109 protein-coding genes, 2 tRNA genes, 1 other RNA gene and 1 pseudogene (1 of these 113 running past the window's edge) are annotated in these 112,141 nt (G+C 65.6%); 57 read left to right on the top strand and 56 right to left on the bottom strand.

Annotation, left to right across the window (positions count from 1 at the left end; genetic code table 11):
• Together O6X71_RS16010 and O6X71_RS16005 are read left to right on the top strand one after the other, a co-directional pair.
• Positions 1–515 carry the final stretch of an inorganic phosphate transporter gene (locus tag O6X71_RS16010; RefSeq protein ID WP_353466712.1) on the top strand. It extends 1,153 nt beyond the left edge of the window, so only the last 515 of its 1,668 coding nucleotides appear in the window; the start codon falls outside the window, past its left edge; the stop codon is at positions 513–515.
• Positions 516–734: 219 nt separating this feature from the next.
• The gene (locus O6X71_RS16005) at positions 735–1,640 is read left to right on the top strand and encodes a hypothetical protein (RefSeq protein WP_353466711.1); all 906 of its coding nucleotides are present in this window, start codon (positions 735–737) and stop codon (positions 1,638–1,640) included.
• On the opposite strand, the gene O6X71_RS16000 is transcribed toward O6X71_RS16005, so the two are convergent.
• Positions 1,556–2,800, bottom strand: a complete 1,245-nt coding sequence (locus O6X71_RS16000) for a glycosyltransferase family 4 protein (RefSeq protein WP_353466709.1) — start codon at positions 2,798–2,800, stop codon at positions 1,556–1,558. The genes O6X71_RS16005 and O6X71_RS16000 overlap by 85 nt on opposite strands.
• A 126-nt stretch (positions 2,801–2,926) precedes the next feature.
• Here O6X71_RS16000 and O6X71_RS15995 point away from each other — a divergent pair, with 126 nt between their 5' ends.
• Together O6X71_RS15995 and O6X71_RS15990 are read left to right on the top strand one after the other, a co-directional pair.
• Entirely contained in the window at positions 2,927–5,035 is a 2,109-nt protein-coding gene (locus O6X71_RS15995; protein ID WP_353466708.1) for an HAD-IIB family hydrolase, read from the top strand.
• Positions 5,032–5,898: a glycosyltransferase family 2 protein gene (locus O6X71_RS15990; protein ID WP_353466707.1), complete on the top strand. Its 867-nt coding sequence runs from the start codon at positions 5,032–5,034 to the stop codon at positions 5,896–5,898. The genes O6X71_RS15995 and O6X71_RS15990 overlap by 4 nt, the downstream gene beginning before the upstream one ends.
• Positions 5,899–6,045: 147 nt before the next feature.
• On the opposite strand, the gene O6X71_RS15985 is transcribed toward O6X71_RS15990, so the two are convergent.
• Both O6X71_RS15985 and O6X71_RS15980 read right to left on the bottom strand, forming a co-directional pair.
• A complete protein-coding gene (locus tag O6X71_RS15985) occupies positions 6,046–7,152 on the bottom strand; it encodes a glycosyltransferase (protein ID WP_353466706.1) in 1,107 nt (368 codons plus the stop codon).
• Positions 7,149–8,009 (bottom strand): hypothetical protein, encoded by an 861-nt coding sequence (locus tag O6X71_RS15980; RefSeq protein ID WP_353466705.1) that lies wholly within the window; start codon positions 8,007–8,009, stop codon positions 7,149–7,151. Before O6X71_RS15980 ends, O6X71_RS15985 begins: the two co-directional genes overlap by 4 nt.
• Positions 8,010–8,106: 97 nt before the next feature.
• Between O6X71_RS15980 and O6X71_RS15975 the strand changes: the two genes are divergently transcribed.
• Positions 8,107–8,934, top strand: a complete 828-nt coding sequence (locus O6X71_RS15975) for a response regulator (protein WP_353466704.1) — start codon at positions 8,107–8,109, stop codon at positions 8,932–8,934.
• Positions 8,935–9,036: 102 nt separating this feature from the next.
• Entirely contained in the window at positions 9,037–9,879 is an 843-nt protein-coding gene (locus O6X71_RS15970; RefSeq protein ID WP_353466703.1) for an amidohydrolase family protein, read from the top strand.
• Here O6X71_RS15970 and O6X71_RS15965 read toward each other — a convergent pair.
• The 6 genes and pseudogenes from O6X71_RS15965 to moaA form a co-directional block, all read right to left on the bottom strand.
• Positions 9,876–11,312 (bottom strand): mannitol dehydrogenase family protein, encoded by a 1,437-nt coding sequence (locus O6X71_RS15965; protein ID WP_353466702.1) that lies wholly within the window; start codon positions 11,310–11,312, stop codon positions 9,876–9,878. The two genes, O6X71_RS15970 and O6X71_RS15965, sit on opposite strands and share 4 nt — an antisense overlap.
• Positions 11,309–11,539, bottom strand: a pseudogene (locus O6X71_RS15960) (altronate dehydratase); the annotation flags it as partial. The gene O6X71_RS15965 and the pseudogene O6X71_RS15960, both read right to left, overlap by 4 nt.
• Before the next feature lie 373 nt (positions 11,540–11,912).
• On the bottom strand, positions 11,913–12,164 hold the full coding sequence (locus tag O6X71_RS15955) for a hypothetical protein (RefSeq protein ID WP_353466700.1): 252 nt from the start codon (positions 12,162–12,164) through the stop codon (positions 11,913–11,915).
• 320 nt (positions 12,165–12,484) lie between these two features.
• Positions 12,485–12,559: transfer RNA gene (locus tag O6X71_RS15950), tRNA-Asn, on the bottom strand.
• A gap of 88 nt (positions 12,560–12,647) precedes the next feature.
• The gene (locus O6X71_RS15945; RefSeq protein ID WP_353466699.1) at positions 12,648–13,427 is read right to left on the bottom strand and encodes an NAD kinase; all 780 of its coding nucleotides are present in this window, start codon (positions 13,425–13,427) and stop codon (positions 12,648–12,650) included.
• Positions 13,424–14,437, bottom strand: a complete 1,014-nt coding sequence (gene moaA / locus O6X71_RS15940) for a GTP 3',8-cyclase MoaA (RefSeq protein ID WP_353466698.1) — start codon at positions 14,435–14,437, stop codon at positions 13,424–13,426. The genes O6X71_RS15945 and moaA overlap by 4 nt, the downstream gene beginning before the upstream one ends.
• Positions 14,438–14,561: 124 nt before the next feature.
• Here moaA and O6X71_RS15935 point away from each other — a divergent pair, with 124 nt between their 5' ends.
• From O6X71_RS15935 to O6X71_RS15910, 6 genes are all read left to right on the top strand, one after another.
• Positions 14,562–16,235 carry an EAL domain-containing protein gene (locus O6X71_RS15935; RefSeq protein ID WP_353466697.1) on the top strand — a complete coding sequence of 558 codons (1,674 nt, stop codon included), beginning with the start codon at positions 14,562–14,564 and terminating at the stop codon, positions 16,233–16,235.
• A gap of 16 nt (positions 16,236–16,251) precedes the next feature.
• Entirely contained in the window at positions 16,252–16,665 is a 414-nt protein-coding gene (locus tag O6X71_RS15930; protein ID WP_353466696.1) for a YybH family protein, read from the top strand.
• Positions 16,666–16,694: 29 nt separating this feature from the next.
• Entirely contained in the window at positions 16,695–17,681 is a 987-nt protein-coding gene (locus tag O6X71_RS15925; protein ID WP_353466695.1) for a DUF2891 domain-containing protein, read from the top strand.
• A gap of 69 nt (positions 17,682–17,750) precedes the next feature.
• A complete protein-coding gene (locus tag O6X71_RS15920) occupies positions 17,751–19,865 on the top strand; it encodes a prolyl oligopeptidase family serine peptidase (protein WP_353466694.1) in 2,115 nt (704 codons plus the stop codon).
• A gap of 16 nt (positions 19,866–19,881) precedes the next feature.
• Positions 19,882–21,663 carry a DUF885 domain-containing protein gene (locus O6X71_RS15915; RefSeq protein ID WP_353466693.1) on the top strand — a complete coding sequence of 594 codons (1,782 nt, stop codon included), beginning with the start codon at positions 19,882–19,884 and terminating at the stop codon, positions 21,661–21,663.
• A gap of 268 nt (positions 21,664–21,931) precedes the next feature.
• Positions 21,932–22,975: a rod shape-determining protein gene (locus O6X71_RS15910; RefSeq protein WP_353466692.1), complete on the top strand. Its 1,044-nt coding sequence runs from the start codon at positions 21,932–21,934 to the stop codon at positions 22,973–22,975.
• Between the two features lie 117 nt (positions 22,976–23,092).
• On the opposite strand, the gene O6X71_RS15905 is transcribed toward O6X71_RS15910, so the two are convergent.
• The 3 genes from O6X71_RS15905 to O6X71_RS15895 form a co-directional block, all read right to left on the bottom strand.
• Positions 23,093–23,168 (bottom strand) — tRNA-Ile (locus tag O6X71_RS15905).
• Between the two features lie 136 nt (positions 23,169–23,304).
• The gene (locus O6X71_RS15900) at positions 23,305–23,571 is read right to left on the bottom strand and encodes a hypothetical protein (RefSeq protein WP_031393308.1); all 267 of its coding nucleotides are present in this window, start codon (positions 23,569–23,571) and stop codon (positions 23,305–23,307) included.
• 154 nt (positions 23,572–23,725) lie between these two features.
• Positions 23,726–25,129 carry a M20/M25/M40 family metallo-hydrolase gene (locus O6X71_RS15895; RefSeq protein WP_353466691.1) on the bottom strand — a complete coding sequence of 468 codons (1,404 nt, stop codon included), beginning with the start codon at positions 25,127–25,129 and terminating at the stop codon, positions 23,726–23,728.
• Positions 25,130–25,252: 123 nt separating this feature from the next.
• Here O6X71_RS15895 and ettA point away from each other — a divergent pair, with 123 nt between their 5' ends.
• From ettA to O6X71_RS15880, 3 genes are read left to right on the top strand one after another with little or no spacing between them, the layout of a single operon-like run.
• On the top strand, positions 25,253–26,932 hold the full coding sequence (ettA, locus tag O6X71_RS15890; protein WP_056062887.1) for an energy-dependent translational throttle protein EttA: 1,680 nt from the start codon (positions 25,253–25,255) through the stop codon (positions 26,930–26,932).
• 4 nt (positions 26,933–26,936) lie between these two features.
• Complete coding sequence (locus O6X71_RS15885; protein WP_353466690.1) at positions 26,937–27,479, top strand: hypothetical protein; 543 nt, start codon at positions 26,937–26,939, stop codon at positions 27,477–27,479.
• Between the two features lie 2 nt (positions 27,480–27,481).
• Complete coding sequence (locus O6X71_RS15880) at positions 27,482–28,675, top strand: sensor histidine kinase (RefSeq protein WP_353466689.1); 1,194 nt, start codon at positions 27,482–27,484, stop codon at positions 28,673–28,675.
• 103 nt (positions 28,676–28,778) lie between these two features.
• Here O6X71_RS15880 and O6X71_RS15875 read toward each other — a convergent pair whose 3' ends face one another.
• Genes O6X71_RS15875 through O6X71_RS15855 form a run of 5 tightly spaced genes read right to left on the bottom strand, consistent with a single transcriptional unit; the run spans position 28,779 to position 34,096 of the window.
• Positions 28,779–29,510, bottom strand: coding sequence for an NTP transferase domain-containing protein (locus O6X71_RS15875; RefSeq protein WP_353466688.1), 732 nt, complete (start codon positions 29,508–29,510; stop codon positions 28,779–28,781).
• 1 nt (position 29,511) lies between these two features.
• Entirely contained in the window at positions 29,512–30,603 is a 1,092-nt protein-coding gene (locus O6X71_RS15870) for an inositol-3-phosphate synthase (protein WP_056050788.1), read from the bottom strand.
• Between the two features lie 15 nt (positions 30,604–30,618).
• Complete coding sequence (locus O6X71_RS15865; RefSeq protein ID WP_353466687.1) at positions 30,619–31,479, bottom strand: CDP-alcohol phosphatidyltransferase family protein; 861 nt, start codon at positions 31,477–31,479, stop codon at positions 30,619–30,621.
• Between the two features lie 54 nt (positions 31,480–31,533).
• Positions 31,534–33,579 carry an NAD(+) synthase gene (locus O6X71_RS15860; RefSeq protein ID WP_353466686.1) on the bottom strand — a complete coding sequence of 682 codons (2,046 nt, stop codon included), beginning with the start codon at positions 33,577–33,579 and terminating at the stop codon, positions 31,534–31,536.
• Positions 33,580–33,628: 49 nt separating this feature from the next.
• A complete protein-coding gene (locus tag O6X71_RS15855; protein ID WP_353466685.1) occupies positions 33,629–34,096 on the bottom strand; it encodes a DUF1203 domain-containing protein in 468 nt (155 codons plus the stop codon).
• 118 nt (positions 34,097–34,214) lie between these two features.
• On the opposite strand from O6X71_RS15855, the gene O6X71_RS15850 reads away from it, so the two are divergent.
• Entirely contained in the window at positions 34,215–34,571 is a 357-nt protein-coding gene (locus tag O6X71_RS15850; protein WP_353466684.1) for an ArsC family reductase, read from the top strand.
• Positions 34,572–34,582: 11 nt separating this feature from the next.
• Positions 34,583–34,864: a DUF427 domain-containing protein gene (locus O6X71_RS15845; RefSeq protein ID WP_353466683.1), complete on the top strand. Its 282-nt coding sequence runs from the start codon at positions 34,583–34,585 to the stop codon at positions 34,862–34,864.
• A gap of 159 nt (positions 34,865–35,023) precedes the next feature.
• Here O6X71_RS15845 and ypfJ read toward each other — a convergent pair whose 3' ends face one another.
• Positions 35,024–35,947 (bottom strand): KPN_02809 family neutral zinc metallopeptidase, encoded by a 924-nt coding sequence (gene ypfJ, locus O6X71_RS15840; RefSeq protein ID WP_353466682.1) that lies wholly within the window; start codon positions 35,945–35,947, stop codon positions 35,024–35,026.
• 100 nt (positions 35,948–36,047) lie between these two features.
• On the opposite strand from ypfJ, the gene O6X71_RS15835 reads away from it, so the two are divergent.
• Both O6X71_RS15835 and O6X71_RS15830 read left to right on the top strand, forming a co-directional pair.
• Positions 36,048–36,833 carry a 3-hydroxybutyrate dehydrogenase gene (locus tag O6X71_RS15835; RefSeq protein ID WP_353466681.1) on the top strand — a complete coding sequence of 262 codons (786 nt, stop codon included), beginning with the start codon at positions 36,048–36,050 and terminating at the stop codon, positions 36,831–36,833.
• 94 nt (positions 36,834–36,927) lie between these two features.
• Positions 36,928–37,560 (top strand): DUF4893 domain-containing protein, encoded by a 633-nt coding sequence (locus tag O6X71_RS15830; protein ID WP_353466680.1) that lies wholly within the window; start codon positions 36,928–36,930, stop codon positions 37,558–37,560.
• On the opposite strand, the gene O6X71_RS15825 is transcribed toward O6X71_RS15830, so the two are convergent.
• The 3 genes from O6X71_RS15825 to O6X71_RS15815 form a co-directional block, all read right to left on the bottom strand.
• The gene (locus O6X71_RS15825) at positions 37,557–38,189 is read right to left on the bottom strand and encodes a hypothetical protein (protein WP_353466679.1); all 633 of its coding nucleotides are present in this window, start codon (positions 38,187–38,189) and stop codon (positions 37,557–37,559) included. The genes O6X71_RS15830 and O6X71_RS15825 overlap by 4 nt on opposite strands.
• Positions 38,190–38,245: 56 nt before the next feature.
• Positions 38,246–39,232: a cation diffusion facilitator family transporter gene (locus O6X71_RS15820; protein ID WP_353466678.1), complete on the bottom strand. Its 987-nt coding sequence runs from the start codon at positions 39,230–39,232 to the stop codon at positions 38,246–38,248.
• Between the two features lie 295 nt (positions 39,233–39,527).
• On the bottom strand, positions 39,528–39,692 hold the full coding sequence (locus O6X71_RS15815) for a hypothetical protein (RefSeq protein ID WP_164913371.1): 165 nt from the start codon (positions 39,690–39,692) through the stop codon (positions 39,528–39,530).
• Positions 39,693–39,883: 191 nt separating this feature from the next.
• Here O6X71_RS15815 and O6X71_RS15810 point away from each other — a divergent pair, with 191 nt between their 5' ends.
• Positions 39,884–41,266 (top strand): helix-turn-helix domain-containing protein, encoded by a 1,383-nt coding sequence (locus O6X71_RS15810; RefSeq protein ID WP_353466677.1) that lies wholly within the window; start codon positions 39,884–39,886, stop codon positions 41,264–41,266.
• A 142-nt stretch (positions 41,267–41,408) separates the two neighbouring features.
• Here the strand turns inward: O6X71_RS15810 and O6X71_RS15805 are convergent, their stop codons facing one another.
• The 3 genes from O6X71_RS15805 to O6X71_RS15795 form a co-directional block, all read right to left on the bottom strand.
• Positions 41,409–42,356 carry an aldo/keto reductase gene (locus O6X71_RS15805; protein ID WP_353466675.1) on the bottom strand — a complete coding sequence of 316 codons (948 nt, stop codon included), beginning with the start codon at positions 42,354–42,356 and terminating at the stop codon, positions 41,409–41,411.
• Positions 42,353–42,553: a hypothetical protein gene (locus O6X71_RS15800; RefSeq protein WP_353466674.1), complete on the bottom strand. Its 201-nt coding sequence runs from the start codon at positions 42,551–42,553 to the stop codon at positions 42,353–42,355. The genes O6X71_RS15805 and O6X71_RS15800 overlap by 4 nt, the downstream gene beginning before the upstream one ends.
• Positions 42,554–42,667: 114 nt before the next feature.
• On the bottom strand, positions 42,668–43,039 hold the full coding sequence (locus tag O6X71_RS15795; protein ID WP_107963640.1) for a hypothetical protein: 372 nt from the start codon (positions 43,037–43,039) through the stop codon (positions 42,668–42,670).
• 193 nt (positions 43,040–43,232) lie between these two features.
• Here O6X71_RS15795 and O6X71_RS15790 point away from each other — a divergent pair, with 193 nt between their 5' ends.
• From O6X71_RS15790 to metH, 4 genes are all read left to right on the top strand, one after another.
• A complete protein-coding gene (locus O6X71_RS15790; protein ID WP_353466673.1) occupies positions 43,233–44,186 on the top strand; it encodes an ArsR/SmtB family transcription factor in 954 nt (317 codons plus the stop codon).
• Positions 44,183–45,127 (top strand): methylenetetrahydrofolate reductase [NAD(P)H], encoded by a 945-nt coding sequence (metF, locus tag O6X71_RS15785; protein ID WP_353466672.1) that lies wholly within the window; start codon positions 44,183–44,185, stop codon positions 45,125–45,127. Before O6X71_RS15790 ends, metF begins: the two co-directional genes overlap by 4 nt.
• 115 nt (positions 45,128–45,242) lie before the next feature.
• The gene (locus tag O6X71_RS15780; RefSeq protein ID WP_353466671.1) at positions 45,243–46,301 is read left to right on the top strand and encodes a homocysteine S-methyltransferase family protein; all 1,059 of its coding nucleotides are present in this window, start codon (positions 45,243–45,245) and stop codon (positions 46,299–46,301) included.
• A 127-nt stretch (positions 46,302–46,428) separates the two neighbouring features.
• Entirely contained in the window at positions 46,429–49,146 is a 2,718-nt protein-coding gene (metH, locus tag O6X71_RS15775; protein WP_353466670.1) for a methionine synthase, read from the top strand.
• 33 nt (positions 49,147–49,179) lie between these two features.
• Here the strand turns inward: metH and O6X71_RS15770 are convergent, their stop codons facing one another.
• Positions 49,180–50,640, bottom strand: coding sequence for an aldehyde dehydrogenase family protein (locus O6X71_RS15770; RefSeq protein WP_353466669.1), 1,461 nt, complete (start codon positions 50,638–50,640; stop codon positions 49,180–49,182).
• 106 nt (positions 50,641–50,746) lie between these two features.
• Here O6X71_RS15770 and O6X71_RS15765 point away from each other — a divergent pair, with 106 nt between their 5' ends.
• From O6X71_RS15765 to O6X71_RS15755, 3 genes are all read left to right on the top strand, one after another.
• On the top strand, positions 50,747–51,721 hold the full coding sequence (locus O6X71_RS15765; protein WP_353466668.1) for a quinone oxidoreductase family protein: 975 nt from the start codon (positions 50,747–50,749) through the stop codon (positions 51,719–51,721).
• A gap of 344 nt (positions 51,722–52,065) precedes the next feature.
• Positions 52,066–52,746, top strand: a complete 681-nt coding sequence (locus O6X71_RS15760) for a response regulator transcription factor (RefSeq protein ID WP_353466667.1) — start codon at positions 52,066–52,068, stop codon at positions 52,744–52,746.
• Positions 52,743–54,083: a sensor histidine kinase gene (locus O6X71_RS15755; RefSeq protein WP_353466666.1), complete on the top strand. Its 1,341-nt coding sequence runs from the start codon at positions 52,743–52,745 to the stop codon at positions 54,081–54,083. Before O6X71_RS15760 ends, O6X71_RS15755 begins: the two co-directional genes overlap by 4 nt.
• 63 nt (positions 54,084–54,146) lie before the next feature.
• Here the strand turns inward: O6X71_RS15755 and O6X71_RS15750 are convergent, their stop codons facing one another.
• Complete coding sequence (locus O6X71_RS15750) at positions 54,147–56,666, bottom strand: TonB-dependent receptor (RefSeq protein WP_353466665.1); 2,520 nt, start codon at positions 56,664–56,666, stop codon at positions 54,147–54,149.
• A 264-nt stretch (positions 56,667–56,930) separates the two neighbouring features.
• Between O6X71_RS15750 and O6X71_RS15745 the strand changes: the two genes are divergently transcribed.
• Together O6X71_RS15745 and O6X71_RS15740 are read left to right on the top strand one after the other, a co-directional pair.
• Positions 56,931–59,993, top strand: coding sequence for a TonB-dependent receptor (locus tag O6X71_RS15745; RefSeq protein ID WP_353466663.1), 3,063 nt, complete (start codon positions 56,931–56,933; stop codon positions 59,991–59,993).
• The gene (locus tag O6X71_RS15740; RefSeq protein ID WP_353466662.1) at positions 59,993–61,027 is read left to right on the top strand and encodes a phytase; all 1,035 of its coding nucleotides are present in this window, start codon (positions 59,993–59,995) and stop codon (positions 61,025–61,027) included. Before O6X71_RS15745 ends, O6X71_RS15740 begins: the two co-directional genes overlap by 1 nt.
• A gap of 3 nt (positions 61,028–61,030) precedes the next feature.
• Here the strand turns inward: O6X71_RS15740 and O6X71_RS15735 are convergent, their stop codons facing one another.
• The 8 genes from O6X71_RS15735 to aroQ all read right to left on the bottom strand — a co-directional run bounded on the left by O6X71_RS15735 (position 61,031) and on the right by aroQ (position 68,127).
• Positions 61,031–62,368, bottom strand: a complete 1,338-nt coding sequence (locus tag O6X71_RS15735) for an ABC1 kinase family protein (RefSeq protein ID WP_353466661.1) — start codon at positions 62,366–62,368, stop codon at positions 61,031–61,033.
• Positions 62,369–62,907: 539 nt separating this feature from the next.
• The gene (gene glnA, locus O6X71_RS15730) at positions 62,908–64,320 is read right to left on the bottom strand and encodes a type I glutamate--ammonia ligase (protein WP_353466660.1); all 1,413 of its coding nucleotides are present in this window, start codon (positions 64,318–64,320) and stop codon (positions 62,908–62,910) included.
• A gap of 144 nt (positions 64,321–64,464) precedes the next feature.
• Positions 64,465–64,803 (bottom strand): P-II family nitrogen regulator, encoded by a 339-nt coding sequence (locus tag O6X71_RS15725; protein WP_055875939.1) that lies wholly within the window; start codon positions 64,801–64,803, stop codon positions 64,465–64,467.
• A gap of 181 nt (positions 64,804–64,984) precedes the next feature.
• A complete protein-coding gene (locus O6X71_RS15720) occupies positions 64,985–65,320 on the bottom strand; it encodes an arsenate reductase family protein (RefSeq protein WP_353466786.1) in 336 nt (111 codons plus the stop codon).
• Positions 65,317–65,820, bottom strand: a complete 504-nt coding sequence (locus O6X71_RS15715; protein WP_353466659.1) for a hypothetical protein — start codon at positions 65,818–65,820, stop codon at positions 65,317–65,319. The genes O6X71_RS15720 and O6X71_RS15715 overlap by 4 nt, the downstream gene beginning before the upstream one ends.
• Before the next feature lie 17 nt (positions 65,821–65,837).
• Complete coding sequence (gene accC / locus O6X71_RS15710) at positions 65,838–67,190, bottom strand: acetyl-CoA carboxylase biotin carboxylase subunit (protein WP_353466658.1); 1,353 nt, start codon at positions 67,188–67,190, stop codon at positions 65,838–65,840.
• Positions 67,190–67,678 carry an acetyl-CoA carboxylase biotin carboxyl carrier protein gene (gene accB, locus O6X71_RS15705; protein ID WP_107955192.1) on the bottom strand — a complete coding sequence of 163 codons (489 nt, stop codon included), beginning with the start codon at positions 67,676–67,678 and terminating at the stop codon, positions 67,190–67,192. Before accB ends, accC begins: the two co-directional genes overlap by 1 nt.
• Before the next feature lie 14 nt (positions 67,679–67,692).
• Positions 67,693–68,127, bottom strand: a complete 435-nt coding sequence (aroQ, locus tag O6X71_RS15700) for a type II 3-dehydroquinate dehydratase (RefSeq protein WP_056062978.1) — start codon at positions 68,125–68,127, stop codon at positions 67,693–67,695.
• A gap of 132 nt (positions 68,128–68,259) precedes the next feature.
• On the opposite strand from aroQ, the gene thiS reads away from it, so the two are divergent.
• The 3 genes from thiS to O6X71_RS15685 all read left to right on the top strand — a co-directional run bounded on the left by thiS (position 68,260) and on the right by O6X71_RS15685 (position 70,496).
• A complete protein-coding gene (gene thiS / locus O6X71_RS15695) occupies positions 68,260–69,267 on the top strand; it encodes a sulfur carrier protein ThiS (protein WP_353466656.1) in 1,008 nt (335 codons plus the stop codon).
• Between the two features lie 110 nt (positions 69,268–69,377).
• Positions 69,378–69,560: a CsbD family protein gene (locus O6X71_RS15690; protein WP_056050734.1), complete on the top strand. Its 183-nt coding sequence runs from the start codon at positions 69,378–69,380 to the stop codon at positions 69,558–69,560.
• Between the two features lie 273 nt (positions 69,561–69,833).
• The gene (locus O6X71_RS15685; protein ID WP_353466655.1) at positions 69,834–70,496 is read left to right on the top strand and encodes an HAD-IA family hydrolase; all 663 of its coding nucleotides are present in this window, start codon (positions 69,834–69,836) and stop codon (positions 70,494–70,496) included.
• An 18-nt stretch (positions 70,497–70,514) separates the two neighbouring features.
• Here the strand turns inward: O6X71_RS15685 and O6X71_RS15680 are convergent, their stop codons facing one another.
• From O6X71_RS15680 to O6X71_RS15660, 5 genes are all read right to left on the bottom strand, one after another.
• Positions 70,515–70,700: a hypothetical protein gene (locus O6X71_RS15680; protein WP_353466654.1), complete on the bottom strand. Its 186-nt coding sequence runs from the start codon at positions 70,698–70,700 to the stop codon at positions 70,515–70,517.
• A gap of 64 nt (positions 70,701–70,764) precedes the next feature.
• Positions 70,765–71,775: an alpha/beta hydrolase gene (locus tag O6X71_RS15675; RefSeq protein WP_353466653.1), complete on the bottom strand. Its 1,011-nt coding sequence runs from the start codon at positions 71,773–71,775 to the stop codon at positions 70,765–70,767.
• Between the two features lie 74 nt (positions 71,776–71,849).
• Positions 71,850–72,275 carry an MAPEG family protein gene (locus tag O6X71_RS15670; RefSeq protein WP_353466652.1) on the bottom strand — a complete coding sequence of 142 codons (426 nt, stop codon included), beginning with the start codon at positions 72,273–72,275 and terminating at the stop codon, positions 71,850–71,852.
• A 314-nt stretch (positions 72,276–72,589) separates the two neighbouring features.
• Positions 72,590–73,645, bottom strand: coding sequence for a 1,9-bis(guanidino)-5-aza-nonane synthase (locus tag O6X71_RS15665; RefSeq protein WP_353466651.1), 1,056 nt, complete (start codon positions 73,643–73,645; stop codon positions 72,590–72,592).
• A gap of 162 nt (positions 73,646–73,807) precedes the next feature.
• A complete protein-coding gene (locus tag O6X71_RS15660) occupies positions 73,808–75,043 on the bottom strand; it encodes a type III PLP-dependent enzyme (protein WP_353466650.1) in 1,236 nt (411 codons plus the stop codon).
• Between the two features lie 137 nt (positions 75,044–75,180).
• Here O6X71_RS15660 and O6X71_RS15655 point away from each other — a divergent pair, with 137 nt between their 5' ends.
• Complete coding sequence (locus tag O6X71_RS15655) at positions 75,181–76,143, top strand: threonine ammonia-lyase (RefSeq protein ID WP_353466649.1); 963 nt, start codon at positions 75,181–75,183, stop codon at positions 76,141–76,143.
• 105 nt (positions 76,144–76,248) lie between these two features.
• Here O6X71_RS15655 and O6X71_RS15650 read toward each other — a convergent pair whose 3' ends face one another.
• A complete protein-coding gene (locus tag O6X71_RS15650) occupies positions 76,249–76,728 on the bottom strand; it encodes a hypothetical protein (RefSeq protein WP_353466648.1) in 480 nt (159 codons plus the stop codon).
• Between the two features lie 100 nt (positions 76,729–76,828).
• On the opposite strand from O6X71_RS15650, the gene O6X71_RS15645 reads away from it, so the two are divergent.
• Positions 76,829–77,008, top strand: coding sequence for a hypothetical protein (locus tag O6X71_RS15645; RefSeq protein ID WP_353466647.1), 180 nt, complete (start codon positions 76,829–76,831; stop codon positions 77,006–77,008).
• A gap of 144 nt (positions 77,009–77,152) precedes the next feature.
• On the opposite strand, the gene O6X71_RS15640 is transcribed toward O6X71_RS15645, so the two are convergent.
• On the bottom strand, positions 77,153–77,809 hold the full coding sequence (locus O6X71_RS15640) for an alpha/beta hydrolase (RefSeq protein ID WP_056048342.1): 657 nt from the start codon (positions 77,807–77,809) through the stop codon (positions 77,153–77,155).
• Positions 77,810–77,953: 144 nt separating this feature from the next.
• Between O6X71_RS15640 and O6X71_RS15635 the strand changes: the two genes are divergently transcribed.
• From O6X71_RS15635 to O6X71_RS15595, 9 genes are all read left to right on the top strand, one after another.
• Complete coding sequence (locus tag O6X71_RS15635) at positions 77,954–78,979, top strand: cysteine desulfurase family protein (RefSeq protein ID WP_435368503.1); 1,026 nt, start codon at positions 77,954–77,956, stop codon at positions 78,977–78,979.
• Complete coding sequence (locus O6X71_RS15630) at positions 78,976–80,061, top strand: cysteine desulfurase family protein (protein WP_353466645.1); 1,086 nt, start codon at positions 78,976–78,978, stop codon at positions 80,059–80,061. The genes O6X71_RS15635 and O6X71_RS15630 overlap by 4 nt, the downstream gene beginning before the upstream one ends.
• Positions 80,058–80,363: a 2Fe-2S iron-sulfur cluster-binding protein gene (locus O6X71_RS15625; protein ID WP_353466785.1), complete on the top strand. Its 306-nt coding sequence runs from the start codon at positions 80,058–80,060 to the stop codon at positions 80,361–80,363. The genes O6X71_RS15630 and O6X71_RS15625 overlap by 4 nt, the downstream gene beginning before the upstream one ends.
• A gap of 112 nt (positions 80,364–80,475) precedes the next feature.
• A complete protein-coding gene (locus O6X71_RS15620; RefSeq protein WP_353466644.1) occupies positions 80,476–80,817 on the top strand; it encodes a hypothetical protein in 342 nt (113 codons plus the stop codon).
• Positions 80,818–80,898: 81 nt separating this feature from the next.
• Positions 80,899–81,138: a hypothetical protein gene (locus tag O6X71_RS15615; RefSeq protein ID WP_107963614.1), complete on the top strand. Its 240-nt coding sequence runs from the start codon at positions 80,899–80,901 to the stop codon at positions 81,136–81,138.
• Between the two features lie 61 nt (positions 81,139–81,199).
• Positions 81,200–81,293: signal recognition particle sRNA small type (gene ffs, locus O6X71_RS15610), an RNA gene on the top strand.
• 342 nt (positions 81,294–81,635) lie between these two features.
• Positions 81,636–83,330 (top strand): DNA polymerase III subunit gamma/tau, encoded by a 1,695-nt coding sequence (locus O6X71_RS15605; RefSeq protein ID WP_353466643.1) that lies wholly within the window; start codon positions 81,636–81,638, stop codon positions 83,328–83,330.
• On the top strand, positions 83,327–83,650 hold the full coding sequence (locus tag O6X71_RS15600; RefSeq protein WP_353466642.1) for a YbaB/EbfC family nucleoid-associated protein: 324 nt from the start codon (positions 83,327–83,329) through the stop codon (positions 83,648–83,650). Before O6X71_RS15605 ends, O6X71_RS15600 begins: the two co-directional genes overlap by 4 nt.
• A 79-nt stretch (positions 83,651–83,729) precedes the next feature.
• Positions 83,730–83,972 carry a hypothetical protein gene (locus tag O6X71_RS15595; RefSeq protein WP_353466641.1) on the top strand — a complete coding sequence of 81 codons (243 nt, stop codon included), beginning with the start codon at positions 83,730–83,732 and terminating at the stop codon, positions 83,970–83,972.
• A gap of 133 nt (positions 83,973–84,105) precedes the next feature.
• Here the strand turns inward: O6X71_RS15595 and mtgA are convergent, their stop codons facing one another.
• The 4 genes from mtgA to O6X71_RS15575 are packed head-to-tail and all read right to left on the bottom strand — an operon-like array spanning position 84,106 to position 87,970.
• The gene (gene mtgA, locus O6X71_RS15590; protein ID WP_056063018.1) at positions 84,106–84,780 is read right to left on the bottom strand and encodes a monofunctional biosynthetic peptidoglycan transglycosylase; all 675 of its coding nucleotides are present in this window, start codon (positions 84,778–84,780) and stop codon (positions 84,106–84,108) included.
• 9 nt (positions 84,781–84,789) lie between these two features.
• Positions 84,790–86,061, bottom strand: a complete 1,272-nt coding sequence (locus O6X71_RS15585) for a flavin monoamine oxidase family protein (protein WP_353466640.1) — start codon at positions 86,059–86,061, stop codon at positions 84,790–84,792.
• Position 86,062: 1 nt separating this feature from the next.
• Positions 86,063–86,965 carry an RNA polymerase sigma factor RpoH gene (gene rpoH, locus O6X71_RS15580; protein WP_056048373.1) on the bottom strand — a complete coding sequence of 301 codons (903 nt, stop codon included), beginning with the start codon at positions 86,963–86,965 and terminating at the stop codon, positions 86,063–86,065.
• A gap of 57 nt (positions 86,966–87,022) precedes the next feature.
• Positions 87,023–87,970: an RluA family pseudouridine synthase gene (locus tag O6X71_RS15575; RefSeq protein ID WP_353466639.1), complete on the bottom strand. Its 948-nt coding sequence runs from the start codon at positions 87,968–87,970 to the stop codon at positions 87,023–87,025.
• Between the two features lie 17 nt (positions 87,971–87,987).
• On the opposite strand from O6X71_RS15575, the gene O6X71_RS15570 reads away from it, so the two are divergent.
• The 8 genes from O6X71_RS15570 (at position 87,988) to O6X71_RS15535 (ending at position 95,386) form a co-directional block, all read left to right on the top strand.
• Positions 87,988–88,380 carry a M67 family metallopeptidase gene (locus O6X71_RS15570; protein ID WP_353466638.1) on the top strand — a complete coding sequence of 131 codons (393 nt, stop codon included), beginning with the start codon at positions 87,988–87,990 and terminating at the stop codon, positions 88,378–88,380.
• A 224-nt stretch (positions 88,381–88,604) separates the two neighbouring features.
• Positions 88,605–89,249, top strand: coding sequence for a histidine phosphotransferase family protein (locus O6X71_RS15565; RefSeq protein WP_353466637.1), 645 nt, complete (start codon positions 88,605–88,607; stop codon positions 89,247–89,249).
• 204 nt (positions 89,250–89,453) lie between these two features.
• A complete protein-coding gene (locus tag O6X71_RS15560; RefSeq protein ID WP_353466636.1) occupies positions 89,454–91,754 on the top strand; it encodes a chemotaxis protein CheA in 2,301 nt (766 codons plus the stop codon).
• Positions 91,751–92,179 carry a chemotaxis protein CheW gene (locus O6X71_RS15555; RefSeq protein WP_353466635.1) on the top strand — a complete coding sequence of 143 codons (429 nt, stop codon included), beginning with the start codon at positions 91,751–91,753 and terminating at the stop codon, positions 92,177–92,179. Before O6X71_RS15560 ends, O6X71_RS15555 begins: the two co-directional genes overlap by 4 nt.
• A gap of 86 nt (positions 92,180–92,265) precedes the next feature.
• Positions 92,266–92,631 (top strand): response regulator, encoded by a 366-nt coding sequence (locus O6X71_RS15550; RefSeq protein ID WP_055878033.1) that lies wholly within the window; start codon positions 92,266–92,268, stop codon positions 92,629–92,631.
• A 13-nt stretch (positions 92,632–92,644) separates the two neighbouring features.
• Positions 92,645–93,763, top strand: a complete 1,119-nt coding sequence (locus O6X71_RS15545; RefSeq protein ID WP_353466634.1) for a chemotaxis protein CheB — start codon at positions 92,645–92,647, stop codon at positions 93,761–93,763.
• A complete protein-coding gene (locus tag O6X71_RS15540; RefSeq protein WP_353466633.1) occupies positions 93,760–94,596 on the top strand; it encodes a CheR family methyltransferase in 837 nt (278 codons plus the stop codon). The genes O6X71_RS15545 and O6X71_RS15540 overlap by 4 nt, the downstream gene beginning before the upstream one ends.
• Positions 94,597–94,681: 85 nt before the next feature.
• Positions 94,682–95,386, top strand: coding sequence for an HPP family protein (locus tag O6X71_RS15535; RefSeq protein ID WP_353466632.1), 705 nt, complete (start codon positions 94,682–94,684; stop codon positions 95,384–95,386).
• Here the strand turns inward: O6X71_RS15535 and O6X71_RS15530 are convergent.
• Genes O6X71_RS15530 through O6X71_RS15520 form a run of 3 tightly spaced genes read right to left on the bottom strand, consistent with a single transcriptional unit; the run spans position 95,383 to position 96,996 of the window.
• Positions 95,383–95,832, bottom strand: coding sequence for a cytidine deaminase (locus O6X71_RS15530; RefSeq protein WP_353466631.1), 450 nt, complete (start codon positions 95,830–95,832; stop codon positions 95,383–95,385). The two genes, O6X71_RS15535 and O6X71_RS15530, sit on opposite strands and share 4 nt — an antisense overlap.
• The gene (locus O6X71_RS15525) at positions 95,829–96,506 is read right to left on the bottom strand and encodes a glycoside hydrolase family 25 protein (RefSeq protein WP_353466630.1); all 678 of its coding nucleotides are present in this window, start codon (positions 96,504–96,506) and stop codon (positions 95,829–95,831) included. Before O6X71_RS15525 ends, O6X71_RS15530 begins: the two co-directional genes overlap by 4 nt.
• A 7-nt stretch (positions 96,507–96,513) precedes the next feature.
• Positions 96,514–96,996: a UPF0262 family protein gene (locus O6X71_RS15520; protein WP_056050677.1), complete on the bottom strand. Its 483-nt coding sequence runs from the start codon at positions 96,994–96,996 to the stop codon at positions 96,514–96,516.
• A 98-nt stretch (positions 96,997–97,094) separates the two neighbouring features.
• Between O6X71_RS15520 and O6X71_RS15515 the strand changes: the two genes are divergently transcribed.
• The gene (locus O6X71_RS15515; protein WP_056050676.1) at positions 97,095–98,585 is read left to right on the top strand and encodes a replicative DNA helicase; all 1,491 of its coding nucleotides are present in this window, start codon (positions 97,095–97,097) and stop codon (positions 98,583–98,585) included.
• 169 nt (positions 98,586–98,754) lie between these two features.
• Here the strand turns inward: O6X71_RS15515 and O6X71_RS15510 are convergent, their stop codons facing one another.
• The 7 genes from O6X71_RS15510 to O6X71_RS15480 form a co-directional block, all read right to left on the bottom strand.
• The gene (locus O6X71_RS15510) at positions 98,755–99,507 is read right to left on the bottom strand and encodes a phosphoadenylyl-sulfate reductase (protein ID WP_133019108.1); all 753 of its coding nucleotides are present in this window, start codon (positions 99,505–99,507) and stop codon (positions 98,755–98,757) included.
• Entirely contained in the window at positions 99,500–99,940 is a 441-nt protein-coding gene (locus tag O6X71_RS15505) for a DUF934 domain-containing protein (RefSeq protein WP_056050673.1), read from the bottom strand. The genes O6X71_RS15510 and O6X71_RS15505 overlap by 8 nt, the downstream gene beginning before the upstream one ends.
• Positions 99,933–101,564, bottom strand: coding sequence for a nitrite/sulfite reductase (locus O6X71_RS15500; protein WP_353466629.1), 1,632 nt, complete (start codon positions 101,562–101,564; stop codon positions 99,933–99,935). The genes O6X71_RS15505 and O6X71_RS15500 overlap by 8 nt, the downstream gene beginning before the upstream one ends.
• 1 nt (position 101,565) lies before the next feature.
• The gene (locus tag O6X71_RS15495; RefSeq protein ID WP_107955139.1) at positions 101,566–101,862 is read right to left on the bottom strand and encodes a DUF2849 domain-containing protein; all 297 of its coding nucleotides are present in this window, start codon (positions 101,860–101,862) and stop codon (positions 101,566–101,568) included.
• Positions 101,859–102,650, bottom strand: a complete 792-nt coding sequence (gene cobA, locus O6X71_RS15490; RefSeq protein ID WP_133019111.1) for a uroporphyrinogen-III C-methyltransferase — start codon at positions 102,648–102,650, stop codon at positions 101,859–101,861. The genes O6X71_RS15495 and cobA overlap by 4 nt, the downstream gene beginning before the upstream one ends.
• Before the next feature lie 242 nt (positions 102,651–102,892).
• Positions 102,893–104,305, bottom strand: a complete 1,413-nt coding sequence (gene astD / locus O6X71_RS15485; RefSeq protein WP_353466628.1) for a succinylglutamate-semialdehyde dehydrogenase — start codon at positions 104,303–104,305, stop codon at positions 102,893–102,895.
• Positions 104,306–104,495: 190 nt separating this feature from the next.
• Positions 104,496–105,854, bottom strand: a complete 1,359-nt coding sequence (locus O6X71_RS15480; RefSeq protein WP_353466626.1) for a protein adenylyltransferase SelO — start codon at positions 105,852–105,854, stop codon at positions 104,496–104,498.
• Positions 105,855–105,891: 37 nt separating this feature from the next.
• Here O6X71_RS15480 and O6X71_RS15475 point away from each other — a divergent pair, with 37 nt between their 5' ends.
• The 3 genes from O6X71_RS15475 (at position 105,892) to O6X71_RS15465 (ending at position 108,881) form a co-directional block, all read left to right on the top strand.
• Positions 105,892–106,773: an alpha/beta fold hydrolase gene (locus tag O6X71_RS15475; RefSeq protein WP_353466625.1), complete on the top strand. Its 882-nt coding sequence runs from the start codon at positions 105,892–105,894 to the stop codon at positions 106,771–106,773.
• Between the two features lie 67 nt (positions 106,774–106,840).
• Positions 106,841–107,599, top strand: coding sequence for an SDR family oxidoreductase (locus O6X71_RS15470; protein ID WP_353466624.1), 759 nt, complete (start codon positions 106,841–106,843; stop codon positions 107,597–107,599).
• Between the two features lie 172 nt (positions 107,600–107,771).
• Positions 107,772–108,881: a glycosidase gene (locus tag O6X71_RS15465; protein ID WP_353466622.1), complete on the top strand. Its 1,110-nt coding sequence runs from the start codon at positions 107,772–107,774 to the stop codon at positions 108,879–108,881.
• Between the two features lie 53 nt (positions 108,882–108,934).
• Here the strand turns inward: O6X71_RS15465 and O6X71_RS15460 are convergent, their stop codons facing one another.
• On the bottom strand, positions 108,935–109,291 hold the full coding sequence (locus O6X71_RS15460) for a hypothetical protein (protein WP_056063078.1): 357 nt from the start codon (positions 109,289–109,291) through the stop codon (positions 108,935–108,937).
• A gap of 232 nt (positions 109,292–109,523) precedes the next feature.
• Here O6X71_RS15460 and O6X71_RS15455 point away from each other — a divergent pair, with 232 nt between their 5' ends.
• Positions 109,524–110,660, top strand: coding sequence for a glycosyltransferase (locus O6X71_RS15455; protein ID WP_353466621.1), 1,137 nt, complete (start codon positions 109,524–109,526; stop codon positions 110,658–110,660).
• A gap of 69 nt (positions 110,661–110,729) precedes the next feature.
• Complete coding sequence (locus O6X71_RS15450; protein ID WP_353466620.1) at positions 110,730–112,133, top strand: NAD(P)H-dependent flavin oxidoreductase; 1,404 nt, start codon at positions 110,730–110,732, stop codon at positions 112,131–112,133.
• Positions 112,134–112,141 lie beyond the last annotated feature (8 nt).

Genomic DNA, 112,141 nt, shown 5'->3' with positions numbered 1-112,141 from the left:
CGAACCTGCGCAACGACATGTACCTCGTGCTCGATACGACCAAGCTGATCGCCGAGGACAAGTCCGCGCAGAGCCGCTTCACCGCGCAGGAGATCACGACGCTCAAGAGCTACAATAGCGGGCTCGAACAGGGCACGCGCTATATCCCGACCTGGGTGAAGGTCACCGTTGCGCTGGCGCTGGGGCTGGGGACGATGGTCGGGTGGAAGCGGATCGTCGTCACCGTCGGCGAGCGGATCGGCAAGACGCACCTGACCTACGGCATGGGCGCGTCGGCTGAACTGGTCGCGGCGGCGACGATCCTGCTGGCGGTGAAATACGGCATGCCGGTGTCGACCACGCATATCCTGTCCTCGGGTGTGGCGGGCGCGAGCGTTGCCAATGGCGCCGGGTTGCAGCGACGGACCGTGATGAACATGGCGCTGGCGTGGGTGATGACGCTGCCGGTGGCGATGCTGCTGTCGGGCGGGCTGTACTGGCTGCTACTGACGCTGGCGCATTTGTTCGGGTATTGAGACGTGTTCGATCCTCCCTGTGAGGGGAGGTGGCTGGCGCTTGCCAGACGGAGGGGTGTTGCCGTTAGTTGGCCGCGGATACCCCTCCGCCAGTCCCTGCGGGCCTGCCACCTCCCCCGATGGGGGAGGATTTAGATCAGGCGGAACCGGTCACTCGCGCCGCGGGTTGCCGGAAACATGCGATTACGATGCTCGATCTGTGGGAACTGGGACTGGCTCGTGCGTGAGGATTGGTTCGAGTGTAGCCACTGCCGCCTGCTTGTTCGCGACGTGAGCGAGGTCGGTGCGGTTGCAGGCGAGATCGTCGCGCGGTTCGAAAGCGGGCTTGTCGACCTACAGCGCGAACCGGCTAAGAGCTGGACGCTGGACCCGGCGGGTTTGCGGAACGCGGCGTGGCGGTTCGGGTTCGAGGTGGAGCCGGTCGCCGTTGCGCGGAACGATGTCTGCTTTCCCCCTAATTATTGCCCAGCCCAAGCGCAATCGGCTCCCGCGACGACTGTGCCGCACGCGATAGGGCTCGGCATTATGGCGCGACCCGCCGACGCGAACGACATCGTCGAGATCGCGACCGATTATCGCACCGCGTTTGCCCGGATCGTCGTCCTGCTCGACGGCACGGCAGACGAGGCAGGTGAAATCGCAGTGCGGGTCCCGTGGATCGAGGTCGCTCACCACCCCCTCGCAAGCGACTTCGCCGTACAACGCAACCGCCTCCAGGACGCGATGCAGACCCGCTGGGTGCTGCAGATCGATACCGACGAGCGCCCCGACGGCGCGTTGCTCGACGCACTCGGCTGGTTGGTCGCGGCGGCGGATCGCGACGGGTTGCGCTCGCTCGGCCTGCCGCGCCGCAACCTTGTCGACGGGGTGCAGTCCGCGTCCTATCCGGACATCCAGTACCGCCTCAACCGCAGCGACATCCGCTTTGCGGGCCGCGTCCACGAGCGTCCGGTCGTGCCGTTCGTCGAGAGTTCGCTGGCGCTCGCCGGTGCACTCGAACATCGGCTCGACGGCGAGCGCGTGCGCGAGCGGACGCGGATCTACGAGGCGATGTCGACCGGCGCGGGCAGGCCGGAGGACGAGGCGTTGCTACTCGCCCCCTTCGATCCCATCGCGGTGCGATAGACCGCGGTCGTCTGCGCGGACAGGGTATCGCGCGTGAACATCCCCGCCGCCCGCCGGCTCGCCGCGGCGTAATGCGCGCGTAAGGCCGGGTCCTCGATCAGCCGCTGGATCTGCGTGGCTATGTCGTCGCCGGTGCAGGCCTTGGCCAGCAACCCGGCGCCGCTATCTCCGATGAACAGCCGTGCGCTCGGATCCTCCGCGCAGGCGACGACCGGTCGGCCGAACATCATCGCTTCCTGGTACACGAGCCCGAAGCTCTCGTAGCGCGAGGGTGCGACGATGACGTGCGCCGTGCTCATCAGGTCGTGCAACGTCGGTTCGTCGACACGGTGATGGCATAGCAGACGCGCACGCGCAGTGGACGGGAGCGCCTTCAAATCGTCCGCATGAACGCCGACGATCGTCAGGCGGAAATCGCGCATCCCGGCATCTGCGCGCCGGGCGAGGATCCTCAGCGCCATGATCAACGCATCGAACCCCTTGCGATGCTCGTCACGTCCGACGAACAGCAGTTCGATCGGCTGGTCCTCGGGGACATCGTCGGGATAGGCTGCGGCCGTTCCTCGTGCGACGATTTCCGGTGGCAGGCTGAGGCCGATGACTGCGTGGCGCCCGACCGGCCCGGGGGCTTCGACGCCGTACAGATGGGCGATCTTCTCGCCGTGGAGCTGCGTGTTCGAGATCAGCGCCTTGCTGAAGCGTGCGGACACTTTCTCGGCCAGCATTGCCGCGCGCCGATCGAACCGGTCGCGTAGACTCGTGACCGTCTCTGCCGAAGTCGCTGCCGGGGTCGAGTTGCGCGTCACCAACGGCGCGGGGCCGGTAAGCGCGATCGCCAGCCCTGGCGCGTACCAGTTGGTCGCCTCCACCACGTCGAACGGCTCGCGACGGTGCTCGCGCACGACCGCGCGGCGGAACTTGAACGGCGCAACCAGATGTCCGATCCCAGCGATCTTGCGCAGGCGCGCAGCAAGCGATCCCTCGCGCAACCCGCAGCCGATGACCGAAACCCGGCCATCGCGACTGTCTTCGCGCCGATCCATCGCGAAAACGGACACGTCGTTGCCTGCGTCCGCCAGCGACTGTGCAATCTCGCGGGCGGCTCGGGTAAGTCCACTCTTTTCAGGGGGATAGGCCCAGGTGAGTAAAGCTATCCTCACGACCTGTGGTCGCTGGACGAACGGCACGTCAGCGAGAACGTGATAACCTGCGTCAATACCTGGGTTTTAAGTGTCATCGCCCCGGAACTCGGCAACCCCGCGAGCGGTTCCTTCGATGAATCACAGATGAACGGGGCAAAGGTGTTCGTTTTACATATCGCGTTGCAGGGATGTTTGCGCGCAACCGACGTGGAATACGGAATTACCGCCGATACCGGGGGCCACATTCGGTACCTGCTGGACCTGGTCGCTGCCAGCGGCCGTAATCCGGCGATCGACCGGATGGAAATCGTGACGCGCGCGTTCCACCACGTGGCCTATGCCGAATGCTATGCCGAGCCGATCGAGACGATCGACGGCACCACGCGCATCGTCCGCCTGCTGACCGCGTCCGATGCGTATCTCGTCAAGGAAGACCTGTGGACCGAGCATGACAGCCTGGTCGAAGCGCTGGTGGCGCACATCGCTACGCTCGATCGCGCGCCCGACGTCATGCATGCGCACTATGCCGATGCCGGACTGATCGCGGCGCGCGTTTCTGCACGGACCGGCATCCCCTATGTCTTCACCGCGCATTCGCTCGGTCGAGTGAAGCTGGCTGCGTTTGATCGTGATTGCGCGGAAACCGCGGGTCTCGATCGCCGGATTGCGATCGAAGAGGAAGCCATTGCCGGGGCGGCCGGGATCATCGCCTCGTCGCGCGACGAGGCTGAAGTCCAGTATGCCGATTATGATGCATATGATCCCGGTCGCATCCGCGTGTTCGCGCCAGGTAGCGATCTGAAGCAGTTCGCGAACTGTGGCACCGATGCTCGCGTAGATGTGCTGATCAACCGGTTCCTGGACGATCCCGCCAAGCCTGTGATCCTCGCGATTGCTCGTCCCGTGACTAAGAAGAACCTTGCGGCGCTCGTCCATGCTTATGGCCGGTCACCCGCGCTTCAGGTCGCGGCTAACCTCGTGATCCTGGCGGGCACGCGTGACGACAGTGCGACGCTGGAGCCTGAGATTCGCGACAACATTGCCGAACTGCTCCAGTTGATCGACCGCTACGACCTGTACGGCAAGGTCGCCTATCCCAAGCAGCACCGACCGGACGATATCGCCGCCGTATATGCTCATGCTCGAATCCGGCGCGGCGTCTTCGTCAATCCGGCGCTCAATGAACCGTTCGGGCTGACTTTGCTCGAAGCGGCGGCCAGCGGGTTGCCCGTGGTCGCGACCGACAGCGGTGGGCCGAACGATATCGTAGAGACCTGCGGCAACGGCATCCTCGTCGATCCGCGTTCGCCTAGCGCCATCACCGATGCGATCCTGAAGATACTGGACGATCCGGCGCTGTGGTCGCGCTACTCAGCAGCAGGATCGGTAGCGATCCGTGCCTATGACTGGGACCGGCACGTACAACTTTATACCGGTTTGCTCGCAGAGGTCGTGAACGCCGCGCCTGCGGTCATGGATCGGAAGCCGGAATTGTTGCTGGTGTCGGATATCGATGGAACGCTGCTCGGCTGTGCAAAAGGCGTCGACGATTTTACCGCGTGGCACGAGGCGCAGACCGATGTCGCGTTCGCGATCGCGACCGGGCGCAGCTTCCACAGCGCGATGGCGGTACTCGGGCAGCATGATGCGCCACGGCCTGAAATCCTGATCACCTCGGTCGGCTCGGAGATCTATTACCGGACGGTGCGCGGTGCCGTGTACGACCGCGATACCGAATGGGACGGGATCATCGCCGCCGGCTGGGACCGCGAGGCGGTTGCCGCGCTGATCGGGCAACATGCCGGACTGACGCCGCAGAGCCCGCTCGAACAGCGCCGGTTCAAGCTCAGCTATTTCGCGGATGGCGACATGGCGGCGGCCGAGCGGGTGCGGGCTTTGCTGGCGGAACACGGCCATAGCTGTTCGATCATCCAGAGCCACGGCCGTTATCTCGACATCCTGCCGCATGCCGCGTCGAAGGGTACCGCGGTCGAGCATGTCCGCCGTCGCCTCGGTCTCGAACCGCGACAGGTGATCGTCGCAGGCGACAGCGGCAATGATATCGAGATGCTGCGATCGTCGCGTCATGCGATCATCGTCGGCAATTATTCGGACGGCCTGGGATCGCGCGCGGACCTGGCGCACGGCTATGTCGCGATCGGCCATCATGCGCGCGGCGTGATCGAAGGCGTGGCGTTCTTCCGCGATGCCGCCGCCGGGATCGACGTAGAGGGTATCAGGAGAGCATCGTGACGTCCTCGACGGTCAGCGTGCTGACGCTAGTGCGCGGACGCCGCGCGCATCTGGTGAACCTGATCGCCGGCCTCAACGCATCGACGCGCAAGCCCGACGAACTCGTGATCGCGTACATGCAGGACGCGCCGCACGCCGATCTCCCGCCGACGGACTTTCCGGTGCGCGCGGTGCTCGTCGATGGCGAGGCGATGCCGCTGGCGGCGGCGCGCAACCGTGCGGCGGCGGCTGCGCATGGGGATCAACTCATCTTCCTGGATGTCGATTGCGTCCCTGCGCCGACGTTGGTCGAGCGCTATGCGGCTACGGCGATTGAGCCGGGCGGTATTCGGTTGGGCGAGGTGCTGTATCTCCCCGCCGGCGCGCTGGATGCCGGGGTGGACTGGGACAGGCTCGACCGGGTCGGCGTGCGTCACCCGGCCAAGCCACCGATCGCGCCCGATGACATACGGCCGACGCCCAGCCACGGCGAGCTTTGGGGCCTGTCGTTCGCGATCTCCGCGGCGGACTGGACGCGGGCAGGGGGGATGGACGAGCGCTATGTCGGCTATGGGGGCGAGGAAACCGACTTTGCCGCGCGGCTCGAACGTGCCGGGGTGCCGATGTGGTGGGTCGGTGGTGCGCGGGCGTATCACCAGCATCATGTCGTCCACACGCCGGCCTACCAGCATTTCGACGCGATCATTCGCAACGCGCGGTTGTTTCGCGGGACTTGGGGGCGGTGGTGCATGGACTATTGGCTGGGTCATTTCGCCGAGCGCGGGCTGATCGCTTGGGGTGCGGATACGATCACGGTGTTGCGGGGGCCGACTGCGGAAGAGGTGGCCGCGTCGAGAATGCCGCCGGAGGTTTTGTTTAGCTGAGATGCGGGGAAGTTCGCGGCGTTCTCCCTGCGACCCAAGTCCGTCACCCCAGCGAAAGCTGGGGTCTCCGTCGGGGCAGGTGACCGGGGTCTCATGACAAGATCCCAGCTTTCGCTGGGATGACGGATAAGGTGAGGCGTCCCCCGGTTAAGTAGAAGCAGGCGCCCAAAGCGAGACCGCCAGTTCCTCCAGATAGTCCGCGGCGACCTTAGCTGCATCCGCGTCGTACAGGTCGGCGAGCGCGACGGGATCGAGCGCCTTCGCGGCGTCGAGGATGCCGCGCCACGGTGCCAGCGCCCCTGGCCATGACGGCAGCGCGACCGCCGCGCCAAGCTCCGCGAGACGTTCCGCCTTGCGTGTCTGTTCGCCGAAATACCGCCATTCGGGCGCGCAGACATATGGCCGACCGACGCGCGCGATCTCGTGCACGGTGTTGTCGCCGGCCGATGCGATGACGACGTCGGCGGCGGCGATGTGGTCGGTGACGCCGGGCACCCAGCCGAGTTCGACAAGGTTGCCGAAGTCGGTCTCATGCCCCTCGCGGTGGACCGGCCCGAGCACCAGCCACAGCGCATCGGGCACCGCGCGCGCCGCCATCGTCAGCGGCGCGTAGGGCGTGCCGGCGCCGCCGCCACCGGTGAGGACGACGATGATTTCCTTGGTCGGATCGAGGCCGAGCTTCGCACGCGCCTCAGCCTTGGTCGGGACGGGGTCGACCGTCGTGCACAGGCCGCCGGCGTAGCACGTGTTGGCGCGGACCCAGTCCGGCGTGTCCGCCTGTTCGAGCGCCTCGCCGAAGGGTGCGAGCAGGCCGACGCTCGCCTGGTAGGCGCCCAGATGACCGGGATCGAGGCGGTCGCCGTGCATGCGGATGCTGATCGCGGGCACGCTCGCGATCCGGGCGAGCAGCGCGATCTCGGCGGAAACGTCGACCACGAACAGCGCCGGATCGACGTCGTCGAGATGGTCGATGATCGTCCGCATCGTCGCGCGGGTATTCGCGACGCCGAGCGGAACGCAGTGCATCACCTCGGGCGTCGCTTGCGCGAACAGGCCGGGCGTCGGCACCGGTGCGCCGATCATGTCGGGCAGCGCGGCGATCGTGATCGGTCGCTCGAACCCGTCGAACAGCGACGGCTTGGCGGTCAGGATCGTCACCGCGCGCTCGGCAGGCAACTCGCGGATGATCGCCATCGCACGGTTGGCGTGGCCGCGACCCTGGTGATGGATGAAGAACGTGATCGGCTTGGTCATGCCGAACGTTGTACCGATCCAGCCTCCGATGGCGATTGATATCGATCAGCATAGTTCGCGCTCAACCCGAACACAGCCTCGACCTCGGGATCGAGCCACGCGGTGATGTGTTCGGCATCAGCAGGCGCGAGTTCGGGATAAGCCGTCGGAACATAGGGCGCATAGCCTTGCCCCTTGTAGCTGGTGATCGGCACATATTCTTCGCGCCGCGGGATGCCGGTCGCCTCGGACAACGCCTCGACGAACGCCGACGGCGCGCGCGCGAACGCATCATAGCCCAGCAACGCGACGTTGTGCGTCCGGTTGGTCAAAGACGCCCAGTGGCGGAGTTTCGCGGTGCGCTTGGCGATGCAGTTGGCGAAGCGTTCGCCGGTTTCCGGATCACGCTCGTGCAGCATCTCGTCGCCCTGCATCGGATGCCCGGGCTCGATGGGGCCGAAATGATCGTCCCAATAGCTGTGCCACTGGCTGCGGATGAACACGTCGAACGGCTCCGCCTTGAGGTCCGGATGCGCGTGCCAGGGCTGGCGGTGAAGGCTACGGGTCCAGTCGAACGCATCGCGCGCGACGACCAGCACCAGCGTATCCTTCACGAACAACGTCTGCGGCGGCACGAACCAGTGCTTGAAGCCGAATTCCTCGGTGATCGTCACGCTCGGCATGTTCGCCTCGATCGCGCGCGTGACGAGGTTGGTACCGCTGCATCGCTGGCCGTAAACCTGGACTCGCGTGATCGGTACGTCGCCCCGCTTGAGGATCCGCAGGCCCTCCAAAGGCTGGAGCCAGTTCAAGGGTTTAACGTGCGGTTTGGCGGGCGTCGACATGGGGAATGCCGCTAGCGCCGACTGGCGCTTCATACAACCATCCCACCTCGCAGCGTGCCGGGGAACCGCTTCGACGATCACGGTGGCTTCCGGAAACATAGCGGACAAACGCCGGGTCCATGCGGCCGCCATGATCGCGAACCATCACGGCTTGCCCGGCCCTGCTTCGTACGTTCCTAACGGGAACACTTTTAACACCAGCGAGACCCTGCAACCGGCGACCGCGCGGATCGTCATCGTCGACGACGATCCGGGCTTGCGCGATCTGCTCACCGAGTTCCTGATCGATCATGGACTTCAAGCGGAGGCCGTCGAGAGCGGAGCGGCACTGCGCCAACGTTTGGGGCAATCGCCGTGCGACCTGATCGTGCTGGACATGATGATGCCGGGCGAGGACGGGCTGTCGGTCCTGCGGACGCTCCCGCAGGGCGCCGGCGCACCAGGGGTAATCATGTTCTCCGCGCTCGGCGGCGAGATCGACCGAGTGGTGGCGCTCGAACTGGGCGCCGACGATTACGTGACGAAGCCGTCCAGCCTACGTGAGATCCTGGCGCGGATCCGCTCAGTGTTGCGGCGTCGGGCGACGGGCGGGCCGGCTCCGGAGGCTTCCCCAGTCGTCGAGGGCGTGCATTCGGGAGCGATCGACATTTTCGCGTTTGCCGGTTGGATGCTCGACTGTCGGATGCGCGTGCTTCACGCACCGAACGGGATGATCATCCGGTTGACCGACGGCGAGTATCAGCTGCTCGTCGCATTCGTATCGGAGCCGCAGGTGGTACATTCGCGCGACGCGATGATCGCCCGGTCGGGACGGACCGAAAGCATGGCGCGTGGGCGCACGATCGACGTCAACATCAGCCGGTTGCGGCGGAAACTGCTGGCGTTCGATCCGACGGAGATCATCCGGACGGTCCGCGGAAACGGCTACATTTTCATGCCGACGGTCGTCGCGAAATAGCGTTCGGTCACGGCGGCACGTCGATCCGATTGCTGCGCTGGCGTGCACGCGGTACGTTCTTTGGATGCAGACGCAGCCGACCAGCCAGCCGAGACTCGCGGCGTGACTCGTATCGATGCGCACCAGCATTTCTGGACCTATTCGCCGTCTGCATTCGACTGGATCGATACCGACAGCGTGCTCGCTCGCGACTTTTCGGCTTCCGATCTGATGCCATTGTTGGACGGCGCCGCGATCGACGGCTGTATCGCGGTACAGGCGCGGCAGAGCGAGGCCGAGACCGACTGGCTGTTGGAGCTCGCGGCTGCGCATCCGCGGATCATGGGCGTGGTCGGCTGGATCGATCTGCGGGCCGGCGACATTGCCGAGCGGCTGGAGACTTGGTCGGGATCGTCCAAACTGGCTGGGTTTCGGCATATCGTCCAGGACGAGCCGGTCGACGATTTCCTGCTGATGCCCGACTTCGTGCGCGGGGTCCGGGCGACGGTCGAGCGCGGTTTCAGCTATGACATTCTCGTCAAACCTCGTCAGGCGATTCATGTCCGTCGCTTCTGCGATCTGGTCGCGGCGGGGTGTTCAACGGCGCCGCGGCTGATCCTCGATCATGGTGCGAAGCCCGCCATCGCGCACGACGGCTGGGAGCCTTGGGCGGACGCGATCGCCGACATGGCGCAGGTGCCGTCGCTTTATTGCAAGATATCCGGGCTCGTCACGGAGGCGGATCACGCGACGTGGACGGCGGACCAGATCGCCCGGTATCTCGATCACCTGCTTGCGTGCTTCGGGCCCGATCGGCTGATCTTCGGCTCCGACTGGCCGGTCTGCCGCCTTGCTGCCGAGTATCGCCAGGTCGTCGACCTGATCGACGGGTTCGTCACGCGCGCTTGCCCGGAGGCGCGGGACGGGGTCTTCGGCGGCAATGCTCGGGCGGCCTATGGGGTCTAGAGGTTCACCCCCGACCAATCGCCGCGGCTGATTCGTTCCGCCGCATCGGCGACCGCGGACCGGGCGGCTGCGTCCTCGCGGAGTTCGGGGGGGAAGCCCAGTCCGGCATCGATCAGACGCGCGACGACCTCGGCGGCCGTTCCATCGCGTGCCGCAGAGGCGAGGCGATCGCCGGCGGGATCGACGATCGGGGTATTGTCGCGGGCACGTTGCATCAGGAAGGCGACCCATGCGCCGAGCGCGGTGACGACCCCCGCGGGCATGCGACCCGCGCGGCGGTTTGCGACGAGTGTATCGCGCAAACGGTAAGGAAGCTTCTGTGAACCGTCCTGCGCGATCTGGTCGAGCCGGTGGACGATGACCGGGTTGCGGAACCGCTGGAGCACGGCGGCGCGGTAGGCATCCAGGTCGAGGCCGGGGGTGTGGGCTAGCATCGGGATGATGTCATCGCGGATCATCGCATCAACGAACCGGGCGAGCGCCACGTCGTTCATCGCGTCAGCCACGCTCGCCGCGCCGCGTAGCAGGCCGATATAAGCGAGCGTCGAATGCGCGCCGTTGAGAATCCGCAGCTTCGCCTTCTCGTAGCTGGCGACATCGGTCGTAATGGTCGCGCCGACCGACGCGAGATCGGGACCGAGCGGCGTGCCGATGTCCTCGATCACCCACTGTGCAAAGGATTCGCGTTGGACCGCGGCGAGGTCTTCGAGACCGATCGCTTGGGCGACGTCGTCGTAGAGTGCAGGATCGGACGCGGGCGTGATCGAATCGACCATCGTGGACGGCACCCGCACTTCGCCGGCGATCCAGTCCGCCAAGTGGGTATCGCCCACGCGCGCGAAGGCTACCAGAGCGGCGTGGAGCTTGGCGCCGTTGCTGGCGAGATTGTCGCATGGCATCGGCACGAACGGCGCGATCCCCGCATTCCGGCGCGAGGCGAGACCCGCGACCAGCCATCCGACCAGGCTGCGCGGCGTTGCCGTCCCGGCGAGGTCATGGACGATATCGGCGTGCGACAGGTCGAGTGTGCCGTCGGCGGCGAGACAATAGCCCTTCTCGGTCACGGTCGAGGTCACCAGCCGTACCGCGGGATCGGCGAGCAGTGCGTGCGTTTCGGTCGCGTCGTCGGGCCCTAGGAACCGGCAATGCGCTCCGATCACGCGGTTCGTTGACTGAGCGTCGCGGATCGCGAGCGTGTAGAGCCCGTCCTGCTCGGCGAGTGCTGCGACCGTCCGCTTGCTGCGCATCGAGACCGCCGCGATGCCCCAGCGCGGGTCATCACTCAACAGCGCGTCGATATACGCCGCCTGATGCGCGCGGTGGAATGCGCCCGGCCCGAAATGGACGATGCCGATCGAGGGAAGGGGGCGGCTGCGCGGGCTCTCGATCGTCGCCGGCAGTTTGTCGAGCGTCGCATGGGTCAGTCGTGTCAAAGCGTTACTCCACGTTTCCAGATCGCGATTTCGCGTTCGCCATTGCGCTCGGGGGCGGTCTCGCGGCCCGATGCGATCGCGGCGATGCAGTCGAGCAACGCCGTTTCGGCCGAGGCAAACCCCTGGTCGAGGACCTGCCCGGCGTCGAAATCGATCCAGCCGGGCTTGCGCTGGGCAAGGTCGGTGTTCGACGCGATCTGGATCGTCGGCACGGGAAAGCCGGGCGGGTGCTGCGGCAGGTTGCGCGGAATAGCCTGAGACAGGGTGAGCACGGCGTCGCCGGTATCGATCCGGTCGCCGATATCACCGTCGCGTAGCAGGGTCGCGACGCTATCGCCTGCTTGGACTATCACTGCATCGACCATTCCGGACCATCCGCTCCATTTTCGCGTGCAGGATCGCATAGTATCAAATTGGCGCGCGACGCACGAATAAAGCTATCGGGGAGCGTCATCGGATCGAGCAGGGCGCGCGTGGCTCCGCGACGATTATTGGTAGCTCAGCGCTTTTTGAGAGCCAACGGCAATGAAGTCCGTGTTTCGACGTGGCTTCAGCCGAGCCCAGGTCGATTGGACCGGTGCATGACACCGGTCCAACAGATTAGTTGCTGTCGGAATCGTCGCCATCGTCGATCGCGAGATACAGACCACCACCGACCGCAACGGCGGCAAGAGCGATGATGATGAAACCACCGTCGGCGACCTTGGACTTCTTGACGGTCGGCGTGCCGACGCGTGCCGACTGGATCGTCGAGAGGCTGGATGCCGGGTTGGCCGAAGCCGCATTCGCTGCAACCGGAGCGGCTACCAGCATGAGGCCAGCCGATGCCGTGGCAAGTGACTTAAGAAACATGAAATCTCCACTGTTTGAGTAAGACTTCATCCTAAACCACAAAGTATCTTAACATGAAATAAGTTTCATAAAACAAAGAATGTCGGTCAGGCCTAAGTGTCGGTAGAATATAAGAATTTGCGCGCATACCCGCCAAATCCCACCCACCGCGAACGTGTCTCGCCTGGGATTTGTTTTGAGCTCAGACTTTTAGATACCTGGGGGAAGCGCAGGTTAGACGTTGTCGCAAGAATGACTGCAACTGGCTGAGCAGATTTGAAAAACGGGGTTCCCGCCTACCGGCATCTCGCGAAGAAGCGAGGACTTGTCCGGCTGGAAAATGGCTCCCTGAGTAGGATTCGAACCTACGGCCACTCGATTAACAGTCGAGAGCTCTACCGCTGAGCTATCAGGGAACGTTGCCGGAGGCGGCTCTATAAACGGCCGGTCGGACGATGCAAGCGGGTTTCGCCGCAAAAATGCAAAGTCCGCGATAAACCGCGTTCAGGCGACGAACTGTTCCATCGTGATCCGGTCGTCCAGTGCGTGCTCGGGATCGAACAGCAGCGTGAGCTCGCGGGCGCGGTCCATGCAGATGTCGACCTGCGCGACGTCGCGGATCTCGCGCTGGTCGGCGACCGCGGAGACGGGGCGCTTGCCGGGGTCGAGTACGCGGATGCGGATGCGTGCTTTGTCGGGCAGGATCGCGCCACGCCAGCGCCGGGGGCGGAACGGGCTGATCGGGGTCAGTGCCACCATGCCGGAGCCGAGCGGCAGGATCGGACCGTGCGCGGAAAGGTTGTACGCGGTCGAACCGGCCGGCGTCGCGACGAGGATGCCGTCGCAGGCGAGTTCGGCGAGGACGACGCGGTCGTTCACCGTGACTTCGAGATTAGCGGTCTGGCGGGTCTCGCGCAGGAACGAGACTTCGTTGATCGCGGGCAGCGTGTGGGTGCGGCCGTCGACGCCGATCGCGGTCATGCTGAGCGGGATGACCTTGAACGGTTTCGCGCGCTCCAGCCGGTCGGTCAGGCCGTGGTGGCGCCATTCGTTCATCAGGAACCCAACGGTGCCGAGGTTCATGCCGAACACGGGAACGGGTGGCTTGCGGCGCTCCAGCATCGTGTGCAGCGTCTGAAGCATAAACCCGTCGCCGCCGAGCGCGATGATGACGTCCGCGTCCTCGACCCGCACCCACTCGCCCATGTCGGCGAGTTCCGCTTCGGCGGCACGAGCAGGCGGGGTATTGGACGCGACCAGCGCCCGCCGCTCGTACAGGCTCATCCGCCGGTGACGCTCATGTGGCGTGAGACCGCGGGGCCTTCGCCCTGGCCGATGCGGAAGTCGTGCGCCTTTGGCTTGGCGAACAGACCAGCGTCGATGGCTTCGTCGAGGCCAGCGGTGCCACCTTCGCGCAGGGCCGCCTTCAGATCGACCTGATCATCATGGCCCAGGCACATGTAGAGCTTGCCTTCGGTGGTCAGGCGCACTCGGTTGCAGCCGTCGCAGAAATTGGCGGTCAGCGGCGAGATCAGGCCGAGGCGGGTGCGCGTGCCGTCGACGTTCCAATAGCGCGCGGGGCCGCCGGTCTTGTGCGCGTCGCGGGCGAGCGTGAACTGCTGGCCGAGATCCTCGAACACCTTGGTCAGCGGCAGGAAGCGGTCGGTACGGTCCTCGTCGATAGCGCCGAGCGGCATCGTCTCGATCAGTGACAGGTCGAAGCCCTCGTCGCGACACCAGGCGAGCATCGGTGCGATCTCGTCCTCGTTGAAGCCCTTCAGCGCGACCATGTTGATCTTGATCGCGAGCCCCGCGTCGCGTGCGGCGTAGATCCCGCCGATCACCTGCGACACGTCGCCGTGGCGGGTGATGTAGCGGAAGCGCTCGGGATCGCGGCTGTCCATGCTCACGTTAACGCGGCGGATGCTAGCATCGACCATCGCCTCGGCATGCTGCGCGAGGCGCGTGCCGTTGGTGGTCATCGTCAGCTCTTCCAGGCCCGATCCGATGTTGTGACCCAGGCGCTGGACCAGTTCGGCGACATCGCGGCGTACCAGCGGTTCGCCACCCGAAAGGCGGATCTTGGTCACGCCGCGCGCGATAAATCGTTCGGCAATGATCGCGATCTCTTCGAGGCTCAGCAGCTTGCTGCGCGGCAGGAACGTCATCTTTTCGGACATGCAGTAGCGGCAGCGCAGGTCGCAGCGATCGGTCACCGAGATCCGCAGATACTTGATCGTGCGACCATGCGTATCGCGCAGCGGCTTTTGCTCGAGGGTGGGCGCGATCGTCATCTCCTCCGAGCTAAGACCTGACTGTCCCACTAACAAGGCCGGATCGGCTGGTATTGGATTGGCGCGCGGCGATACGGCGGCTAGGCTCGCACCGATCGAGCGAGGTGCGACGGATATGGAAGACATGCAGATCGCAACGACGCTGTTCGCGGTATCGTTCCGTCAACGTGATGAGATCGCGGAGATTTTAGCGAGCGCAGGGGCCGGTGCGGGGTGGCAGGCGGCGGTCGTGGGCGATGCCGAAGGGTTGGAAAGCCGGTTCCTGGGAAGCGGTGCCGCGGTCGCGTTGATCGATGCGCGCGGTGCGCTCGACGACGGACTTTCGGCGACGCGCAGGCTGGGCGGGTTGGTCGCTACCAACGGTGCCGCGTTGCTGGTGCTGGTATCGCGCGGCGATGTCGAGGCGATCGGCGAGTTCTTCGATGCGGGCGCGACGCAATTCCTCGCGAGTCTGGCCAGCGAAGGCGAACTCGTCCAGGCGCTGCGGTTCGCGGGGCGCCATGCCGCACGCGCATCCGGCGGCGCGATCGATCGGCGCGGCATACCGGGCGCGTCGCACTATGACAGGGAGACCGGCGAAGCGCGGCGCTGGATCGTCAGCCGTATCGCAGAGGAGCGGCCGGTGGCGGTGGTGCTGGTGGCGCTGTCGCGCCTCGACATCGTCAATGCGGCGCATGGCCGTCCCGCGGTGGATGGCCTGATCGAAGCCGCGGTGTTGCGCGCGGAGACGGTCGCGCGCCAGGCAATCGGCGTGGATGCGATGGTCGCTCGGCTTGGCGGGTCGGAGTTCGTGCTGGTGATCGAGGCGGCCGGGGCCGCGGTGACGGCGGCGATCACCGCGCTGGACGCGGCGCTCGCGCGCCCGTTCGCGGTGGCCGATACGCGCGCGGTACTCGGATGCCGCTTCGGCGTGGCGCAGCGCCAGCCAGGCGACGACGCGGCGGCATTGTTGCGCCGGGCGAGCGAGGCGCTGGCCGAGGCGAAGGCGAGCGACGGATCGGTGCTGCACGTGGCGCTGCCCGACGGAGTCGCGCCGATCGATGCGCTGGCGATCGACCTGCACCATGCGATCGAACGCGACGAGATCGACCTGCGCTGGCAGCCGCAGGTCGAGATCGCGAGCGGCAAGATCACGGGGGTCGAGGCCTTGGCGCGCTGGAACCACCGGGCGCTCGGGCCGCTCGGGGCGGATACGTTGTTCGACGCCGCCGACCGGGCCGATCTGGGCATCGCGTTGTCGGACCATATCCAGCGGCTGGTGCTGGCGCGTGCGGTCGCGTGGCCGGAGGTTTTGGGGACGTTGCGCGTGTCGCTGAACCTGACCGCGGCGGATATCACGCGGCCCGGGTTTGCCGCGCTGTTCCTCGCGCGGATCGACGAGAGCGGCTTTCCGCGCGGACGCCTGACGGTCGAGATTACCGAGACGGGGTTGATCGAAGACCTCGCGGCGGCGTCGGCGTTGTTGGCGGAACTGCGCGGGGCAGGGTGCCGGGTGGCGATCGACGATTTCGGGACGGGCTATTCGAGTCTCGCCTATCTGAAGTCGCTGCCGCTCGATTACGTCAAGATCGACAAGTCGCTGGTCCGGGACATCGACGGCAGCGCGCGCGACCGCGTGGTGGTCGCCGGCGCGATCACGATGGCGCGTTCGCTGGGCCTCGCGGTGATCGCCGAGGGGGTCGAGCGACCGTCGCAGCTCGAACTGCTCGCCGCGGGTGGATGCAGCCTGTACCAGGGCTTCCTGCTGTCCGAACCGGTGGGCGAGGCAGCCTTGCTGGACTTGATGGCGCGGGAGTGACGCACTGATGTGATCCATGATGATACCCCTCGCGATCGTCGCGATCGCGGCACCTGCGATTGCGCAGACGCCCGCCGAAATCGCGATCCGCAAGGGCATGGAAGCGAGCGCGGCGGGCTGGAACGCGGGCGATCTCGCGCGGTTCATGGACATCTATGCCGAGGACGCGGTGTTCGTGACGCCGAAGGGACTGCTCCGCGGCAAACCGGCGATTGCGGACAAATACCGGTCCAGCTTCAGCGGCACGGGCAATGCGCGCGGCAAGCTGTCGTTCGCGTTCCTGGAGATGCGCGGTCTGGATCCGGCGCATGCGATGCTGTTCGCACGATGGACGCTGACCGGGGCGTCGACCAGCGAAACGGGCATGACGACTTTGGTGTTCGAGCGGCGTGGTGCGGCGTGGAAGATCATTTCGGACCACAGCAGCTGAATGGCCGGCGAACGATGTAGGATGACACGATGACACAGCGGCTCGACCGCGCGACTGCGGCGCGATTTGCCAGGCTGACGCTGGGGCATCTGACGCGCGAATGGCCGTACAAGCTCGACCAGGTGCTCGACGGGCCCGGTGACCTGGCATTGCCGAAAACGCTTCATCCGGTGTTTCACGGCAGTTTCGACTGGCATAGCTGCGTGCATGGCTGGTGGCAGGTGATGCGCCTCGCGCGGCTGTATCCCGACATGGTGGAGGCCGCCGCGGTCGAGGCGCTGGCCGACCGGATGCTGGTGCCCGCGCTGATCGCGGGCGAGGTGGCGTATCTCGATCGACCGGGCACGGGCGGGTTCGAGCGGCCCTATGGCTGGGGATGGTTGCTCGCGCTGCATGACGAACTGGCGCGGCGTGTCGATCGGCCTTGGGCGGCGGCGGTCGAGCCGTTGGCACGCGCGTTCGCTGCGCGGTTTGCGGCGTATCTGCCGAAGCTGATCTACCCGGTGCGAAGCGGCAAGCATGATTGCACCGCGTTCGCTCTAGTCCACGCGCTTCGCTGGGCGCGGACGCACGACGCGTCGCTCGCCGCGTTAATCGAGGCACGCGCGAGGGACTGGTATGGCGACGACCGCGACTGTCGGCCGTTCGAGCCTAGCGGGGAGGATTTCCTGTCGGCGACGCTGTGCGAGGCGGCGTTGATGAAGGACGTGCTCGGCGTGGAGTTCGCGCCGTGGTTGGCGGCGTTCCTGCCCGATCCGTTCGGTGCCGCGACGGCGTGCTTGCGCTCTCCCGCGATCGTCAGCGACCGGTCGGACGGCCGGCTCGCGCATCTCGATGGCGTGAACCTGTCGCGCGCGTGGTGCTGGCGAACGATCGCCGACGCGCTGCCCGATCCTGCCGCCGCTCGCGCGATCGCCGACGCGCATCTGGCAGAGGCGCTGCCGCATCTCGCGGACGATTACATGGGCGAGCATTGGCTGGCGACGTTCGCACTGCTCGCGCTGGAGGCCGACTGATCTGAAGAGAAGGGGCTGGCGTAGCGGACCGCGCTGCCTACAGTCGCATCACTGAACGATAAGAGAGTGATGATGCAAAGACGCCTGCCGTTCCTGGCCTTGCTGGCCCTTTCCACGACCGCGTTGGCCCAGAATTCGGCTCCGCCGCCCGCCGCCGATCCGAACGCGTATCTTGAGGACATCCACGGCACGCGTGCGCTCGATACGGTCAAGCGGTGGAACACGCAGTCGCTCGCCGCGCTCGAAGCCAAGCCGGGCTATGCGCGCTACCGCCAGCGTGCGCTCGACCTGTTGCAGGCAGACCGCCAGATCGCGACGCCCGACCAGATCCTCGGCGATCAGGTGCTGAACCTGTGGCAGGACAAGACGAACGTGCGCGGGCTGTGGCGGGTTGCGTCGCTGGCGTCGTTCACCAGCGGCAAGCCGGAATGGCGGACGCTGATCGACGTCGATGCGCTCGGCAAGGCCGAGGGCAAGAGCTGGGTGTGGAAGGGCGCGACGTGCCGCTCTCCGTCGTACGATCGCTGCATGGTGGCGCTGTCGAACGGCGGCGGCGATGCGGTCGAGGAACGCGAGTTCGACATCCCCACGGGCAAGTTCGTCGCGGACGGTTTCGTCGTGCCGAGCTTCAAGACGGGGCTGAACTGGGCCGGGCCGGACGCGCTGTACGTAGCGACCGATTTCGGCGCCGGCAGCCTTACGAAATCAGGCTATCCGCGCACCGTGAAGCGGTGGCAGCGCGGCACGCCGCTCTCGGCCGCGGCCACCGTGACGAGTGCGACGACGGACGATGTCGGGATCGAGACCAGCGTCTTCACCGATGGCGACCGGCGCTATCCGCTGGTGTCGCGCAACGTCGATTTCTTCCATTCGAAGCGCAGTCATATCGCCGAGAATGGCCGGCTGGTGCCGTCGCCGTTGCCCGATGACGCGGAGATCAACGCCGTCCTCGATGGCCGGTTGATCGCGACGCTGGCGTCCGACTGGAAGGGGATCCCGAGCGGGTCGGTCGTGGCGTACAGCGTCGCCGACGTGCTGGCGGGCCACGCGCCGACGATCGAGCGCGTGCTGGTACCGACCGCGAAGCAGGCAGTGGAGCAGGTCGATTCGAGCAAGTCGGTACTGTGGGTGAAAATGCTCGACGACGTCTCTGGCCGGCTCGTGTCGCTGACGCGCGGCGCGGATGGCGTCTGGACGCAAGGTGTCGCGGCGCTGCCGACCGCGTCGACGATCCACCTCGAGGCGACCGCGGGCAAGGACGACGTCGCCTTCGCGGTGGTCGAGAGCTTCCTCAGCCCGCCCGCGCTCTATGCCGTCCGGCCCAACGCCAAGCCGGTGGCGGTCGACACGCTGCCCGCGCGGTTCGATGCCTCGACGATGCAGGTCGAACAGCGGTTCGCGACGTCGAAGGATGGCACGCAGATCCCGTATTTCCTGGTGCGGAAGAAAGGCACGACGGGGCCGGTGCCCGCGCTGGTCCACGCGTACGGCGGGTTCCGCAACGCGCAGACGCCGACCTACCTCGTCGACCAGCCCTATCGTTCGGGCCCGGCCGGACTGTTCTGGGTCGAGGAGGGCAACGCGTTCGTGCTCGCCAACATCCGCGGCGGCGGCGAATACGGACCGCGCTGGCACCAGATGCCGCTGCGCGAAAATCGGCAAAAGGCGTATGACGATCTCCACGCGGTCGGCGACGATCTTGTCCGGACCGGCGTCAGCGCCAAGCGGAAGATCGCGGTATCCGGTCGGTCGAACGGCGGCCTGCTGGTCGGCGTCGCGATGGAGCAACGTCCCGATCTCTACGGCGCGATCGTGATGGGATCGCCGCTGCTCGACATGCAGCGCTATTCGCATCTGTCGGCGGGCGCGTCGTGGATCGGCGAATATGGCGACCCGGACAAGCCGGCGGACTGGGCGTTCATCTCGAAATATTCGCCGTACCAGAACCTGAAACGCGGCGTGAAATACCCGACGCCGTTCATCTACACCTCGACCGAGGACGACCGCGTCCACCCCGGCCACGCACGCAAATTCGCCGCGCGGCTGGAGGCCTATGGCGACCCGTTCTTCTATTACGAGAACCCCGAAGGCGGCCACGCGGCGGGCGCCGACAAGATCGAGGACGCCAAGCGCGCCGCGCTCGTTACCGTCTATCTGAACGCACAACTCGCGCCACAACGCTGATCGTCAGGAATCCATGATGCGTAATTTCCGTCTGTTGCTCGGCGCCGCGATGCTCGCGCTGCCCGTCTCGTCGATCCCTGCGCCCGTGCTGGCCGCGCAAGCGAACGAGACGTCGGCGTTCGCGTCGCTCTCGAAGCGCTACGTCGATGGCCTCGCCCGCCTCAATCCGTCGTCGGCGACATCGCTCGGCGATCACCGCTTCGACGCACAGGTCACCGACATGTCCGTCGCAGGGCGCGCCAAGCGAGAGGCGTTCTCCAAGGCTATGCTCGCCGATCTCCAGCGGATCGACCGCAAGGCCCTTTCGCGCGAGGAGCAGGTCGACGCGGCGCTGCTCGACAATGCGCTGCGCTACGACATCTGGGATACCGAGACGCTCGGTGGATGGGCGTGGGATCCGCAGGTCTATAACGACATCGCCGGCAGCTCGCTCTATTCGCTCGCCGCGCGCGATTTCGCACCCTGGCCGCAGCGCCTGAACGCGGCGACCGCGCGGATGGCGGCGCTCCCCGCATTGCTGGCACAGGCCCGCGCGAACATCGTCCCCGCCCGCGTACCGTCGATCTACGCGACGACCGTAGCGAAGCAGAACAGCGGCATCGTCGACATCGCCGAGACCATGCTCGCCCCGCACAAGGGCGAATTGTCGGCAGCGGACGCCAAGCGGTTCGACGCCGCGCTCGTCAAACTGAAGGCGGCGGTCGCCGAGCATCAGGTCTGGCTCGACAAGACGCTCGTCCCTGGCGCGAAGGGCGACTTCCGCCTCGGCGCTGCGCTCTACGACAAGAAGCTCGGCTTCGCGCTGCAATCCGACCTCACCCGGGCCGAGATCAAGCGCCGCGCGCAGGCCGCGATCGTCGACACGCGCGCGCAGATGTACGCGATCGCGCGCCAGATATTCGGCGCCAAGAAGGGCGCGCTGCTGCTGCCCGACAAGCCGTCCGAAGCGCAGCAACAGGCCGCAATCCAGCTCGCGCTCGAACTCACCTACGCCAAGCGCCCCGCCCGTGACGGCATGATCGACGCCTCGACCAAGGCGCTGGCGCAGGCGACCGCGTTCGTCGGGGAGAAGGGACTGGTCGGCATGCCCGACAGTCCCGTGAAGATCATCACGATGCCCAAGTTCCAGCAAGGCGTGGCGGTTGCGTACTGCGATTCACCCGGCCCGCTGGAGAAGAACCTCGGCACGTTCTTTGCCGTCTCGCCGATCCCCGACGACTGGACCGAGGCGCAGGCGACCTCGTTCCTCAGCGAATATAACGATTACATGATCCACGACTTGGCGGTGCACGAGGCGATGCCGGGGCATTACCTCCAGCTCGCGCATGCCAATGCGACCCAGTCGACGCTGCGCGCGGTGCTCGGTTCGGGACCGTTCGTCGAGGGCTGGGCGGTGTATGCCGAGGGCATGATGGCGGACGAGGGCTATCTGAACGGCGATCCGCTGTTCAAGCTCACCGTGCTCAAGATGCGGCTGCGGTCGATCTCGAACTCGCTGCTCGACATCGGCATCCATACCGAGGGGATGACGCGCGAGCAGGCGATGCAGCTGATGACGCACACCGCGTTCCAGCAGGAGCGCGAGGCGGCGGGCAAATGGGTCCGCGCGTCGCTCGGCTCGACGCAGCTGCTGAGCTATTTCACCGGCTATTCGGAGCACATGGCGCTGCGGGAAGAGGCCAAGAAGCGGCAGGGCGCGGCGTTCGATCTCAAGCGCTACAACGACGCGCTGCTCGCGCATGGTTCGCCCCCGGTGCGCTACGTCCGCGAACTGCTGTTCGACCTGCCGATCGGATGACGGCAGGAGGGTGCGCGTAACGCATATCCCGCGGTCGATCCGTTCATCGGCATGGGCGGCGAGGGGCATGTCTTGCTCGGCGCAGTACGCCGTTCGGAGCCCACCGCGACCCTATTCGATGACATCGTACGGAGAATGCCGTCGTGATCGTCGTTGGGTTCGCCCGTCCGGGCGCAGAGCGATTGACGCGGATCGCACTACGCCAACAGCGTATGGTTTCATACAGTGGGCACGGCAACGGGCGCACGCTTTCAGATTGTCACAGCCCATGCGTCTTCCTCGCCTGTTCAGCCGCCCGTCGAACGACATGGCGATCGATCTTGGAACGGTAAACACCGTCGTCTATCTGCGCGGTCAGGGCATCGTCCTGAACGAACCGTCCGTGGTGGCGATCGAAACGCGCAATGGCGTACAGCAGGTGCGCGCGGTGGGCGCCGAAGCGAAATTGATGATGGGCAAGACGCCCGACGGGATCGAGACCATCCGGCCGATGCGTGACGGCGTGATCGCCGATCTCGATGTCGCCGAGCAGATGATAAAATTCTTCATCGAAAAGGCGCATGGCGGCCCCAGCCGGCTGCCACGCCATCCCGAGATCGCGATCTGCATCCCGTCCGGCGCGACCCTGGTCGAGCGTCGCGCGATACGCCAGGCGGCGTCCAATGCTGGCGCGCGCAAGGTGTATCTAATCGAAGAGCCGATGGCGGCGGCGATCGGTGCCGGACTGCCGGTGACCGAGCCGGTCGGGGCGATGATCGTCGATATCGGCGGTGGCACGACCGAAGTGGCGGTGCTGTCGCTGCGAGGACTTGCCTACAGCACGTCGGCGCGGGTCGGCGGCGACAAGATGGACGAGGCGATCAGTTCGATGATTCGTCGCAAGCACAATCTGATGATCGGCGAAGCGACCGCCGAGCGGGTCAAGCTGGCGGTCGGCATGGCGCGGATGCCGGAGGATGGGATCGGCGAGGTCATGCGCGTCAAGGGACGCGACCTGCGTGCGGGGGTGCCACGCGAGATCGAGGTGACGCAGGCGGATATCGCGGCGTCGCTGGCTGATCTGATCGGCCAGATCGTCGAAACCGTGTTGACCGCGCTGGAGAAGACCGAACCCGAACTGGCCGCCGATATCTGCGATCAGGGCATCGTCATGACGGGCGGCGGATCGCTGCTCGCGCGGATCGACGAAGTGTTGTCGGACGCGACGGGGCTGCCCGTCACGGTCGCCGAGAACGCGCTGACCTGCGTCGCGATCGGTGCGGGCCGCGCGATGGAAGAGCCGATTTATCAGGGTGTGATGACGGAAATCTGAGTTGGGGGAACCCCGGCGCTCTGCGGTTTCGGCAACGTCGGCATGCACTGCACGTCGTGAAGGTCTCGAACCCGACATCGGTATTCAAGCGCTTGGCTCGATGACGGGGAGAGGGGTTGGTGGGCCCGGCAGGAATCGAACCCGCAACCTAGCCGTTATGAGCGGCCAGCTCTAACCGTTGAGCTACAGGCCCCACCGGCGCATGCGTTAGCGCAAGCGATCCGCCCGCAAAAGGGCGCACAAGCAAAACGGCAAAGAAAAAGGGCGCTCCCGAAGGAACGCCCTTTCCGACACTAATACTCTATCGAGCGCGAACGCCCGACAGGGTCTTAGTTCATGTTGTCGGTCTTCTCGTCGGCAGCGTCACGGACGTTGTCGGCAGCTGCGTTCATGTTGTCAGCAGCGTTCTCGAGCACGTCGGTAGCGACTGCGTTCGAGGTGTTGTCCGCCATGGCGTCCATGTTGTCAGCCTGCATTTCCATGTTGTCAGCCAGCATGTCCGCGTTGTTCTCAACTGCGGCGGCTTCTGGCGACTTGCTGCAGGCTGCGACGGACATCAGGCCGGCGGCAGCAGCGATCAGAACGATCTTCTTCATTCGAATGCTCCCAAGCATAGTTTCACTCGCGGCCGACCCGATTGCCGTCGCGAAGTCACGTCAAATAGCGGCCCCCGGCGGGCGGTCAATCCGCTAAATTCATCTGTCCGCAAGGTTTGCGGCAGAACGATGACAGATTGGTTCATGCAATTCGTCACTTCTGGGGCACAATTGACCCGATTTCCTCGGGTGCATTGGCCACCGTCGCGATCACCGTGGTCCAGGCCGCGACGTTCTGGCGGAGCTGTTCGGGGTCGATCAGATCCAGCGTGTCCTCGGGCGTATGGTGATAGTCGAAGTAGCGCAGGCCCGACTGGTTGAGGTCGATTCCGGCGACACCCGTGGCGATCACCGGGCCGACATCGGTGCCGCCGTGCGGGGCGTCGGCACCGCGGACGATCCCGAGCGGCGCGAGCGCGACCGCCAGGCGATCCTCGATCGGCTTGGCGGCGTCGGGCAGGCTGCTCTCGAACCGCCAGACGCGATCGGCACCGAAATCCGATTCGGCGGCAGTCGCATGGCGTTCGCCGGCGTGCGCCTTGGCGTAGGCGGCTCCGCCGAAGCCGCCGCTCTCCTCGTCGCCGAACCAGACGACGCGGATGGTGCGGCGTGGGCGCTGGCCGCCGTCCATGACGATCTTGGCGGCCGCCGCGGTGATCGCGATGCCCGCGCCGTCGTCGATCGCGCCGGTGCCGAGATCCCAGCTGTCGAGATGGCCACCGACCAGGACGATCCCGGCCTTGGGATCGGTGCCGGGGACTTCGGCGACGACGTTGCCCGATTCGCGCATGCCGACCTGCTTGTCTTCGAGCACCAGCTTCAGCGTCACCGGCTTGCCGAGCTTCACCAGCCGCTCGACATGCTCCGCGTCCGCGACCGACAGCGCGGCGGCGGGGATCGGCGTCACGCCCGCGTCGAAATTGGTGTTGCCCGCGTGCGGCCCGCGGCCGTGATCGGTGCCGATCGACCGGATCACGATCGCCGCCGCGCCTTTCTTGGCGGCGACGTTCGGTCCGACGAAGCGCGCGGTGCCCTGCGATCCATAGCTCGACCCGTCCTGCGTCGGCTGCATCGCGTTCGAGACGAAGGCGATCTTGCCCTTCAGGCTGCCGTCAGCGGCGAGCGCCAGATCATTGTACGTCGCGAAATACACGATCGGCAGGGTCAGCCCGCCCGGCGGCGTCGCGCCCGAATTGCCGAGGCCGACCAGGTGCAGCTTCTGCGCATAGGGGGCGACCAGCTCACCACTCTCCGTGCCACGCGACCATACCGGCAACTGGTATGGCTCGATCCGCACGTTCTTGAACCCGAGCGCCTTCAGCTTGGCGACCGACCAGGCGCGCGCCCGCGGCGCCGCCTCGGTGCCGGTCATCCGCGGGCCGACCTCGGTCGTGATCCCCTCGACGATCTTGTACGCCGTATCGTCGGTCAGTGCCTTGTCGCGCAGCGCCGCGACCTTCGCGTCGACCGCGGTTGCGGGGGCAGCGGTGCGCTGCGCGGCAAGAGGAGCGGCGGTGATTGCGGCACAGGCCGCCAGAAATGGTGCGATACGCGTCATCAGCAATTCCCCTTGGTGTCGGCCTCCTTCGTTAGGTCCCAGCTCGCGCGTTGCCAACCTTCGCGGCTGCCCTTACATGCGCAGATCAATCCCTCCCTCACGAACACCCGAACGGAGACCCCCGTGGCCGGCCAATACGCCTATGTCATGAAGGACATGACGAAGACCTTCCCCGGCGCGCCCAAGCCGGTGCTGTCGAACATCAATCTGCAATTCTATCATGGCGCCAAGATCGGCATCGTCGGCCCCAACGGCGCGGGCAAGTCGACGCTGATCAAGATCATGGCCGGCATCGACAAGGACTATACCGGCGAGGCCTGGCCGGGCGAGAACGTTACCGTCGGCTATCTGGAGCAGGAGCCGCAGCTCGACGCCACCAAGACCGTGCTCGAGAACGTCAAGGACGGCGCGCGCGGTGTCGCGGACATGGTCGATCGCTTCAACGCGATCTCCGCCGAGATGGGCGATCCCCAGGACGACACCGACTTCGACGCGCTGCTGGAGGAGATGGGGACGCTTCAGGAGCAGATCGACGCGATCGACGGCTGGACGCTCGACAACCAGCTCGAGGTTGCGATGGAGGCGCTGCGTTGCCCGCCGGGCGACTGGCCGGTCGACAAGCTGTCGGGTGGTGAGAAGCGCCGCGTCGCGCTGACCCGCCTGCTGATCCAGAAGCCGGGTATCCTGCTGCTGGACGAGCCCACCAACCATCTCGACGCGGAAAGCGTCCAGTGGTTGGAGAATCATCTGAAGGATTATGCGGGCGCGGTGCTGATGATCACCCATGACCGCTATTTCCTCGACAACGTCGTTGGCTGGGTGCTCGAACTCGATCGCGGCAAGTATTTCCCGTATGAGGGCAATTACTCGACGTATCTCGAGAAGAAGGCCAAGCGCCTTGAGCAGGAGGATCGTGAGGAGTCCGGTCGTCAGACCGCGATCAAGAACGAGCTCGAATGGATTCGTCAGGGTGCCAAGGCGCGCCAGACCAAGTCCAAGGCGCGTATCGCCAACTTCGAACGCCTCGTCTCCGCACAGGAGAACCGCTCGCCGGGCAAGGCGCAGATCGTCATCCAGGTGCCCGAGCGTCTCGGCGGCAAGGTCATCGAGCTCGAGAACGTCTCCAAGGCTTACGGCGACAAACTGCTGTTCGAGAACCTCTCGTTCACGCTGCCCGCGGGCGGTATCGTTGGCGTCATCGGTCCCAACGGCGCCGGCAAGTCAACGCTGTTCAAGCTGATCACTGGGCAGGAGACGCCGGACAGCGGCACGATCGACAAGGGTTCGACCGTGCGGCTCGGCTATGTCGACCAGAGCCGCGACCATCTCGACGACAAGAAGAACGTCTGGGAGGAGATTTCCGACGGTCTCGATTCGATGAAGGTGAACGGGTTCGACCAGTCGACGCGCGCCTATGTCGGCGCGTTCAACTTCAAGGGCCAGGACCAGCAGAAGAACGTCGGCAAGCTGTCGGGCGGTGAGCGCAACCGCGTCAACATCGCCAAGATGCTGAAGCGCGGCGGCAACGTGCTGCTGCTCGACGAGCCCACCAACGATCTCGATGTCGAGACCTTGGGCGCGCTCGAGGAAGCGATCGAGAATTTCGCAGGGTGCGCGGTGGTGATCAGCCACGACCGCTTCTTCCTGGATCGTCTTGCCACGCACATCCTGGCGTTCGAGGGCAACAGCCATGTCGAATGGTTCGAAGGCAATTTCGAATCCTACGAAGAGGACAAGCGCCGCCGTCTGGGCGATGCGGCGGATCGTCCTACCGCGCTGTCCTATAAGAAGCTGACGCGCTGACCCGATGTTGCGGGGGCTCGACGAGGAGCTGGTCGCTCACAAATACGCGCATGTCGAGCGCGAGCGCCGGTTTCTCGTCGATCCTGCGCGTCGGCCCGATCTGGCCGACGCGCCGTATATCCTGATCGAGGACCGATACATCGAGGGCACGCGGCTGAGGCTGCGCGCCATGACCGATAGCGTGTCGGGGCGTGTGGTCCTGAAGATCGGCAAGAAATACGACGTTGCCGACGTGCTGAGCAGGCCGACGGTCACGACGTATCTCGATCGGGACGAGTATGACCTGCTGGCGCAACTGCCGGCACGATCGTTGAGGAAACGCCGGTATCCGGTGGATGCAGACTTTGGCATCGACCTGTTCGAAGGAGCGTTCGCCGGGCTCGAGCTCGCCGAGATCGGGCAGGACGACGCGACCGCTCTGACGTCGATCGTCAGCCCCGAATGGGCAATCGCGGAAGTCACGCACGATCCGCGATTTCAGGGTGGGCGATTGAGCTTGCTGGATGCGGCAGGCGTGACGAGACTTATTGCCAGTAACATCGAGTGAGTATGACGGTTATCGAACAATCTCCCGGCGGCGATCGGCCACCCGGCGCAGGCGAACTGGAATATCGTCTTCGCCAGCAGTCGATCCTTGCCGATTTCGGTATTGAGGCGCTGCGCGCGCGGGATTTGCAGCCGATGTTGCAACGCGCGACTGAGTTGTGCGGCGAGGGGATGCGGTCGAAATACTGCAAGTTCCTCGAATACCGGCCCGAACAGAACACCTTGTTGGTCCGCGCCGGGATCGGCTGGGCGCCGGGGGTGGTCGGGTCGACCGAGATGCGGACCGATCTTGGCTCGCCGGCGGGGTTCGCGCTGGAAACCGGGCTACCGGTGATCTCGAACCATCTGGAAAACGAACAGCGCTTCCGGACGCCCGAGTTCATGGCGCAGCACAATATCCGTCGCGCTATCAACGTGCTGGTGGAGACGTCGGGCAAGCGCTTCGGCGTGCTGGAGGTCGACAGCCCGGACGAGGGCAAGTTCGAGCCCGCCGACTTCGCGTTCATGCAGGGGTTTGCCAACCTCATCGGCGTGGCGATCGAGCGGCAGCAGGCGGAGCAGCGGCTGAGCGAGGCGATGGAGCATCAGGAGTTGCTGACGCGGGAGGCTAGCCACCGGGTGAAGAACAGCCTCGCTTTGGTGTCGGCGATGCTCAACCTCCAGATGCAGGAGGATGACGATCCGCGGATCCGCCGGCTGCTCGGCGACGCGCAGGCGCGGATCACCGCGATCGCGCAGACGCACGACCAGCTCTGGCGTGGCGATCAGGTTGGCATCGTCGCGCTGAACGATCTAGTCTGCGGGATCGCTACGGGACTGGGCGAGCAATCGCTCACCCACCGGATCGACTGCGACATCGAAGCGATCCTGATCAGCGCGGACGTGGCGATCCCGATGGGGTTGCTGGTCACCGAGCTGGTCACCAATGCGATCAAATATGCGTATGGCGACGATGGTGGCGTGATCCTGGTCACGGTGCGGAGCGCGGACGGGCGGATCGTGCTGACGGTGTCCGACGAGGGCGGCGGGTTGCCGGCGGACTTCGACTTGAAGACGGCATCGCGCAAAAGCCTCGGGATGCGGATGATCGGCAGCCTCGCGCGGCAGTTGCGCGGAACAGTGACGATCGAGAACGCTGCGGTCGGGACATGCGCGACGCTGGACGTGCCGGATCCTCGGGTCGAGGCGTCGGTCTAGGCCTTAGCACCCCACGGTGTTCTCCTGCGAACGCAGGAGCCCAGGATACCAATGCGCAGCGATCGTGACCCTGGGCTCCTGCGTTCGCAGGAGAGCGGGAGTTTTAGGCCGCTACGGCATCCGCCTTGGTCGCCATCCAAGCCTCGGCCATCGCGAGTGCAGGCGCGTCGTCGACGTCGATCCAGTCGATGTCGCTGCAATCGACTATCCGGGCGAGACCTTGTGCGGCCAGCAGGCGGACGCCTTCGGTGAGCGAGGGGCTCGCGAGCGTGGCCAGCGCGTCCGACAGCGCAGGGCCGATCGCGAAGACGCCGGTGTCGTAGCAGTCGTGCAGTGCGAGGCCCTTGCCGATCGCGACGATGCGGTCGCCTTCGGTCGCCACGCAGGTGACGTCCTCCGGGTCGACCCAGTCATGACCGAGCCGTCGGTCGATGCCGAGCCGCAAGCCTCCGCCAGCGCCGGCCTTCGCCATGCGGGCGTAAAGTTCGGGACTGACGAGGTGGTCGCACATCGCAAGAATAGCTTCGCTGCCGGCCAGCGCCTGGCGCGCCGCCAACACCGAGACGCCGTTGGGTTCGCGGTGATCGGCCAGAACCGTCTCGACCGCCAGCGGCCAGCGCCGGCTCGCGAGATACGCCTCGATCGCCTCGCGACCGTAGCTCACCGTCACGATCGCCCGCGCGAAACCGGCTTCCGCCAGCCCTTCGAGCGCGTGGGCGATCAACGGCCGCCCCGCGACCGCGCAGAGCGGCTTGTACGGGGCGGAGGTGCGAAGGCGGCTGCCTTCCCCGGCGGCGAGGATGATCGCCGTTTCAATCCGGGGCGTATCGATCATGTCAGGCGGCCTTGATGAACCGCTCGACTTCGATCTGTGCGAGATCGTCGGTCATCTGCGTGCGCGGATGCTTGCAGAAATACGCCGATGCAGGGTCGATGACGCCGGCGATGCCGCGATCCTTGGCGATCTTGGCGCAACGGATCATGTCGATCGCGACACCTGCCGAGTTGGGGCTGTCCTCGACCGAAAGACGCAGTTCGATGTTCATCGGCACGCCGCCGAACAGCTGGCCTTCCATGCGCAGGAAGCAGACCTTGTTGTCGTTCTGCCAGGGCACATAGTCCGACGGACCGATATGGACGTTGTCGTCGTCCATGCGCTCGGCCGCGACCGACTGCACGGCTTCGGTCTTCGAAATCTTCTTCGACTCGAGACGGCGATGGTTCGACATGTTGAGGAAGTCGGTGTTGCCGCCGGTGTTGAGCTGGTAGGTGCGATCCAGCTTCACGCCGCGCTTGGCGAACAGGTCGGTCAGCACGCGGTGGACGATCGTCGCGCCAAGCTGAGCCTTGATGTCGTCGCCGATGATCGCGACGCCGGCGTCCTCGAACTTCTTCGCCCAGACCGGGTTCGATGCGATGAACACGGGGATGTTGTTGACGAACGCAACGCCTGCTTCAATCGCGCATTCGGCGTAGAATTCGGTCGCTTCCTGCGAACCGACCGGCAGGTAGTTCATGAGAACGTCGGCGCCCGATGCCTTCAGCTCGGCGATGACCTCTTCACGCGTCGGCTCGGCGGCGTCGGAGACCAGGAACGTGCGGTCGTCCTTGAAGTCGGCCATATGGTCGGCGACGCCGTCCAGCTTCTTGCCCATCTTCACGATCGTGCCGGTGTTGCCGACATTGGGTGCGAACACCGCGGTGCAGTTCGGCTTGGCGAAGATCGCCTCGGCGACGTCCTTGCCGACTTTCCGGCGATCGACGTCCCAGGCCGCGACGACCTTGATGTCGCTCGGCTTGTAGCCGCCCATATCGAAATGCATCAGGCCAACCTGGTCGTTTGCCCCCTCGCGATAATGCTCGAGGCCCTGGACGAGCGAGCTCGCGCAGTTGCCGATGCCGACCACGGCGATCCGAATGCTATTCATTACTGACCCTGTTCCTTACGAAAGATGCATGCGCGACGCGGTCTTTGGTCGCGTTGCGGAAGTATTACGAACGAAAGCCCGCTCGACACGACGGTGCCAGACGAGCCCGACGATGGCCACGAGCGTCAAAGGGACGATCTCGAACCACCAGAAGATGCGTGGGTTGCCCGCGAAACAGGCGACGAAGATCGCCCATACCCGGACATTCGCGGTAAGCAAGGCCATGAAGCGCAACGGCGCGACGGCGCGGCCACCATACAGGGCGCCGAGCGCGATCGGATCCGCCGACTGACCGAGCGTGCGCTCGAACGGCATGGCAATCCGGTCGATGCTGCTCGCGACGCCATCATAGAAGCGTACGAGCGCGTTGCCGGTCGGAACTGGAAGCGCTTCGAGTGCTACGCCCTTGATGCGACGATGGAAGCGCGAGCGCTCGCCCTCGTACATGTTCGACTGGACCGCATGCGCGCCGCCGGCTGCGAAGGCGAGGACCCAGCCCTCGGGCGTGTCGATCGTCAGCGCGAGCGAGATGTAGATCAGCGCGAAGACGCCGTGATCGCATAATCCGTCGAGCATCCTGCCGAGCGGGCTCGCGGTCTTGGTCGCGCGGGCAACCATGCCGTCGAGTCCGTCGGCGATCAACCAGCCCATCGACAGCACCAGGCCGACCAGCGCGAGCGCCCAGTTTCCCCACTGCGTGTAGGCGAGCGCCGCTGCTCCGCCGAGGCAAAGCCCCGCCACCGACACCGAATTGGCCGAAATTCCACGCGCCAACGCAAGCGGCAAAAGCGCACGGCCTGCCGGGTGAATCAGCCAAAGATTAGATGGGATCTCGATCCGGCGATCGCGCGATCCATCCGGTGGAGCCACTGTCATAGGATTTTCATAATGCGCCGGATGGGCGATTTATGCAAGGTGGCGCGGCTGACCTTACGGAACGCTTGACCGCAATTCCTTGATCCAGATCGTCGCAGTTCCATCCGACGGCGCGCGCCAGTCGCCACGCGGCGATAGCGCACCGCCTGCTGAGACCTTCGGTCCATTGGGCATCGCCGACCGCTTGAACTGGCTGGTCGTGAAGAACCGGAAGAGGAATTTCTCCAGCCAATGGCGGATCGTCGGCAGGTCATAGGCGACGCGCGCGTCCGCGGGCAGGTCTTCCGGCCATGCGCCGACGCTCGCATCGCGCCATGCGTGCCAGGCGAGAAACGCGATCTTCGATGGCGCGAGCCCATAGCGGATCACGTAATGCGCGAAGAAATCGTTTAGCGCGTACGGCCCGATCATCGATTCGGTGCTCTGCAATGCGCCATCCGCACCGGCGGGCACGAGCTCCGGCGAAATTTCCTGCGCGAGGATCGTCGACAGGATCGCGTCAGTCGCTGCGTCATACTGGTCGGTGCGAATACACCAGCGGATCAGGAACTGGATCAGCGTCTTGGGCACGCCGCTGTTCACCGCGTAATGGCTCATCTGGTCGCCGACGCCGTAGGTGCACCAGCCAAGCGCCATCTCGCTGAGATCGCCGGTGCCGAGCACGATCCCGCGCCGCTGGTTGGCGAGGCGGAAGAGGTAGTCGGTGCGCAGACCCGCCTGCACGTTCTCGAAGGTGATGTCGTAGACCGGTTCGCCTTCGCTGAAGGGATGGCCGATGTCCTCCAGCATCCGCGTGGCGGCGGGGCGGATGTCGATCTCTTCGGCGGTGATGCCGAGCGCGCGCATGAGGGCCCAAGCGTTAGCCTTGGTCCCTTCGCCGGTCGCGAAGCCAGGCATGGTGAAGCCGAGAATCGCGCTGCGCGGGCGTCCGAGGCGGTCCATTGCCTTTGCCGCGACGATCAGCGCGTGCGTCGAGTCGAGGCCGCCCGATACGCCGATCACGATCGTCTCGGCATGCGCGGCGACGAGGCGCTTCGACAGTGCCTCCACCTGGATGTTGAACGCCTCGTAGCAATCGTCGTCGCGCCGCGCCGGGTCGTTCGGGACGAACGGGAACCGGCGGATGGCGCGTTCGAGGCCAGCGTCCTCAAGTACCGGCGCGTGATCGAACGCGGTCCGCCGGAATCGTGTTTCGGGGTTGCCGGCGAACATCGCCGCATCGTTGAAGGTGCCGGTCCGTAGGCGTTCCTGCGTGATCCGTTCGCAGTCGACGTCGGCGACGACCAGTTCGGGCTCGGTCGAGAACCGCGCCGACTCCGCGATCTGCTCGCCGAGTTCGTGGACCAGTCCCTGGCCGTCCCACGCGACTTCGGTGGTGCTCTCGCCCGGTCCCGCCGCGGAATAGACATAGGCGCAGACCGCGCGCGCCGACTGCGCGGCCGCCAGCATTGCCCGGTCGCGCGCCTTGCCGATGACAATGTTCGACGCGGACAAGTTGCAGCAGATCAGTGCACCCGCAAGCGCGCCCGCGGTCGAGGGCGGGGTAGGGGCCCAGTAATCCTCGCAGATCTCGGCATGGAACACGAAGCCGGGCAGGTCGCGCGCGGCGAAGATCAGGTCGGTCCCGAACGGCACGTCCTCGCCGTTTAGGTCGATCGTCAATCCGGTCATTCCCACGCCACTCGCGAACCACCGCTTCTCGTAAAACTCGCGGTAATTCGGCAGGAACGTCTTCGGGACCACGCCGAGCACACGCCCGCGTGCGATCGCCAGCGCGCAGTTATACAGCCGCCCGTTCCGCACCAGCGCCGCGCCGACCACCAACACCGGTCGCATGGTCGCGCTCGCCTCCACCACGATCGCGATCGCCGCGAGCGTCGCGCGCTGCTGCGCAGTCTGGAGATGCAGATCGTCGATCGCGTAGGAAGTGAGGTTCAGTTCCGGGAACACGACGAGGTCGACGCCCTTCGCATCAGCCTCGCGCGCCAGTGCGATCGTCGCTTCGGCGTTGGCGCCCGTATCCCCCACCGAAGCCCGCGGCGTCGCGGCGGCAACCCGGATCAGCCCGTGACTATGGATCGCGTAGAATGGATGCGTCATGGCGCACCGATAAACGCCCGCGCTGCGTCACGCCACCGGCTTGCGCTGGTCAGGCACGAATGATGCGCGCGGCGTAACATCCGCGTCTGGCGTAGTGGGCCTGCAGATACGCCACGTCCGGCACCGCGAGGAACCGCTCGATCAGCGGGATCAGGTCCGTGCCTGCGACAAGGTCCGCGTCGATCATCTCGTCGTCAGGTCCAAAGGCGCGCAGGGATATCGGCCGGCTGCGGATCGCCTTGGGGACCGCGTCGAGCAGGTTCAGCGGTTCCGTCTCCGCCTCGGATACGAAGATCGCGTGGCGTGCGCGGTAGGGCGTGTCGGCCGGCTGATGTTCGTAGTTGATCAGGATCGCCGTCTCGCCAATCTCCAGATCGCGCACCGCAATGCGATCGGGAAAGCCGGGCTCGGCGTCGACTACGTATCGCCGTGCGCCGACGAGCGCGAGACTGGCATCGGAGGCGCCGAACAGGTGTCGAAACTGGTCGGGGTCGAGCCCCTGAACGCGGAAGGACATGATCGCTCCTCTTGAGTATGAGCGAGCTTCATGTCCTGGATCGGGTGCACGTGCGTCCCGTAGCTTGCTACCAAACGGCTGCGCTTGGACTGATTCCAGTTTTGCTTCGGAGGCTATTTTGACGATCACGATGTTCGGCATCAAGAATTGCGACACGATCAAGAAGGCGCGGACATGGCTCGATGCGCACGACGTGGACTATGCGTTCCACGACTATAAGACCGCCGGAATCGACGCTGCGCATCTGGACGACTGGATCGGCCGGGTTGGCTGGGAGGTTTTGCTCAACCGTGCGGGAACGACGTTTCGGAAGCTTCCGGAAGCGGACCGAGCGGATCTCGATGCCGGGAAGGCCACCGCGCTGATGCTGGCGCAACCGTCGATGATCAAGCGGCCGGTGCTCGATACCGGCAAGACGCTGCTGGTCGGGTTCAAGCCCGAGGCGTATGAGGCGGCGGGGCTGGGGCGCGCCTGAAGGAGATCAGCATGCCGGTTGCAAGTTGGAATGGCCACGAGATCGCACGATCGGACGATACCGTCGTCGTCGAGGGCAATCATTACTTCCCCGCCGATAGCGTCGATCCGGCGTTGCTGGAGGATAGCGCGACGCATTCGAACTGCCCGTGGAAGGGTGTGGCGAGCTACAAGACCCTCGTCGTCGACGGGAAGCGGAACATCGATGCGGTCTGGTATTATCCGGAACCGAAGTCCGCAGCGGCCGAGATCGAGGGGCGCTATGCGTTCTGGAAGGGCGTCGTCGTCGCATAAGAACGCGCGCGCCATTGTTTGAATCCTCCTCCGCCAGGGGCAGGTGTCGCCGGAGGTGACGGAGGGGGAGGACACGGAACAGGCTTTTCGCTTACCTCCCCCACCGTCTGGCAAGCGCCAGCCACCTCCCCCTGGCGGGGGAGGATCGGGAGGCTCAGCTCAGATCGCGCCTGAGAACGTATCGCACTGCTGTGGATCGCCGCTTTCCAGCCCGCGCTTCAGCCAGGACTGGCGCTGAGCCGAGGTGCCGTGCGTGAAGCTGTCCGGTACCACGCGGCCCTGCGACTGCTTCTGCAACGTGTCGTCGCCGATCGCCTGCGCGGCGGTCATGCCCTCCTGGATATCCCCGGCCTCGAGGCGCGACTTGTTCGCCGCCGCCCACACGCCGGCGTAGCAATCCGCCTGCAATTCGAGCCGCACCGACAGAGCATTGCCCTCGGTCTCGCTCGCCTGGCGCTGCGCCTGCTGGACCTGCGCGTTGGTACCGAGCAGCTTCTGGATGTGATGGCCGAACTCGTGCGCGATCACGTAATCCTGTGCGAAGTCGCCGTTCGCCTTGAAGCGCGTCGACAGCTCGTTGAAGAAGCTCGTGTCGAGATAGATGCCCTGGTCGGTCGGGCAATAGAATGGCCCCATCGCCGACTGCGCGGCGCCGCAACCCGAGCGGCCGTTGCCGTCGAAGAACACCAGCTTGGGCGCCTCGAACCGCTGGCCGTTCTTCTGGAAGATCGCTTCCCAGGTATTATCCGCCGAGCTGAAGGCGTTGCAGGCGGCCTTGCTTTCGGCGTTCAGCGAACAGCTCGACTTGGTATCGGAGCCCGAGCGCGGTCCGCTCTGCGTCGTCGGTGCCGACGTCTGTCCGCCACCGAGCAGTCCGCCAAGGCCGCCCATCCCACCGAACACCGCCATCAGGATCAGCACCACGACGATCCCGCCGCACCCGAAGCGGCTGCCGATCATCGGCAGCAGCCCCATCAGCAGGCCGCCACCGCCACCGCCGCCGCCGAAACCGCCGCCGCCTCCGCCGCCCGAGCCGCGCTGGTCCTCGACGTTGATGTTCGGATCGTAATCGTCGAGCCGCATGGATATGCCCCTTTTCGTTTCTTCTCGGGAACGAAATGCGCAAGGTGGCGCTAGGGTTGCACGGCGGCAGAATACGCTGCGCCAAGATGGGGGAGTATGCATGTTCCTGAAGGGCAAGACCGCGGTCATCACCGGATCCACGTCGGGGATCGGGCTCGCCTACGCCAAGGCGTTTGCAGCCGAAGGCGCAGCAGTGGTGCTCAACGGGTTCGGCGATGCCGATGTGATCGAACGTGAGCGGGCGGCGTTGGCGCAGGCCAGCGGCGCGATCGCACTCTACGATCCCGCCGACATGACCAAGCCCGACCAGATCGCCGCAATGGTCGAGCGTGCCGCAGCCGAGACCGGCAGCGTCGACATCGTCGTCAACAACGCCGGCATCCAGCACGTCGCGGGGATCGCCGACTTCCCGATCGACAAGTTCGACGCGATCATCGCGATCAACCTGTCCTCGGCCTGGCACATGATGCGTGCCGCCGTGCCGCACATGCGCGCCAAGGGCTGGGGACGGATCATCTCGACCGCATCGGCGCACTCTCTCGTCGCGAGCCCGAACAAGTCCGCCTACGTCATGGCCAAGCACGCGATCGCCGGGCTCACCAAGACGATCGCGCTGGAGACCGCGACCGACGGCATCACCGTCAACTGCATCTCGCCGGGCTATGTCTGGACGCCGCTGGTCGAGAACCAGATCCCGGACACGATGGCGGCCCGCGGGATGACGCGCGACCAGGTCATGAACGACGTCCTGCTCGCCGCGCAACCGACCAAGGAGTTCGTCACCCCCGAACAGGTCGCGGCGTTCGCGGTGTTCCTGTGTCGCGACGAAGCCAAGGCGATCACCGGCGCCAATTTGTCGATGGACGGCGGCTGGACGGCGTCGTGATGGTGCCCCGTGGTGCGAGAATATGATTGTAATACGGCATGTTAGAGGGTTAGCTTCGGATATGCACACGCGGTCGACGACGAAGCGGACATGGTTGGCCACCGGGGCCTGTCTCATACTAGCCGGATACGGTTCGAGCCCATCGCGCGCGGCGCTGATCGGCTCGGGCGCCATGTCGCCGCTCGATACCGATCGCGACTCCGACTGGCGGCGTGTCGCAACGGTCGCTGATCGCGCGCGTTTGCGGGGCTGGCGTGGTGCATGGATGGATGCGCTGGCACAGGTCGACGCGAAGGACCTTGCCGCCGAGCCGATATTGTTCGATCCGGACCACGCGCTCGCCGACGCCCTGCCACCCGCCGGAAGTTATCAGTGCCGCACGTTCAAGCTCGGCGCGCGCGGTGGGATCGGCCCGACATACAGCGCATCCGCCTGGTTCGCGTGCCGGATAGACTCGAACGGCGACACCGATGTCGTCAGCCTGGTCAAGGTCGATGGATCGCAGCGCCCCGTCGGCACGGTCTTCGTCGACACAGCGTCGCGGGCGATATTTCTCGGCACGATGGAGCTCGGCGATGAAAAGCGCCCGATGCGCTATGGTCGCGACGCCAGTCGCGACATGGCCGGCTTGATCGAACGGATCGGCACGCGGCGGTGGCGCGTCGTCCTCCCGTATCCGCGATTCGAGTCGGTGCTCGACGTGGTCGAACTGATCCCTGCGCCTTAGTGAGCGGGTACTGGTGCCGCCGTGGCAACGACCGCCGGTGTGTTGGAGGCGGTTGCCTGTGACGGTGAGATCGGCGGCAGGCTGGCGAGATAGTCCTTGCCGTGTAGTCCGACCGGGATGACGCGACCGACATTCGCGGCGCCGACGGCCTTCAGGTACGAACGTGGCTTCTTCATCAGCTTGGGTTGGTCCAGCCCCGACAGCCCGACGATCCGCGCCGCTTCCTTCACGAACGTCACGCAATTGTGATCCGAAAGGCGGTAGACGCTGTCGGGCTTGCCCTCGCTCCAGGCGTCGACCAGCCGCAGCACCGCGTTGTATTGCGTGTCGCTCATCACGACCGAGAATTGCGCATCGCTGCTCGCGATATATCCCGGCCTGGCGATGTCGAGCTTGCCTGGCACGGGCCCCATCAACAGCGCCGGCGAAACCGATTTCGCGGTGAAGCCGGCGTTGGCGTCGACCGGTGCGCCGCCTGCATCGGGTATCCCGCGCAACGTGAAGAACGCGTGCGGGAAGCTGTTGCCGAGCTCGTGGCTCCAGAAGGTGATGGTGACGGCCGCCTGTGCGGGGAGCGCGTATCCCAGGCACAGGCAGAGCAGGGCGATCAGCCGAAGTAGCGGTCTCATCCCCCAATATTATTTTGGAATGTCGAGCCTTACCAGTGAGATGTGTCTGATTTAGATCAGATTTGCGTGGTATTTTGTGCGGTCGCCGGGGCGGGCGAAGCGGATGCGGCAAGCGTCGCGTTCTCGCGCTTCTCTGGCCGGATGTAGATCGAGGAGAGCATCGGGATGGCGGCACGCAACTCGGTCTCCATCGCCTCGATCAGTGTCTCGCCGTCGCCCATCGTCACCGAATCGTCGAAGTCCGCGCTGATCGCGGCGAAGATGCTTTCGGGTGCGGTGTGGATCGTGCGGACGTGATTGACCGAGACGATCGCGGGATGGGCTGCGACGATCTTGCGGATCGTCGCGATCACCGCCGGGTCGGCGCGCTCGCCGATCAACAAGCCCTTCGACTCGCGCGCGAGCAGTACCGCGACCAGCGCGAGGATAAGGCCGATCGCGATCGAGGCGGCGCCATCGATCCGCGGATCGTTGAACGCATGGCTCGCCCATATGCCGATGCCGGCGATGACGAGACCGGCGAGCGCCGCGGAATCCTCGAACAGTACGATGAAGCCGGCCGGATCCTTCGACCGGTGGATCGCCGCCCACCAGCCCATGTCACCCTTGGCCTTCGAGAATTCGCGCACCGCGATCGTCCAACTGCTGCCCTCGAGCGCGAACGAGATTGCGAGCACCACGTAGTTAACGGTCGGGCTGGTGAGCGGCTCGGGCTCCTGGATATGTCGCCAGCCCTCGAAGATCGACACGCCCGCGCCGATCGCGAAGATCAGGATCGCGACGACGAACGCCCAGAAATACAGCTCGCGACCATAGCCGAACGGGTGTGCTTCGTCGGCAGGACGCTTGGCCTTTTTCTGACCGTAGAGCAGCAGCACTTGGTTGCCGCTGTCGACCACCGAGTGGAAGCCCTCGGTCAGCATCGACGACGATCCGGTCATTCCGGCCGCGACGAATTTCGCCACGCCGATCCCGAGATTGGCGGCGAGGGCGCCGTAGAGGACGATGTCGTCCTTGATGCGAGCGGTCAGTGTCTTGGCCATGTCGCCGTCCTACACGAGGGGATGCGGTTGGAAAGGGTGGCCTTCGCAACGTGTTGCGTAGTCGGGCGTGAGATCGACGGTGCTCTGGTAGGCGGACGTACCCGGCATCCCCACTCCGTCATCCTGACGAAAGTCAGGATCCAGAGCCACAAGCTCCAGCGCCCGTTACCCTGGATCCTGACGTTCGTCAGGATGACGGGCTTCGGGAGCGCCCCGTCCTTTTAAACAGGAATACCCGCCGATGGACGAGCCACCGGCGGGATCCTTTCCTCCCCAGGAAACTGTGTGAAGCGGTTTAGCCGAGCCGACCGAGGCGGTGGTACAGCGCACTCATCCGCGTCAGCCGTTCGTCGTCGATCGAGGTTTTGCTGATCATCTCGCCAAGCACTTCCTTCATCAGCGCGAAATCGTTGGTCGAGAAGACGGCGCGGGCGCGGGGTTGTTCGGTGGTCGTCTGCATGGCTTGCCTCCTTCGATGATCGTCTTGTCTCTCTCTTTACACGCATCATGTGCCGAGAGAGGCGATGCACAGCCAATAGCGTTCGAGGCCGGCAAGTTGGAAGGCCGCCCCGAGCCGTCGCAACGTCGCGGTGTCCGTTCAGCTTGTGGAACACGTGTCGTTCTGTAAACATCGTGACAGGAGGGTTTGCGATGGCGGAACGGAAATTGCTCGCGGGGCACGCAATCCGTCGCTTGCGGCGCGGGGCGGGGCTGACGCAGGCGGCGATGGCCGACATGCTCGCGATCAGCCCGAGCTATCTCAACCTCGTCGAGCGCAACCAGAGGCCGATCTCCGCGACGCTGCTGATCAAGCTGGCCGAGAGCTTCGACTTCGATCCGCGGTCGCTCGCGGCGGGTGAACCGGGCGGCGGTGCGGATGCGATCCGGCGGCGGCTGGCCGACCCGATGTTCGCCGACCTCGAGATCGACCGCAACGAAGTCGAGGAATGGCTCGCCAGTGCCCCCGGCGGCGCGGCGGCATTCGCCCGCGTGTTCGATCGGATCGGCGGCGGCGCAGTGGTCGAGGCGGGCGACGATCCGGTCACGCTCGTCCGTCGCGAGATCGAGCGTTGGCGTAATCACTTCGCCGATCTCGATGCCGCGGCCGAAGCGTTGGCCGACGAATTGCGGCTTGGCGCTGGCGATCTCTACGGCGCGATCGCCGAGCGGCTGCGCGCCAGGCACGGCCTGACCATCCGGGTACTGCCCGCCGACGTGCTCCCCGACACGCTACGCCGCCTCGACCTGCACGCGCGCCAGTTGCAGCTGAGCGAGATGCTCGACCCGGCATCGCGCACGTTCGCCGTCGCGTTCCAGCTCGGCCAGATCGAGGCGAAGGCGGAGATCGATGCGCTGGCGAAAGGCGCCGGGTTCACCGATCGCGCCGCCGAGCGGCTCTATCGCCGCCACCTTCTCGGCTATTTCGCAGCGGCGCTGATGATGCCCTACGCCCGGTTCCTCCGTGGATGCGAGACGACGGGGTACGACATCGAGCTGTTGCAACGCCGGTTCGGCGCTGGCTTCGAACAGGTGGCGCACCGGCTGACGACGTTGCAGCGCGTCGGCGCACGCGGCCTGCCGTTTTTCATGATCCGCATCGATCGGGCGGGTCAGGCGTCGAAGCGCTATCCCGGCGCAAGCGGTGCGGCGCTGGTGGAGGCGGACGGGCGCTGCCCATTGTGGCGGTTGCATCATGCATTCGACCGGCCGGGCAGCCTTATGGTGCAGCTCGTCGAACTGGAGGACGGCGCGCGCTGGCTGACGATGGCACGCACCGTGACGCCGCAGGGCAGCCGCTTCGGTGCGGTGCACGCGGAGTTCGCGATCGGCCTGGGCGTTGCGGCGTCACAGGCGGGCATGCTGGCGGCGGCGAGCGGCTTCGATCTCGCAGGGAGGGCGATGCCGATCGGGCTCGGCTGCCGCGCCTGTTTCCGCAACGATTGCCCGCAGCGGTCTGTCGCACCGGCCGGGCGAGCGCTGCTGATCAACGAGCGGGAGCGGCGGACGTCCGCGCTGACGTTTGCGGGGGACTGAGGGAGGTCTTCTAATCCTCCCCCGCAAGGGGGAGGTGGCAGGCGCCTGCCTGACGGAGGGGGAGGAAGCGCCAACCTCTGTTTCGCGTCCTCCCCCTCCGTCACCTTCGGCGACACCTCCCCCTGGCGGGGGAGGATTAAGGTCAGGCGCCAGCGACCATCAGCGCGTCCAACTGGTCCTTCGACAGTTCCAGCGTCATCGCCGGCAGCAGGTCTTCGACCTGCTTCACGCTGGTGGCGCTCGCAATCGGCGCCGTCACGCCCGGCTGCGCGATCAGCCACGCCAGCGCAACCTGCGCGTGGGTCGCGCCAGTAGCTTCGACCACCGAGTCCATCGCATCGAGGACAGCCTTGCCGGTACCTTCGAGCAATTCGCCCATCCGACCACCGCGAACGCTCTGCCCCAGATCGTCCTTCGTCCGGTACTTGCCGGTGAGGAAGCCCGAGGCGAGCCCGTAATAGGGCAGCACGCCGATATTCTCGGTAACGCAGTAATCCTGCAATTCGCCCTCGAACTTGGTGCGGCTGACGAGGTTATATTCGGGCTGGAGAACGTGATAGCGCGGCAGGTCCGACGTCTTCGCGGCCTCGACAGCGGACTTGAGGCGAGCGGCGTGGAAGTTGGACGCGCCGATCACTCGGACTTTCCCCGCATCGACCAGCTTGCCGAATGCTTCGAGAACCGCCTCCTGCGTCTGCGACTCGTCGTCCTGGTGCGCGTAATAGAGGTCGATGCGATCGGTGCCGAGGCGCTTGAGCGAGGCTTCGGCAGCGGCGGCGATACGCGCGGGGGCGAGCTTCTCGCCGCCTTCGCCGGGGAGCATGCCGACCTTGGTCGCGATCAGCACGTCATCGCGCTTGCCGCTGGCCTTCAGCCATTCGCCGATCATGCTCTCGGACTCGCCGCCCTGATGACCGTCGACCCAGGCCGAATAGACGTCGGCGGTGTCGATCATCGTGCCGCCGCCCGCGACAAATGCATCGAGCACGGCAAAGCTGGCGGCGCGGTCGGCGGTCCAGCCGAACACGTTGCCGCCGAGGACGAGCGGGGCGATCTTCAGATCGGTCGAGCCGAGGCGGCGGAGGGTCATCGGGTCTGATCGCTTTGATTCGAGGGGAGTTCAGTATCTTCAGAAGCGGCGGCGACCGCGTTCAGGTCGACGCTGTTCGCATCGAGCATCGCGGCGGCTTCGTTCAACTGGTGCGCTTCGTCGGCGGTGACCGCGCCGGGTTCGCTCGCAGGCGAACACGCCGCGAGCGCTGAAATAGCAAACAGCGCCCCCACCATCATGCTGTCGTGCCAGCGAACGCTGGCATCCTCCCCGAGCGGTCGTCGTGACCCGAACCGGGAGCCCCCAGCGTTAGCTGGGGCGACGGAGAAGTGGGGGCGCCTAGGCAAGGCTTAGTCCTTGATCGCGTTGCCGGCGCGGGTCAGCGCGTTGCCGGTGGCGTCGGCGGCGCGGTCCGCACCGTTGCTGATTGCAGCACCCGCACGGTCTGCACCGGCTTCGATCCGGTCACCGGCGCGGTCGGCCTTGGCGTCGAGATGGTCGGTCGAGTTGTCGATGCGCGCACCGGCGTTATCGAGCGAACGCTCGGCCGAACCCAGCGCGCGATCGCTGGCGGCGCTGACGTCGTCGACGGCATTGGCGGTGGTCGCGCTCGCATCGGCGGCGATCGCGTTGGCGGCCTGTGCGGTCTGGTCCTGCGCGTTGTTGCTGCAGGCTGCGAGGCCGGCGGTCAGGGCCAGGGCGGGGATCAGGAACTTCTTCATAGGTATCTACTCCCGTGGATGTCGTCTTGTGGACCGGGTAATGCCCAGCCCATAGCGCAATCGAACGCGGATAAAGCGTTTCCGATCCGTCACGATCTCGCGCGATGCGACAAGTCGCGGGCGGACATGGCCAATGTCGAAGGCGCGCACGCCTGCGTTGACCTCATATAAAGAATTCTTTATATGTCCTGGCATGACGATGGCGCTCGAAATCTTCCGTGCTTTGGCGGACGCGACCCGGCTGCGGATCCTCGCGCTGTTGCGGCGGATGGAGCTGTCGGTCGGCGAACTCGCGCAGGTGCTCGGCCAGAGCCAGCCACGCGTTTCGCGCCATGTGAAGATCCTGTGCGATGCAGGGCTTGCCGAGCGTCGCAAGGAAGGCAGCTGGGTGTTCGTCGCGCTCGGGTCTCCGGACGTGGTCGAGCCGGTCGCGGGCGCGCTCGACGTGTGGGCGAAGGCCGAGCCGGATCACTGGGCGGTCGCGGATGCGGCGCGGCTTGCGGCGGTGCGCGCGGACCGGGCGGCGTCGGCGGCGGCATGGTTCGAGGGGCATGCCGACGAGTGGGATGCGATCCGGTCGCTGCATGTCGCCGACAGCGAGGTCGAGGCGGCGATGGCTGCCGTGCTCGGCGATGCGCCGGTCGGGACGCTGATCGATATCGGTACGGGCACCGGGCGGATGCTCGAGCTGTTTGGCGGGCGCGCAAAGGTCGCGCTCGGGATCGATCGCAGTTCGGAAATGCTGCGGCTTGCGCGCGCGAAGCTCCACGACATGACGCACGCCGAACTGCGCCAGGCGGACCTGTACGCGTTGCCGATGGCGGATGCGGCGGCAGACGTCGCGATCCTGCATCACGTGTTGCACTTCGCGCAGCAGCCCGGCGCGGCGGTGGGCGAGGCGGCGCGGGTGCTGGCTCCCGGCGGGCGACTGCTGATCGCCGATTTCGCCAGCCACGACCGTGAGGAACTGCGGTTGCGCGATGCGCATACGCGGCTCGGGTTCGCGGACGAGCAGATGGCGGCGTGGTTCGAGGCGGCGGGCTTGCAGACGGCGCGCGTCGAGACGCTCGAGGGCGGCGAGTTGACGGTGAAATTATGGCTCGGCCGAAAGATCGGCATGAGCTTGCGTGAGGTGAAGGCGGCATGACGAACATATCGATCCCCCAACTGGCCGAAGCGCGCCGCGCGCTCGAAGAACCGCTGTTCGCGGATCTCGCGGGCGATGTCGGCATCAGCTTCGAGTTCTTCCCGCCGAAGAGCGAGAAGATGGACGCGCAGCTTTGGGACGCGATCCGCACGCTGGAGCCGCTTGGCCCCGATTTCGTATCGGTCACCTACGGCGCTGGCGGCTCCACGCGCGAGCGCACGCATGCGACGGTCGCGCGGATCCAGCGCGAGACGTCGATGAACGCTGCCGCGCATCTGACCTGCGTCGAGGCGATCAAGGCCGAGATCGATCAGGTCGCCGAGGAATATTGGGCGGCGGGCGTGCGGCACATCGTCGCGCTACGCGGCGACATGCCGACGCTCGGCCAGCCGTATCAGGCGCATCCCGGCGGTTATGAGAATGCGGCGGCTTTGGTCGCTGGCTTGCGGAAACTGCACCCGTTCGAGATTTCGGTCGCGGCGTATCCCGAATGCCATCCGGAATCGGGCGGGCATGATGCGGATATCGACAATCTGAAGCGCAAGATCGATGCCGGTGCGACCCGCGCTATCACGCAGTTCTTCTTTTCGCCCGAAGCGTATTTCCGGTTTCGTGACCGGGTCGCGGCCGCCGGGATTACCGCGCAGATCCTGCCGGGGATCCTGCCGGTATCGAACGTCGCGCAGACGCGGAAGTTCGCGGGGCTGTGTGGTGCTGAGATCCCGGCGTGGATGGACCGGTTGTTCGAGGGGCTCGACGATCATCCGTCGGCGCGGCAACTCGTCGCGGCGACGATTGCGGCCGAGATGTGCCGGCGGCTGTATGCGGGCGGCGTGAAGGATTTCCACTTCTACACGCTCAACCGCGCGGAACTGGCCTACGCGATTTGCCACATGCTGGGTGTTCGCGCGAAGCCGAGCGAAAAGGTCGCCGCAGCGTAATTCCCCTCCCGCTTGCGGGAGGGGTTAGGGGAGGGGCTGGCCCAACCCGACCGTCTCGTTTGCGGCACTTCCCTCCCCCGACCCCTCCCGCCAGCGGGAGGGGAGGAGATCGACGATGACACCACGTGAACGTTTCAACGCGGAAGCCGCCAAGCGCATCCTGATCACCGACGGCGCGTTCGGGACCGAGATCCAGAACTGGAAGCTCGACGAGGCGGCTTACGCTGGGACGCTCGGCTTGTCGCACGACCAGAAGGGCAACAATGACATCCTGGCGATCACAAAGCCGGACGTCCCCGAGACGATCACGCGCGAATATCTCGAGGCGGGGTCGGACATCGTCTCGACCAACACGTTCAGCGCGAACGTCATCTCGCAGGCCGATTACGGCGCCGAGCATCTGGTACGCGAGATCAACGTCGAATCCGCGCGAATCGCCCGCGCGCTCGCCGATGAATATCAGGCGAAGGACGGCCGTCCGCGCTTCGTCGCCGGGGCGATCGGGCCGACCAACAAGACGCTGTCGCTGTCGCCCGACGTCAACGACCCCGGCTTTCGCGAGATCGACTTCGATTATCTCAAGGGCGTGTACCGCGAGCAGATCGACGCGCTGCTCGAAGGCGGCGAAGGGGTCGGCGTCGACTTCATCCTGATCGAGACGGTGTTCGATACGCTCAACGCCAAAGCCGGGATCATGGCGGCGATCGAGGCGGGCGATGCTCTCGGGCGCGACGTGCCGATCATGATGTCGATGACGCTGACCGATCTGTCGGGGCGCAACCTGTCGGGGCATACGGTCGAGGCGTTCTGGCATGCGGTGCGGCATGCCAAGCCGATCACGATCGGGCTGAACTGTTCGTTCGGGGCGGAGCAGCTGCGGCCGCATGTGAAGACGCTGTCGGCGATCGCGGATACGCTGATCATGATCTACCCGAACGCCGGGCTTCCCAACGAACTCGGCGAGTATGACGAGCAGCCCGCGACGACGGCCGGGCTGGTCGGCGAGTGGGCGGTGGCCAAGCAGGTCAACGTGCTCGGCGGCTGCTGCGGGTCGACGCCGGCGCATATCAAGGCGATGGCGGATGGCGTGCGCGGGCTTGAACCGCGCGCAGTTGCTCGTCCCGAGGTGCGGACCAAGCTCGCCGGCCTCGAACCATTCACGATGGCCGCTTAAGCCACCGCTCCCTCTCCCCGTCGGGGAGAGGGCCGGGGTGAGGGGCGCCACGAGCGCTACCGCCCGGAACTACCCCTCACCCCGACCCTCTCCCCGGAGGGGATAGGGGGCTAGAAGAAGCGAACCGATGACCACCTCCTCCTCCACCTCCTTCGTCAACATCGGCGAGCGCACCAACGTCACCGGCTCGGCGCGCTTCAAGAAGCTGATCATGGCGGGCGACTATCCCGCCGCGGTCGAGGTCGCGCGCCAGCAGGTCGAGAGCGGCGCGCAGGTGCTCGACGTCAACATGGACGAGGGGCTGCTCGACGCGCACCACGCGATGACGACGTTCCTCAAGCTGATCGCCGCCGAACCCGACATCGCGCGCATCCCGTTCATGGTCGACAGCTCGAAATGGAGCGTGATCGAGGCCGGGCTGAAGTGCGTCAGCGGCAAGCCGATCGTCAATTCGATCAGCATGAAGGAGGGCGAGGAGCAGTTCCTGAGCCAGGCGCGCAAATGCATGGCGTACGGTGCGGCGGTCGTCGTGATGGCGTTCGACGAGGTCGGTCAGGCGGACACCAAGGACCGCAAGGTCGAGATCTGCGAGCGGGCGTACAAGCTGCTCGTCGGGATCGGTTTCCCCCCCGAGGACATCATCTTCGATCCCAACGTGTTCGCGGTCGCGACCGGGATCGAGGAGCACAACAACTACGGCGTCGACTTCATCGAAGCGTGCAAGGAGATCAAGGCGCGCTGCCCGCACGTCCATATCTCGGGCGGCCTGTCGAACTTCAGCTTCTCGTTCCGCGGCAACGAGCCGGTACGCCGCGCGATGCATAGCGTGTTCCTGTACTATGCGATCCCCGCGGGCATGGACATGGCGATCGTCAACGCCGGCCAGCTCGACATCTACGACGACATCGATCCCGAACTGCGCCAGGCGGTCGAGGACGTCGTGCTCAACACCGATCCCGAGGCCGGCGACCGGCTCGTCGCGCTCGCCGAACGCTATCGCGGCACCGACGTGGTCGCGGAGAAGGCGGCGGCGGAATGGCGCTCGCTCGGTGTCAACAAGCGGCTCGAATATGCGCTGGTCAAGGGCATCGACCTCCACGTCGTCGAAGATACCGAGGAAGCGCGGCTGATGATCGCCGGCAATGGTGGGCGGCCGATCGAGGTCATCGAGGGCCCGTTGATGGACGGCATGAACGTGGTCGGCGACCTGTTCGGATCGGGCAAGATGTTCCTGCCGCAGGTCGTGAAATCGGCACGCGTGATGAAGAAGGCGGTCGCGCATCTGCTGCCGTATATCGAGGCGGCCAAGGAGCCCGGCGCGCGCGGCAAGGGCAAGATCATCATGGCGACCGTCAAGGGCGACGTGCATGATATCGGCAAGAACATCGTCGGCGTCGTGCTTCAGTGCAACGGCTTCGATGTGGTCGATCTCGGCGTGATGGTGCCGTGGTCGAAGATCCTCGAGTCTGCGAACGAGAACGATGCGGACATGATCGGGCTCAGCGGGCTGATCACGCCGTCGCTCGACGAGATGGTCACGGTCGCCGAGGAGATGAAGCGCGCGGGGATGACGATGCCGCTGCTGATCGGTGGTGCGACGACCTCGAAGGTGCATACTGCGCTGCGGATCGCGCCGGCGTATGATGGCCCGGTGGTGCATGTGCTCGATGCGAGCCGTGCGGTGGGTGTTGCGTCGACGCTGGTGTCGGACACGATCCGCGACGAGTTCGTGACCAAGACCGCAGATGAATATGAGGCGGTGCGGATTTCGCGCGCGAACAAGGGGCAGAGCGAGCTTTTGCCGCTGGAGACGGCGCGCGCGCGCGGGTTCGTGGCGGACTTCGCGATGAAGCCGCCTGCGCCGGTGAAGCCGGGCGTGCATGTGTTCGCGGACTGGGATCTGTTGGACCTGCGCGACTATATCGACTGGACGCCGTTCTTCCGCGCGTGGGAGCTCGCGGGGAATTTCCCCGCAATCCTGACGGATGAAGTGGTCGGCGAGAGCGCGAGTTCGCTGTATGCGGATGCGCAGGCGATGCTCGACACGATCGTCGCGGAGAAGTGGCTGACCCCGCGTGGTGTCGCGGGGCTGTGGCCGGCGCGGCGTGAAGGGGATGATGTGGTGGTTCTTGCTTCCCCCCTCCCGCAAGCGGGAGGGGCCGGGGGTGGGCACGCGCCCTCCTCCACCGTCGCGCCCGAGGATGGCGCGAGCCCACCCCCCAACCCCCTCCCGCAAGCGGGCGGGGGGGAAGAAGTTCGCCTTCCCATGCTGCGCCAGCAGATTGCCAAGCGCGAAGGTCGCGCCAACATGTGCCTCGCCGATTTCGTCGACACCCAGGACGACTGGTTCGGTGGCTTTGCCGTCGGCATCCACGGTATCGACGACCACATCGCGCGCTTCAAGGCGGACAACGACGATTACAACGACATCCTGCTGAAGGCACTCGCCGACCGCTTCGCCGAAGCGTTCGCCGAGCGGTTGCACAAGCACGTCCGCACCGATCTCTGGGGCTATGCGCCCGACGAACAACTCACCAACGAGGCGATGATCAAGGAACAGTATCGCGGCATCCGCCCCGCGCCGGGCTATCCCGCGTGCCCGGACCACAGCCTCAAGCCGATCCTGTTCGACCTGCTCGACGCGCCGACCGCGACCGGGCTCGAACTGACCGAGAGCTTCGCGATGTTCCCGACCGCGGCGGTCTCGGGGTTCTATTTCGGCCACCCACAGGCCGAGTATTTCGGTGTAGCGCGCGTTGGCCGAGACCAGCTCGAGGATTATGCGGCACGACGTGGCGCCGACCTGAAGACCGCCGAACGCTGGCTTCGTCCTAACCTGGATTGAAGGCCCTTCCCCGACGGGAAAGGGCCTTGGAGGTTACGCCCCCGCTTCAGCCGGCTTTCCCTGGCGCACGTCACCCGGCAGGCCGGTGATCGTCTTCACCTCCATGAAGTCGGTCAGCCCATAGCGCCCGTTCTCGCGACCATTGCCCGACTGCTTGTACCCCCCGAACGGCGCGCCGATATCCGGGCTCCACGAGTTGATCGTCACCAGCCCCGCGCGCAACTTCGGTGCGACCTTCGCCGCCGCCGCCGGATCGCCCGAGATCGTTGCCGACAACCCGTATTCGGTCGCGTTGGCGATGCGGATGCCTTCGTCCTGATCGGCATACGACGTGATCGTCGCAACCGGGCCGAACGTCTCCTCCTGCGCGATCCGCATGTCGGGGCGGACATCGGTGAACAAGGTCGGCTGGATGTAATACCCAGCGTTACGCCCGTCCGGCCGACCCACGCCGCCCGTCACCAAGGTCGCGCCTTCGTCGATCGCGGACTGGATCAGGCCCTGAATCTTGTCGAATTGCGCCTTGTTGACGACCGGGCCGATGTGCTGGCCCATCTCGGCGGGATCGCCGACCTTGGTCTGCTCCATCATCGACTTCACGATCGCCGTCGCCTCGGCGACCTGGCTCGCATGCACCAGCAGCCGGGTCGGCGCGATGCAGCTCTGCCCCGAATTGGCGAGCACGCCGGCCACGGTGGGCGGCAACACCGCCGCTAGGTCCGAGCCCTCAAGCACGAGGTTCGCCGCCTTGCCGCCAAGCTCCTGGTGCACGCGTTTCACGGTAGGGGCCGCCGCCAAGGCGACCGCGATCCCGGCGCGTGTCGAGCCGGTGAAGCTCACCATGTCGACGTCGCGATGCGCGCACAATGCTGCGCCGACGCCTGGACCGTCACCGTTGACGAGGTTGAACACCCCCGCCGGCACCCCCGCCGCATCCATGATCTCCGCCAGGATAACCGCGCACGAGGGCGCTTCCTCGGACGGCTTGAGGATCATCGTGTCGCCCGCGGCCAGCGCAGGCGCGACCTTCGCGCAGATCTGGTTCAGCGGCCAGTTCCACGGCGTGATCATCGCCACGACGCCGAGCGGTTCGTGCACGACGGTCGCCTTGCCGATCGTTTCCGAGAACGCGAACGCCGCCAGTGCCTTGGCGGTCGCCGAGAAATGCGCGAGCCCGGTGGGGGCCTGCGCCATCGAGGCGAGTGCCATCGGTGCGCCCATCTCCTGCGACATCGCCTTCGCCAGATCGGGTATCCGCGCCTTGTATTCGATCATGATCCGGCCGAGCGCATCGAGCCGCTCCTGGACGCTCGTCTGGCTCCAGCTCTCGAACGCCGACCGGGCCGCGGCCACGGCCTTGTCGACGTCGGCGGCGGTGCCGAGCGTGATCTCGGTGCAGGGCTGCTCGGTCGACGGGTCGATCACCTGATAGACGGTGCCACCTTCGCTCTCGACCCAGACGCCGCCAATATACTGCTTCAAATAGCTTTTCATCGTGCCTCTCCGCATCTTGTCTCGCCAAGGAATGGGCTCGCCCGAGATCGGTTGCAACCCGAAACGCATGCCGTAGGTTGATCGGGAAATTCATCAGGAGGCCGGCATGGCGAGAGTGGCATTCATCGAGAGGACCGGCGGCCCCGAGGTCATCCAGTGGCGCGACGTCGAACTGCCACCGCCGGGCAAGGGCGAGGTCTGGATGCGCAACACCGCGGTCGGGCTGAACTATATCGACACGTACCACCGCAGCGGCGTGTACCCGATCGACCTGCCATCGGGTCTCGGCAGCGAGGCGGCGGGCGTGGTGATGGCAGTCGGCGAGGGCGTCACCGACTTCGCGCCCGGCGACCGGGTCGGCACCTTCGGACCGTCCCGCGGCGCCTACGCGACCGAGCGCAACGTGTCCGCGGACCAACTGTTCAAGCTCCCCGACACCCTCGACGACCAGACCGCCGCGGCGATCCTGCTCAAGGGCTGCACCGCCGAGTTCCTGGTCGAGCGCTGCGCCAAGGTCCAGGCGGGCCAGACCGTGCTCGTCCACGCGGCCGCGGGCGGAGTCGGACACATCCTGGTCGGCTGGCTGAAGGCGATCGGCGCGACCGTGATCGCCAGCGTCGGCAACGAAGACAAGGCGACGCGGACGCGGAAAGCCGGCGCCGACCACGTCATCCTCCACAAGTCCGAGGACATCGCCGCGCGCGTCCGCGAGATCACCGACGGCAAGGGCGTGCCTGTGGTCCTCGACGGTGTCGGGCGTGCGACGTGGGACGCGTCTCTCGACAGCGCGGCCAGGCGTGGGCTGATCGTCAGCTACGGCAATGCGGGCGGGGTGGTCGACGGTGTCAACATCGGCGTCCTCGCGCGGAAAGGCTCGCTGTTCGTAACGCGGCCGACGCTGTTCGATTACTACGTCACGCCGGAGGAGAGGCAGGCCGGCATCGCCCGCCTGTTCGCCATGCTCGACAGCGGCGCGGTCACGCCGGAGATCGGCCGGACCTTTCCGCTCGAAGAGGCTGCCGCCGCCCATCGCGCGATCGAGGCGGGTGAGACTTCGGGTAGCACGATCCTGCTGCCGTAACTGCATGCGAGAAGGTGTGTTCACGCGAAGGCGCGAAAGCGCAAAGAAGATTTGTTCGCGCGGAGACGCGGAGGCGCGGAGGTGTTGCGGGCGGTATGGCCGTCTCGTGCATCATCTTGCGACGACGATGAAGGGGACCGTTGGTCCCGGAGAACTCTCCGCGTCTCCGCGTCTCCGCGCGAACCCATTCTTCTCATCTCTTCGCGCCTTCGCGCCTTCGCGTGAACCAATGCGACGTTTTCGCTAGGCGACGGACGGCGTTTGTAGCCTCCAGCTGGCGCCGCAAGACGCTTGTACGCGCGACGATGCACGATAGGACAGATGCTTGTCCAAGTGAGACCGTGATGAGCCTGAACATTCTGCTGGTCGAGGACGATGCCGTGTTCGCGCAGGCGATGGCCGAGGAACTGCGCGGGTTCGATCACGGCGTGACCGTCGCGCCGAATGGCCGCGACGCACTCGCCGCGGTGGACAGCCAGGCGTTCGATGCGGTGATCCTCGACCGGATGCTCCCGAAGATCGACGGCATTTCCGTGCTGGAGCGGCTGCGGAGTGCGAACATCACGATGCCGGTCATCATGCTCAGCGCGCTCGGCCGCTCGGTCGAGAAGGTCGAGGGGCTGGAGGCCGGCGCGGACGACTATGTGGTCAAGCCGATCGCCGCGGTCGAGCTGAACGCACGCCTGCTCGCGCTGATGCGCGGACGCGGCTGGACCGGTAGCGCCGGCGACACGATCCATGCTGGCGATATCGTCGTCAGCCCGACCAAGTTCCGCGCGTGGCGCGACGGCATCGCGCTCGATCTTGGCAAGCTCGAGTTCAAATTGCTCGCCGAGTTCGTCGCCAATGCCGATGCGGTGCTGACGCGGGCGATGTTGGTCGAGCGGGTCTGGGGATACGACTTCGCACCGACCACCAACATCGTCGACGTCTATGTCCGCCATCTGCGCGTGAAACTGACCGCGGCGGGCGGCGACGATCCCATCCGCACGGTGCGCGGCGTCGGATACATGCTGCGCGGATGACGCGCCTGCGGTCGCTGCGCGCGTTGACGCTGGCGTTCCTAATCGCGTTCCTCGTCGCCACTCTCGGCACCGGGTTCGCGATCTACACCGCGACGCAGCGCACGATCGAGCGACTGGTCGACCGTCGTATCCTGGTCGTGAGCGATGCGGCCGCCGGCATCTCCGGCGACCGCAGTCCCGAAGAACTCGTCCGGCGGATCAACGCCGCGACCCGCGAGCGTGATACCGGCGATATCGGCTTCCTGCTGCTCGACGCGACCGGTCGCAGGCTCGGCGGCAACATCGCCTTGCCGCGTCGCCTGCCGATGGGCTTCTCGACGGTCGCGTTGAAGGACCAGATCGCGGGACTTTCGGCCGGGCGTGCGCTGGTCCGCGACGTCGGGCACGGCATGACGCTGGTGACGATCGCCGAGACCGAACCGTTCGACGACTATAATGCGGCACGTGTCCGGATCTACCTCATTGGTTTCGGATCGATCCTGCTGGTCGTCATCGGTGGCCTGCTGTTCTTCGTCATCACGATCGGGCGGCGGATCGGCGAGACCCGGCGGACGGTCGACGCGATCATCGACGGCGACATGTCGCGGCGCGTACCGGTCGATCGATCGGGCGGCGAGTTCGCGCATCAGGCGGTGGCCTTCAACCGTATGCTCGACCGTATTGCGGAGTTGATGGCCGGTATCAGCAACGTCTCCAACGATATCGCGCATGATCTTCGCACGCCATTGGCGCGCCTGCGCAGCCAGTTGGCACTGGCGTTGCGTCGGGCCCAGACGGACAGCCAGCGCAACGATCTCGAAACCGCGATCGCGATGAGCGACGAACTGCTCGAGATGTTCGGGGCGATGCTGCGGATCGCCGAGATCGAAGGCGGCGATCGGCGCGCGGCGTTCGCGACGCTCGATCTGGCGGCGCTGGCCGAAGAGATCGCGACGATGATGCAACCGGTAGTCGCCGATGGCGGCCGGACGCTGGCGCTGGGAACATCGCCCGTGGCTGAGATCGTCGGCGATCGCCAACTACTCGGCCAGATGCTCGTGAACCTTATCGAGAACGGGCTCCGCCACACCCCACCCGGCACCCGCATCGAGATTGGCGTCACGACCACTAGCAAGACTGCCACGCTCACGGTGACCGATACCGGCCCCGGCATTCCGGCGGATCAGCGCAAGCTGGCGTTGCGGCGGTTCGGGCGGCTCGACGCCAGCCGCCACGACGAAGGGCACGGTCTTGGCCTACCCCTGATCCAGGCGATAGTCCGGCTTCACCGCGGCACCCTCCTACTCGAAGACGCGGCCCCCGGACTGCGTGTCGTCATCGCCCTACCCAAGCGCTGAAACGACGAAACCCGGACAGGCTCGACGCCGGTCCGGGTTCGTCTTTCTACACGGTCACCGCGATCAGAACTTGACCGAAGCCTCCATGCCGTAGGTGCGCGGCGCGTTAAAATTGCCGTAGTCGCCCAGCACGTTGTTGACGCTGCCCGATGTGAGGTTGGTCGTCGGAGCGCCCGGCAGGCTGTTCGACGGGTCGCGGCGGAACACGTATTGCTTGTCGAACAGGTTGCGGACCCAGGCCGAGATCGTCACCGCATTGCTGCCGCCGACGTGGATGTTCGCCAAGGCGAGGCGGGCGTTGGCGATGAACGCGGGGTCGTTCTTTGTCGCGAACTGATCGAAGGTCTGCGTCGCCTGCGAGTAGTTGCCGTCGAGGTGGAACTTCAGGTCCATGTCGCCGACCGGCATCGTGTAGTCGACCGATCCGTTGGCAGCATTGCGCGGCGTGAACACGATGTAGAAGTTTTGGTACACGCCGGTCGACGCGATCAGCACCGGCGGGATTTTCGTGTAGGTATAAGCATAGCCTGCGGTCAGCGTCAGGCCGTCGACCGGCTGCACGGTCAGGTCGGCCTCGATCCCGCGGATCTTGGTGATACCGGGCGCATTGATCGTCACGAGGTTGTTGAAGCTGCCCGACGCGGTCGTCTGGATCGAGCTGATGTCGACCTGGCTGTTCTTGCGATCCATGATGTAGCCGGCAAGGTTCAGGCGCGCACGGTGGTTCCAGAAATCGGTCTTCGCGCCGATCTCGTACGACTTCACGTCCTCGGGGTTGAACGTCTGGTAGTTGGACGTCCGCGAGCTGGCACCGCCGGCACGGTAGCCGGTCGCGTATTTTGCATAGACGTGGACCGAGTCACTGGCGTCATAGGCGAGCGTCGCCATTGGATTGAAGCGGTTCCAGGTGGCGTCGAGCGGCGCATAGCCGGCCGCGGTCAACTGGGCCTGGGTCGCCGTGTCGTAGTTCAAGTTACGCGAGAAATGCAGCACGCCCTGCTTCTCGTCGCGCGTGTAGCGGCCACCGGCGGTCAAGTGAACGCGGTCGGTCGCGTTCCAGGTGACCTGGCCATAGCCGGCATAGCTCTTCGAATGCACTTCCGAGGCACGATCGATCGATCGACAGCCGACGAGCGAGCCGAACCCGCCCGACCCGGTGCAGGGATCGAGCACCGAGATCGTCGTCAGCGACGAATTGAACGCCAGCGAGTTCGGCGTCGCCGCGTCGTCGCTGATGTGTTCGTTGAAGTAATACAGCCCGGCAACGTAATCGAACTGGCCGACCGTGCCGACCGCCTGGAATTCCTGGCTGAACTGGTTCTGATGGAGGTCGGCGAGGCTGTAGCGGCTGAAGTTACATGCACTGCCGACGCAGCCAGCGGCAACGACGGGGACGCGGTGATAGCCGCCGCTATTGTCGTACTGCGTCGCGTTCACGCCGCGCCACGCGGTGATCGAGCGGAGTTCGATCTCGGGTGCGACGTCCCAGCGGATGTTCGAGGTGAAGCCGTGCGTCTTGTCGATGCTCGGTTGCTGTGGAACGCCGATGTCGGCGACCTTCATCCGGCTGTCGCCGTTGACGACGACCTGGCTCGGGAGCGGCTTCACGCTGCCGGTCAGCGTCGTGTAGTTGGTGCCGGGAAGCGCGCAGGCGGGCGAGGCGGATTGCGCACCGGCCTTGCACCCGTTCGGGTTCACGTTGAGCAACTGGCTATAGAACGGGCTGTTCGAGTCGTAGCCGTTATCGTAGCTGAAATCGGCGGTCATGCCCGAGATCGGGCGGACACGTGCGGTCGCCTTGAAGCCGCGGCGATGATAATAATTGAAGCCGGTCTGGTCCGCGAGCGGGTTTTTGGTGGTCGCGTCCTGATGCTGGATGACGCCGTCGAGCTTCAGCGACACGCCGTACGTTTCGGGCAGGTCGACATGCAACATACCGTTATAGCTGCCGTAGTTGGCGATCCCGCCGGTCGCGCTGCCGCCCCATTTGCCGCTCGGGCCCTTGGTGACGATGCTGAGCGCGCCGCCTTCGGTGTTGCGACCGAACAGCGTGCCCTGCGGGCCCTTGAGCACTTCGATCCGGTCGACGTCGAACAGCGCCGCGTTCAGGCCGTGCTGGCGACCGAGATAGACGCCGTCGATATATACGCCGACACCCTGCTCGCGTGCGGGCTGGTTGGCGTCGAGCGGAACGATGCCGCGGATACCGATCGTCAGCGCGGACTGGCGCGCCTCGAACGTCGCGACGCGCAACGACGGCACCGCGCCGTCGGCGAGATCGTACAGGCTCTGGACGTGGCGGTCGGTCAGCGCCTGGCTGCTCAGGACGTTGATCGCGATCGGCGTCTTCTGAAGGTTCGTCTCGCGCTTGGTCGCGGTGACGACGATCTCGCCGAGACCGGTCTGGTCGGCGGGTTCCGCAGTGGCGGGGGCCGGATCGATCACGGGGTCTGCGGCAGCGGCAGCGGGCGCCGTATCCTTGGCGGCGGTCGGCGCGGGGGCCGCGAGCACTGGCGACGCGATCGCGACCGTCAGGGCGGCGCCGGCCAGCAGCCGCAAGCGCAGGCTTGCTGAATTCAACATCGAGAGTTTCCCTTTTTCGGCAGTCTTTGCCTTGAAGGGCGCGATAGGCGGCGGTCGTGGCACGTCCGTTACGAATATAAGAATCACGTGTCCGGCGATTTTAACGTTGGTTTAATGTGGGATTCTGCTCGCGCGTACGTGAGGCAATCCCAGATGACGCCGCTGTCACGCGTCTGTCATGCAAAGGTAACGTCGGTGCCATGCACGGCCGCTACCGCGCCTCCCAAGCCGGCTGAAGAAGTCGGGACCACCCGGGGGAATACCATGAAATCGAACCTGTCGACCCGCGTCCGCGGTCGCGTCCTCGCGCATGCGCTGCTCACTGGCTGCGCGCTGACTTCGCTGACCGCCACCAGCGCCTATGCGCGTCCCGATGCCGCGACCCCGGTCGGCGCACCGCGCGCGCTCGGGAGCATCACCGGTACCGTGTCGCAGGCAGGCAGCGGCGACTATCTCGACGGTGCATCGGTCTCGATTCCGGCACTCGACCTGTCGACCGTGGTCGACCGCACCGGAAGGTTCTCGCTGGTCGGTGTCCCCGCCGGCACGCACGAACTCGTGATCCGCTATGTCGGCTTCCCCGACGCACGCCGGACCGTGACGGTCGCCGATGCCGCCGTGACGCTCGACGTCGCGATGACTACCGAAGTCGGTGCGAATCCGGGCGAGGGCGACGAGATCGTCGTTTCCGGCTCGCGCCCGATCGCGGAGTCCGAGGCCGCCGCGCTCCAGATCCAGCGGACCAGCCCCTCGCTCGTCTCGGTCATCGCCTCCGATTCGATCGGTCGCCTGCCCGACCAGAACGTCGCGCAGGCAGTTAGTCGTCTCCCCGGCGTCGGCGTCCAGCGCGACCAGGGCCAGGCGCGCTACATCACGCTGCGCGGCGCGCCGATCAACTGGACCACCTTGTCGATCGACGGCATCAACGTCGTCAGCCCGGAAGGTCGCGACGCACGTTTCGATTCCATCCCCTCGGCGATCGCGTCGCAGATCATCGTGCGCAAGGCCGTCACCCCCGACATGACCGGCGAGACGATCGCTGGCAACGTCGACATCATCACGCGCTCGGCGTTCGATTATCCCGGCATGAAGGTGCAGGCCAAGGGCGGTGTCGGCCATGTCGAACTCGGCAAGAAGACCGAATATGAGGGTTCGCTCGTCATCTCCGACCGGATCGACACCGGCATCGGCGAGTTCGGTATCGTCTCGTCCGCCAGCCTGTATCGTCGCGGCATGGTCACCGACAATTTCGAGACCGACTTCGAAGCGGTCGATCGCGATCTACGGCCCGGCTTCGAAAACCGCAAATGGGCGCGCGAGACCGAGAACAAGCTGTATCGTCTGACGCGGAAAAACTACTCGCTGTCGACCCGGCTCGACTGGCGCCCGGCGCCCGGCCACAAGCTGTTCGCGGAGTCGATCTACTCGGCGTTCCAGGACGACGAACAGCGCAACAACTACATCTTCGATCTCGACGACCAGCAGTCGCGCACGCCCAATGGCACCGCCGCCTGCACCGTCAACGCACGACCCGCGACGGGCACGACCGGCTATGCCGACGTCTGCACCGGCAACACGCCGCTGCTGGGCACGGTCTACGGCATCGATCTCAACTCGAACTTCACCGTGCGCAAATACAAGCAGTCGGTGTTCACGAACACGGTCGGCGGCGATCACGAACTCGGCGCCTGGAACGTCAAATGGCGCGGTAATTTCACGCGTTCGATCGACGATCGCTCGCAGCCTGCACAGCTGAACTACGACAGCCCGTCGTTCGGCACCAACGGCGCGAACGCCGCCAACCGCCTGACCGTCGCCTATGACCTGACCAACCCACAGCTCGCCAAGGTCCAGCTGTTCCGCACGATCCGCAACGCCGACGGTACCTTCTCGCGTGGCGCTCAGGTCACGGCAATCGAGGACTTCCCGCGCACCCTGGCCCGCTTGCGGTCGCTGAAGGCGCAGGACGTGACCGAAGCCTACACCGCCAAGCTCGACATCAGCCGCGAAGCGTCGGTGTTCGGTGCGCAGACGGTGTTCGCGGCGGGCGTACGCTACGACGATCGCACAAAGACCGCGAACGAGTATCTGCTCGAGCTGAGCACGCCGGCCCAGTTCGCCGCGGCCGGCATTCCAACCGGGTACGCGGCAATCGCCAAGCCGGGCGGGTTCCAGGGCGAGATCCCGCTCGGCTACACGTTCCAGTATTTCGATCGGGACAAGATCCTGGCGCTGGTCGATCAAGCCAAGGCGGTCAGCCCGTTCGTGTCCACCGACGCCAATTTCTACGATGTCGGCGAGAAGGTTTATTCCGCCTATGCGATGGCGACGACGACCACCAACTGGGGCAGCGTCATCGGTGGCGCGCGCGTCGAGCATATCCGCAACGGCGCCGGCGCGTTCTCGTCGCTCGGCCTGATCGACGTGAAGTCGAGCCAGACGCTCGTCTATCCAAGCCTGCACGTGAACTGGGACGTCAACGACCGGATGAAGGCGCGACTGTCGTTCAACACCGGCGCCGCGCGCCCGGATTACGATCAGCTTCGCCCCAATCTCAGTGTCAACGACGCGAACGCGACCATCTCCGGCGGCAACCCCGACGCGAAGCCCGAAAAGGCCAAGGGCGTCGATCTCTATGTCGAATATTACACGATGCCGCGCGGCTTCCTGTCGATCGGCGCGTACTACAAGGACGTCACCGATGTCCTGTTCGACTCGACCCGGACCTACGGCCAGACCAACCTGAACGCTGCGGGCGTCGATCGGTCGGGCTATGTCTACTCGACCATCATCAACGGCGGCAAAGGCTATATCATGGGGATCGAGGGCGCGATCCAGCAGCAGCTCGACCCCTTCACCGCAGATCTCGGCCTGCCCGACTGGATGGGCGGCTTCGGCGTCCAGCTCAACGCGACGATCAACAAGAGCCGTGCCGATACGCCGGCAACAGGTGCGATCCCGTCGCGGAAAGTTCGCCTGCCCGGCGCATCGGATGCGATCTACAATCTGATCGCCTATTACGAAAAATACGGCTTCTCGGCCCGCGTTTCGTACCAGAACCGGTCGGCGTGGCTCGATGCGATCGGCGCGGTCGACACGGTCGGTGGCGTCGTCCGCGGCGTCGATGGCGGCGATTTCTATTGGGCCAAGGACAATGAACTCGACGCGTCGGTTCGCTACGCGATCAACGGCAATGTCGAGATCTACGGCGATTTCGCCAACCTGCTGAACGGTCCTGGCCGCCGCTATGTCGGTTCCTCAGCATACACGATCGAGCATGAGACGTTCGGCCGGCGCTACACCGGCGGCGTCCGGGTGACGTTCTGATGCGCATGCTGCCCTTTGCCGCGTTGCTGCTCGCGGGATGTGCAACGACGTCGGCCCCGGTGGCGGTCGAGGCGCCGACAGTCGCGGCAACCGCCGAGACCGACCCGGTCGACACCGCCGCCGATGCCGCGGACGATCCCGCGATCTGGCGCAATGCGGGCGATCCGGCGAAAAGCCTCGTCATCGGCACCGACAAGAAGGCGGGCATCCACGTCTACAGCCTGGCGGGCAAGCGCCTCAGCTTCACCCCGGCCGCGCGGCTCAACAACGTCGACCTGCGCGATCTTGGCGCCAAATCTGGCGGGCGCGTGATCGCCGCTGCCAGCGACCGGGCCGACATCGCCACCGCTCATGTCTCGCTGTTCACGCTCGACACGGCGGCGGCAAAGCTCGTGCCCCTCGGCCGCTTCCCGGTTGGGCCGGGCGAGGCCTACGGCATGTGCCTCTGGACCCGCGCAAGCGATCACGCGCTGTTCGGCTTCGTCGTGCTCAAGGACGGCCGCATCGACCAGGTCGCGATCGACCTCTCCGGCGCATCGCCCAAGGTCACGACGGTCCGATCAATGAAGCTCGGCACCCAGTCCGAAGGCTGCGTCGTCGACGACCGCACCGGACAGCTCTATGTCGCGGAAGAAGATGTCGGCCTCTGGCGCTTCGATGCCGACCCATCGGCATCGGTCACGGCAACCGTGATCGCCAAGGTCGACGGCAAGACGCTGGTCGCCGACGCGGAGGGCCTAGCGCTCGCCCCGTCGGGCAGGAACGGCGGCTATCTCGTCGCGTCGAGCCAGGGCGACAACGCCTACACGCTCTACCGCCTGCCAGGCGTCACCTATGCCGGGCGCTTCCGGATAGGCGGCGGCGCGATCGACGGTACGAGCGATACCGACGGGATCGAACTGATCCTCGGCAACTTCGGCCCCGCCTACCCCCAGGGCCTGTTCGCCGCACAGGACGGCGACAACGCGCCCGCCACGCAGAACTTCAAATACGTCAGCTGGGCCGGCGTGAAGCGCGCACTCAAACTGCGCTGATCCTTACGATGGCACGCCGTCGCAATAGGCGGCGACCATCGTGCGAATGTCGACCCGCGCCTTGAGACGAGCGGCGAGCAAGGCGGTGCCGCTGATCTTGCGCTGGACGAACAGCGTGTCGATCGGGGGCAGGTGCCAGGTGTCGCGGTCGCGCGCGATCTCGGTGCCCTGCTCGCGCAGCACGCCGACGAAGGCGCGGTCGCCGAAGTCGAACGGGCCGGGCTTGGCGAGTTCGCCGAGGATGACGTCGATCATCCGGTCGACCAGTGCGCGATGCTGGAGAACGGCCGCTTCGCCGAGGAACCCTGCGGCGATCGCAGCTTCGCGTACCGCGTCACCGTCGCCGGCGAGGGCAGCGGTAAGCAGGCGGCGATAGCCTTCGCCGGTTTCGGCAGGGAGGGGGCGGGCGGCGCCGAAATCGAGCAGGACGAGCTTTTCCGTCTCGGGCTGCCAGCGGTAGTTGGCGAAGTTCGGATCGGTCTGCATCAGCCGCCAGTCGAACAGTTCGCGCAACACAAGCGAGATCAGGTCGTGCATCACCTGGTCGCGAACGTCCTGTGGCGCGGTTTCCAGCGTCTCGACGGGGACGCCGGTGACGAAGCTCATCGCGAGGACGCGTGGCGTGGTCAGCTCGGAGTAAAGCTTTGGGACGACGAACTGCGACTGGTCGGCAAGCAGGTCGCCGTAACGCGCGAGCATCTGCGCCTCGCGGAGGTAATCGGCCTCCTCGTGAAGCTGCTTCTTCGCCTCGTCGAGCAACGGGGCGATGTCGAGCGACTTGGGGAGCATGCCGGACACGCGGAGAAGGGTCGCGACGTTGTCGACGTCGGCGTCGATGCTCTCCTTCACGCCTGGATACTGGACCTTGATCGCCAGTTCGGTGCCGTCGGGTAGGCGGGCGCGGTGGACTTGGCCGATCGAGGCGGCGGCGACGGGATGCGCCTGGAAGTGCGCGAAGCGACGGCGCCAGTCCTTGCCCCATTCGGCGGCGAGTACGCGATCAAGCTGCTGCGGCGGCATATGGTTCGCGTTGTTGCGCAAACGCGCGAGGATGGTGGCGAGTTCGGGTGGTAGCATGTCGCCCGCGTCCATCGAGATCATCTGCCCCAGCTTCATCGCGGCACCGCGGAGGTGCGAGAGCTGGTCGGCGACGCGCGTGGCGTTGGCGGGGGTGAGGAGAAGGTCGCCGATCTTGGGGCGTTCGCCGTTCGCAAGACGGCGGGCGCCTTCGGCCACGACTCCGCCGGCGACACCGCCCGCGAGTTTGCCGAAGACGCCGAGACGGGCGAGGCGGCCGCTCGGGATCGCGCGTCCGGCGCTGTTGCCGCTGTCTTCGGTCACGGATGTTCCTTGGGTTTTGGGGGCGGTGCGTTGCGATTGGGATATGGGTGCCGGGCACGTTCGATCAATCCGAGCCCATCCTCGAAGTTAACCAAGGCTACCCTTGTTCTCCCGCAATGTTTGTTCTCCCGCGAAGGCGGGAGCCCAGACTGGATCCCCGCCTTCGCGGGGAAACAAGCTTGGCGCGGACACCGGGCCATACCTTTTGTGATCTTGTCATCGCCGAGCCCATCGTCATCCCCGCGCAGGCGGGGATCCATAACCTCGACCGCTCGCGCTCCTATCGCACGGGCAGCCAGTATGGGTTCCCGCCTCCGCGGGAATGACGGGAGGGGGTACTGTTCTGATTCCCCCCATCCGAACTCGCCAGAACGAAGAGGAGGAATCTCGTTAGGCCTAACAGAAAAGAGCGCCCGGATTGCTCCGGACGCCCTCTTCTAATTCAGCGACGTGGCGAAGCCACGCCGTCGGTCGTCGCTACACGACGCCGGCCGACAGCGGATATCCGCTGCGCGGATCGGCGCGAGCGTGGTCGCGCCTTATCCGCTGTAATACATGTCATACTCAACCGGGCTCGGCGTCATCTCCCAACGCGCAACCTCGGCGTACTTGATCTCGACATAGCTCTCGATCTGATCCTTCGAGAACACGTCGCCCTTCAGCAGGAAGTCATGATCCGCGAGCAGGCATTCGAGCGCCTCGCGGAGCGACCCTGCGACGGTCGGGACCTGAGCGAGCTCTGCCGGCGGCAGGTCGTACAGGTTCTTGTCCATCGCTTCGCCCGGATGGATCTTGTTGAGGATGCCGTCCATGCCCGCCATCATCAGCGCCGCATACGCAAGGTACGGGTTGGCCAGCGCGTCCGGGAAGCGCACTTCGACGCGCTTCGCCTTGGGGCCGGTGCCGTACGGGATGCGGCACGATGCCGAGCGGTTGCGTGCCGAGTAGGCGAGCAGCACCGGCGCTTCGTAGCCGGGGACGAGGCGCTTGTAGCTGTTGGTCGACGGGTTCGTGAACGCGTTGACCGCCTTGGCATGCTTGATGATGCCGCCGATGAAGTACAGGCACATGTCGCTGAGGCCCGCATAGCCGTTGCCGGCGAACAGCGGGGTCTTGCCTTCCCAGATCGAGAAATGCGTGTGCATTCCCGAGCCGTTGTCCTCCTTGATCGGCTTCGGCATGAACGTCGCGGTCTTGCCGTACGCGTGCGCGACCTGATGGACGACATACTTGTAGATCTGCATGCGATCCGCGGTCTGCGTCAGCGTGCCGAAGGTCAGGCCCAGCTCATGCTGCGCAGCCGCGACCTCGTGGTGATGCTTGTCGCAGGGCAGGCCCATCTCGATCATCGTCGAGACCATCTCGCCGCGGATGTCGACGGCCGAGTCGACCGGTGCGACCGGGAAGTAACCGCCCTTGGCGCGCGGACGGTGGCCGAGGTTGCCGCCCTCATATTCGCGACCCGAATTGCCCGGCAGCTCGATGTCGTCGATCTTGTAATAGCTGGTCGAATAGCTGTTCTCGAAGCGGACATCGTCGAACATGAAGAATTCGGCTTCGGGGCCGACATACACCGTGTCGCCGACGCCGGTGGTCAGCAGATACGCCTCGGCGCGCTTGGCGGTCGATCGCGGATCGCGCGAATATAGTTCCCCGGTCGACGGATCGGCAATGTCGCAGATCAGGATCATCATCGGCGTCGCCGAGAACGGATCGACATAGACCGCGTCGAGATCGGGCTTGAGCGTCATGTCGCTCTCGTTGATCGCCTTCCAGCCCTCGATCGACGAGCCGTCGAACATCAGGCCGTCGGTCAGCTCGTCTTCGCCGATCAGGCTGGCGACCATCGTCAGATGCTGCCACTTGCCCTTGGGATCGGTGAACCGCAGATCGACCCACTCGATCTCCTGGTCCTTGATCATCTTGAGAACGTCGGAGGCCGAATTCGCCATGATGCTTGCCCTTCGTTTTTGAGATTTCCGCCGCAGCATGCGGGGAATCTAATTGCGGTATGGAACGGAATTCCCACACAATGTTGCGCCGCGTCAAATGACGATGTCGTCACCCGTCGTCAACGCCCTATGCGTGGTCTGGAACTAGATTGCGTCGTCGTCGCGCTCGCCGGTGCGGATGCGAAGCGCGCTCTCGACCGGGATGACGAAGATCTTGCCGTCGCCGATCCGGCCGGTCTGCGCGGCCGCGGCGATCGCCTCGACGACGCGTTGCGCGAGCCCGTCCTCGACGACGACTTCGAGCTTCACCTTGGGCAGAAAGTCGACGACATATTCCGCGCCGCGGTACAGTTCGGTGTGGCCCTTCTGCCGGCCGAACCCCTTGGCCTCGGTCACGGTGATGCCGCTCACGCCGATCTCGTGCAGCGCTTCCTTCACCTCATCCAGCTTGAACGGCTTGATGATGGCTTCGATCTTTTTCACAGGTACGCCCCCGATTGTTGAAACCCCCGCCCTTGCGAGCGAGCTGTACGCCCTGAAGGGCGCCTTGCACCAAGCGTGCCAGCCGCGGCGCCCTCGGGCAACCGCGGAATATCGTTGATTTCACTGCCCGAAATTGCGGCACCTGGGCGGTGCGTGCGCAATCCAAGGGCAGGGGAGCCGATCACAGGATCTCTTGCAGCCGCGCGATCGGGCGGCCGAGCCTAACACCCTTGTCGGTCTCGACCAACGGGCGCTCGATCAACAGCGGATCGATCATCATCGCATCAAGGATCGCCTCGGCATCGCCGTGCTTGACCGCCTTGGCGCCGTCCTCGGCCATGCGAAGGCCCTGGCGCGGCGTCATGCCCGCGCGGTCGTAGAGACGGACGAGTTCCGCGCGGGAGGGCGGGTTCTTGAGGTATTCGACGATCGTGACGTCTGCCCCGGCCTCTTGCAGCAGCGCGAGCGCCTCGCGGGACTTCGAGCAACGCGGGTTGTGGTAGATCGTCGCCTTCACGATGTCGGCTTCCCCGTCCGCCATTCTGTCATAGCACGCCGATATTGCTCGGATGCCTTGAGCCGCGGCATGTACCGGATCGGGCGGCGGCTCGCGAACGGCACGCTCATGTTCGTCAAACTTCCCCGTGCACCGCAATAGGTGCTGCACCCCCGATTGCCATCGTCAAGCTTGAGCGAAGACCCGACATGAGAGACGGTGAGCACGCACGCCGGTTCCCCGGGTAACGGCGCTTCGAGCTCGCGATAGACGAGTGTCGTCCCGCGGGAAGTCGCGATGCCAGCAATGTCGCACTGATGACCGTTGAAGAAATCGAGATGCGCGCGGACATAGGCTGCATTCGCGGCTACGGGCACGATCTCGACGACATTCTCCCCCGTGTATTTTTCGCCGGTTACCGTGCCGTTGGCGAACTGGGCATAATAGCGCCCAGCCAATCCCTCGACCGGATCGGGGAATGCCGGTCCCGCAGCCAGCAGGACCGGAACGGCAAGCAACATCCACCGCGACATCGTACCTACGCCCCCTGTTTGGCCAACCACTCTTCCAGCCACTTGATCGTGTACGCGCCTTCCTGGAACTCGGGATCGTCGAGCAGCGCACGGTGCAGCGGGATTGTCGTCGTGACGCCCTCGATCACCATCTCCTCGAGCGCACGCCGCAACCGGCGCAACGCACCCTGACGAGTCGTCCCGTAGACGATCAGCTTGGCGATCATCGAGTCGTAGTAAGGCGGCACGCGATACCCGGCATACAGCCCGCTATCGACGCGCACATGCATTCCGCCCGGCGCGTGATACACCTTTACCAGCCCCGGGGACGGCGCGAACGTGCGCGGGTCCTCGGCGTTGATGCGGCATTCGATCGCATGGCCGCGGAACTGGACGTCTTCCTGGCGGAGCGTCAGCGGATGACCCTCAGCCACCCGAATCTGCTCGCGCACCAGGTCCAGCCCGGTGATCATCTCGGTCACCGGATGCTCGACCTGGAGCCGGGTGTTCATCTCGATGAAGTAGAATTCGCCCGCTTCCCACAGGAACTCGATCGTCCCCGCGCCGCGATAGCCCATGTCGGCCATCGCCTTGGCGACGATCCCGCCCATCCGCTCGCGCTCTTCGGCGGTGATGATCGGCGAGGGGGCTTCCTCCAGTACCTTCTGGTGACGGCGCTGCAACGAGCAGTCGCGCTCGCCGAGATGGATCGCGTTGCCGTTGCCGTCGCCGAAGATCTGGAATTCGATATGCCGCGGATTGCCGAGGTATTTTTCCATGTAGACGGTCGCGTCGCCGAACGCCGCCTTCGCCTCGCTGCCGGCCTGCTGCATCTGCGTTTCGAGGTCTTCGGGATCGTTGACGACCTTCATTCCGCGACCGCCGCCGCCGCTAGCGGCCTTGATGATCACCGGATAGCCGATGTCCTCGGCGATGCGCTTGGCCTCGGCGATGTCGCTGATCGCACCGTCGGACCCGGGGACGAGCGGCAGCCCGAGCGCGCCCGCGGTGCGCTTCGCATGGACCTTGTCACCCATCGTCCGGATGTGCTCGGGCTTGGGGCCGACGAACAGGATGTTGTGGAGCTCGACGATCTCGGCGAACTGCGCGTTCTCGCTGAGGAAGCCGTAGCCTGGATGGATCGCGTCCGCGCCCGAGATTTCGGCCGCCGAGATGATGTTCGGGATGTTCAGATAGCTGTCCGCGGCGGACGGCGGTCCGATGCAGATCGCCTCGTCGGCGAGCCGGACGTGCATCGCGTCGGCGTCGGCGGTCGAGTGCACAGCCACCGTCTTGATGCCCATCTCGTGGCAGGCACGGTGGATCCGCAGCGCGATTTCGCCGCGATTCGCAATGAGCAGCTTCTTGATTTGCGGCATTATTCCACCACGACCAGCGGCTGGTCGAACTCGACCGGCTGGCCGTTCTCGACGAGGATCGCGGTCACCGTGCCCGCCGACGGTGCGACGATCGTGTTCATCACCTTCATCGCCTCGATGATCAGCAGCGTGTCGCCCGCATTGACCTTCTGGCCGACCGTCGAGAACGGCTTCGCCTCGGGGTTGGCGGCGAGATAGACGGTGCCGACCATCGGCGACTTGACTGCGCTCGCGCTGATCGCGGGGGCAGATGCGCCGACCTCGGCCTGCGGGATCGACAACGGTGCCGAGACGGGGGCCGGAGCGGGCGCCGGCGCATAATGCGCCACGGGTGCGGCTTGGGCGGCCTTGCGCGCGACGCGAATCCGGCGCGAGCCGTCCTCGACCTCGATCTCGGTCAGCTGCGTGGTGTCGAGCAATTCGGCGAGCTGGCGCACCAGGGTCACGTCGACCTGCATTGCGCCCGTGTTTTCAGTTGTATCGTTCATGGCGGGGCCTCCTGTCAGAACCGTGCGACGGCTTCAAGCGCGAGCAGATACGAAAGCGCGCCGAAACCCGCGATCGTACCCTTCGCCGCCTGACCGACCAGGCTCACATGCCTGAACGATTCACGCTTGTGGGGATTGGAAAGATGCACTTCGATCACCGGCGTCTTCACGCCCTTTATCGCGTCATGCACCGCGACCGAGGTGTGCGTGAACGCACCCGCGTTGAGGATCACGGCCTTGGCACCGCGCGCCTGCGCCTCCTGGATCCAGTCGACGAGGTGCCCCTCGTGATTCGACTGGCGCATATCGATCTCCAGGTCGAGCTCGCGGGCGCGATCCTCCAGCATCCCCGCGATGTCGTCGAGCGTCTCGTCGCCATAGATTTCCGGCTCGCGCGTTCCCAGCAGATTGAGGTTGGGGCCGTTCAGGACGAATATCGTATCGGGCAAGGGTGGCCTTTCGGTTACGGGTCGGTTGCGGGTGCTGCGGAGCGGTCTCTATATGCGCGTCACGCCATTCCTTACAGGCTCGTCTCGCGTCAAGTCGAGCCGCGCCGTCGCTATATAGTGGACCCTGTACCCATGCCCCATTCCGATGGCACCGTCTCGATCACCGTCAACGGCGAGCACAAGCGCGTCTCCGCCGGGCTCTCGCTGGCAGGGCTCGCGACCGAACTCGGCCTCGTACCCGAGAAGATCGCGGTCGAGCGCAACATGGAGGTCGTGCCGCGCTCGACGCTGGCAGACGTGATGGTCGAGGACGGCGACGACCTGGAGATCGTGCATTTCGTCGGTGGTGGCGATCATGATGATAGCCGGCATGAGGACCGCTGGACCGTCGCAGGCCAGACCTTCAAGTCGCGGCTGATCGTCGGCACCGGCAAGTACAAGGATTTCGCGCAGAACGCCGCCGCGGTCGAGGCTTCGGGTGCGGAGATCGTCACGGTCGCCGTCCGCCGCGTCAACGTGTCGGATCGCAATGCGCCGATGCTGACCGACTTTATCGACCCGAAGACAATCACCTACCTCCCCAACACCGCGGGCTGCTTCGACGCCGAATCGGCGATTCGCACGTTGCGCTTGGCGCGCGAGGCGGGAGGTTGGGAACTGGTGAAGCTCGAAGTGCTCGGCGAGGCGAAGACGCTCTATCCCGACATGGTCGAGACACTGCGCGCGACCGAGATCCTGGCGAACGAGGGCTTCAAGCCGATGGTCTATTGCGTCGACGATCCGATCGCCACCAAGCGCCTCGAGAACGCCGGCGCGGTCGCGATCATGCCGCTGGGCGCGCCGATCGGTTCGGGGCTCGGCATCCAGAACCGCGTGACGATCCGGCTGATCGTTGAGGGGGCAGGGGTGCCCGTGCTGGTCGACGCCGGCGTCGGCACCGCGTCGGATGCGGCGGTGGCGATGGAACTCGGCTGCGACGGCGTGCTGATGAACACCGCAATCGCCGAGGCGAAGGACCCGCTGATGATGGCCGCCGCAATGAAGGCCGCGGTCGAATCGGGGCGGCTCGCGTACCGCGCCGGGCGGATGGGGCTGCGGCGCTATGCCGATCCTTCGAGCCCACTGGCGGGACTGATCTGAAACATAGGTCATGACGCAAACGTCACGGAACCCACGATAAAGACGGCCGTTATACATTCGCAAGTCAAGCGGCCCGGTTGGCGGGTCCGCACAAGCAAGTGGAGGCTCTGATGGGCGAGTTCACCGACAAGGTCGCAGCAGCAGGCAACAAGGTTGCAGGTAACGTCAAGGAAGCCGTCGGCAAGGCGACCGACAACGAGAAGCTGGTAGCCGAAGGCGAGGCGCAGCAAGCCAAGGGCACTGCGCAGAACGTCAAGGGCAGCGTCAAGGGCGCACTCGGCGACGACATCTAAGCTTTAGCTTGGTGTAGGAATACAGGTCGCTACGGGAAACCGGAGCGGCCTTTTCTTTGCGTGTTCTTTGTGTGGTAGGTTTTTGCTGCCGCCACTATCAGAACTGCCACCACCCCGGCGAAGGCCGGGGTCCAAGTGGGGGATGGGTCTGATTAAGGGAGGCGCGCCGTTACCTCAGACATGCCAATTGGGCCCCGGCCTTCGCCGGGGTGGTGCAGAGAGCCGCACCAAACCGCCTTGCCCAACCCGCCAACCTCCCTCACGAGCACCCGCATGACCCTCCCAACCCGCAGCTACGCCGCATTCCTGTTCGACATGGACGGCACGATCCTCACCTCGATCGCGTCCGCCGAGCGAACCTGGACGAAGTGGGCGATCGCACACGGCCTCGACGCAGCAACGTTCGTGCCGACGATCCACGGCGTGCAATCGGTCGAGACGGTCCGACGCCTGAACCTCCCCGGCGTCGACCCGGTCGCGGAAGCCGCAGCGATCACTGCGGCCGAAATGCTCGACGTCGGCGACGTCGAACCGATCGCCGGCGCCGCCGCATTCCTGGCCAGCTTGCCCCCGGAGCGCTGGACGATCGTCACCTCGGCCCCCCGCGCGCTAGCCGAAGTCCGCCTAAAGGCCGCCGGGCTGCCGATCCCCGCGACCATGATTGCCGCGGACGACATCCCCAACGGCAAGCCCGCACCCGATTGTTTCCTGGTCGCAGCCGAACGACTCGGCGTCTCGGCGAGCGATTGCCTGATGTTCGAGGATGCCCCTGCCGGCATCACTGCCGGCGAGGCAGCGGGCGGGGATGTCCTGGTAATCACGGCGACGCACGGGACGAGCCACCAGATTGATATGCGTCATCTGCGGATTGACGATTATCTGGACGTGACCGCCACGATCACCTCAGACGGTCGAATGGCGGTTACGTTTCGCTGACCGGGACGAAAGATCGGCTCAATCCGCATCACCAGATCGCTGCGCCCGCGCGATCAGTTCGTCGAGCGCTGCCTCATCCAGCCGACCCGCCGTGCTCAACGCCGCTTCGGGCGTCATCGCGATAACCGCTCCGTCCGGCCCGTCGATCACGACCTCGCCATTTTCATGGAAGACGTCGCGGGGTTCGGCATGCGGACGGGTCATCGCGCTCTCCTGATCTTTCAGGACAAACGTCAGTCAGGACGGATAGGTCCGCGATGCTGACTCATCATCGTCCGCCGTCGACCAGTTCCCCCATCCAGCGATCGAACAATTGCGGCCACAACGACCCAGGCGATCGCGGAGACAGGCGCGTGCCGAAGCCGTGTCCGCCATGCTGAAGGAAATGCGCCTCGGCAGGGATGCCAGCGCGGCGGGCGGCGGCGAGCGTATCGACGCTGTTGGCGACCGGGACCGTGTTGTCGTCCTCGGCATGCACGAGGAACAGTGGCGGGTCGCCAGCCTTCAACTGGCGGTCGATCGCGTAGCGCGCCTGGACCGCGGGCAGCGGATCGGGACCGAGCAGGTTCGCGCGCGATCCGCCGTGGCTGCGGCCGGGATCCATGTTCGAGACCGCGTACATGAGTCCCGCCCAGGCGGGCCGTGCCGAATGGCGATCGGCGGCGTCGACCGGGCGATAAGCCTTGAACTCGTGTAGCACCGTCACGGACCCGGCGAGGTGCCCGCCCGCCGAGAACCCTAGCACGCCGAGCTTCTCCGCCCTGATCCCGTAGGCGCGTGCATTGGCACGGATCAACCGCATCGCGCGCTGTGCGTCGGCGAGCGGGACGTCGGCGCGGTCCGCCCAGCCTTCGCCGGGCAGGCGGTAGCTAAGCACGAACGCGGTGATGCCGAAACCGTTCAGGACGCGCGCGACGTCGATGCCCTCGTTGCGCAGCGACGTGATCGAATAGCCGCCGCCGGGCACGATCAGGACCGCGCGGCCGTCGGGCCGAGCCGGGCGGAACACGCCGACCTCGGGTCGCACCACGCCGCGCATCTGGAAATCGCGATACCCATCGGGATAGCGCGGCATCCGCGGCTGCGGCACCGGCAGGGGGTTCGGCGCGCCTGGCGGGATACCCGGCCACAACGCGAACCGTTCTGCGGGCGGCCACATCGGCGGGTCCGTCGCGCGAGGCTGAGCAGCAGTGAACTGCGCACCGCTCCGCGCGAATGCAGGAAGCGCCAGCCCGGCGGCAAGGGGGAGGGTGAGAAGCGAACGGCGATCGAAGGTCATGGCGAAATCCTAGACGATCGGATCGCGTTCGGGGAGAGGCGGGCGCCGCGATCGGCGATTATTCGCGGGCTCTCTCAAAACACGGCGAGCGCGGCGTGCGGCGTGAGCGCGACGAGCATCAGGCTCGACAGCATGAACAGGAGAAAGCGGGCGCGGACGCGGTTGCTGATCGCCTGCACGAGGCTGTGCGCAATCCGCAGCGCGACATAGGCCCAAGCGATCCAGGCATTGATGCCGTTGCCTGTGCCGCTCAGCGCCAGCACGGCGCATACCGCGTAGAACAGCGTCGGCTGTTCCATCAGGTGGTTGTGATTGTGCGCCTTCCACTGAATGTGAGGCGGCAGCGCGCGATCGGCATCCGCCGCCTTGGTGCCGACGAGCTTGCCCATATCGACGCCGGCCGCCTTCATCGCCGGCAACCGCGTCGCAAGCGTCCAGCCCAGCATCACGAGCGTCCACGCGATCAGGACGACCATCGGTCGCAGGATGTCGCTGTGCATGAGAAAGCCTCCCCCGGTTATCCGGAGGAGGCTGCATCAATTGCCGGGTTGGGGCAACGCTATCTCAATCCTCCCCCGCCAGGGGGAGGTGGCAGGCACTTGCCTGACGGAGGGGGAGGAGAGGGCAACCAGCGTTATCGCCGCCTCCCCCTCCGCCGCTTCGCGCCACCTCCCCCTTGCGGGGGAGGATCGTACAGCGCGCTCGCTACCCGTTACCCCGGACCAGTTCCGGGGTCCACCGTTCCGCGTACTCTCAACTCGGCGAGGATGCGGAGCGGTGGATGCCGGAACGAGCCCGGCATGACGGAGGCGCCTCAGTCGAAGCTCGCGCCCCACTTGCGGACCGGGCGGTCCTTCCAAAGCCCACGATGATACGCATCCGACGCCAGCAGCGGCATGACCGAGCCCGCCTCCGCGAACACCATCTGCTCGATGCCAGTGTTAACCTTGCCCCAAGAAGCCGCTTCCTGCAGCGTCGAGGACGAGCACGCACCGTCACGCACGTCGGCGACCGTGATCTGCACCGCGTACTTGTGAACCTGGACGTCGTCGTGACCGAGGATCTCGGCGCAAACCACCGTGTCCTGGATGAAGTTCTTCGGCACGCCGCCGCCGATCATGAGGAGCCCGGTGGTGCCCGCCTTGATCTTGATCTCGGTGAGCTCGCGGAAGTCGGCGATGGCGTCGAGGACCATGTACGGCTTGCCCGCCTTCACCGCGTCGACCTGGTGCTTGACCAGACCGAAGCCCGCCGACGAATCGACGAACGCCGGGCAGAAGATCGGCACGTCATGCTCATAGGCGAGCTTGACGAGGCTGTTGTCCTTCTTGCCGTGCTCGACGAGATACTTGCCCATCTCGCGGATGAACTCGCGGCTCGAATAGGCGCGCGGCTCGAGCGTCTCGGCGATCTCGAAGATCGTGTGGTCGACGTGCTGGAGCTCTTCCTCGTCGATATAGGTGTCGTAGATCCGATCGATCATCAGCGAGCGCAGCACGTCGTCGTGCGGCACTTCGAGCGCCTGGTAATGCTTGTGGCCGAGGCCCTCGAAGAAATCCATGTCGACGATCGTCGCGCCGGTCGCGACGATGCCGTCGATCATGTTGTTGCGCAGCAGCTCGGCATACAGGTCCATGCAACCGCCGGCGCTCGTCGAGCCTGCGATCACGAGGAAGATCGTGCAGTCCTTGTCGGCCAGCATCTGGTTGTAGATGTCGGTCGCACGGCCGAGATCGCGGCTGGTGAACGACATCTTCTTCATCGCATCGACGATCGGCCGCGCGTCGAAGCTGGTGATGTCGATATGCTCGACGGTGGTGGAAAGGAGTTCCGCCTTGCGCTGCGCGTCGATGCGGGTGTCTTCGGTCATGTCTAATTTCTCCTGATCCCCCCTCCCGCCTGCGGGAGGGGGCTAGGGGGTGGGCGCGCGCTCACCGCGAACGCGCCAAATGTGGAAAACGCGCGCCCACCCCTCGGTCCCATCCCGCGAGCGGGAGGGGAAGACGAAGAGCGAACGATTACTTGGTGTTGATTACAGCTTGACGACGTTCGACGCGAGGTCCTGGAAACGCTCATCATACAACGAGACCATCGGCTCGTCGGTGACGATCACCGTCTCGTCCGATCCGAACCCGTTGAACGCGGTCCGCATCGCCGAGCCGTATGCGCCGAGCATGCCGATCTCGATGTAATCGCCTGCCTGCGTGTCCGCGGGCAGCATGAACGGGCCGACCATGTAATCCATGTCGTCGCACGTCGGACCATAGAAGCTGAACTCCATGTCCTTCGCACGGCTGTCCGGCTCGCGGAGCAGCTCGGTCGGGAAACGCCAGCCGATATGCGCCGCATCGAACAGCGCGCCATACGCACCGTCGTTGATATACAGCTCGGTCCCGCGGCGCTTCTCCACGCGCACGATGATCGACGAATATTCCGCGCACAATGCCCGGCCCGGCTCACACCACAGCTCGGAAGAATAGCTGACCGGCAGCGATTCGAACGACCGGTGGATCGTCTCGAAGAAATGCTCGAGCGGCGGGGGCTCCATGCCGGGATACGAGGACGGGAAGCCGCCGCCGACGTCGATGACGTCGACCGTGACCGCCGCCTCGACGATCGCCGCACGGACGCGCTCCATCGCGTTCGAATAAGCCTCCGGGGTCATCGCCTGCGAACCGACATGGAAGCAGATGCCGAGTGCGTCCGCAGCCTGACGAGCCGCGAACAGCAACTCCTTGGCTTCGTGCGGGGCCGCGCCGAACTTCGACGCGAGGCTCAGCTTCGAATGCTCCGACGACACGCGCAACCGGACGCAGAGCGTCAAGTCGGTGGCTTGGCGGGTGGCACGAACGACCTTGTCCAGCTCTTCCAGGCTGTCGAGGCTGAAGGTGCGGACGCCGTGCGTGAAATACGCTTCTGCGATCGCTTCCTCGGCCTTGACCGGGTGCATGAAGCACAGCGTAGCCTCGGGAAGCGTCCGTGCGACCAGGCGCACTTCGGCGATCGACGCCACGTCGTAATGCGTGATGCCATTGTCCCACAGGATCTGCAGGAGTTCGGGAGACGGGTTCGCCTTCACCGCATACATCGAGCGGCCCGGGAACTTCTCGACGAAGAACCGAGCGGCGCGCGCAGCAGCGTGCGGACGAACGAGCGTGACCGGATTGACCGGACGCCCTTTAGCGATGTCGATGCCGCTCCCGATGTGGGAGGTGTCGGCGGTCGAATGGGCTTTCGCTAACCCCAGCGCGATATGATGCTTGACCAATTCAAGGGACCTCCAATGTCCTGAGACAAATTACAAAAACACTGCCTTGCGGTTGGAAGTCCCATGGGGCAGCGGAAGCGCGATCTAGGGTTACGCGCCCCCCATGTAAATAGCGTTTGGCGGATAGGAGACGGCGTGTGACGATTTTGCGACAACCGACGCGGGCAGGGGTGCGGGACGCCGCGGAAAAGATCGCCCGCATCCTCCCGCCGACGCCGCTATTTATCAGTGAAATCAAGGGCGTACCGGTCGCTTTCAAGGCCGAGTCGTTGCAACCAATCGGCGCCTTCAAGATTCGCGGCGCGTGGCATCGGCTCACCGCATTGGACGAGGCGACGCGACAAAAAGGCGTCGTCGCGTTCTCCTCGGGCAATCACGCGCAGGGGGTGGCCTGGGCGGCGAAACGGCTCGGCATCGCAGCGACGATCGTGATGCCGTCGGATGCGCCACGCCTGAAGCGCGAGTCGACGTTGGCACTGGGCGCGGAGGTGGTGACCTACGACCGCGCCACCGAGAGCCGCGAGACGATCGCCGCGGGACTGGCCGAAGCGCGCGGCGCGACGCTGGTGCCGAGCTTCGACGACCCGTGGATCATCGAGGGGCAGGGGAGTGCCGGGATCGAGGCAGCTGCACAGATGGCGGCACTGGGCATGGGCGTGCCCAGCCGCGTCGTGATCCCATGCGGCGGTGGCGGCCTGTCGGCAGGCATCGCGCTGGCGTTGAAGGACAGCGCGATCACCGTCGTCGAGCCCGAAGGCTGGGACGACATGCGCCGCTCTCTGGAAGCGTCGTGGATCGAGCCCGTCAGCCCCAATCCGCCGCCGACCGCCTGCGACTCGCTCCAGACCTTACGCGTGTCGCCGCTGACCTTCGACGTCCTTTCCCGCCGAGACGCGACGGGTGTGGCGGTCAGCGAACAGGAGATCGCCGCGGCGCAGCGCTGGGCGGCGGAGAAACTGCGGCTGGTGATAGAGCCAGGCGGCGCGGTCGGGCTGGCGGCTATGCTGGTCGGCAAGGTTAAGCTCGAATCCGGCCTGCTCGTCATCCTGTCCGGCGGCAACGTCGACCTCGCCGCTTATGCAAAAGCGGTAGCGGGCTGATCTAGCTTTTGGGCGCCACGATGGTGCGGGGTGGCCCGGCGCAGGCATAAGCATGCTTGTAGCTCTGGTTCCAGCAAGCGACGAACCCGTCGAGAATGTTGAGGTTCATCGGCCACGCATAGGCGCGCGGCTTGCCGTCGGCACCGACCGGAGCATAGCCGGCGGGGTGGGGAAGTGCGGCAAGCTTGCTACGCGCCGTATCCAGTCCGGCAAGGTCGCGGCGGAGGAAGGCGATGCTGCCGTCGACATAGAGGTTCCAGCCGAACCCGGCATCTCTTCAGCCGGTTTCCGCGCGGCCTCGAACAACGTGATCGCGCGCGCGGTCTGCCCGGCGTTCGCGCGCAACTGACCTTCGTGCCACTGCAACAGCCCGGCGGTGCGCGGGTTAGCGGGATGACCCGCCCGCCACTCGGCGATCAGGTCGGCAGCCTGCGCGTCGCAACCGGCATTGGCGAGCGTGCGCCAGCCGCCCGTCATGGTCTGGTCGAACGCGCGTTCGTCGAGCGCCATCATCGCGGGCTTGTCGTAGCGGCAGTTGGACGGCGGCGGGGTCTGCGCGGCGATGATCGCGAGGAATATCAACATCACAGCTCCGATGACCCGATCGAGATCGAAGATGCTATTGCTATGAGGAGCACCAAGTCAACGCGCTTCAATCCTGGGTCGGGGTGGCGTATCGAGCGGCATGAATGCCGCCCTCACCAGCATCGCCGCCGCCGCGCCCGCCATCGCCATGCTGGGGATGTTCGCCTGCCTGATCGGCGGCATCGTGCTGATTGCAAAGAAGCGCGACAAGAAGAAGGGCGTATTGATGCTGATAATGGCCGCAGTCCTGCTGGCCAACGTAGCGATCTGGACGCTGTAACTCCCTCGCCCCTGCGGGGAGAGGGAAGGGGCCCGCCGCACTTGCGGTGGGAAGGGAGAGGGGCGTTGGTGAGCGCCAGCCCATCCCAACTCCCCCTCATCCGACGCTGCCGCGCCACCTTCTCCCCGAGGGGAGAAGGAAAAATCACCGGATCGGCGAGTTCGGATCGAGCCGCATGTCGAGATACTTGTCCACGCTCCCCATCAACTCGGGCATCTCATGCTCGAAGAAGTGATTAGCCTTCGGGATCGTGTCGTGATGGATGGTGATGTGCTTCTGAGTGCGCAGCTTATCGACTAGCTTCTGCGTAGCCCCAGGCGTTGCGACCTCATCGGCCTCGCCCTGGATGATGATCCCGCTCGAAGGGCAAGGTGCCAGGAACGTGAAGTCGTACAAATTCGCAGGCGGTGCCACCGAGATGAACCCGCGAATCTCCGGCCGGCGCATCAGCAGCTGCATGCCGATCCACGCGCCGAAGCTGACGCCAGCGATCCAGGTCGTCTGCGCCTCGGGATGGAAGCTCTGCACCCAATCGAGCGCGCTCGCCGCGTCGCTCAGCTCGCCGACGCCGTTGTCGAACACGCCCTGGCTCTTGCCAACGCCGCGGAAGTTGAACCGCAAAGTCGCGAAGCCACGCCGCTGGAAGGTCTTGTAGAGCTGCTGCACGATCGCGTTGTTCATCGTGCCGCCGGCCGACGGATGCGGGTGCAGGATCATCGCGACGGGTGCGCGCGGACGTGGGCCCGGCGCAAAACGACCTTCGAGACGGCCTTCGGGACCGGGGAAAATGACTTCTGGCATAGGCACTCGCGAGCTGGGATACGCACTCGGGTGGAGTGCCGGAATATGAACGCTATATAAGGTCCGCGCCCCTTTTCGCAATTGGAACCGATCCTGGCCCGTACCGAAGCCCGCATCTACCTCGATCACGCCGCCACCACGCCGATGCGCCCCGAGGCTGTCGCGGCGGTGATGGAGGGCATGGCGCGCTGGGCCAACCCGTCCTCGCCGCATGCGGAAGGCCGTGCCGCCAGGCGCGCGCTGGAAGACGCACGCGCGCGGATCAAATCGGCGTTGGGCTGGAAGGGCGAGGTCATTCTGACCAGTGGCGCGAGCGAGGCACTGGCCATCGGCCTGCGCCGATCCAAGGTCCAGCGACAGCTCGTTTCCGCCGTAGAACACGACGCCGTGTTCCGTGCCGCGCCTCGGGCCGACATCCTGCCGATCGTCGAGGGCGAACCGGATGAGACCTTTCTTACGGAATATCTGAGGACTGGCCCCCCGCCAGTCGTCGCGATCCAGGCGATCAATTCGGAGACGGGAACCGCCTTGTTTCCTTACGTCAGCTCCCCGGCGCTCAAAATCGTTCGGGACGCGGGCGGCCTGGTACTGGCGGATTGTTCGCAGTCGGCGGGGAAAATGCCGCTCCCCGACGCGGACATGGTCGTCGTGTCGGCGCATAAGCTCGGCGGCCCCCCCGGAGTGGGGGCGCTGCTGGTCCGGAATTTCGGCATGCTGGAGCCGATCGGGGGCCACGAGTCAGGCTACCGCGCTGGAACCGAGAATCTCCCAGGCGTACTCGGATTTGCCGCCGCACTTGGTGTCGCGGACGCGTGGTCGACGGATGTCGCGCAGCGGTTCGATTTCAAGAATGCGCTGTACGACGCGGCCGACATCAACATGCCCGGCGTCCAGTGCTCGCATATCTTTTCCGTCGCGATGGAGCATCTGCCGTCGGCCGCACAACTGATCCGCCTGGATGCTCTGGGGTTTGCCGTTTCCGCTGGGAGCGCTTGTTCGTCGGGGACATTAAAGACCAGTCGTTCGCTGGCAGCCTTCGACATTCCCGAGGCGGTGGCGGCACGGACGATACGCGTCAGCCTCGGCTGGTCGACGACGGTCGAAGAGCTGGATCTGTTTGCCGCGGCGTTTCGTGACCTTGCGCACGATGCAGCGGTGCGCTCCGCATGACCTACCTAGACTACCAAGCGACCACCCCGCTCGCACCCGAGGCGCTCGCCGCGATGCTCCCCTGGTTCGAATCGCAGCACGCCAACCCGCATTCCCCCCACCGCGAAGGTCGCCGCGCCAAAGCCGCCGTCGAGGTCGCGCGCGATCAGGTTGCCGCGCTGCTCCCTCCCGGCGGCCGCGTCGCCTTTACCAGCGGCGCCACCGAAGCGCTCAACTGGGCGATCAAGGGCACGACCGGCCCAGTCGTCACGCTCGCCACCGAACACGCTGCCGTCCTAGACACGGTCGCAGCGGAAGCGGCGAGGCGGCGCCAAGTCACGATCCTCCCGGTCAACCCAGACGGCGTGGTCGACCTCAACGAAGCCCGCGCCGTAATCCAACCCGGCAGCGGCATCGTCGCCGCGATGCTCGTTAACAACGAAACAGGCGTCATCCAGCCGATCGCCGCGCTCGCCGAGATCACCCACGCGGCTGGCGCGCTGATGCTGTGCGACGCGGTGCAAGGCTATGGCCGCGTTGCGATCCCCGCCACCGCAGACCTCGTCGCCATCTCCGCGCACAAGATCCACGGCCCCAAAGGCATCGGCGCACTCTGGATCCGCGACGGCGTCGACCTCGCGCCGCTGATGCACGGCGGCGCGCAGGAAACCCCCGGCCGCTCGGGCACGCTGTCACCCGCTCTGTGCGCAGGCTTCGGCGTCGCCGCACAACTCATGGCCGGCCGCAAGGACGAGGACGCCGCGCACATTGACCGCCTCTGGTCGCTGGCCCTCGACCGCCTCGGTCCCGACTGGACGATCAACGGCTCGACCGAACACCGCTATAACGGCAACCTCAACATCCGCCGCGAAGGCCTCGACGTGAACCGCCTGATGTCCGACCTGCGCGACATCGCCTTCTCCGCCGGCTCCGCCTGCGCCAGCGGATCGGGCCGCTCCAGCCACGTCCTTCGCGCGATCGGCCTCATCGAAGCGCAGGCGCGGTCCAGCATCCGCCTCGGCTTCGGCCGCTACACCACCGAAACCGAACTTCGCGACGCGATCGATGCGATCGTTGCCGCAACCGAGGCGCAATGGCCATGATCGTCCGCTTCATCGCCCGCGACGGCACCGCAACGACAACCGCCGCGGCCCCCGGCGACCGCCTGCTGGACGCCGCACAGTCGCATAACCAGCCGCTCGAAGGCACCTGCGAAGGCCAGCTCGCCTGCGCGACTTGCCACGTGATCGTCGACCCCGCGGACTTCGCCCGCCTGCCGCCAGCGACCGAAGACGAGGAGGACATGCTCGATCTCGCGCACAACGCGACGCGCACCAGCCGACTTGCTTGCCAGATCCGCCTGACCGAAGCGCTCGACGGCTTGACCGTTCGCATCCCGGAATAAACGACAGCAAAGCTTACAGGAAGACAACGGCCGGTTCAGGGAACGTGCACGGCCGGAAGCGGATTATCCCCTCATCGCCTCAATGTACGAGGTCTTGAGAGGAGTACCGGACATGAAGATCATCGCAATGTTCGCCGCTGGCGCCCTGGCCGCGGGGACCCTGTTCGCCGCGGCACCCGCCGATGCGCAGCGCCACGGCTGGGACGGCCCCCGCCACGGCGGCGGCTGGCATGACGACCGCGGACGGCATGGCAATCGCGGCTGGCGCGGCGACCGTGGCTGGCGCGGTGGGGATCGTGGCTACCGTGGCTATGGCGGCGGGTATCGTGGCGACTACGGCTACCGCGGCGGCGGCTACGGCTATCGCGGACCCCGCGGATACGGCCGCTCACGCGTCGTATGCCGGATTGAGCGTGGCTATTACGGCCCGGTTCGTCGCTGCTTCCACCGCTGATCCGGAACCGTAACGACCGTCTTTAGTTTGGTAACATAGGTTGCCGGGCTCGCGAGGGCCCGCACCCAGTAGGAGATTATCATGAAGTTGTTCACCCTCGCCGCCGCCGGTCTCGTCGCACTGACCGGTCTTGCCCCCGTCGGGATCGCCGCCGAAGCCTCGGCACAGCGCACCGTCGTGCACGAGCGCACCGTCGTTCGCCACGACGATCGCCGTCCCGGCTACCGTCGCCACGCCGTGCGCACGCGCCAGGTTTGCCGCAACGTCTATCGCAACCATCACCGCCAGCGCGTCTGCCGCACGGTTCGCGTCAGCCGCTGATCGAATAGCCGCTAACGCTAAAGCGGCTTGATCATCCCGCCCGACCCCGCCATATGCGCCGCGGGAGTCGGGCGGACGTGGTCGTCGCCAACTTGGTCAGATCCGGAAGGAAGCAGCCACAACGACTCAGCTACGGGTCGTCCCGGCTCCCACCGCGAACAATTCGTTCCGACATGTGAGCGCGGCCAGCGGCGCGGGAGCGCCGTCTGACGATGCGGCTAAGCCGCAGCGCACTTCCAAACTTCTCAGCTAACCACTAACCCAAGCGCAACCGGGTCAAAGCCACCCCCGATGTTCCCGCAACGTTCCAAACCATTATCCTACGCTGCGGCGTTGTGGCATAAGCCGCCCATGACCGGCACTGCCCACATCACAGGTTCCGACAAGCCACTCGCCAGCCTCCGGGTACGTCGAAGTGCAAACCCTTCCCAGCGTGTGAACTTTGTGAACTTCCGACCCCTTCGACAGCACGCGCAGCACCCGCTATGACGACCGCAATGTCAGATTCCTTCGACCTGGGCGAACACCCGCAGCCGGTGAAAACGCCGGACGCCCCCGCCTACCGCGTCCTCGCGCGCAAATACCGACCACAGACCTTTTCCGAGCTGATCGGGCAAGACGCGATGGTCCAGACGCTCGGCAACGCGATCAAGCGCGACCGGCTTGCGCACGCCTTCCTGATGACCGGCGTCCGCGGCGTGGGAAAAACCTCGACCGCGCGCCTGATCGCCAAGGCACTCAACTGCATCGGCCCCGACGGCAACGGCGGCCCGACGATCGATCCCTGCGGTGTCTGCGAACCCTGCCGCGCGATCGCCGAGGGCCGCCATATCGACGTGATCGAGATGGACGCCGCCAGCCACACCGGCGTCGACGACGTCCGCGAGATCATCGACGCGTCACGCTATTCGGCGGTCACCGCGCGCTTCAAGATCTACATCATCGACGAAGTTCACATGCTGTCGAAGAACGCGTTCAACGCGCTGCTGAAGACGCTGGAAGAGCCGCCCCCCCATGTGAAATTCCTGTTCGCGACCACCGAAGTGAACAAGGTCCCGGTGACGGTACTCTCGCGCTGCCAGCGTTTCGACCTGCGTCGCATCTCCGCGGAACAGCTCGCCAAGCACTTCGCCTGGGTTTCGACCGAAGAGGGCGTCACCGCCGATCCCGAAGCGCTGATGCTGATCGCCCGCGCCGCGGAAGGCTCCGCACGCGACGGGCTGTCGATCCTCGATCAGGCGATCGCGCATGCCGGGCTCGAAGGCGGCGGCGTGACCGCGGATGCGGTCCGCCAGATGCTCGGTTTGTCGGATCGCGGTGCGGTCCGCGATCTGCTCACGCTGATCCTCGCCGGCGACGGGGCAGGGGCGCTCGCCTCCATGCGTCGGCAATATGATTACGGCGTCGACCCGCTCTCGGTGCTGCGGTCGTTGCTCGAGACCGTCCACGGCATCACGCTGACCAAGGTCGGCACGCCGGCGGACGCTGCGCAGCCGATGGAGGAGCGTGCAGCACGCGAGGAATGGGCGGCATCGCTCGGCTATCCCGCGCTGCACCGCCTGTGGCAGCTGTTCCTCAAGGGCCATGATGAAGTCGCCAAGGCCGCGCTGCCGATCGAGGCTGCGGAGATGGCGCTGTTGCGCGCGATCTACGCCTCGACGCTGCCCGACCCCGGCGAGCTTGCCCGCCAGATCGCCAGCGGTACGACACCCGCGGCTGCACCAACGGCGCCGCCGCCACCTACACCTCCTTCCGGCGAAGCGCCGCCCTGGAACGCTGGATCCGCTGCGAAGGCGCCCGAACCCGTCGCGACCGGCCCGATCCTGCCGCCGACGTTCGAGGCGCTGGTCGATCTGCTCGACGAATCAGGCGGTCTCGCGATCGCCGCGCGCCTTCGTCACGGCGCCCGAGTCGTCAGTTACTCGCCGCCCGAATTCGTCCTTAGCGGCAGCCGCCCGGTCTCGGCCGACACGCTCGCCGAGCTCAACACGTTGTTGAAGAGCGTAACGCGGACCGCGTGGAAAGTGTCGATCGTCGACGCCCCCGGCGCGCCGACGCTGCGCGAGGCGCAGGACGCCGCTGACGCGGCGGTGCGGCAAGCCATTCTCGAATCCCCCATCATGAAGGCCGCGGTGGCAGCGTTTCCCGACGCCCAGCTCGAGTCGTGGCCAGGTCAAAGGAGCAACGCATGAAGAATATCGATGAAATCCTCGCGATGGCGCAGAACGTCCAGAGCGAGATGGAAAAGGCGCAGGCTAATCTTGACACGATCGAGGTCGAGGGCGCGTCCGGCGGCGGCCTAGTCAAGATCAAGGCATCCGCCAAGGGTCGCATCATCAATATCGCGATCGACGATTCGCTGATGCGGGTGAGCGAAAAGCAGATGCTCGAGGACCTTCTCACAGCAGCATTCAACGACGCACGCGCCAAGGCGGATGCGGTGTCGGGCAGCGAGATGTCGAAGATGACGAGTGGCCTGCAACTGCCGCCGGGCTTCAAGCTGCCGTTCTGAACCAAATCGGGTTCGTTTCGGCGCGGGAACAATCGTTCTTCGGCCGGCGTTGCGCTCCCAGTAATCAGGGAGACTCAAAATGGCCGAAGAGCGTATCGTCGAAACGCCGACCACCCACACCACGATCATCGAACGCCGTGGCGGCGGCAGCGGCATGCTGCTCGGTATCGTCCTGCTGATCGCGGTACTGATTGGCGGCTATTACCTGTTCAGCCGCCAGGGCGCACAGAACAGCAAGGACGCGGCGATCACTTCGGCGGCGAAGAGCGTCGGCAGTGCAGCCGACAAGGCCGGCGACGCGGTCGAGAAGTCGACGCAGTAAACCAGAGTGACTCCCCGCGAAGGCGGGGACCCAGCCTGAACTCCCGCCTCCGCGGGAGAACAAGGGAGTAGGAAGGGCAGTTGCAACACCCGCTCCGTCATGCCGGAACAAGTCCCGGGGTGACGAACGTGGTTTAGGATCGCAGGCAACTGTCCAACCCATCGTTCCGGACGACCGAAACCCGCCGCGACAGCGTGTTTCCATGCTTCCGCACGAAACCATGAGGGTCGATCGCAGCCCGCTTCTTGGGCAACGGCAAGACGGCGGCAATCCGCCCCGCCTCGGTCGGTGACAGTCGCGAAGCGTCGTGATTGAAATACCGGATTGCCCCCGCGTTCGCGCCGTACGTCCCGATCCCCGTCTCCGCGATGTTGAGATACACCTCCATGATCCGCCGTTTCCCCCAAAGCGTCTCGATCAGCACGGTGAAATACGCCTCGAACGCTTTGCGCACATAGCCGCCCCCCTGGAACAGGAACGCGTTCTTAGCGGTCTGCTGGCTGATCGTCGAGCCGCCGCGGATTCGGCCGCCCTGCGCATTGCGCGCCGCCGCGCCTGCCATCGCCTTGAAATCGAAGCCGTGATGCGAACAGAACCGCGAATCCTCGCCAGCGATCGCCGCACGCGCCATATCCGGATCCATCTCCGATAGCGGCATCCAGTCCTTGGTCACACCGTGGCCGTTGATGACGTCGCCCATCATCGTCCAGGTGAACGGGACCGGCACGAAGCGGTAGATGCCGACCCACGCGACCGTGATCAGGACAAAGGCGAAGACGATCTTGGCGGCTATGCGGATAAGGCCCATCGCTGCTCTTTATGCGATCGTCGCGGCCTCGCCAATGGCCGCGCGGGCGGCAGTCACGCCGGTTTCGTACGCGCCGTGTGCGGTGGAGAAGTCGAACGCGTGGCACGCTTCGCCGGCGAAGTGGATGCGGCCGTCGACCGAGGCGGCGAGGATGGCGCGTTGACCGGCCCGGCCGATCCGCGCGTGGCTGTAGCTGCCGCCGATAAAGGGTTCGTGACGCCAGCGGGTCGTGGTCAGCGGGGTGAAGCGCTTGCGCCAGTCGCTGCCGAGCAACCCTACGAGTTCGTCGATCGCGAACTGTGCGGCATCGCCGTCCTCCAGCATCTCCGCGCAATCGCCGCCGAAGAAGCTCTCAATGATCGGCCAGCCGAACGGCGACAGGCGGTGGCTAGCCGTGCAGGCGCTGTACGGGTCGCCGATTAGGTGCGCATTGGTCGGCCATTCGGGGCGGTCGACGTGGAGGAACACCTTGTCTGCAAGGCCCAACGGAAGGTCGGCGGCGGCGGCATGCTTGTCGGGGAGTGGCGGGTCGAATTCGATCTGCGACCTCGCAAGGACGGTGGTGGGAACGCAGACGATGACATGGTCCGTCTCGATCGTGCCGACGGGGGTATCGAGTTTGAGGCGGCGGCCACTATGGTCGATGCGCGTTACTGGGGTCGACAGGCGAATGTTCAGACCGGCGGCATGGCTGGCGACGAGTGTGCCGTAGCCTTCCTTGACCGTCCAGTTGTCGTCGGTGGACGCGTCTTCGTAGGCGGCCCAGTCGTGGAGCGACACTTGGGTCAGGTTCGCGCCGTTGGCGTAGCCGGAGATCGCGTCGATCTTCGGGCGCCACTTGTCGTTGGGGGCGATGAAGTCGGAGAGGGGGCGGTCGGGGCCTTCTAGAGCGGCGAGGGCTCGCTCGTTCCAGTCTTGATAGGCGTCGGCGGATGCAGCTTGGTCTTCGGGAGAGAAGCGGAGATCTCGCCACTGTGTACGCCAGTTTGCGTCCGAGCGGTCGACGGTGAAGCCGGAAGCTTCGGCAATACTGGTCCAAGGATTACGCTGGGCGGAGTGTAGCCAGCCGCAACCAGCGTCGACATGTTCCCCCGCGAAGGCGAGGATCCAGTCTGGGCCCCCGCCTTCGCGGGGGAACAAGGAGGCGAGGGATAGGCTATGGGCTCGGCCACCAAGACGGTCGCTGGCCTCGACCAGCAGGACCTTATGTCCCGCATCGTGCAGCGTTCTTGCCGCAGCAATACCGGCCGCACCGCCGCCGATGACGACGGTGCGCGCCATGTTACGCAGCCAGCAGGCGCTTCTCGCCAGCGATCCGCATCATCGCCTTCTGCAACTTCTCGAACGCACGCACCTCGATCTGCCGCACGCGCTCGCGCGACACGCCGTAGACCTGCGACAATTCCTCAAGCGTCTTGGGATCGTCGGTCAGGCGACGCTCGGTCAGGATGTGCTGCTCGCGCTCGTTGAGGTCGTCCATCGCCGACACCAGCATCGAGTGGCGAACGTCCGCCTCCTGCGCATCGGCGACAATCTTGTCCTGCAACGGCGCATCGTCCTGCAGCCAGTCCTGCCACTGGCCTTCGCCGTCTTCGCGCATCGGCACATTGAGCGACGTATCGCCGCCCATCGCCATCCGGCGGTTCATGCTGACGACGTCGGTCTCGGCGACACCAAGATCGGTGGCGATCTTGGTGACATGCTCGGGGCGCAGATCGCCGTCCTCGAACGCATCGAGGCGGCTCTTCATCCGGCGCAGGTTGAAGAACAGCTTCTTTTGCGCGGCGGTGGTGCCCATCTTTACGAGGCTCCACGAGCGCAGGATATACTCCTGGATCGAGGCGCGGATCCACCACATCGCATAGGTTGCGAGACGGAAGCCACGCTCCGGCTCGAACTTCTTCACGCCCTGCATGAGGCCGATATTGCCCTCGGAAATCAACTCCGACGTCGGCAGGCCATAGCCGCGATAGCCCATCGCGATCTTCGCCACGAGGCGAAGATGCGAGGTCACCAGCTGGGCCGCAGCCTCGGTATCGCCATGCTCTTGGAAGCGCTTGGCCAGCATGTATTCCTGCTCGGGTTTAAGCAGCGGGAATTTCTTGATCTCGGCGAGATAACGATTGAGCCCTGCTTCGCTGCCGAGCGCAGGAATCGTCGCTGGAACGTTGGAGCGGGCTGCCATGGTCGTAATCCCTTTCTGCTGACCCCGATTGCCGCAATGCGGCATAGGACCGATTATCTATACGTGAAGCTGGGTGAACAGTTCCTGCATGTCTGCGGGCATTTCGCTTTCGAACGCCAAAGCGATGCTTTTCACCGGATGGATGAACCCCAGATGCGCCGCGTGCAAGGCTTGCCGGCGGAAACCGAGCGTTTCAAGCAGCGACTTCTGAACTTGCTTTGTTCTACCATAGACCGGGTCCCCCAACAAGGCGTGGCCGATCGACGCCATGTGTACGCGCACCTGATGCGTCCGCCCGGTCTCGAGCCGACACTCGATCAGCGCGGCATCACGGAGCGTCTGGATCGTCGAGAAATGCGTCACTGCGCGCTTGCCGCCCTCGACGATCGCGATCTTCTTGCGGTTCTGCGGACTGCGTGCGAGCGGCGCATTGACCGTCCCGCTCGGCGGCCGCGGGATGCCACCGACGATCGCCTTGTAGCGGCGGTCGATGCTGTGGTCGTGGAACTGCTTCGCCAAGCCTTCGTGCGCGCGGTCGGTCTTGGCGGCGATCATCAGGCCCGACGTGTCCTTGTCGATCCGGTGGACGATGCCCGGTCGCGCCACGCCGCCAATGCCCGACAGGTTGCCGGCGCAGTGGTGCAGCAGCGCGTTGACTAGCGTCCCGTCGAAATTGCCGGCGGCGGGGTGGACGACGAGGCCGGCGGGCTTGTCGATCACGATCAGGTCATCGTCTTCGTAGGCGACGACCAGCGGAATATCCTGCGCTTCATTGTGCAACGGGGTCGGCGGCGGGATCGCGACGGCGAACACTTGCCCCGTAGCGGCCTTCTTCGCCGAATCGCGCCATTCGCGACCGTTAAGCGTCACTTGACCGTCAGCGATCAGCCCCTTCAATCGCTCGCGCGACATATCGGGCAGCACTTCGGCGAGCGCACGATCGAGCCTCCAGCCATCCGTGGCCGGCGTGATCGATGCTTCGACGATGGAAACCCCCCGGTCCATGTATTACCGATGTGGCGATGAGCGTGACGATTTCAAGCGAACTGCTGCAGCAGTTGGTCTCAGAGGCGGCTGTGTCGCCGGATGTGGAGGTCTGTGGGTTGCTGTTCGGGGCGACCGGGCGGATCGAGGCGGCGGAGGCGTGCGCGAACGTGGCGGCGAACACTGCGCGGGCTTTCGAGATCAACCCGGCTGCTTTGTTTGCGGCGCATCGGCGCGCGCGATCGGGCGGAATGGCCGTGATCGGGCATTATCACTCGCATCCAACTGGTTTGCCCGTTCCGTCTCCTCGCGATGCGGCGCAGGCGATGGGGGATGGAGCGGTCTGGGTGATCCTTGGCGGCGGTGAGGTTCGGGCTTGGCGATCGGTCGAGGTTGGCGCGTTCGTCGAGGAGACGATCCGGGTGGTCTGAGGATTACTTTCTCCTTCCCCCTCCCTGGAAGAGAGGGGGAAGGAGTGGGTAGGTTTCCCCAGATCCGTCGGATTGTGAATCAAACCGGCCAACCCACCCCCGACCCCTCCCTTCCAGGAAGGGGGGAAGAAGGGCGGCGGCTTGTTCCGCGCGGTGCCTGCTAAGTTGGCATTGCGTAGCGACGGCCTGCCCGCCACAAGACGCTCCAGAATTAGGGGATTTTCATGACGGTCAGCCCGGTCGATTTCGCGAGCCTGCTCTGTTCGCGCCTGTGCCACGACCTCCTGTCGCCGGTGGGGGCGCTCAACAACGGGCTCGAACTGCTCGCCGATGAGACCGATCCGGCGATGCGCGAGCGCGTCATGGAACTGCTCGCGGACAGCGCGCGCGCGTCGGCCAGCAAGCTGAAGTTCTTCCGGCTGGCGTTCGGCGCGGCGGGCGGGTTCGGCGAACTGGTCGACACGCACGAGGCGCGCACTGCGATCGAAGGTTTGGTTGCCGAGAACAAGCGGATCACCTTCGTCTGGGCGGTCGAGACACCGGCAATGCCGAAGTCCGCGGTCAAGGTACTGCTCAACCTAGCTCTCGTCGCGACCGAATCACTGGTGCGCGGCGGCATGATGGAGGTCGGCGGCGAGGAGAATGACGGCCAACTAGAGATCGTCGTCAAGATCGAGGGCGGCCGGATCGTTCTCGATTCCGAGATCCGCCGTACTCTGGTCGAGGGCGAGGGCGCCCACAATGTCACGCCCCGTGCCGCGGCGGCGTACATGATCAACACGCTGGTGACCGACGCCGGCGGCACGGTGATCGTGTCGGAGCCGGCCGAGGGCATCATGATCTTCGGCGCCGTCTTCAACGCGCGATAAAAGAGCAACGCCGTCACAATCCTCCCCCGCAAGGGGGAGGTGGCTGGCACTTGCCAGACGGAGGGGGAGGCAAGGGATCACTTCTGTTCCGTGTCCTCCTCCTCCGCCACCTTCGGTGCCCCCCTTTGGCCGCGGGCGATTGAGAAGACGAACTAACGCACCCTTAACCTGAAGCATGCATGACGGGCTCGAACGCGGGGCCGCATGGACGATCTGTTACAGGAATTCATTGCCGAGACGCGCGAAACGCTGGAAGCGATTGCCGGCGAGATCGTCGCGTGGGAGTCCGATCCGACAGATCGTGCGCGTCTCGATGCGATCTTCCGCTTCGTTCATACCGTTAAGGGCAGCTGCGGGTTCCTGGATTTGCCGCGGCTGGCTCGGCTCAGTCACGCAGCAGAGGACGTGCTGGCCGCGGTGCGCGACGGCAAGCGGACGCCCGATACCGCGCTGGTCGACGCCGTGCTCGGCATCGTCGACCGGATCGGCGAGATCGTCGAGGCGATCGATGCGGGCGCAACGCTGGACGATTCGACCGAGGACTCACTGATCGCCGCGCTGGCGCCGGATGCCAAACCCAAGGCCGCAGTGGCCGTGGTACCGATGGGGCGGGCGACCAGCCGCAGCGTCCGGCTGAACGTCGATCTGCTCGACCGGATGATGAGCGGCATGTCCGACATGGTCCTGGCGCGCAACGACCTCGCGCGGCGATTGCGCGATGGTGACGCCGATCCGCAGGTCGAGGCTGCGCTTGAACGGTTGTCGCTGACGGTCGCCGACATGCGCGACACGGTCACGCGGACGCGCATGCAGAAGGTCGACGCGCTGTTCTCCGCGCTGCCCCGGATGGTACGCGATACCAGTGCGGAGCTGGGTAAGTCGGTCAACCTCGTCATCGACGGCGCCGATGTCGAACTCGATCGCGAGATGATCGAGCTGATGCGCGATCCGTTGCTCCACGTCATCCGCAACGCGATCGACCACGGTATCGAGACGCCAGTGGAGCGCCGGGCCGCGGGGAAGCCGGCGGCGGGGCGGCTGGTCGTATCCGCGCGGCAATCGGGCAACCAGATTCTCATCGAGATCAGCGACGACGGCCGGGGCATCGACGTAGCGCGGATCGTTGCCAAGGCGGCCGAGCAGAAGCTCCATACCGCGACCGAACTGGCGGCGATGAGCGATGCGGCGAAGCTCGACCTGATCTTTGCGCCCGGCCTTTCAAGCCGTGATGTGGTCACCGCGACGTCGGGACGCGGCGTCGGCATGGACGTGGTGCGCGCTAATATCGAGCAGATCGGCGGCCGCATCGTCCTCGTCAACGATCCGGGACGCGGCCTGCGGATCATCGCCCGCGTGCCACTGACGCTCTCGATCCTCACGACCCTGATCGTCGAAGTCGGGACTCAGCGTTTCGCGCTCGCACGCCAATCGGTCGAGGAGATCGTGCTGGTGCGCGGCGATCAGGTACGGATCGAGACGATCGGCGATGCCGCGGCTGTGCTGGTGCGGGGGCGTCGCATGCCGCTGGTCGCGCTCGCCGGTCTGTTCGGGCTTGGATCGGAACCGCCGCCGACGCTGGTGATCGTGTCGACTCGCGAAGGCGAGTACGCGCTGGGTGTCGACACCGTGATCGATACCGAGGAACTCGTCGTGAAGCCGGCGTCGCCCGCGATCATGGCGACGGGTGTGTATGCTGGCATGACGTTGCCCGACAACGGCTTGCCGATGCTGTTGCTCGACGCGGCGGGGATCGCGACCGTCGCCGGCCTGCGGTTCGCGCCGGTGGTAGTGAACGACGCGGTCGAGGAGATCGCTGCTCCCGGCATCCCGGCGCTGCTGTTCGACGATCTCGATGGGCAACGACGGGCGATCGCGCTCGCGGTGATCGACCGCGTCGAGCCCGTACCGGTCGACGCGATCCGCCGGACCGCGGGGGCGATGCGGCTGACGATCGGCGACGCGATCATCCCGGTCCACGCGGTCGGCGGGTTCGGCGATCGGACCGAGATCGCGGTGCTGCGGCTCACCGACGGCGAGAGCGAGATGGCCTATGCGATCGCCGAAGCGATCGAAATCGTCGCGTTGCCGGTGGAGATGGCGCCGGCGCGGCGCGGCGGAACGGATGCAGGCGCTCCGATCGCGGGTGTCGTGCTGATCGCCGGCGAGCAGGTCGAAGTGGTCGATCCGCATGCGTTGTTCGCCGGTGAGCCGGTCAAGATCGCGACGCCGCCGGTATGCCTGTTGCAGGTCGATGGATCGGGATGGATGGAAACCTTCCTTAAACCTGCGCTGGAGGCCTCGGGCTTTCGCTGCGTAACGGCGTTGGCGGCGGGCGAGACGGCGGCGGTCGCGCTGGCGATGGAGGATGCGCCGGTCTCGGCTGCGCACGCGCCGGTGGTGACGCTGCGGCGATCGCGGATGGCGGACGGCGATGATGACCCGAGCATATATCGCTATGACCGCCCCGCGCTGATCGCAGCAATCGCCGCGCGGAGGGGATTGTGAGCGACCTGTTCCTGATTGCGCATATCGCCGGTCGCGGGGTCGCGATCGACGCGGCGCAAGTCGATTCGGTAGTCGATATCGGCGAGATCGTCGCGGTGCCTCGCGCCGACGCGTTCGTGCGCGGACTGGCCGCGCTGCGCAGCCGCGTCGTGACCGTAATCGACACGGGGATCGCGTTGGGACTTCCGCCGACCCCCGATGCGATGCGCCGCGCGGTCATCACGATCGTCGACGGCCATCATTACGCAATCCTCGTTGATTCGGTCGAGGACGTCGCGCCGTTCGTCCGGCTGCCGCTGTCATCGGGCTTGGCGCTACGTGGCGGCTGGGCGTCGGTTGGTACGGGACTTGTCGAGCGCGACGGCGAGCCCTTGCTGATCATCGATCTCGCTGTCGTCCTGCCGACGTCGCCGCTCGCGGCGTGACGTTTCGCGCGGAAGTTCCACTGCTTAACCCGCTGCTTACTGTTTGCGCCCTAGGACGGTCGCACGATTTCCCCGGAAGGCTTTCCATGAAGACCTGTCTTGTCGTCGACGATTCGAAAGTAATCCGAAAAGTCGCGCGCCACATTCTCGAGACGCTCGACTTCACCGTCACCGAAGCGTGCGATGGTCGCGAGGCGTTGGCCTCCTGCATGGCGTCGATCCCTGACGTGATCCTGCTCGACTGGAACATGCCCGTGATGAGTGGCATGGATTTCCTCCGCGCGCTGCGCGAGGCGGACGTGCCGCGCCGGCCCAAGGTCGTGTTCTGCACCACGGAGAACGGCATGGCGTATATTCGTGCGGCGATCGAGGCGGGCGCTGACGAATATGTGATGAAGCCGTTCGACCGCGATACGCTGGAATCGAAGCTCCAGATCGTCGGCATGGCCTGATCCAGGCCTGGCCGTGACGACCCGGACCCACTCTGCCGAGCGGCATGCGGACCGCGACGGGCTCGACTCAGCCCGGGTCTTGATCGTCGATGATTCGGTGGTCGTCCGTGCGGTGATCGCCAGGCTGATCGATGCGAGCGACCGGTTCTCGGTCGTCGGCGCGGTCGGCAACGTCGCTGCGGCCTTGGCATTCCTGGAGCGTGCAACGGTCGACTTTATCCTGCTCGACATCGAGATGCCGGGGATCGACGGGCTCAGTGCATTACCCGACCTGATCGTGGCGGGGCAGGGCGCGAAGGTTTTGATCGTGTCGTCGAGCGCGGACGAAGGCGGGGCTACTGCCTTGCGGGCGATGGCACTCGGCGCGGCTGAGACGCTAACCAAGCCATCGACGAGTGCCCTGTCGACACGGTTCGGTTCGGCGCTAGTCAACAAGCTCGAGATGCTGTGCGAGTATCCGGCGCAGATGCCGCCTGCGCTGCTCGTGCGCTCAGCCGTCCTGCCGACCCCGCCCGCGGACACGCCGCCGCCGATCCGCCCGGTCTCGACTAGCGACGACTATGACGTCGTTGCGATCGGTGCGTCGACCGGCGGCATCCATGCGCTGAGCCAGATGTTCGGTCAGATGCCCGCCGGGTTCCGCCTGCCGATCGTTATCACTCAGCATCTGCCGGCGTCGTTCATGCCGTATTTCGCCGCGCAGATCGCGGTGCTTGCCGGGCGCCCGTGCGACGTCGCAGTCGATCGGATGCGGATTCGACCGGGCCGGATCATCATCGCGCCCGGCGATGCGCATCTCAAAGCCGTAAAGCTATCCGAAGGTGGCGCGGCGTTCCGCCTGACGCACGAGGCGGCGCTTAGCGGGTGCATGCCATCGGTCGACCCGATGTTGAGCTCGCTTGCCGACGTCTATGGCGCGCGCCTCCTCGCAGTCGTGCTCAGCGGCATGGGGCGCGACGGAGCGGAGGGCGCTCGACGCGTCCACGACAGCGGCGGGTGCGTCGTCGTGCAGGATCAGCAAAGCTCGGTGGTGTGGGGCATGCCGGGTGCGATCGCCGCCTCGGGCATCGCCGATGCCGTGCTGGCCCCCGACGCGATCGGTCGCCTCGCGGCGACGCGACGCCGACCATGACGTCCCGCGCCGCTCCCGCACCCGCCGCGTCGCAGGCCACGATCAACGTCCTCACCGCGTTGCTCGAGGCGCGTACCGGTCAACAGATCGCCGCCTATCGCTCATGGCGGCTCGACACCGCGCTGAAGCCCCTGCTGCGCGCGCGCAAGCTCGATACGCTCGACCAGTTGGTGACCCAGTTGCTGCAGGGAAGCGACCGTTCGATCGGCGACTCGATCGTCGATGCCCTCGTCAATCAGGAGACGTCGTTCTTCCGCGACGCGCAGGTGTTTGAGATGCTCGCCGAGGCGGTCGCCGAAGCCGAGTGTGACGGCCGGCGCGCGCGGATCTGGTGCGCAGGCTGTTCGACCGGTCAGGAGCCGCTTTCGCTCGCGATGCAGTTCGCCGAACGGCGCGAGACGGGTGGCGTCCCCATGCCCGAAATCGTCGCCACCGACGTATCCGATGCCGCCGTCGCCCGCGCGCGATCCGGTCGCTTCTCGCAGTTCGAGATCCAGCGCGGGCTGCCAGTGCGTCGCATGATCCGCTGGTTCGACACGACCGGTAGCAATTGGGTGGCGAAGCCCGAACTGCTCGGGTTGGTCGCGTTTCGCCGGATGAACCTGGTATCCGACCCAGCGCCGCCCGGACAGTTCGACGTCGTCCTGTGCCGTAACGTGCTGTTGTACCTGTCCACCGACACCAAGGCAGAGGTGTTCCCGAAGATCGCCAAGGCGATGAAACCGGGCGGCGTGCTGGTCATGGGAGCGGGCGAAACCGTGATCGGCCAAACCAGTGCGTTCGCGCCGAGCAAACGGTTCCGCGGCTTCTACGAAATGCCCGTACAGGGGTAATCGGTCCACCTCGCGACCGGCCGGCCGCCGTGACTTGCCGGCGATCTCGCCATATGGACCAGGCATCGTCAACCGGGTGTCTCGCATGCGCAAATTCTTCGATCCTATTCTCGCAGGGGGGAACCTCAGGGATCGACTGCGGGCGTGTTTGGGCGCGGTGCTCGGCATCGGCCTGACCGGCGCGATCAGCTCGGGCGTAGTTCACCCGCACGGCGCGTTCCTGCTGATCGCCGCGCCGATGGGCGCCGCCGCGGTCCTCGTGTTCGCGGTACCGGCGAGCCCGCTGGCACAGCCCTGGCCGGTCATCGGCGGCAATATCATCGCCGCGCTGGTCGGGGTCACGGTCAGGATGCTCGTACCGGCACCCGAACTCGCGGCGCCGATCGCAGTCGGCGCGGCGATCCTGATGATGTCGCTGACCCGGTCGCTGCATCCGCCCGCGGGTGCGGTCGCTTTGACCGCAGTCGTCGGAGGTCCGGCCGTCATCGACGCAGGATTCGCGTTCGTCATTGTCCCAATCGCGCTGAACGCCATCATACTGACTGGGTGCGGAATCCTGTTCCACCGGTTTTCAGGGCATAGCTATCCGCACCGCGTGCCCGTTGCGGCGTCCGTGCCGACCGAAGCCGCGCTCCGGGCCGAAGATCTCGACAAGGCGCTCGCCGATCTCGGCGAAACGCTCGACGTCAGCCGCGAGGATCTCGACCTGTTGTTTGGCCGTGTCGAATACCACGCAACCCAACGGCGTACGCGAATGGCTGGCGGCGGCCCCGTGGGACGCGCGGCTTAGCTGACCCCCAGGTCCGCCGGGCCGAACGCGTCAGGCAGCAATTCCGATACGACATAGGTGCGGATCGCATCGCCTTCCGCCGCGCCGCAATGCACCGGCAAGTCGCGGCCGCCCATCTGCGCCGCTTCGTTGATGATCTGGCGGCAGCGCCCACAGGGGCTGACAGGGGAGGAGCCGGTCGCGCGGCCGTCCGCATCCATCGCGCCGCCGATCACGCCGATCGCGACGATATCACGGAGGCGGCCCACCGCACTGGCGGTGGCGATCGCAACTGTCTCGGCACATAGCGACAGGCCGTAGCTGGCGTTCTCGAAGTTCGCGCCCGTGATGACCGTACCGTCGTCGAGCAACACCGCAGCACCGACCGCGAACCGCGAATAGGGCGCGTGCGCATTGCGCGCGGCGTCGCGCGCTGCGGCGACCAGTTGCGTTGCTTGTTCAGTCATGATGCCACCACGTCCCAGTTCACCGGTCCCTCGATCCCGTCGATGCGGCGGAAATCGCTTGCGCGCCACATCCGCCACGGCCGCGCGGTGTAGTCGGGCTTGAGGATATTCTCCACCGCCCATAGCGGCCGCGGGACGGCGTCGGACAGCGTGTATTTCGAATCCACCGCCTTGCTGATCCGCAGCATCACCGGCTGCCGGGTGTGCGTCTCGACCATCGTCACGAACTGCGCGATGTCGGCGATCAGCGTCGCGCGATCGGGCCGCGCGGTGCAGTCGTCGTGGAACGCGATGTCGACCGCGGTCGGCAACGCGTCCGAAGTCCGCGGCACGAAGGTGTTGAACGCGTTCGCCTGCTCGTCCGCACGCTGACACAAGGAATAGACGTGCACCGCGCCGCGTCGCAGACCGGCGTCGGGCAGCGCCGCCCAGTTCGCCTCGAACGTCGGCTCGCGCCGGTCGGTACCCGACGTCGCGACGATGTAAGCGAAGTCGGCACCGCTCGCGCGCACCGTGCCCCATTCGACGGGGCCGGGGTTCTCGGCGAGGTCGATGCCTTGCAGCGGGTAATGTTTGACGTCGGGGTGCCAGCCGGTCGCGGCGGTCCAGCCGCAGATACCGACGAAGCCGGTCGCGGCCAGTGCGGCCGCGAATTTCAAAAGTGCGTGAGCCATGGGTCTTCTAGTTGCGGATGTGGAGGACGCAGATCAGCGTGAACAGCCGTCGCGCGGTGTCGAAATCGACCTCGATCTTGCCGTCGAGACGCTCTTTCAGCAGCTCGGCGGCCTCGTTGTGGACGCCCCGGCGGGCCATGTCGACCGTCTCGATCTGCGCCGGGGAAGATTGCCGGATCGCTTGGTAATAGCTGTCGCAGATCGCGAAATAATCGCGGATCGGCCGTCGGAAGCGCCCGAGCGCGAGCACCAGCGTTTCCAGATGCGTGTCGTCCTCGCGGTGGATATGGATGCCGAGGCGTCCTTCCTCCGACTGGAGCTTGATCTTGTACGGCCCCGCATAGCCGTCGGCATAGGCTCGCTGCGGGGCGAAGTGATTGCCCTCGATCAGGTCGAAGATCGCGATCCGCCGCTCCTGCTCGACGTCGGGCGAGCGCCAGCCGAGACTGGTCTCGTCGAGTTGCACGTCGATGATCCGCGGGTCGGCCATTCAGGTTCGATAGCGGGGGACATTCGCCCTGTCACTTATCCCCAGCATTCCGGCGCGATAGCTTGGACGAGGACCCGTCCATCGCGTAGGTGCAGGGGATGGCAACTCTCGCATTCCCCGTTCCCGCGGTCCCCGAACCACAGCAGCTTCCCCGCAACGTCGAGGCCGAGGCCGCGATGCTCGGCGCGATGATGATCGACAACCGGCTCGCGGACGACCTCGTCGACAAGCTCGAACCGGGGCATTTCTTCGAACCCGTCCACGGACGCATCTTCGCCGCGATCAAGACGCTGCGCGGCAACGACATGCTGGTGACGCCGGTGACGCTGCGGCCGATGTTCGATGCGGATGAGGGCATGCGCGAGCTTGGCGGACCGGCGTATCTGGCCGGCCTGACCGGCAGCGGCGCAGGCCTGATCGGCGCGCGCCAGTTCGCGCAACAGATTTACGACCTCGCCATGCTCCGTGCGCTCGTGTCGGTCGGGCGGACACTGGTCGATCGCGCGATGGACACCTCCGAGGAGGTCAATCCGCGCGCCCAGATCGAGCTGGCCGAGGAGGAGCTGTTCAAGGTTGCGGCCGACGGCGGCTCCGAGAATACGGTGAAGTCGTTCGCGCAGGCGACCACCGCGGCGGTTAAGATGGCCGAGCGCGCGCTGAATTCGGGCGGCAATCTATCGGGCGTCACGACGGGCATCGATTCGATCAACGCGAAGATCGGCGGCATGCACCACAGCGATCTCATGATCCTCGCCGGCCGTCCGGGCATGGGCAAGACCTCGCTCGCCACCAACATTGCGTTCAACGCGGCGCGGCGCTGGATGCGCGACATGGCCGACGGGATCGCGCCCAAGGACTCGGTCGGCGCGAAGGTCGCGTTCTTCTCGCTGGAAATGTCCGCCGATCAGCTCGCGACGCGTATTCTTGCCGAGCAGTCGCAGATCAGTTCCGAATCGCTCCGCATGGGTAAGATCAGCCGCACCGAGTTCGCACAGCTTGCCGCCGCCGCGGCGGAGCTGGAGAATTTGCCGCTGTTCATCGACGATACCGGTGGTCTCTCTATCGGCGCGCTACATACGCGCGTACGCCGGTTGCAGCGCCGGCATAACAACGAGATCGGGCTGGTGGTGGTCGACTACCTTCAGCTGCTGTCGGGGTCGGGCAAGAGCAAGGACGGCAACCGCGTCCAGGAAATCTCCGAGATTTCGCGCGGGCTGAAGACCTTGGCGAAGGACCTCAACGTCCCTGTTCTGGCGCTGTCGCAGCTGTCGCGTGCAGTGGAAAGCCGTGAGGACAAGACGCCGATGCTGTCGGATCTTCGCGAGTCGGGGTCGATCGAGCAGGACGCCGACATGGTCTGGTTCGTGTACCGCGAGGACTATTACGTCGCGTCGAAGGAGCCCAAGCGCCCGGCGGAAGGGGATAGTTCGAAGATTTTCGAGGACCATGCTTCGTGGGCGGCGGAGATGGAGCGGGTGTATGGCTTGGCGGAACTGATCATCGCGAAGCAGCGCCACGGCGCGACCGGGAAGGTCCGGATGAAGTTCGATCCGACGATCACGAAGTTCTCGGATCTAGCCGAGTATTGAGTCTCAGAGGTCCCTCGCCCCTTCGGGGAGAGGGAAGGGGCCCGCGGCTCTTGCCGTGGGAAGGGAGAGGGGAGTGAGGCTCGGGACGTCGCATCCCAACTACCCCTCTCCCTTCCGTCGCCAAGTGGCTCCTCCCTCCCTCTCCCCGGAGGGGCGAGGGACCGCGACGTCAAATCATCGGGTCGTAATCGGTCGGCGCGTGGATGCCGCATTCGACCTTGTCGAAACTGCGCCAGCGGCCTGCGCGCGGGTCTTCGCCGGGGGCGACCTTGGTCGTGCACGGCGCACACCCAATTGACAGATACCCCTGAGCCTCGAGCGGATGCCGCGGCAACTCATGCTCCGCGAAATACGCGTCGAGCTTCGCCTTGTCCCAATCCGCGAGCGGGTTGATCTTCAACCGGCCCTCGTCCTCTTCGAAGCGGGGGAGCGCGGTACGGGTGCCGGACTGGAACCCCTTCCGCCCCGAAATCCACGCATCGAACGGCGCCAACGCCCGCCGCAACGGCTCCACCTTGCGCAGATCGCAACAGCCATCGGGATCGTAGGACCACCGCAACCCCGTCTTGTCCTTGATCGCCAGCAACCGCGGATCGGGCCGGAATACCCTTAGGTCCGTGAACCCCAGTCTCTCCGCCAGCTCGTCGCGATACGCCAAGGTCTCGCCGAACATCTTCTGCGTATTCGTAAACACCACCGGCACGTCGACATCGACCTGCGCGACCATGTGCAGCAGCACCGCCGACTCCGCGCCGAACGACGACACTGCCGCGATCCGTCCGCGCAACTCGCCGACCAGCAATTCGAACAGCATCTCCTGTGCGGAGACGCCTTCGAACCGCTCCTGCATCGCCATCGCATCGGCGCGCGTGAACGCCGGCGTGACGTCGATCATGTCGAGTTGGCGCGCGGGCTCACCCATGGCGCAGCTTCCAGACCGGCACCGCGCCGTCCGCCGCCTTCTGGTACGGCGTATCGTAGCGCTCCAGGCTCGCACGCAGCACGTCGATGTCGATCGGTGCTTGCGGCGCGAAGCTGTCGAACCCGCAGCGCCGCATCAGCGGGATCTGGTCGACCAGCACGTCGCCCTGCGCGCGCAGTTCGCCGGTATAGCCCGCCTCGCGAAGAATCCGCGCGGACGAATAGCCCCGCCCGTCGCGGTAGCCGGGAAAGCTCACCTCGATCAGCGCGAGTTGGTCGATCTGCGGCAACAGCGCGCGTGCGTCGTCGCCTGCCTCCAGCCGCACGGCGGCAGCATTGCTCTGGCCGATGAACGAATCGAGCGTTACCGCGGGCTCGTCATGCGGCTCGTCGTCACGAAAGCGAAGCAGCGTCTGGTCCGGATACTCAACCATAGATCGCCTCCTTGAACGTCTCGAAGCCGACGCGGCGGTAGGTGTCGAGGAAGCGTTCGCCGGGATCGCGGACCTGCAGATAGCGATCGGTGACGCGTTCGATCGCGTCGACCACGCCGTCCTCGGAGAAGCCGGGCCCGGTGATCTTGGCGAGGCTCACATCCTCCGCGCCCGAGCCGCCGAGCGAGAGCTGGTAGTTCTCGGTGCCTTTCTTGTCGACACCGAGGATGCCGATGTGGCCGGCATGGTGGTGACCGCACGCATTGATGCAGCCGCTGATCTTCAGCTTCAGTTCGCCTAGGTCGCGCTGGCGTTCGAGACTGCCGAAGCGAGTCGCGATCTTTTGCGCGAGGGGGATCGAGCGCGCGTTGGCGAGGCTGCAATAATCGAGACCGGGGCAGGCGATGATGTCGCTGATCAGGTCGAGATTGGCTTCGGCGAGTCCGGCCTCGTTCAATGCGGTCCAAAGGTCATGAAGGTTACGCCTATTAACGTGTGGCATGACGATGTTCTGGGCGTGCGTGACGCGCAGTTCGTCGAAGCTGTAGCGCTCGGCGAGGTCGGCCATCAGGTCGATCTGGTCGGCCGAGGCGTCGCCGGGAATGCCGCCGACCGGCTTCAGGCTGATCGTTACGATAGCGTAACCATCTTGCTTGTGGGTGCGGACGTTCTGGTCGAGCCAGACGGCGAAATCGGGGTCGCTGCGATCGATGTCCGTGCCAGCGTCCGGGTCGAACGCTGGCGCGCCGAAGTGGCTCGTGATGCGCTCCAACTCAGCCCGCGGGGGATCGAGCCCAAGCCCCTTAACCGCGGCGAACTCTTCCTCGACCTGGCGGCGATATTCGTCGGGGCCGATCTCGTGGAGCAGGATCTTGATCCGCGCCTTGTAGATGTTGTCGCGCCGGCCATAGCGATTGTAGACGCGCAGGCACGCCTCGAGATAGCTCATCAGGTCGTCGGCGGGGACGAAGTCGCGGATCTCGTGGCTGATCATCGGCGTGCGGCCCATGCCGCCCCCGACGAAGATCTTTGCGCCGAGTTCGCCGTCGCGGACGTGCAGCCCGATGCCGATATCGTGCAGCCGCATAGCCGCGCGATCCTCGTCCGCCGCGATCACGCAGATCTTGAATTTGCGCGGGAGGTAGGTGAATTCCGGGTGGAACGTCGACCATTGGCGGATCAGCTCGGCCCAGGGGCGCGGGTCGGCGACCTCGTCCGCGGCGGCGCCGGCGAACTGATCCGAGCTGATGTTGCGGATGCAGTTGCCGCTGGTCTGGATGGCGTGCATCTCGACCGTCGCCAGTTCCTGGAGGATGTCCGGGGTCTGGTCGAGCTGGATCCAGTTGAACTGGATGTTCTGGCGCGTGGTGAAGTGGCCGTAACCGCGATCGTACTTGCGCGCGATATGCCCGAGCATCCGCATCTGCCGCCCGTCGAGCGTCCCGTACGGCACCGCGACGCGCAGCATGTACGCGTGCAGCTGGAGGTACAGACCGTTCATCAGCCTCAGCGGCTTGAACTGGTCTTCGGTCAGCTCGCCCGAGAGGCGGCGGCGGACCTGGTCGCGAAACTCGTCGACGCGCTGGTCGACGATCGCCTGGTCGTATTCGTCGTATTTATACATATCAGATTACCCAGCTGCCGGCATTGGGGTCGGCGGGTTTGAGAGTCAGGTCGGGCCGCATCGTCGGGCCCAAAGCGCGGATGCGGTCCTTGATGTGGGCGGGGCGAGGGCCTTCGTCGGTCTGCGTCGCCTCGATCAGATAGGGGACGTTGACGCGGCGTGCGCCTTCCTCCGCCTGGAGGATCGCTTCGCCCGCGACGCCGACGTCGGCCGCATCCTCGATATGGCGCGACCAGCCATTGCCGGTCCACCAGACGACATCGCCGGTGGGAAGGTCGTTTCCGGTCAACAGCTTCATGCGGCGGCGTCCTCTGCTACGCGGGCCCAGCGGGCGAGTTTGTCTTCGGCGTCCGACAGTTCGACGACCTCGCCGACGACGATGATCGCGGGGCTTTTCACCGCCTCGCGCGTGACCATCGCGCCGAGATCAGCGAGCAGCGTCCGGATCGCACGGCTCCCTTTAAGCGTGCCGCGTTCGAGCACGGCGACGGGCATGTCGGGGGCGACGCCGTCGGCCATGAGCTTGTCGGCGATCTCGGTCGCAGTGGCGATGCCCATGTAGATGACCAGCGTGCGGCCTTGGCCGGCGAGCCCGGACCAGTCCTGTTCGGTCAAACCCTTGCACTGGCCCGCGACGAAGCTCACCGCGCTCGAATGATCGCGGTGCGTCAACGGCAGCATCGCCTCGGCAGCGCAACCGAGTGCGGCCGATACGCCGGGGATCACCTCGACTGGCAGACCCGCAGCGCGAACCGCTTCGACCTCCTCGCCGCCACGACCGAAGACGAACGGGTCGCCACCCTTGAGCCGGATGACGATCGCGCCGGTCTTAACGTGCGCGATGATCAGCGCGTTGATCGCCTCCTGCGGCAGCGTGTGACGCGCACGCTGCTTGGCGACCGAGATCCGCTGTGCGCCCGGCGGTGCGATGTCTAGTACGCGCGGATCGATCAGTCCGTCATGCACGACGACGTCGGCGGTCTTCAGCGCCTCGACCGCGCGAACGGTGAGGAGTCCGGGATCGCCCGGGCCCGCCCCGACGAGGATGACGCGCCCGCGGGCGGTGGGGTCTAGGAGGCTTGCCATGCGACCGGAGATGGGCGGATGGACGCTGCGCTGCAACCGAATGATGCTTTGGCGGGAGGTAGGATTGCTTTTGCGCTAAGTAGATCAAGGTGGCTGTCGCCGAACCGGACGATCCTCCCCTGCCAGGGGGAGGTGGCGCGTAGCGACGGAGGGGGAGGACACGGAACCAAAGTCGTCTCTTACCGCCCCCTCCGTCTGGCAAGGGCCAGCCACCTCCCCCTGGCGGGGGAGGATCGAGGGTCTCAGCCGTCGGCTAGGCCGATCCCGATCGACGCACGCGCGCTTTCGGACTCGCTGCTGACGACCGGATAGGCGCAATAATCGGCTGCGTAGTAGGCGCTCGGGCGGTGATTGCCCGACCAGCCGATGCCGCCGAACGGTGCGCCTGACGATGCGCCATTGGTCGGCTTGTTCCAGTTGACGATGCCGGCGCGGATGTTCGCCCAGAAGCGATCGTAGAGCGCGGGAGTCTGGCTGATCAGCGAGGCGGACAGGCCGTAGCGCGTGTTGTTCGCCTCGGCGATCGCGGCGTCGAAATCGTCGACGCGGACGACTTGGAGGATCGGGCCGAACAGCTCGATATCCGGGCGGTCGGCGATGTCGCTGACGTCGATCAGCGCGGGCTTTAGGAACGGCAGGTCCGCGACCGGACGTTCGAGATGGCGGATCGGGCGCCCGCCGCGCGTAAGCAGTTCGAGGAAGCTCTCGGTCAGTTGCTCGGCGGCTTCGTTGTCGATCACCGGGCCCATGAACGGGGCGGGATTGGCGTGCGGTTCGCCGACGATGATCCGCCCGACCATCTTGTCGAGCGTGGCGATCAGCGGGTCGTACAGCTTCGTGTCGACGATCAGCCGGCGCGCGGCGGTGCAGCGCTGGCCGGCGGTGGTGAAGGCGGACTGGATGATGAGCACGGCCGCGGTGTGCAGGTCGGGCGCGTCCCAGACGACGATCGGATTGTTGCCGCCCATCTCGAGCGCGAGGATCTTCTCGGGCTTGTCGGCGAACGCGCGATTGAGCGCGAGGCCGGTGCGCGCCGAGCCGGTGAACAGCAGCCCGTCGATATCGGGGTGCGCGGCGAGCGCCTTACCCTCGTTGGGGCCACCGATGACTAAACGAATGCACTCGGCCGGTACGCCTGCGGCGCGGAAGCATTCGACGAGGAACGCGCCGACGGCAGGGGTCTTTTCGGATGGCTTGAAGACGACCGCGTTGCCGGCAATCAGCGCGGGGACAATGTGGCCGTTGGGCAGGTGCGCGGGGAAGTTGTACGGTCCGAGCACGGCCAGCACGCCGTGCGGCTTGTGGCGGACGGCGATCCGCGATCCCATCGTCGCTTCGAGGCGGCGCTGCGCGGTGCGATCGGCATAGGCGCTGACCGAGATGTCGACCTTGGCGATGACCGTCTCGACCTCGCCGCGCGCTTCCCAGATCGGCTTGCCGGTCTCGCGTGCGATCAGGTCGGTGAACGCGTCGTTGCGCTGGCGGACGATGTTGGCGAAGCGCCGCATCGTCTCGATCCGGAAGGCGAGTGGTTTCGACGCCCAGCTCGACCAGCCGGCGCGCGCGCAGGCGACTTCGGCATCGACGTCGCCGATCGGGTGGCGCCAGAGGACCGCGCCGGTGGCTGGCTCGTAGGAAATGATCTCGTCGGACATGGTGCCGCTCTTGCCTTGATTCGCGACGAGTTTCCACAGGCGTGCAAAAGGCTGATCTCACGATCCTCCCCCGCCAGGGGGAGGTGGCGCCGAAGGTGACGGAGGGGGAGGACGCGGAACGACCGTTTGCCCTTTCCTCCCCCTCCGTCAGGCAAGTGCCTGCCACCTCCCCCTGGCGGGGGAGGATTAATCAGGCGAGCGCGTCTCCCATGTTGCGGATCGCGGCGACTTTCGCGGTCAACAGCGTCCAGTCGTCATGGTCGGCGATCGGGGCCCAGATCGCCTCCACTTCGTCGATCAGCATGCTGCATGGTTCGCCCGACCAATAGCCGTGCGACCGGTCCTTGCGGGGTTCGTACGACGCGAGCGCGGCGCGGACTTCGTCCCAGGGCTCTGCATAAGTGTCGGGCAGCTCTCCCCCGAACACGTCGAAGAAGAAGCGGTCGATCCCGACTTCCGAGGTACGGAGCGCGCGTTCGGTGGCCTGGACGAGGTCGCGGTCGGTATCTGGATCGCGCGGGCGGACCCCGAGGCGCCAGAGGATCGCCTGCGTGACTTCGGGCTGGTAGCGCGGACCGAACTGGTCGAGCGCCGCCACCAGCGGGTCGCTCTCGGCGATCTGGCGCAGGGCGACCGCTAGCTGCATCACGTCCCAGTGGATCGCTTCGGGCTGGCGGCCGAACGCGTAGAGCCCCTGATGGTCGAAATAAGCGGCGGTGAAGGCCGGGTCCCAGGTCGGGGCGAACCGCCACGGGCCGTAGTCGAAGCTCTCGCCGGTGACGTTGATGTTGTCGGAATTGAGCACGCCGTGGACGAAGCCCGCCGCCATATAGCGTGCAGCGAGGCGGGCGGTGCGGCCGACGACGAGGTCGAGCAGGCGGACCGGGTCTTCGCTGTCCTCGTCGTACAGGTTGCGCAGCGTGTAGCCGACGAGTTTGCGCAAGCCCGCTTCGTCGCGGTGGTAGGCGAGGCGCTGGAAACTGCCGATGCGGACGTGGCTGTGGTTGAGGCGGACGAGGACCGCCGAGCGCGTTGGGCTGGGCTCGTCGCCGCGCTGGAGTTCCTCGCCGGTCTCGATCAGCGACAGTGTCCGCGAAGTCGGCACGTTGAGCGCCTCCAGCATTTCGGTCGCCAGGATCTCGCGGACACCGCCCTTGAGCGTGAGGCGGCCGTCACCCGCGCGGCTCCACGGGGTCTGGCCCGATCCCTTGGTGCCGAGGTCCATCAACCGGCCTCGGTCATCCCGCATCTGCGCGAAGGTGAAGCCGCGACCGTCGCCGAGATCGGGGTTGTAGTTGCGAAACTGATGGCCGTGGTAGCGGAGCGCGAGCGGCTGGGGGAGCGTGTCGGGGAGCGGCTCGAACCGTCCGAAATGACGCGTCCATTCGTCGTCGGTGAGCCCGTCGACTCCGATCTGCGCGGCGGCGCGATCGTTGCGGAAGCGCAGCCTTGTCTCGGGGAAGTCGGCGGGCGCGACGGGATCGAAGAAGCCGTCGCCGAGGTCGAGGAGCTTTGCTTCGGGGCGATAGGCTTGCGGGGAGATGGGCATGCGGCGATATGGTGGCCGCTACCCGAAGGACGCAACCATGGCCGCTTACGAAAACCTCTATTGGTGGTCCAACGACGGGCTGAGGCTCCACGCGAGGGACTATCCGGGTGGCGAGGAAGGCCAGCCGCCGATCATTTGCATGGCCGGTCTCACGCGGAATGCGCGCGATTTCGATGCGCTGGCGGCGCGCCTTGCCGGGCGCTGGCGCCTGATAGCGGTGGACTTTCGTGGGCGCGGCGAGAGCGCCTACGCGAAAGACCCGATGTCGTATGTGCCATTGACGTACGTGCAGGACGTCGAGGCATTGCTGACCGATCAGGGTATCGATCGGTATATCGCGTTCGGCACGTCGCTCGGCGGGATCGTGACGATGCTGATGGCGGGGCCATCGCGGGGCCGGATGATGGCGGCGCTGCTTAACGACGTCGGCCCGGAGATCGACGCGCAGGGGCTGTCGCGGATTCGCGGCTATGTCGGCAAGGCGAGCGTCTTCCCGACCTGGATGCATGCAGCCCGCTGCGTTTCGGAGAACAACGCCGACGTCTATCCCGACTGGCAGATCGAGGACTGGCTGGCGATGGCCAAGCGGCTGTACCGGCTCAACAGTTCGGGGCGGATCGTGCTCGATTACGATCTGAAGATTGCCGAGCCTTTCCGCGTGCCGGGGAACGAGGCGGGGCCTGACATGTGGCAGGCGCTGGGTTCGCTCCGCGATGTGCCGACGCTAACCGTCCGGGGTGGGCGATCCGATCTGCTCTCGGCGGCAACGGCCGAGCGAATGGCCGCGTCGCTCGACCAGGCAGAACTGGTGACGGTGCCGGGCGTCGGCCACGCGCCGACGTTGAGCGAGACGATGCTGCAGGACCCGATCGACCGGTTGCTGGTGCGTGCGCTTGAGGGGGCGGCGATCCGCGCCTAGGGGAGGGCGGCGCGCAGTGTTTCAACGTGCATTTCGCCGCCAATCTGCTGACAAGCCGGGATACTTGATGACCGAACTCTCCGACGCCCACACCACCGTCCGCCCGCTGAAGGGCCGCCGTGCGATCATTACCGGGGGGACCACCGGGATCGGCCGGGCGATCGCTGTGCTGCTCGCGGCCGAGGGCGCCAAGGTCTATATCTGCGGGCGCGACGAGCGGTATCTGCGGGACGCGCTGGCGCGAATCCGCGAAGTCGGCGAGGGCGATGGGATGGTCACCGAACTGGCCGATCCCGACAAGGTCCGCGCGTTCTTCGACGCGGGCGAGGCGTATCTCGGCGGGTTCGACATCACCGTGGTCAACGCGGCGGTCGCGGCCGGCGGCCTGACGCAGATGAGCGAGGACGAACTGCGTTATGCGATCGCCGTCGACTTCACCGCGTACCTGCTCAGCGCGCATCACGCTGCGCACCGGATGAAGCCGATCAGCGACATCGTCATCATCGGTTCGCTCAGCGCGCATATCCTCGGGCCGAGCTCGACGGTGTATGCCGGGGTCAAGTCCGGAATCGCCGGCTTCTCGGAGGCGTTGCGGCGCGAGCTGGGGCCGAAGGGGATCAAGGTCTCGCTGGTCGAGCCGGGCAAGGTCGGCTCGAACATGCAGTACCCCGACGTCCCCGACGAAAAGCAGCGCCAGATGATCGAGGCGGAGCAGATGCTGCGCGCGGAGGACATCGCGGTCGGGGTGGAGTTCGTGTTGACGCAGCCGACGCGGACCGTGATCCAGCAGATCGTCATCGTCCCGCGGGCGCTCGAGGGGGAATAGGCAAGACGACTCGGCGGTATGTCGTCGAGCGCCACGCCCTTCCCGTCATCCTGACGAAAGTCAGGATCCAGAGTAACGGAGAGGCGTCCTTCACGGCTCTGGATCCTGACTTTCGTCAGAATGACGGTAGTGATGAATGGTCGCGTCGCCGCGTATCACCAAGGAGAATAGCATGTTCGATCAGCTCGTCTTCACCCCCGCCGACATCGACCTGTCGCGTTCGCCGCTGGCGGGGAAGGTCGGCGCGGAGACCTATGTACTCGGCGCGTTCAACCCGGGAATGACGCGGCTGGCGAACGGCAATCTGCTGCTGATGGTCCGCGTCGCCGAAGCACTCAAGCAGCCGGTCAAGAACGGCAACGTCCACGCGATCCGCTGGCAGGACGGCGCATATCTGCTCGACGCGTGGCCGTTGCAGATGGTGGATACCAAGGATCCCCGCAAATTCCTGATCCCCGGCGGCGGGTGGAAGGTGATGGCGCTGACCTCGTTGTCATGGCTGTTGCCGGTCGAGCTCGACGCCGAGGGGCGCTCGGTCGTCGCGGTGCATTACGACAAGGCGATCGCGCCGCGCACCTCGTACCAATGCTACGGCGTTGAGGATGCGCGGATATCGAAAGTTGGGGATCGGTATCTGATGACCACCTGCTCGGTCAGCCCGGAGCGGCATTCGACGACGTTGTATTCCTCCGCCGATGGGCTCGACTGGCAGCTCGAGGGGATCGTGCTCGATCACCAGAACAAGGACATGCTGATCTTCGAGGGGTTCATCGACGGCCAGTATTGGGCGCAGACCCGCCCGCTCGGCGACCTGTATTTCGCCTATCCACCAGGCAGTGAATGGCGCAGCGGGCCGTCGATCAACCTGTCGCGCTCACCCGATGCGCTGCATTGGAAGCCGCACGACAAGCCCGGTATCCGGCCACACGCTGCCACCGTCGCGACCGCGCGGATGGGCGGCGGCGCGCCTCCGATTCTGACCGATCGAGGTTGGCTGACGCTGTGGCACGGAGTGGAGCCGTCGGGCGTGGTCGGGATTTACCGGACGTACTGGTCGATCCTAGACAAGGACGATCCCTCGATCACGGTGGCGACCGAGCATACCGCGCTGCTGGAGCCGAACCCGGCGCTGACCGAGCCGTTGAAGGACAGCATGTACCTCGACAACGTCGTCTTCACGACGGGCATCGCCGACGCGGGCGACTTCTACGTGGTGGCTAGTGGTGAGGCGGATCTGGCATGCCGGATCACGCACATCGCCAAGGAAGTGTTCGCAGGCTGAGCGCTAGCCAGGAGGGAGGACGCAGTGTGCGGCCTCCCTCCTGGAAAGTCGGGTCAGCAGCGGCCGAACGACTTCGAAACGACGACATGGCCAGCGACCGAGATCGTGACCTTCACGCCCGTAGGGATGCCCCATGTCGTGCAGATGTCGAGGCAAGCCTGCGCTGCGGTTCCGCTGGGGAAGATTGACGGAATGGGCAGGCAGATCGAGCCGAACCCTAGCGGCAGATTGACGCAGACCTGTCCGTTGTTAACCGTGACGCTGATACACCCGCCGGCTAGTACCAAGGCGCCGCCATTGGAAACGTCGGTCTCCGCACTAACCGAAGCAATATTGGCTGACTTTGCATGTTGCGCAGCGGCGTCGAGAGCACTCTGGATCTGTTTTGGATCGAAATCATAGGCAGCCATAACGGTCATCCTTTTGTTGCCGGTATTCCGGTCCAACTGTTTTACGGGTGACGTCACATCCAACTCAATTCGAACATTGTCCGTTTCGCTTGGCTATCGATATAAAGACTTAGGCGAATGGTCCGATTCGATGGCAATACTGTATCGAAGGTAGTCGTGTTGGCGCCGCTCGCGCACGGTAAGTCCGCACGCGCCCTTGAAAGCGCTCGCGAAAATCGGCATCGCGTCGGCCATGGCCGCTCCCGTCAACATCCTCCACCTCCACTCCTCGTTCGACCTCGGCGGCAAGGAGGCGCGGGCGGTTAGGTTGATGAATGCGTTCGGGGACCGCGCGAAACACACCATCGTGTCGGGCGTGCCCGATGCGCTGAGCGCGCGAGACTCGATCGCGAAGGGGGTGCGCTACGAGATCGCGCAGAACCCGCCGCCGCTGACGGGCAAGCCGTCGGTCGCGCGCTACGAGGCGATCGCGCAGTATATGCGGCGGTTCGACCTGGTGCTGAGCTATAATTGGGGTGCAATCGACGGGGCGATGGCGCGGCGCGCGTTCGCCAAGGGATCGCCGCCGCTGGTGCATCACGAGGATGGCTTCAACGCCGACGAAGCGAACGGGCTCAAGATCGAGCGCAACATCTATCGGCGGCTCGCGCTGGGCGCTGCGCATGCGTTGGCGGTGCCGTCCGAGGTGCTCGAAGGCATCGCGCTGAAGACGTGGAAGCAGCCGCGCGAGCGCGTCCACCGGATCGTCAACGGGATCGGCACGGCCTATTATGCGCAGAGGCCCGAGCCGAAGGCGATCCCGGGGTTTACGCCCAACGCCAAGGAAGTCGTGATCGGCGCGCTTGCGGGTCTGCGCGAGGTGAAGGACCTTACCGCGCTCGTTCGCGCGGTCGGCGGCGTGTCGGGTCGCATACGCCTCGTGATCGTCGGCGAAGGGCCGGAGCGCGCGAACATTATCCAGGCCGCCGCGGCGATGGGGATGGCGGACAAGTTGGTCCTGCCAGGATTCTTGGATCGCCCCTACCGTTACATCGGCCATTTCGACATGCTCGCGGTGTCGTCGCGGAGCGAGCAGTTTCCGATCTCGGTGGTCGAGGCGATGGCGGCCGGCTTGCCGATCGCAAGCTATCCGGTCGGTGACATCACGCGAATGGTCTCGCCCGAGAATCTGCCTTTCGTGACCGAGATCGCCAACGAGGTTCGGTTGCGCGATGCGTTGCAGGCGCTGGTCCACGATCCCGCCTTGCGCGCCTCGGTCGGTGCCGCGAACCAGGCAAAGGCGCGCTCGGAATTCGACGAAGAGGTTATGATCGCTCGCTATCGCGCGCTGTACGAAGGTGCCCTGAACCGTCCGGGTGCGCTAACCTAGGTCGTAATATTGCTCGCACGCTGCGTCCTTGCGATATAGGGGGCCGTATTTTCCGGGAGAGGTGACGTCGTGTTCAAGGGCCTGAAGCCTATCGTCTATAACGGTCGGGAAGTCTGGCCTCTGGTTGAGGGCGGCAAGGGCGTCGCCGCGACCAACCACGCGTCGGCCGGCGCCTGGGCTGCCGCCGGGGGCATCGGCACCGTCTCTGCGGTCAACGCCGACAGCTACGATCCCGAGGGCAAGATCATCCCGCAGGTCTATGCGGCGCTGACCCGGCGCGACCGGCACGAGGAACTCGTCCAGTACGCGATCGAGGGCGCGGTCCAACAAGTCGAGCGCGCGTACGAGATCGCCGACGGCAAGGGCGCGATCAACATCAACGTCCTGTGGGAAATGGGCGGCGCGCAGCGGATCCTGCACGGTGTGCTCGAACGTACGCGCGGCAAGGTCGCCGGAGTCACCTGCGGCGCAGGCATGCCGTACAAGCTGTCCGAGATCACCGCGTCCTACGGCGTGAGCTACCTACCGATCGTCAGCTCCGGCCGCGCGTTTCGGGCGCTGTGGAAGCGCGCCTATTCGAAGGCGGCCGAGTGGCTGGCAGCGGTCGTGTACGAGGATCCGTGGCTCGCGGGCGGGCATAACGGCCTGTCGAACGCCGAGGACCCGTTGAAGCCGCAGGATCCGTATCCGCGCGTGAAGGAACTGCGCGACGTGATGCGCGAAGGCGGCATCAGCGACGACGTGCCGATCGTGATGGCGGGCGGCGTCTGGTATCTGCGCGACTGGAACGACTGGATCGACAACCCGGAACTGGGGACGATCGCGTTCCAGTTCGGTACGCGCCCGCTGCTCACGCGCGAGAGCCCGATCCCCGAGGGCTGGAAGAACGCGTTGACGCAGATTGAGGAAGGCGACGTGCTGCTGCACAAATTCTCGCCGACCGGGTTTTATTCCTCCGCGGTGCGCAATCCGTTCCTGCGGTCGCTCGAAGCGCGGTCCGAGCGCCAGATCGCGTTCTCGACGCAGGAGGCTGGCGACCACATCTTCCAGCTGGACGTCGGCGTGAAGGGCAAGAACTTCTGGGTCACGCGCAACGACCTGCTGCGCGCGCGCGGCTGGTTCGGCGAGGGCTATACCGATGCGCTGAAGACGCCGGACAACACGCTCGTGTTCGTCAGTCCGAACGAGAAGGGCGTGATCCGCAAGGATCAGGCCGATTGCATGGGCTGCCTGTCGCAATGCTCGTTCTCGAGCTGGGCGGATACCGAGACGAACTCGACCGGGCGGCTGGCCGATCCGCGGAGCTTCTGTATCCAGAAGACGCTGCAGGATATCGCGCATGGTGGGGACATCGACCAGAATTTGATGTTCGCGGGGCACGCCGCATATAACTTCAAGAAGGATCCGTTTTATTCCAACGGGTTCGTGCCGAGCGTCGGACAGCTGGTCGATCGGATTTTGACGGGGGATTGAGGCGCCGT

Source organism: Sphingomonas faeni (assembly GCF_040407505.1).
GTDB lineage: Bacteria > Pseudomonadota > Alphaproteobacteria > Sphingomonadales > Sphingomonadaceae > Sphingomonas > Sphingomonas faeni_E.
Note: the sequence above shows the minus strand (reverse complement) of the source record. Positions and strands in the feature narration are given on the sequence as shown.

What these genes read in the sequence shown, in the direction of transcription:
- O6X71_RS15995 (WP_353466708.1), top strand. Translation starts at nt 2,927, where the DNA reads ATGAACGGGGCAAAGGTGTTCGTTTTACATATCGCGTTGCAGGGATGT.
- O6X71_RS15985 (WP_353466706.1), bottom strand. Translation starts at nt 7,152, where the DNA reads ATGACCAAGCCGATCACGTTCTTCATCCATCACCAGGGTCGCGGCCAC.
- O6X71_RS15980 (WP_353466705.1), bottom strand. Translation starts at nt 8,009, where the DNA reads ATGAAGCGCCAGTCGGCGCTAGCGGCATTCCCCATGTCGACGCCCGCC.
- O6X71_RS15975 (WP_353466704.1), top strand. Translation starts at nt 8,107, where the DNA reads ATGATCGCGAACCATCACGGCTTGCCCGGCCCTGCTTCGTACGTTCCT.
- O6X71_RS15955 (WP_353466700.1), bottom strand. Translation starts at nt 12,164, where the DNA reads ATGTTTCTTAAGTCACTTGCCACGGCATCGGCTGGCCTCATGCTGGTA.
- O6X71_RS15945 (WP_353466699.1), bottom strand. Translation starts at nt 13,427, where the DNA reads ATGAGCCTGTACGAGCGGCGGGCGCTGGTCGCGTCCAATACCCCGCCT.
- moaA (WP_353466698.1), bottom strand. Translation starts at nt 14,437, where the DNA reads ATGACGATCGCGCCCACCCTCGAGCAAAAGCCGCTGCGCGATACGCAT.
- O6X71_RS15935 (WP_353466697.1), top strand. Translation starts at nt 14,562, where the DNA reads ATGCAGATCGCAACGACGCTGTTCGCGGTATCGTTCCGTCAACGTGAT.
- O6X71_RS15930 (WP_353466696.1), top strand. Translation starts at nt 16,252, where the DNA reads ATGATGATACCCCTCGCGATCGTCGCGATCGCGGCACCTGCGATTGCG.
- O6X71_RS15925 (WP_353466695.1), top strand. Translation starts at nt 16,695, where the DNA reads ATGACACAGCGGCTCGACCGCGCGACTGCGGCGCGATTTGCCAGGCTG.
- O6X71_RS15920 (WP_353466694.1), top strand. Translation starts at nt 17,751, where the DNA reads ATGATGCAAAGACGCCTGCCGTTCCTGGCCTTGCTGGCCCTTTCCACG.
- O6X71_RS15915 (WP_353466693.1), top strand. Translation starts at nt 19,882, where the DNA reads ATGCGTAATTTCCGTCTGTTGCTCGGCGCCGCGATGCTCGCGCTGCCC.
- O6X71_RS15910 (WP_353466692.1), top strand. Translation starts at nt 21,932, where the DNA reads ATGCGTCTTCCTCGCCTGTTCAGCCGCCCGTCGAACGACATGGCGATC.
- O6X71_RS15900 (WP_031393308.1), bottom strand. Translation starts at nt 23,571, where the DNA reads ATGAAGAAGATCGTTCTGATCGCTGCTGCCGCCGGCCTGATGTCCGTC.
- O6X71_RS15895 (WP_353466691.1), bottom strand. Translation starts at nt 25,129, where the DNA reads ATGACGCGTATCGCACCATTTCTGGCGGCCTGTGCCGCAATCACCGCC.
- O6X71_RS15885 (WP_353466690.1), top strand. Translation starts at nt 26,937, where the DNA reads ATGTTGCGGGGGCTCGACGAGGAGCTGGTCGCTCACAAATACGCGCAT.
- O6X71_RS15880 (WP_353466689.1), top strand. Translation starts at nt 27,482, where the DNA reads ATGACGGTTATCGAACAATCTCCCGGCGGCGATCGGCCACCCGGCGCA.
- O6X71_RS15875 (WP_353466688.1), bottom strand. Translation starts at nt 29,510, where the DNA reads ATGATCGATACGCCCCGGATTGAAACGGCGATCATCCTCGCCGCCGGG.
- O6X71_RS15870 (WP_056050788.1), bottom strand. Translation starts at nt 30,603, where the DNA reads ATGAATAGCATTCGGATCGCCGTGGTCGGCATCGGCAACTGCGCGAGC.
- O6X71_RS15865 (WP_353466687.1), bottom strand. Translation starts at nt 31,479, where the DNA reads ATGACAGTGGCTCCACCGGATGGATCGCGCGATCGCCGGATCGAGATC.
- O6X71_RS15860 (WP_353466686.1), bottom strand. Translation starts at nt 33,579, where the DNA reads ATGACGCATCCATTCTACGCGATCCATAGTCACGGGCTGATCCGGGTT.
- O6X71_RS15855 (WP_353466685.1), bottom strand. Translation starts at nt 34,096, where the DNA reads ATGTCCTTCCGCGTTCAGGGGCTCGACCCCGACCAGTTTCGACACCTG.
- O6X71_RS15845 (WP_353466683.1), top strand. Translation starts at nt 34,583, where the DNA reads ATGCCGGTTGCAAGTTGGAATGGCCACGAGATCGCACGATCGGACGAT.
- ypfJ (WP_353466682.1), bottom strand. Translation starts at nt 35,947, where the DNA reads ATGCGGCTCGACGATTACGATCCGAACATCAACGTCGAGGACCAGCGC.
- O6X71_RS15835 (WP_353466681.1), top strand. Translation starts at nt 36,048, where the DNA reads ATGTTCCTGAAGGGCAAGACCGCGGTCATCACCGGATCCACGTCGGGG.
- O6X71_RS15825 (WP_353466679.1), bottom strand. Translation starts at nt 38,189, where the DNA reads ATGAGACCGCTACTTCGGCTGATCGCCCTGCTCTGCCTGTGCCTGGGA.
- O6X71_RS15820 (WP_353466678.1), bottom strand. Translation starts at nt 39,232, where the DNA reads ATGGCCAAGACACTGACCGCTCGCATCAAGGACGACATCGTCCTCTAC.
- O6X71_RS15815 (WP_164913371.1), bottom strand. Translation starts at nt 39,692, where the DNA reads ATGCAGACGACCACCGAACAACCCCGCGCCCGCGCCGTCTTCTCGACC.
- O6X71_RS15810 (WP_353466677.1), top strand. Translation starts at nt 39,884, where the DNA reads ATGGCGGAACGGAAATTGCTCGCGGGGCACGCAATCCGTCGCTTGCGG.
- O6X71_RS15805 (WP_353466675.1), bottom strand. Translation starts at nt 42,356, where the DNA reads ATGACCCTCCGCCGCCTCGGCTCGACCGATCTGAAGATCGCCCCGCTC.
- O6X71_RS15800 (WP_353466674.1), bottom strand. Translation starts at nt 42,553, where the DNA reads ATGGTGGGGGCGCTGTTTGCTATTTCAGCGCTCGCGGCGTGTTCGCCT.
- O6X71_RS15795 (WP_107963640.1), bottom strand. Translation starts at nt 43,039, where the DNA reads ATGAAGAAGTTCCTGATCCCCGCCCTGGCCCTGACCGCCGGCCTCGCA.
- O6X71_RS15790 (WP_353466673.1), top strand. Translation starts at nt 43,233, where the DNA reads ATGACGATGGCGCTCGAAATCTTCCGTGCTTTGGCGGACGCGACCCGG.
- metF (WP_353466672.1), top strand. Translation starts at nt 44,183, where the DNA reads ATGACGAACATATCGATCCCCCAACTGGCCGAAGCGCGCCGCGCGCTC.
- O6X71_RS15780 (WP_353466671.1), top strand. Translation starts at nt 45,243, where the DNA reads ATGACACCACGTGAACGTTTCAACGCGGAAGCCGCCAAGCGCATCCTG.
- metH (WP_353466670.1), top strand. Translation starts at nt 46,429, where the DNA reads ATGACCACCTCCTCCTCCACCTCCTTCGTCAACATCGGCGAGCGCACC.
- O6X71_RS15770 (WP_353466669.1), bottom strand. Translation starts at nt 50,640, where the DNA reads ATGAAAAGCTATTTGAAGCAGTATATTGGCGGCGTCTGGGTCGAGAGC.
- O6X71_RS15765 (WP_353466668.1), top strand. Translation starts at nt 50,747, where the DNA reads ATGGCGAGAGTGGCATTCATCGAGAGGACCGGCGGCCCCGAGGTCATC.
- O6X71_RS15760 (WP_353466667.1), top strand. Translation starts at nt 52,066, where the DNA reads ATGAGCCTGAACATTCTGCTGGTCGAGGACGATGCCGTGTTCGCGCAG.
- O6X71_RS15755 (WP_353466666.1), top strand. Translation starts at nt 52,743, where the DNA reads ATGACGCGCCTGCGGTCGCTGCGCGCGTTGACGCTGGCGTTCCTAATC.
- O6X71_RS15750 (WP_353466665.1), bottom strand. Translation starts at nt 56,666, where the DNA reads ATGTTGAATTCAGCAAGCCTGCGCTTGCGGCTGCTGGCCGGCGCCGCC.
- O6X71_RS15745 (WP_353466663.1), top strand. Translation starts at nt 56,931, where the DNA reads ATGAAATCGAACCTGTCGACCCGCGTCCGCGGTCGCGTCCTCGCGCAT.
- O6X71_RS15740 (WP_353466662.1), top strand. Translation starts at nt 59,993, where the DNA reads ATGCGCATGCTGCCCTTTGCCGCGTTGCTGCTCGCGGGATGTGCAACG.
- glnA (WP_353466660.1), bottom strand. Translation starts at nt 64,320, where the DNA reads ATGGCGAATTCGGCCTCCGACGTTCTCAAGATGATCAAGGACCAGGAG.
- O6X71_RS15715 (WP_353466659.1), bottom strand. Translation starts at nt 65,820, where the DNA reads ATGTTGCTTGCCGTTCCGGTCCTGCTGGCTGCGGGACCGGCATTCCCC.
- accC (WP_353466658.1), bottom strand. Translation starts at nt 67,190, where the DNA reads ATGCCGCAAATCAAGAAGCTGCTCATTGCGAATCGCGGCGAAATCGCG.
- accB (WP_107955192.1), bottom strand. Translation starts at nt 67,678, where the DNA reads ATGAACGATACAACTGAAAACACGGGCGCAATGCAGGTCGACGTGACC.
- thiS (WP_353466656.1), top strand. Translation starts at nt 68,260, where the DNA reads ATGCCCCATTCCGATGGCACCGTCTCGATCACCGTCAACGGCGAGCAC.
- O6X71_RS15690 (WP_056050734.1), top strand. Translation starts at nt 69,378, where the DNA reads ATGGGCGAGTTCACCGACAAGGTCGCAGCAGCAGGCAACAAGGTTGCA.
- O6X71_RS15685 (WP_353466655.1), top strand. Translation starts at nt 69,834, where the DNA reads ATGACCCTCCCAACCCGCAGCTACGCCGCATTCCTGTTCGACATGGAC.
- O6X71_RS15680 (WP_353466654.1), bottom strand. Translation starts at nt 70,700, where the DNA reads ATGACCCGTCCGCATGCCGAACCCCGCGACGTCTTCCATGAAAATGGC.
- O6X71_RS15675 (WP_353466653.1), bottom strand. Translation starts at nt 71,775, where the DNA reads ATGACCTTCGATCGCCGTTCGCTTCTCACCCTCCCCCTTGCCGCCGGG.
- O6X71_RS15670 (WP_353466652.1), bottom strand. Translation starts at nt 72,275, where the DNA reads ATGCACAGCGACATCCTGCGACCGATGGTCGTCCTGATCGCGTGGACG.
- O6X71_RS15665 (WP_353466651.1), bottom strand. Translation starts at nt 73,645, where the DNA reads ATGACCGAAGACACCCGCATCGACGCGCAGCGCAAGGCGGAACTCCTT.
- O6X71_RS15650 (WP_353466648.1), bottom strand. Translation starts at nt 76,728, where the DNA reads ATGTTGATATTCCTCGCGATCATCGCCGCGCAGACCCCGCCGCCGTCC.
- O6X71_RS15645 (WP_353466647.1), top strand. Translation starts at nt 76,829, where the DNA reads ATGAATGCCGCCCTCACCAGCATCGCCGCCGCCGCGCCCGCCATCGCC.
- O6X71_RS15640 (WP_056048342.1), bottom strand. Translation starts at nt 77,809, where the DNA reads ATGCCAGAAGTCATTTTCCCCGGTCCCGAAGGCCGTCTCGAAGGTCGT.
- O6X71_RS15635 (WP_435368503.1), top strand. Translation starts at nt 77,954, where the DNA reads ATGCGCCCCGAGGCTGTCGCGGCGGTGATGGAGGGCATGGCGCGCTGG.
- O6X71_RS15630 (WP_353466645.1), top strand. Translation starts at nt 78,976, where the DNA reads ATGACCTACCTAGACTACCAAGCGACCACCCCGCTCGCACCCGAGGCG.
- O6X71_RS15625 (WP_353466785.1), top strand. Translation starts at nt 80,058, where the DNA reads ATGATCGTCCGCTTCATCGCCCGCGACGGCACCGCAACGACAACCGCC.
- O6X71_RS15620 (WP_353466644.1), top strand. Translation starts at nt 80,476, where the DNA reads ATGAAGATCATCGCAATGTTCGCCGCTGGCGCCCTGGCCGCGGGGACC.
- O6X71_RS15615 (WP_107963614.1), top strand. Translation starts at nt 80,899, where the DNA reads ATGAAGTTGTTCACCCTCGCCGCCGCCGGTCTCGTCGCACTGACCGGT.
- O6X71_RS15605 (WP_353466643.1), top strand. Translation starts at nt 81,636, where the DNA reads ATGTCAGATTCCTTCGACCTGGGCGAACACCCGCAGCCGGTGAAAACG.
- O6X71_RS15600 (WP_353466642.1), top strand. Translation starts at nt 83,327, where the DNA reads ATGAAGAATATCGATGAAATCCTCGCGATGGCGCAGAACGTCCAGAGC.
- O6X71_RS15595 (WP_353466641.1), top strand. Translation starts at nt 83,730, where the DNA reads ATGGCCGAAGAGCGTATCGTCGAAACGCCGACCACCCACACCACGATC.
- mtgA (WP_056063018.1), bottom strand. Translation starts at nt 84,780, where the DNA reads ATGGGCCTTATCCGCATAGCCGCCAAGATCGTCTTCGCCTTTGTCCTG.
- O6X71_RS15585 (WP_353466640.1), bottom strand. Translation starts at nt 86,061, where the DNA reads ATGGCGCGCACCGTCGTCATCGGCGGCGGTGCGGCCGGTATTGCTGCG.
- rpoH (WP_056048373.1), bottom strand. Translation starts at nt 86,965, where the DNA reads ATGGCAGCCCGCTCCAACGTTCCAGCGACGATTCCTGCGCTCGGCAGC.
- O6X71_RS15575 (WP_353466639.1), bottom strand. Translation starts at nt 87,970, where the DNA reads ATGGACCGGGGGGTTTCCATCGTCGAAGCATCGATCACGCCGGCCACG.
- O6X71_RS15570 (WP_353466638.1), top strand. Translation starts at nt 87,988, where the DNA reads ATGAGCGTGACGATTTCAAGCGAACTGCTGCAGCAGTTGGTCTCAGAG.
- O6X71_RS15565 (WP_353466637.1), top strand. Translation starts at nt 88,605, where the DNA reads ATGACGGTCAGCCCGGTCGATTTCGCGAGCCTGCTCTGTTCGCGCCTG.
- O6X71_RS15560 (WP_353466636.1), top strand. Translation starts at nt 89,454, where the DNA reads ATGGACGATCTGTTACAGGAATTCATTGCCGAGACGCGCGAAACGCTG.
- O6X71_RS15550 (WP_055878033.1), top strand. Translation starts at nt 92,266, where the DNA reads ATGAAGACCTGTCTTGTCGTCGACGATTCGAAAGTAATCCGAAAAGTC.
- O6X71_RS15540 (WP_353466633.1), top strand. Translation starts at nt 93,760, where the DNA reads ATGACGTCCCGCGCCGCTCCCGCACCCGCCGCGTCGCAGGCCACGATC.
- O6X71_RS15535 (WP_353466632.1), top strand. Translation starts at nt 94,682, where the DNA reads ATGCGCAAATTCTTCGATCCTATTCTCGCAGGGGGGAACCTCAGGGAT.
- O6X71_RS15530 (WP_353466631.1), bottom strand. Translation starts at nt 95,832, where the DNA reads ATGACTGAACAAGCAACGCAACTGGTCGCCGCAGCGCGCGACGCCGCG.
- O6X71_RS15525 (WP_353466630.1), bottom strand. Translation starts at nt 96,506, where the DNA reads ATGGCTCACGCACTTTTGAAATTCGCGGCCGCACTGGCCGCGACCGGC.
- O6X71_RS15520 (WP_056050677.1), bottom strand. Translation starts at nt 96,996, where the DNA reads ATGGCCGACCCGCGGATCATCGACGTGCAACTCGACGAGACCAGTCTC.
- O6X71_RS15515 (WP_056050676.1), top strand. Translation starts at nt 97,095, where the DNA reads ATGGCAACTCTCGCATTCCCCGTTCCCGCGGTCCCCGAACCACAGCAG.
- O6X71_RS15510 (WP_133019108.1), bottom strand. Translation starts at nt 99,507, where the DNA reads ATGGGTGAGCCCGCGCGCCAACTCGACATGATCGACGTCACGCCGGCG.
- O6X71_RS15505 (WP_056050673.1), bottom strand. Translation starts at nt 99,940, where the DNA reads ATGGTTGAGTATCCGGACCAGACGCTGCTTCGCTTTCGTGACGACGAG.
- O6X71_RS15500 (WP_353466629.1), bottom strand. Translation starts at nt 101,564, where the DNA reads ATGTATAAATACGACGAATACGACCAGGCGATCGTCGACCAGCGCGTC.
- O6X71_RS15495 (WP_107955139.1), bottom strand. Translation starts at nt 101,862, where the DNA reads ATGAAGCTGTTGACCGGAAACGACCTTCCCACCGGCGATGTCGTCTGG.
- cobA (WP_133019111.1), bottom strand. Translation starts at nt 102,650, where the DNA reads ATGGCAAGCCTCCTAGACCCCACCGCCCGCGGGCGCGTCATCCTCGTC.
- astD (WP_353466628.1), bottom strand. Translation starts at nt 104,305, where the DNA reads ATGTCCGACGAGATCATTTCCTACGAGCCAGCCACCGGCGCGGTCCTC.
- O6X71_RS15480 (WP_353466626.1), bottom strand. Translation starts at nt 105,854, where the DNA reads ATGCCCATCTCCCCGCAAGCCTATCGCCCCGAAGCAAAGCTCCTCGAC.
- O6X71_RS15475 (WP_353466625.1), top strand. Translation starts at nt 105,892, where the DNA reads ATGGCCGCTTACGAAAACCTCTATTGGTGGTCCAACGACGGGCTGAGG.
- O6X71_RS15470 (WP_353466624.1), top strand. Translation starts at nt 106,841, where the DNA reads ATGACCGAACTCTCCGACGCCCACACCACCGTCCGCCCGCTGAAGGGC.
- O6X71_RS15465 (WP_353466622.1), top strand. Translation starts at nt 107,772, where the DNA reads ATGTTCGATCAGCTCGTCTTCACCCCCGCCGACATCGACCTGTCGCGT.
- O6X71_RS15460 (WP_056063078.1), bottom strand. Translation starts at nt 109,291, where the DNA reads ATGGCTGCCTATGATTTCGATCCAAAACAGATCCAGAGTGCTCTCGAC.
- O6X71_RS15455 (WP_353466621.1), top strand. Translation starts at nt 109,524, where the DNA reads ATGGCCGCTCCCGTCAACATCCTCCACCTCCACTCCTCGTTCGACCTC.